The sequence below is a fragment of the Rhodobacter sp. NSM genome, from assembly GCF_052244495.1.
Classification (GTDB): Bacteria; Pseudomonadota; Alphaproteobacteria; order Rhodobacterales; family Rhodobacteraceae; genus Cereibacter_A.
In genome coordinates this window covers 445,060-530,890 of record NZ_JBQPXH010000003.1, presented here as the reverse complement: position 1 = coordinate 530,890, position 85,831 = coordinate 445,060, and the positions used below count along the sequence as shown (strand labels likewise).

Annotated in this window: 84 protein-coding genes and 1 tRNA gene (1 of these 85 cut by a window edge); 45 read left to right on the top strand and 40 right to left on the bottom strand. The window is 67.9% G+C overall.

The window, feature by feature from the left end; all coding sequences use genetic code 11:
• Together ACTVZP_RS09610 and ACTVZP_RS09605 are read right to left on the bottom strand one after the other, a co-directional pair.
• Nucleotides 1-504, bottom strand: a 504-nt coding sequence (locus ACTVZP_RS09610; RefSeq protein ID WP_443211924.1) for an HD domain-containing protein, incomplete at its 3' end; no start/stop codon positions are given.
• Nucleotides 501-1,160 (bottom strand): alpha/beta hydrolase, encoded by a 660-nt coding sequence (locus ACTVZP_RS09605; protein WP_443211923.1) that lies wholly within the window; start codon nt 1,158-1,160, stop codon nt 501-503. The genes ACTVZP_RS09605 and ACTVZP_RS09610, both read right to left, overlap by 4 nt.
• Before the next feature lie 154 nt (nt 1,161-1,314).
• Here ACTVZP_RS09605 and iscR point away from each other — a divergent pair, with 154 nt between their 5' ends.
• From iscR to ACTVZP_RS09555, 10 genes are all read left to right on the top strand, one after another.
• Nucleotides 1,315-1,782, top strand: a complete 468-nt coding sequence (gene iscR, locus ACTVZP_RS09600; RefSeq protein WP_443211922.1) for a Fe-S cluster assembly transcriptional regulator IscR — start codon at nt 1,315-1,317, stop codon at nt 1,780-1,782.
• Between the two features lie 82 nt (nt 1,783-1,864).
• Nucleotides 1,865-2,911 carry a cysteine desulfurase family protein gene (locus ACTVZP_RS09595; RefSeq protein WP_443211921.1) on the top strand — a complete coding sequence of 349 codons (1,047 nt, stop codon included), beginning with the start codon at nt 1,865-1,867 and terminating at the stop codon, nt 2,909-2,911.
• 82 nt (nt 2,912-2,993) lie between these two features.
• Nucleotides 2,994-4,523 carry a Fe-S cluster assembly protein SufB gene (sufB, locus tag ACTVZP_RS09590; RefSeq protein WP_443211920.1) on the top strand — a complete coding sequence of 510 codons (1,530 nt, stop codon included), beginning with the start codon at nt 2,994-2,996 and terminating at the stop codon, nt 4,521-4,523.
• A gap of 34 nt (nt 4,524-4,557) precedes the next feature.
• Nucleotides 4,558-4,869 (top strand): heavy metal-binding domain-containing protein, encoded by a 312-nt coding sequence (locus ACTVZP_RS09585; RefSeq protein ID WP_443211919.1) that lies wholly within the window; start codon nt 4,558-4,560, stop codon nt 4,867-4,869.
• A 9-nt stretch (nt 4,870-4,878) separates the two neighbouring features.
• Nucleotides 4,879-5,637 (top strand): Fe-S cluster assembly ATPase SufC, encoded by a 759-nt coding sequence (gene sufC / locus ACTVZP_RS09580; protein WP_443211918.1) that lies wholly within the window; start codon nt 4,879-4,881, stop codon nt 5,635-5,637.
• Complete coding sequence (locus tag ACTVZP_RS09575) at nt 5,637-6,926, top strand: SufB/SufD family protein (protein WP_443211917.1); 1,290 nt, start codon at nt 5,637-5,639, stop codon at nt 6,924-6,926. The genes sufC and ACTVZP_RS09575 overlap by 1 nt, the downstream gene beginning before the upstream one ends.
• The gene (locus ACTVZP_RS09570; RefSeq protein WP_443211916.1) at nt 6,927-7,406 is read left to right on the top strand and encodes a YIP1 family protein; all 480 of its coding nucleotides are present in this window, start codon (nt 6,927-6,929) and stop codon (nt 7,404-7,406) included. It begins immediately after the preceding gene.
• Nucleotides 7,403-7,981: a Yip1 family protein gene (locus tag ACTVZP_RS09565; protein WP_443211915.1), complete on the top strand. Its 579-nt coding sequence runs from the start codon at nt 7,403-7,405 to the stop codon at nt 7,979-7,981. Before ACTVZP_RS09570 ends, ACTVZP_RS09565 begins: the two co-directional genes overlap by 4 nt.
• A 9-nt stretch (nt 7,982-7,990) precedes the next feature.
• On the top strand, nt 7,991-9,211 hold the full coding sequence (locus ACTVZP_RS09560; protein WP_443211914.1) for a cysteine desulfurase: 1,221 nt from the start codon (nt 7,991-7,993) through the stop codon (nt 9,209-9,211).
• 424 nt (nt 9,212-9,635) lie between these two features.
• Nucleotides 9,636-9,854 (top strand): helix-turn-helix domain-containing protein, encoded by a 219-nt coding sequence (locus tag ACTVZP_RS09555; protein ID WP_443211913.1) that lies wholly within the window; start codon nt 9,636-9,638, stop codon nt 9,852-9,854.
• Nucleotides 9,855-9,923: 69 nt separating this feature from the next.
• Here the strand turns inward: ACTVZP_RS09555 and ACTVZP_RS09550 are convergent, their stop codons facing one another.
• A complete protein-coding gene (locus ACTVZP_RS09550; RefSeq protein ID WP_443211912.1) occupies nt 9,924-11,780 on the bottom strand; it encodes an ABC transporter ATP-binding protein in 1,857 nt (618 codons plus the stop codon).
• A gap of 167 nt (nt 11,781-11,947) precedes the next feature.
• Between ACTVZP_RS09550 and ACTVZP_RS09545 the strand changes: the two genes are divergently transcribed.
• The 3 genes from ACTVZP_RS09545 to ACTVZP_RS09535 all read left to right on the top strand — a co-directional run bounded on the left by ACTVZP_RS09545 (nt 11,948) and on the right by ACTVZP_RS09535 (nt 16,543).
• Complete coding sequence (locus ACTVZP_RS09545) at nt 11,948-13,285, top strand: 4Fe-4S binding protein (protein ID WP_443211911.1); 1,338 nt, start codon at nt 11,948-11,950, stop codon at nt 13,283-13,285.
• A 354-nt stretch (nt 13,286-13,639) separates the two neighbouring features.
• On the top strand, nt 13,640-13,969 hold the full coding sequence (locus tag ACTVZP_RS09540; protein ID WP_443211910.1) for a hypothetical protein: 330 nt from the start codon (nt 13,640-13,642) through the stop codon (nt 13,967-13,969).
• 75 nt (nt 13,970-14,044) lie between these two features.
• Complete coding sequence (locus ACTVZP_RS09535; protein WP_443211909.1) at nt 14,045-16,543, top strand: cation:proton antiporter; 2,499 nt, start codon at nt 14,045-14,047, stop codon at nt 16,541-16,543.
• A gap of 139 nt (nt 16,544-16,682) precedes the next feature.
• Here the strand turns inward: ACTVZP_RS09535 and metG are convergent, their stop codons facing one another.
• The gene (gene metG / locus ACTVZP_RS09530; RefSeq protein WP_443211908.1) at nt 16,683-18,401 is read right to left on the bottom strand and encodes a methionine--tRNA ligase; all 1,719 of its coding nucleotides are present in this window, start codon (nt 18,399-18,401) and stop codon (nt 16,683-16,685) included.
• A 285-nt stretch (nt 18,402-18,686) separates the two neighbouring features.
• Nucleotides 18,687-19,295 carry an ImuA family protein gene (locus tag ACTVZP_RS09525; RefSeq protein ID WP_443211907.1) on the bottom strand — a complete coding sequence of 203 codons (609 nt, stop codon included), beginning with the start codon at nt 19,293-19,295 and terminating at the stop codon, nt 18,687-18,689.
• Nucleotides 19,296-19,457: 162 nt separating this feature from the next.
• Here ACTVZP_RS09525 and ACTVZP_RS09520 point away from each other — a divergent pair, with 162 nt between their 5' ends.
• The 4 genes from ACTVZP_RS09520 (at nt 19,458) to ACTVZP_RS09505 (ending at nt 22,066) form a co-directional block, all read left to right on the top strand.
• Nucleotides 19,458-20,498, top strand: a complete 1,041-nt coding sequence (locus ACTVZP_RS09520; protein WP_443211906.1) for an aldo/keto reductase — start codon at nt 19,458-19,460, stop codon at nt 20,496-20,498.
• A 128-nt stretch (nt 20,499-20,626) separates the two neighbouring features.
• Complete coding sequence (locus ACTVZP_RS09515; protein WP_443211905.1) at nt 20,627-21,142, top strand: hypothetical protein; 516 nt, start codon at nt 20,627-20,629, stop codon at nt 21,140-21,142.
• A complete protein-coding gene (locus ACTVZP_RS09510) occupies nt 21,130-21,630 on the top strand; it encodes a lipocalin family protein (protein ID WP_443211904.1) in 501 nt (166 codons plus the stop codon). The genes ACTVZP_RS09515 and ACTVZP_RS09510 overlap by 13 nt, the downstream gene beginning before the upstream one ends.
• A 28-nt stretch (nt 21,631-21,658) precedes the next feature.
• Complete coding sequence (locus ACTVZP_RS09505) at nt 21,659-22,066, top strand: hypothetical protein (protein WP_443211903.1); 408 nt, start codon at nt 21,659-21,661, stop codon at nt 22,064-22,066.
• A 22-nt stretch (nt 22,067-22,088) separates the two neighbouring features.
• Here ACTVZP_RS09505 and ACTVZP_RS09500 read toward each other — a convergent pair whose 3' ends face one another.
• Nucleotides 22,089-22,772, bottom strand: coding sequence for an NUDIX hydrolase (locus ACTVZP_RS09500; protein WP_443211902.1), 684 nt, complete (start codon nt 22,770-22,772; stop codon nt 22,089-22,091).
• Complete coding sequence (locus ACTVZP_RS09495; protein WP_443211901.1) at nt 22,741-23,151, bottom strand: DUF983 domain-containing protein; 411 nt, start codon at nt 23,149-23,151, stop codon at nt 22,741-22,743. The genes ACTVZP_RS09500 and ACTVZP_RS09495 overlap by 32 nt, the downstream gene beginning before the upstream one ends.
• 199 nt (nt 23,152-23,350) lie before the next feature.
• On the opposite strand from ACTVZP_RS09495, the gene ACTVZP_RS09490 reads away from it, so the two are divergent.
• The 4 genes from ACTVZP_RS09490 (at nt 23,351) to ACTVZP_RS09475 (ending at nt 25,605) form a co-directional block, all read left to right on the top strand.
• Nucleotides 23,351-24,037 carry an EF-hand domain-containing protein gene (locus tag ACTVZP_RS09490; RefSeq protein WP_443211900.1) on the top strand — a complete coding sequence of 229 codons (687 nt, stop codon included), beginning with the start codon at nt 23,351-23,353 and terminating at the stop codon, nt 24,035-24,037.
• An 82-nt stretch (nt 24,038-24,119) separates the two neighbouring features.
• Nucleotides 24,120-24,713: an RNA polymerase sigma factor gene (locus ACTVZP_RS09485; RefSeq protein WP_443211899.1), complete on the top strand. Its 594-nt coding sequence runs from the start codon at nt 24,120-24,122 to the stop codon at nt 24,711-24,713.
• Nucleotide 24,714: 1 nt separating this feature from the next.
• Complete coding sequence (locus ACTVZP_RS09480; RefSeq protein WP_443211898.1) at nt 24,715-25,077, top strand: dihydroorotate dehydrogenase; 363 nt, start codon at nt 24,715-24,717, stop codon at nt 25,075-25,077.
• 3 nt (nt 25,078-25,080) lie between these two features.
• Entirely contained in the window at nt 25,081-25,605 is a 525-nt protein-coding gene (locus ACTVZP_RS09475; RefSeq protein WP_443211897.1) for a periplasmic heavy metal sensor, read from the top strand.
• A gap of 7 nt (nt 25,606-25,612) precedes the next feature.
• On the opposite strand, the gene ACTVZP_RS09470 is transcribed toward ACTVZP_RS09475, so the two are convergent.
• Nucleotides 25,613-26,998 carry a diguanylate cyclase gene (locus tag ACTVZP_RS09470; RefSeq protein ID WP_443211896.1) on the bottom strand — a complete coding sequence of 462 codons (1,386 nt, stop codon included), beginning with the start codon at nt 26,996-26,998 and terminating at the stop codon, nt 25,613-25,615.
• Nucleotides 26,999-27,118: 120 nt separating this feature from the next.
• Here ACTVZP_RS09470 and ACTVZP_RS09465 point away from each other — a divergent pair, with 120 nt between their 5' ends.
• The 5 genes from ACTVZP_RS09465 (at nt 27,119) to ACTVZP_RS09445 (ending at nt 31,886) form a co-directional block, all read left to right on the top strand.
• Nucleotides 27,119-27,397, top strand: coding sequence for a DUF3572 domain-containing protein (locus tag ACTVZP_RS09465; RefSeq protein WP_443211895.1), 279 nt, complete (start codon nt 27,119-27,121; stop codon nt 27,395-27,397).
• Between the two features lie 58 nt (nt 27,398-27,455).
• On the top strand, nt 27,456-28,151 hold the full coding sequence (locus tag ACTVZP_RS09460) for an HAD family hydrolase (RefSeq protein ID WP_443211894.1): 696 nt from the start codon (nt 27,456-27,458) through the stop codon (nt 28,149-28,151).
• A 351-nt stretch (nt 28,152-28,502) separates the two neighbouring features.
• Entirely contained in the window at nt 28,503-30,224 is a 1,722-nt protein-coding gene (locus tag ACTVZP_RS09455; protein ID WP_443211893.1) for a DUF4153 domain-containing protein, read from the top strand.
• Nucleotides 30,225-30,288: 64 nt separating this feature from the next.
• Nucleotides 30,289-30,876: a heme NO-binding domain-containing protein gene (locus ACTVZP_RS09450; RefSeq protein WP_443211892.1), complete on the top strand. Its 588-nt coding sequence runs from the start codon at nt 30,289-30,291 to the stop codon at nt 30,874-30,876.
• Nucleotides 30,876-31,886: a diguanylate cyclase domain-containing protein gene (locus ACTVZP_RS09445; protein WP_443211891.1), complete on the top strand. Its 1,011-nt coding sequence runs from the start codon at nt 30,876-30,878 to the stop codon at nt 31,884-31,886. Before ACTVZP_RS09450 ends, ACTVZP_RS09445 begins: the two co-directional genes overlap by 1 nt.
• A 75-nt stretch (nt 31,887-31,961) precedes the next feature.
• Here ACTVZP_RS09445 and ACTVZP_RS09440 read toward each other — a convergent pair whose 3' ends face one another.
• A complete protein-coding gene (locus ACTVZP_RS09440) occupies nt 31,962-32,819 on the bottom strand; it encodes a CHAD domain-containing protein (protein ID WP_443211890.1) in 858 nt (285 codons plus the stop codon).
• Between the two features lie 33 nt (nt 32,820-32,852).
• The gene (locus ACTVZP_RS09435; RefSeq protein WP_443211889.1) at nt 32,853-33,791 is read right to left on the bottom strand and encodes a DUF6635 family protein; all 939 of its coding nucleotides are present in this window, start codon (nt 33,789-33,791) and stop codon (nt 32,853-32,855) included.
• Nucleotides 33,792-34,002: 211 nt separating this feature from the next.
• Here ACTVZP_RS09435 and ACTVZP_RS09430 point away from each other — a divergent pair, with 211 nt between their 5' ends.
• Entirely contained in the window at nt 34,003-34,995 is a 993-nt protein-coding gene (locus ACTVZP_RS09430; RefSeq protein WP_443211888.1) for a 2-hydroxyacid dehydrogenase, read from the top strand.
• A gap of 7 nt (nt 34,996-35,002) precedes the next feature.
• Here the strand turns inward: ACTVZP_RS09430 and ACTVZP_RS09425 are convergent, their stop codons facing one another.
• The 3 genes from ACTVZP_RS09425 to ACTVZP_RS09415 are packed head-to-tail and all read right to left on the bottom strand — an operon-like array spanning nt 35,003 to nt 37,430.
• Nucleotides 35,003-35,995 (bottom strand): biotin-dependent carboxyltransferase family protein, encoded by a 993-nt coding sequence (locus tag ACTVZP_RS09425; protein WP_443211887.1) that lies wholly within the window; start codon nt 35,993-35,995, stop codon nt 35,003-35,005.
• Entirely contained in the window at nt 35,992-36,663 is a 672-nt protein-coding gene (locus ACTVZP_RS09420) for a 5-oxoprolinase subunit B family protein (protein ID WP_443211886.1), read from the bottom strand. The genes ACTVZP_RS09425 and ACTVZP_RS09420 overlap by 4 nt, the downstream gene beginning before the upstream one ends.
• Complete coding sequence (locus tag ACTVZP_RS09415; protein ID WP_443211885.1) at nt 36,660-37,430, bottom strand: LamB/YcsF family protein; 771 nt, start codon at nt 37,428-37,430, stop codon at nt 36,660-36,662. The genes ACTVZP_RS09420 and ACTVZP_RS09415 overlap by 4 nt, the downstream gene beginning before the upstream one ends.
• Nucleotides 37,431-37,674: 244 nt before the next feature.
• Here ACTVZP_RS09415 and ACTVZP_RS09410 point away from each other — a divergent pair, with 244 nt between their 5' ends.
• Complete coding sequence (locus ACTVZP_RS09410; protein WP_443211884.1) at nt 37,675-38,763, top strand: diguanylate cyclase; 1,089 nt, start codon at nt 37,675-37,677, stop codon at nt 38,761-38,763.
• A 184-nt stretch (nt 38,764-38,947) separates the two neighbouring features.
• Here the strand turns inward: ACTVZP_RS09410 and ACTVZP_RS09405 are convergent.
• From ACTVZP_RS09405 to ACTVZP_RS09385, 5 genes are all read right to left on the bottom strand, one after another.
• Nucleotides 38,948-39,022 (bottom strand) — tRNA-Glu (locus tag ACTVZP_RS09405).
• 70 nt (nt 39,023-39,092) lie between these two features.
• Nucleotides 39,093-40,844, bottom strand: a complete 1,752-nt coding sequence (gene recJ, locus ACTVZP_RS09400; RefSeq protein ID WP_443211883.1) for a single-stranded-DNA-specific exonuclease RecJ — start codon at nt 40,842-40,844, stop codon at nt 39,093-39,095.
• A complete protein-coding gene (gene glpX / locus ACTVZP_RS09395; protein WP_443211882.1) occupies nt 40,841-41,806 on the bottom strand; it encodes a class II fructose-bisphosphatase in 966 nt (321 codons plus the stop codon). Before glpX ends, recJ begins: the two co-directional genes overlap by 4 nt.
• Before the next feature lie 61 nt (nt 41,807-41,867).
• Nucleotides 41,868-43,154, bottom strand: a complete 1,287-nt coding sequence (locus ACTVZP_RS09390) for a homoserine dehydrogenase (protein ID WP_443211881.1) — start codon at nt 43,152-43,154, stop codon at nt 41,868-41,870.
• Nucleotides 43,155-43,242: 88 nt separating this feature from the next.
• The gene (locus tag ACTVZP_RS09385) at nt 43,243-43,488 is read right to left on the bottom strand and encodes a hypothetical protein (RefSeq protein ID WP_443211880.1); all 246 of its coding nucleotides are present in this window, start codon (nt 43,486-43,488) and stop codon (nt 43,243-43,245) included.
• A gap of 334 nt (nt 43,489-43,822) precedes the next feature.
• Between ACTVZP_RS09385 and ACTVZP_RS09380 the strand changes: the two genes are divergently transcribed.
• Entirely contained in the window at nt 43,823-44,416 is a 594-nt protein-coding gene (locus tag ACTVZP_RS09380) for a TetR/AcrR family transcriptional regulator (RefSeq protein ID WP_443211879.1), read from the top strand.
• Between the two features lie 59 nt (nt 44,417-44,475).
• On the opposite strand, the gene ACTVZP_RS09375 is transcribed toward ACTVZP_RS09380, so the two are convergent.
• From ACTVZP_RS09375 to ACTVZP_RS09365, 3 genes are read right to left on the bottom strand one after another with little or no spacing between them, the layout of a single operon-like run.
• A complete protein-coding gene (locus ACTVZP_RS09375) occupies nt 44,476-45,090 on the bottom strand; it encodes a TadE/TadG family type IV pilus assembly protein (protein WP_443211878.1) in 615 nt (204 codons plus the stop codon).
• Nucleotide 45,091: 1 nt separating this feature from the next.
• The gene (locus tag ACTVZP_RS09370; RefSeq protein WP_443211877.1) at nt 45,092-45,622 is read right to left on the bottom strand and encodes a TadE/TadG family type IV pilus assembly protein; all 531 of its coding nucleotides are present in this window, start codon (nt 45,620-45,622) and stop codon (nt 45,092-45,094) included.
• The gene (locus ACTVZP_RS09365; RefSeq protein WP_443211876.1) at nt 45,619-47,091 is read right to left on the bottom strand and encodes a pilus assembly protein TadG-related protein; all 1,473 of its coding nucleotides are present in this window, start codon (nt 47,089-47,091) and stop codon (nt 45,619-45,621) included. Before ACTVZP_RS09365 ends, ACTVZP_RS09370 begins: the two co-directional genes overlap by 4 nt.
• 317 nt (nt 47,092-47,408) lie before the next feature.
• Here ACTVZP_RS09365 and ACTVZP_RS09360 point away from each other — a divergent pair, with 317 nt between their 5' ends.
• The 4 genes from ACTVZP_RS09360 (at nt 47,409) to ACTVZP_RS09345 (ending at nt 53,482) form a co-directional block, all read left to right on the top strand.
• Nucleotides 47,409-48,836: a Glu/Leu/Phe/Val family dehydrogenase gene (locus ACTVZP_RS09360; RefSeq protein ID WP_443211875.1), complete on the top strand. Its 1,428-nt coding sequence runs from the start codon at nt 47,409-47,411 to the stop codon at nt 48,834-48,836.
• Between the two features lie 211 nt (nt 48,837-49,047).
• A complete protein-coding gene (gene dnaG, locus ACTVZP_RS09355; RefSeq protein ID WP_443211874.1) occupies nt 49,048-50,973 on the top strand; it encodes a DNA primase in 1,926 nt (641 codons plus the stop codon).
• A gap of 104 nt (nt 50,974-51,077) precedes the next feature.
• Complete coding sequence (gene rpoD / locus ACTVZP_RS09350) at nt 51,078-53,090, top strand: RNA polymerase sigma factor RpoD (protein WP_443211873.1); 2,013 nt, start codon at nt 51,078-51,080, stop codon at nt 53,088-53,090.
• Nucleotides 53,091-53,101: 11 nt separating this feature from the next.
• Entirely contained in the window at nt 53,102-53,482 is a 381-nt protein-coding gene (locus ACTVZP_RS09345; protein WP_443211872.1) for a hypothetical protein, read from the top strand.
• A gap of 60 nt (nt 53,483-53,542) precedes the next feature.
• On the opposite strand, the gene yghX is transcribed toward ACTVZP_RS09345, so the two are convergent.
• Complete coding sequence (gene yghX, locus ACTVZP_RS09340) at nt 53,543-54,433, bottom strand: YghX family hydrolase (protein ID WP_443211871.1); 891 nt, start codon at nt 54,431-54,433, stop codon at nt 53,543-53,545.
• 298 nt (nt 54,434-54,731) lie between these two features.
• Here yghX and nrdR point away from each other — a divergent pair, with 298 nt between their 5' ends.
• The gene (gene nrdR / locus ACTVZP_RS09335; protein WP_002720557.1) at nt 54,732-55,199 is read left to right on the top strand and encodes a transcriptional regulator NrdR; all 468 of its coding nucleotides are present in this window, start codon (nt 54,732-54,734) and stop codon (nt 55,197-55,199) included.
• 14 nt (nt 55,200-55,213) lie between these two features.
• Entirely contained in the window at nt 55,214-56,284 is a 1,071-nt protein-coding gene (gene ribD, locus ACTVZP_RS09330) for a bifunctional diaminohydroxyphosphoribosylaminopyrimidine deaminase/5-amino-6-(5-phosphoribosylamino)uracil reductase RibD (RefSeq protein ID WP_443211935.1), read from the top strand.
• Nucleotides 56,285-56,461: 177 nt separating this feature from the next.
• Here ribD and ACTVZP_RS09325 read toward each other — a convergent pair whose 3' ends face one another.
• Nucleotides 56,462-56,890 carry a VOC family protein gene (locus tag ACTVZP_RS09325; protein WP_443211870.1) on the bottom strand — a complete coding sequence of 143 codons (429 nt, stop codon included), beginning with the start codon at nt 56,888-56,890 and terminating at the stop codon, nt 56,462-56,464.
• 319 nt (nt 56,891-57,209) lie between these two features.
• Here ACTVZP_RS09325 and ACTVZP_RS09320 point away from each other — a divergent pair, with 319 nt between their 5' ends.
• The 4 genes from ACTVZP_RS09320 to ACTVZP_RS09305 all read left to right on the top strand — a co-directional run bounded on the left by ACTVZP_RS09320 (nt 57,210) and on the right by ACTVZP_RS09305 (nt 59,423).
• The gene (locus ACTVZP_RS09320) at nt 57,210-58,106 is read left to right on the top strand and encodes a thymidylate synthase (RefSeq protein WP_443211869.1); all 897 of its coding nucleotides are present in this window, start codon (nt 57,210-57,212) and stop codon (nt 58,104-58,106) included.
• On the top strand, nt 58,106-58,585 hold the full coding sequence (locus tag ACTVZP_RS09315) for a dihydrofolate reductase (RefSeq protein ID WP_443211868.1): 480 nt from the start codon (nt 58,106-58,108) through the stop codon (nt 58,583-58,585). Before ACTVZP_RS09320 ends, ACTVZP_RS09315 begins: the two co-directional genes overlap by 1 nt.
• A gap of 39 nt (nt 58,586-58,624) precedes the next feature.
• The gene (locus tag ACTVZP_RS09310; RefSeq protein WP_443211867.1) at nt 58,625-59,029 is read left to right on the top strand and encodes a DUF2177 family protein; all 405 of its coding nucleotides are present in this window, start codon (nt 58,625-58,627) and stop codon (nt 59,027-59,029) included.
• A 67-nt stretch (nt 59,030-59,096) separates the two neighbouring features.
• Nucleotides 59,097-59,423, top strand: a complete 327-nt coding sequence (locus ACTVZP_RS09305) for an arsenate reductase family protein (protein WP_443211866.1) — start codon at nt 59,097-59,099, stop codon at nt 59,421-59,423.
• Between the two features lie 53 nt (nt 59,424-59,476).
• Here ACTVZP_RS09305 and ACTVZP_RS09300 read toward each other — a convergent pair whose 3' ends face one another.
• Nucleotides 59,477-59,683 carry a cold-shock protein gene (locus ACTVZP_RS09300; RefSeq protein ID WP_002720550.1) on the bottom strand — a complete coding sequence of 69 codons (207 nt, stop codon included), beginning with the start codon at nt 59,681-59,683 and terminating at the stop codon, nt 59,477-59,479.
• A 498-nt stretch (nt 59,684-60,181) separates the two neighbouring features.
• A complete protein-coding gene (thrS, locus tag ACTVZP_RS09295) occupies nt 60,182-62,122 on the bottom strand; it encodes a threonine--tRNA ligase (RefSeq protein WP_443211865.1) in 1,941 nt (646 codons plus the stop codon).
• Between the two features lie 181 nt (nt 62,123-62,303).
• On the opposite strand from thrS, the gene ACTVZP_RS09290 reads away from it, so the two are divergent.
• Nucleotides 62,304-63,050: an alpha/beta fold hydrolase gene (locus ACTVZP_RS09290; RefSeq protein ID WP_443211864.1), complete on the top strand. Its 747-nt coding sequence runs from the start codon at nt 62,304-62,306 to the stop codon at nt 63,048-63,050.
• 219 nt (nt 63,051-63,269) lie between these two features.
• Here the strand turns inward: ACTVZP_RS09290 and phaZ are convergent, their stop codons facing one another.
• On the bottom strand, nt 63,270-64,541 hold the full coding sequence (gene phaZ, locus ACTVZP_RS09285) for a polyhydroxyalkanoate depolymerase (protein WP_443211863.1): 1,272 nt from the start codon (nt 64,539-64,541) through the stop codon (nt 63,270-63,272).
• A 100-nt stretch (nt 64,542-64,641) separates the two neighbouring features.
• Here phaZ and ACTVZP_RS09280 point away from each other — a divergent pair, with 100 nt between their 5' ends.
• The 3 genes from ACTVZP_RS09280 to phaR all read left to right on the top strand — a co-directional run bounded on the left by ACTVZP_RS09280 (nt 64,642) and on the right by phaR (nt 67,738).
• Nucleotides 64,642-66,447, top strand: a complete 1,806-nt coding sequence (locus ACTVZP_RS09280; RefSeq protein WP_443211862.1) for a PHA/PHB synthase family protein — start codon at nt 64,642-64,644, stop codon at nt 66,445-66,447.
• A gap of 154 nt (nt 66,448-66,601) precedes the next feature.
• Nucleotides 66,602-67,051 (top strand): Phasin, encoded by a 450-nt coding sequence (locus tag ACTVZP_RS09275; RefSeq protein ID WP_443211861.1) that lies wholly within the window; start codon nt 66,602-66,604, stop codon nt 67,049-67,051.
• 129 nt (nt 67,052-67,180) lie between these two features.
• Nucleotides 67,181-67,738 carry a polyhydroxyalkanoate synthesis repressor PhaR gene (phaR, locus tag ACTVZP_RS09270; RefSeq protein WP_443211860.1) on the top strand — a complete coding sequence of 186 codons (558 nt, stop codon included), beginning with the start codon at nt 67,181-67,183 and terminating at the stop codon, nt 67,736-67,738.
• Nucleotides 67,739-67,798: 60 nt separating this feature from the next.
• Here phaR and ACTVZP_RS09265 read toward each other — a convergent pair whose 3' ends face one another.
• The 13 genes from ACTVZP_RS09265 to secG form a co-directional block, all read right to left on the bottom strand.
• Nucleotides 67,799-69,166: an aminotransferase gene (locus tag ACTVZP_RS09265; protein WP_443211859.1), complete on the bottom strand. Its 1,368-nt coding sequence runs from the start codon at nt 69,164-69,166 to the stop codon at nt 67,799-67,801.
• Between the two features lie 343 nt (nt 69,167-69,509).
• Nucleotides 69,510-70,811 carry an NAD(P)/FAD-dependent oxidoreductase gene (locus ACTVZP_RS09260; RefSeq protein ID WP_443211858.1) on the bottom strand — a complete coding sequence of 434 codons (1,302 nt, stop codon included), beginning with the start codon at nt 70,809-70,811 and terminating at the stop codon, nt 69,510-69,512.
• On the bottom strand, nt 70,808-72,163 hold the full coding sequence (locus ACTVZP_RS09255; protein ID WP_443211857.1) for a glutamine synthetase family protein: 1,356 nt from the start codon (nt 72,161-72,163) through the stop codon (nt 70,808-70,810). The genes ACTVZP_RS09260 and ACTVZP_RS09255 overlap by 4 nt, the downstream gene beginning before the upstream one ends.
• 4 nt (nt 72,164-72,167) lie before the next feature.
• A complete protein-coding gene (locus ACTVZP_RS09250; protein ID WP_443211856.1) occupies nt 72,168-72,845 on the bottom strand; it encodes a type 1 glutamine amidotransferase in 678 nt (225 codons plus the stop codon).
• Between the two features lie 60 nt (nt 72,846-72,905).
• Entirely contained in the window at nt 72,906-74,243 is a 1,338-nt protein-coding gene (locus tag ACTVZP_RS09245) for a glutamine synthetase family protein (protein ID WP_443211855.1), read from the bottom strand.
• Between the two features lie 4 nt (nt 74,244-74,247).
• Nucleotides 74,248-75,075 (bottom strand): ABC transporter permease, encoded by an 828-nt coding sequence (locus tag ACTVZP_RS09240; RefSeq protein ID WP_443211854.1) that lies wholly within the window; start codon nt 75,073-75,075, stop codon nt 74,248-74,250.
• Nucleotides 75,072-75,953, bottom strand: a complete 882-nt coding sequence (locus tag ACTVZP_RS09235; protein ID WP_443211853.1) for an ABC transporter permease — start codon at nt 75,951-75,953, stop codon at nt 75,072-75,074. Before ACTVZP_RS09235 ends, ACTVZP_RS09240 begins: the two co-directional genes overlap by 4 nt.
• Before the next feature lie 35 nt (nt 75,954-75,988).
• Complete coding sequence (locus ACTVZP_RS09230; protein ID WP_443211852.1) at nt 75,989-76,714, bottom strand: transporter substrate-binding domain-containing protein; 726 nt, start codon at nt 76,712-76,714, stop codon at nt 75,989-75,991.
• A gap of 38 nt (nt 76,715-76,752) precedes the next feature.
• Nucleotides 76,753-77,550, bottom strand: a complete 798-nt coding sequence (locus ACTVZP_RS09225; RefSeq protein ID WP_443211851.1) for an ABC transporter ATP-binding protein — start codon at nt 77,548-77,550, stop codon at nt 76,753-76,755.
• Nucleotides 77,551-77,875: 325 nt separating this feature from the next.
• Nucleotides 77,876-78,313 (bottom strand): TerB family tellurite resistance protein, encoded by a 438-nt coding sequence (locus ACTVZP_RS09220; protein ID WP_443211934.1) that lies wholly within the window; start codon nt 78,311-78,313, stop codon nt 77,876-77,878.
• A 277-nt stretch (nt 78,314-78,590) separates the two neighbouring features.
• Complete coding sequence (locus ACTVZP_RS09215) at nt 78,591-79,373, bottom strand: 23S rRNA (adenine(2030)-N(6))-methyltransferase RlmJ (RefSeq protein WP_443211850.1); 783 nt, start codon at nt 79,371-79,373, stop codon at nt 78,591-78,593.
• Nucleotides 79,374-79,642: 269 nt separating this feature from the next.
• Nucleotides 79,643-81,286 carry a CTP synthase gene (locus ACTVZP_RS09210; RefSeq protein WP_443211849.1) on the bottom strand — a complete coding sequence of 548 codons (1,644 nt, stop codon included), beginning with the start codon at nt 81,284-81,286 and terminating at the stop codon, nt 79,643-79,645.
• A 162-nt stretch (nt 81,287-81,448) separates the two neighbouring features.
• The gene (gene secG, locus ACTVZP_RS09205) at nt 81,449-82,120 is read right to left on the bottom strand and encodes a preprotein translocase subunit SecG (protein WP_443211848.1); all 672 of its coding nucleotides are present in this window, start codon (nt 82,118-82,120) and stop codon (nt 81,449-81,451) included.
• A 449-nt stretch (nt 82,121-82,569) separates the two neighbouring features.
• Between secG and ACTVZP_RS09200 the strand changes: the two genes are divergently transcribed.
• Nucleotides 82,570-83,862 carry an adenylosuccinate synthase gene (locus ACTVZP_RS09200; RefSeq protein ID WP_443211847.1) on the top strand — a complete coding sequence of 431 codons (1,293 nt, stop codon included), beginning with the start codon at nt 82,570-82,572 and terminating at the stop codon, nt 83,860-83,862.
• Between the two features lie 61 nt (nt 83,863-83,923).
• Nucleotides 83,924-84,190, top strand: a complete 267-nt coding sequence (locus ACTVZP_RS09195) for a DUF2842 domain-containing protein (RefSeq protein ID WP_443211846.1) — start codon at nt 83,924-83,926, stop codon at nt 84,188-84,190.
• A gap of 159 nt (nt 84,191-84,349) precedes the next feature.
• On the opposite strand, the gene ACTVZP_RS09190 is transcribed toward ACTVZP_RS09195, so the two are convergent.
• On the bottom strand, nt 84,350-85,831 hold the 3' portion of the coding sequence (locus ACTVZP_RS09190) for a hypothetical protein (RefSeq protein ID WP_443211845.1). It continues 138 nt past the right edge of the window; only the last 1,482 of its 1,620 coding nucleotides appear in the window; its start codon lies beyond the right edge, outside the window; its stop codon occupies nt 84,350-84,352.

The following is an 85,831-nucleotide window of genomic DNA, read 5'->3' as shown; positions in this document are numbered from 1 at the left end:
TGAACCAACCCGGGCGTCGAGTTGTTCAGAGGTGACCGAGAAGTCCCGCCACGTGCCTCCGCCGGACTGAAGGTTCTGCATGACCGGCTGGACCCGGTCGATCGAGCGGGCGAAGATCGCGTCGGGCGAGGCGCCCGCCTCGAACTCGTCCCAGAGGGCCCGGAGTTCGGCCGCCTGGTCCGGAGGCAGGAGCCCGAAGAGCCGGTCGGCGGCCGCCGCTTCCGCCTGCGCAACAGCGGCGGGGTCGTGGTCGCCATGGATCGGCGTGTCGCCGCAGTCGATCTCGACGACGTCGTGGATCAGGAGCATGCGCAGCACGCGGTCGATCCGCACCTCCGGTCCCGCCTGATCCGCCAGCACGAGCGCATAGAGCGCCACGTGCCAGGAATGCTCGCCCGAGTTCTCGCGCCGCGAACCGTCGCCAAGCGGATTGGCGCGCAGGACGGATTTCAGCCGGTCGGCCTCGGCGAGGAAGGCGAGCTGCCTGCCGAGGCGGTCGCTCATCGCGAGGCCTCGGTCAGGCGGCGCTTCACATAGTCGGAGACGGTGGCGATCATGGGATTCATGTGCTCCTCCTCGTCCTTGAAGAAGTGGTCCGCGCCCTCGATCTGTTCATGCGTGATGGTGATGCCCTTCTGCTCGTGCAGCTTGTTCACCAGCGTGACGGTATCCTTCGGCTGCGCGACGCGGTCGGCGGTGCCGTTGATGATCAGCCCCGAAGAGGGGCAGGGTGCGAGGAACGAGAAGTCATACATGTTGGCCGGCGGGGCCACCGAGACGAAGCCGGTGATCTCGGGCCGGCGCATCAGGAGCTGCATCCCGATCCAGGCACCGAAGGAGAAGCCCGCCACCCAGCAGTGCTTGGCGTTCTGGTTCATCGACTGCAGGTAGTCGAGCGCCGAGGCGGCATCGGACAACTCGCCGATGCCCTGATCATATTCGCCCTGCGACCTGCCGACGCCCCGGAAGTTGAACCTCAGGACTGTGAAACCCAGCCGGTAGAAGGCATAGTGCAGGTTGTAGACGACCTTGTTGTTCATCGAGCCGCCGAACTGCGGATGGGGATGCAGCACGATGGCGATGGGAGCGTCTCGGTCCTTCTGCGGGTGGTAGCGGCCTTCGAGCCGGCCCTCGGGGCCTGCGAAAATCACTTCGGGCATCGCCTCGCCTTGCCTGTTTCTTCCGGGACGTATTCTTGACAAAAACGCTCGGGCAAATTAGAACCATTCCACTTGGGCGGAGCACCCGCCCCGGAACCGTAACGAGTTAAGCGGCCTGCCGCTTGGCGTCAATGGATTTGGCGGGAACCGGAAAATGAAACTGTCGACCAAGGGTCGGTATGCAATGGTGGCGCTGGTGGACCTGGCGCTGGCGCAGAAATCTGGGAACGAGCTCGTTTCCCTCGCCGAGGTTTCGAAGCGGCAGGACATTTCGCTGCCCTATCTGGAACAGCTTTTCGTCAAGCTGCGCCGGGCCGGGCTGGTCGAGGCGGTGCGCGGGCCCGGGGGCGGCTACAAGCTCGCACGCAGCGCGGATTCGGTCCATGTGAGCGAAATCATGGAAGCGGTGGAGGAGACGGTGAACGCGATGCATACCGGCGCCGGTGCAAGCGGAGGCGTTTCCGGCTCGCGTGCACAATCCTTGACCAACCGGCTGTGGGAAGGGCTCTCGGCGCATGTCTATGTCTTCCTGCACCAGACCCGTCTGTCCGACATCATCAAGAACGAGATGCGTCCATGCCCGGCGGTGCCGGCGCTGTTTCGAGTGGTTGACGAGGACTGAGGCGGTAGCTTTCGTGGCGGGCCGCCGGGGGCGGCTGTCCCCGGACCCCCGCGGATATTTCTGCCAGAATGAAGGGTGAAGGGTGGGCTCGCGCGTCTATCTCGACTGGAACGCTACCGCACCGCTGCGCCCCGAGGCGCGGGCGGCCATGACGGCTGCGATGGATCTCGTCGGCAATCCGTCGTCGGTGCATGCCGAAGGACGTGCCGCAAAGGCGCTGCTGGAGCGAGCGCGGGGGCAGGTCGCCGCGGCGCTAGGGGCCGAGGGCGCGGATGTGGTTTTCGTCTCGGGCGCGACCGAGGCCGCGGCGCTCGCCTGCGCAGGGCGCGGTCTCGTTTGTGGCGATGTGGAGCATGAGGCGGTCTCCGCCTGGTGCGCGCCGGACCTCTCCGTCGATGGCGAAGGTTGCGTCGCCGTGGCGGATCCTTCGCGTAGCGCGCTTCAGATGGCCAATTCCGAGACCGGGATCCTTCAGGAACTGCCCGCGGGGCTGGCGGTTTCGGACCTGACGCAGGCCTTCGGCAAGGTTCCCTTCGCCTTCAACTGGCTCGGCTGCGACATCGGATTCGTCTCGGCTCACAAGATCGGTGGTCCGAAAGGCGTGGGTGCTCTCGTGATCCGGCGCGGGCTCGATGTCGAGGCGCGCCTGAGGGGCGGCGGGCAGGAAATGGGACGGCGGGCAGGCACCGAGAACCTGATCGGGATCGCGGGTTTCGGGGCTGCGGCCGAGGCGGCGGCCCGGGATCTTGCCAGTGGGGCATGGGAATCTGTGCTTCAACTTAGAAATATTCTAGAATTGGCGTTGTGCGAGTCCGGAAAAGGGACTATTTCTGTCGGGAAAGGCGGAGCACGTCTTCCGAACACGCTTTGTCTTGTCACCCCGGGCTGGAAGGGCGAGACGCAGGTGATGCAGATGGATCTGGCGGGTTTCGCCGTCTCGGCAGGATCGGCCTGTTCTTCGGGCAAGGTGCGGGCGAGTCGCGTGTTGCGCGCCATAGGCTTCGACGAGATGGACGCGGCCTCTGCGCTGCGGGTCTCGATGGGACCGGGCGTGACAGAAGCCGAGGCGATGCGCTTTGCCGAGGCTTGGCTGCGGGCGCGCGAGCGTCATCGCGCGCGGGCCGCCTGAGGCCTGAAGGATCGGGTCGCCCCAGCCGGGCGGCGCAGGAGGAAAGACGGGGCCCCGCCCCATGGAACGGAGACTGAGACCGATGGCAGCACTTGAAGAGACTGCGGTTCCCGAGGTCCGCGACGGCGTCGATCGCGAGACGATCGAGGCGGTCCAGGCGATGGCCGGCAAGTACAAGTACGGCTGGGAAACCGAGATCGAGATGGACTTCGCGCCCAAGGGGCTGAACGAAGACATCGTGCGGCTGATCTCGAAGAAGAACGACGAGCCGGAGTGGATGACCGAGTGGCGGCTGCAGGCCTACCGCCGCTGGGTCCAGATGGAAGAGCCCCGCTGGGCGATGCTCGACTATCCCAAGATCGACTACCAGGACATCTACTATTACGCCAAGCCCAAGAGCATGGATGTGAAGCCGAAGTCGCTGGACGAGGTGGATCCGAAACTGCTCGAAACCTACAAGAAGCTCGGCATCCCTCTGAAGGAGCAGGCGGTCCTCGCCGGCGTCGAGGGCGCCGAGGTGCCGGATGCTCCGCGGCAGGTGGCGGTGGACGCGGTCTTCGACTCGGTTTCGGTCGGCACGACCTTCCAGAAGGAACTGGCCAAGGCAGGCGTCATCTTCTGCTCGATCTCGGAGGCGGTGCGCGAGCATCCCGAGCTCGTGAAGAAATATCTGGGCTCGGTCGTGCCGCAGTCCGACAACTATTTCGCGACGCTGAACTCGGCCGTCTTCTCGGACGGCTCCTTCGTCTACATCCCGCCGGGCACCCGCTGCCCGATGGAGCTTTCGACCTATTTCCGCATCAATGCCGAGAACACCGGCCAGTTCGAGCGCACGCTGATCATTGCCGACAAGGGCGCCTACGTCAGCTACCTGGAAGGCTGCACGGCGCCGAAGCGCGACACGAACCAGCTCCATGCCGCGGTCGTCGAGATCGTGGTGCTCGAGGATGCCGAGGTGAAATATTCCACGGTGCAGAACTGGTATCCGGGCGACGAGGAAGGCCGGGGCGGCATCTACAACTTCGTGACGAAGCGGGCGGACTGCCGGGGCGCGCGCTCGAAGGTGATGTGGACGCAGGTCGAGACGGGCTCGGCGATCACCTGGAAATATCCCTCCTGCATCCTGCGGGGCGACGACAGCCAGGGCGAGTTCTACTCGATCGCCATCGCCAACAACGCCCAGCAGGCCGATACCGGGACCAAGATGATCCATCTGGGCAAGAACACCCGGTCGCGGATCGTCTCGAAGGGGATCTCGGCCGGAAGGGCGCAGAACACCTACCGCGGCCTCGTCTCGATGCACCCGAAGGCCACCAACAGCCGCAACTACACCCAGTGCGACAGCCTGCTCATCGGCGACAAGTGCGGGGCTCACACGGTCCCCTACATCGAGGTGAAGAACAACTCCTCCCGGGTCGAGCACGAGGCCACCACCTCGAAGGTCGATGACGACCAGCTCTTCTACTGCCGCTCGCGCGGGATGGACGAGGAGGAGGCGGTGGCGCTGGTCGTCAACGGCTTCTGCAAGGAGGTGCTGCAGGCCCTGCCGATGGAATTCGCCATGGAGGCGCAGGCGCTGGTGGCGATCTCGCTGGAAGGGTCGGTCGGGTGAGCTGCGGCTCACCCCTCCGCGGCGAGGTCCGGCCATGATCGTGACCACCACCCCCAATATCGAAGGCTACCAGATCGCCACCTACCACGGCATCGTGACGGGCGAGGCGATCCTGGGCGCCAACGCGATCCGCGACCTCTTCGCCGGGATCACCGATTTCATCGGCGGGCGCTCGGGCGCCTACGAGAAGGAACTGGGCCGCGCCCGCGAGACCGCGCTGTCCGAGATGGAGGAAGCCGCGCGGGCGAAGGGCGCCAATGCCGTCGTCGGTGTCGATCTCGATTACGAGGTCATCAACAACATGCTGATGGTGTCGGCCTCCGGCACCGCCGTCACCATTGCCTGAGGAACAGAGATGCTCGAGATCAAGAACCTGCACGTCAAGCTCGAAGAAGAGGACAAGGTCATCCTCAAGGGTGTGGACCTGACGGTCGAGGCCGGGAAGGTCCATGCCATCATGGGGCCGAACGGCTCCGGCAAGTCGACGCTCTCCTATGTGCTGTCGGGCCGCGGCGGCTATGAGGTGACGGAAGGCTCGGCCACGCTCGACGGCGAGCAGCTTCTGGAGATGGAGCCCGAGGAGCGCGCGGCGGCGGGCCTCTTCCTTGCCTTCCAGTATCCGGTCGAGATCCCCGGCGTGGGCAACATGACCTTCATGCGCACCGCGCTCAACGCGCAGCGCAAGGCCCGCGGCGAAGAGGAGATCAGCGCCGGGGACTTCCTCAAGCTCGTGCGCGAGAAGGCCAAGGCGCTGAAGATCGACGCCGACATGATGAAGCGCCCGGTCAATGTGGGCTTCTCGGGCGGCGAGAAGAAGCGGAACGAGATCCTGCAGATGGCGATCCTCGAGCCGCGCATGTGCATCCTCGACGAGACGGACTCGGGTCTTGATGTGGACGCGCTGAAGCTGGTGTCGGACGGGGTCAACGCGCTGCGCGACGCGGGCCGCGGCTTCCTCGTGATCACGCACTATCAGCGCCTGCTCGACCACATCCACCCCGACGTGGTGCATATCATGGCCAACGGCCGCATCGTGAAGACCGGCGGACCGGAGCTGGCGCTCGAAGTCGAGAAGAACGGATACGCGGACATCCTGGCGGCGGAGGAGGCGTGATGGCCGACGCTCTGCCCAAGGACGACCTGCTGGCAACGCGTATCGCCGGCCTCTCGTTCTCGAACGAGGGCTGGCAGGCACCGGCCCGCTTCGACGCGCTGGCGCGCCTGACCGCGATGGGTCTGCCGGGACGGCGTGACGAATACTGGCGCTACACCGACCCGGCGAGCTTCAACTCGGCCGAACCGATTCCGGCCTCGACCTTCGACGACGACGACGGCGACGAGGGGATGGTCTTCGAGACCGTCGACCGGCTGAAGCTGGTCTTCGTCGATGGCGTCTTCGATGCCGCGGCCTCGGATCCGCTGGCGCTCGAGAATGTGGAGATCGGGCTTCTGTCGGAGTCGCGGTCGGACATCCACTGGGCGCGCGACCTCTATGGCGTGCTCGAGGCGCGCGGGCAGGTGCCGGTGAAGCGCCCCTTCGCGGCGCTGAACACCGCCTTCGCGACAGAGGGCGTGCTGATTCGCGTCACGGGCTATGCCCCACGGCCGATCGCCCTGATCTACATCCACGCTGGCGACACCTCGGACGCGATCCTGCACCACTGCATCCGCGTCGAGAGCGGGGCGGATGTGACGATTCTCGAGAACGGGCCGGCGGCGGCGCGCTTCACGAAGGTCATGGAAGTGGACGTGGCCGAAGGCGGCCGCTTCCACCACATCCGTGCGCAGGGGCGCGATCACGAACGTCGCGCCTCGACCCACATCTTCGGTCGCGTGGCCGGTGGCGGTCTCTTCAAGTCCTTCACGCTGACGGCCAACGGCGTGATGACCCGCAACGAGGCGGTGATCGAGCTTGTGGGCGACGAGGCGGTGGCCCATGTCGCAGGCGCTGCGATGGGGGACGGCAAGTTCCATCACGATGACACCGTCTTCGTGACCCACGAAGGCCAGGCCTGCGAAAGCCGGCAGGTGTTCAAGAAGGTGCTGAAGAACGGCGCGACCGGCGTCTTCCAGGGCAAGATCCTCGTGAAGCCCGGCGCGCAGAAGACCGACGGCTATCAGATCAGCCAGTCGCTGTTGCTGGACGACGATTCGGTGTTCCTCGCCAAGCCCGAACTCGAGATCTACGCCGACGACGTGAAATGCTCGCACGGCTCGACCTCGGGGGCCATCGACGACACGGCGCTCTTCTACCTCCGCTCGCGCGGGGTGCCGCTGAAAGCCGCACAATCGCTTCTGGTCCTTGCCTTCCTCGCCGAAGCCATTCAGGAAATCGAGAACGAGGAAATCGCCGAGGATATCCGGCAGCGGCTGGAGAACTGGCTGGCGCGTCACGAGCATTGAATGGCTGTTACCACCGACATCGTCCAGAGTTATCGCCACCCCCGCACGGTCATCCGGCGGTATCTCGATGCCGGTGAGAACGAGGGCCGGGCGCTCGTCATCCTGATGGGCGCCTGCCTGCTGATCTTCGTGTCGCAGTGGCCGGTCCTCGCACGGCAGGCCTATCTAGACCCGTCGCAGCCGCTCGAGGCGCGGATGAGCGGGGCGCTCATGGGCACGGTCTTCCTGCTGCCGCTGTTTTGCTACGTGCTGGCGGCACTGAGCCATCTGGCCGCGCGCCTCTTCGGCGGAAGGGGCAGCTTCTTCGGGGCGCGCCTCGCGCTCTTCCTCGCGCTGCTCGTGACCTCGCCGCTCATGCTGCTGAACGGTCTGGTCGGCGGGTTCATCGGCGAGGGTCCGGGCGTGCTGATCGTGGGGATCCTCGTGCTGGCGGGTTTTCTCTCCATCTGGCTCCTCATGCTGGTCGAGGCCGAAAGATGAGCCTCTCGCTTGCGGATTTGCTGCGCCTCGCGCGCTTCACTGTGACCAACCCGCGCGATGGCGCACGGGCCATCATGGCGCTGGGTCTTCCGATGGAGGCGCGCTGGATCGCGCTCGTCCTGACGGCGGTCGGTGCGGCGCTCGTGACCTTCCTCGGCCTCACGCTCCTGCCGCAGGACGTGCGGCAGCTCATCGGTGACGACCTGCCGAGCCCGCTCTTCAGCGCCGCCCTGCAGGTGGGGCTTCTCTCGCTCTCGGCCATGCTGATCTACCGGATCGGCGCCTGGCGCGGCGGGCGCGGCAGCTTCGGCGACTCGATCCTGCTGGTGGCCTGGCTGCAGTTCATCCTGCTCTGCCTCGAGGTGATCCAGCTTGTGGCGCAACTCGTCCTGCCGCCCCTTGCCGACCTGCTGGGCGTGGCCGGGATCGTGCTCTTCTTCTGGCTGCTCACTCATTTCGTGGCCGAGTTGCACGGCTTCACATCCACCGTCGCCGTGCTTGGCGGCATCCTTCTGGCGCTCTTCGGCATGGCCTTCGCGCTGGCCGCCATCCTGATGCCCTTCATGGGCGGCTGAGGTTTTCTCATGTTCGACGTCGCGACCATCCGCCAGGACTTCCCGATCCTCTCGCGAGAAGTGAACGGCAAGCCGCTGGTCTATCTCGACAACGGCGCCTCGGCGCAGAAGCCCGCCGTGGTGATCGAGGCGATGAACCTCGCCTACAGTCATGAATATGCCAACGTCCACCGCGGCTTGCACTACCTGTCGAACCTCGCGACCGACAAGTACGAGGCCGTGCGGGCGACCATCGCGACCTTCCTCAACGCGCCTTCGCCCGAAGAGATCGTCTTCACCACCGGCACGACCGAGGGGATCAACCTCGTCTCCTACGGCTGGGCCGCGCCGCGGCTTCAGCCGGGTGACGAGATCGTTCTCTCGATCATGGAGCATCACGCCAACATCGTGCCGTGGCACTTCCTGCGTGAGCGGCAGGGCGTGGTGCTGAAATGGGTCGATGTGGACGAGAACGGCGATCTTGACCCGCAGGCGGTGCTCGACGCCATCGGGCCTCGGACGAAGCTCGTCGCCGTCACCCACATGTCGAACGTGCTGGGCACGGTCGTGGATGTGGCCGCGATCTGCGCCGGCGCCCGGGACAAGGGCGTGCCGGTGCTGGTCGACGGATCGCAGGCGGCCGTGCACATGCCGGTCGACGTGGCCGCCATCGGCTGCGACTTCTACGCCATCACCGGCCACAAGCTTTACGGACCCTCGGGCTCGGGCGCGATCTGGATCCGCTCGGAGCGGATGGAGGAGATGCGCCCCTTCATCGGCGGCGGTGACATGATCCACGAGGTGACGCGGGACATGGTCACCTATGCCAAGCCCCCCATGCGCTTCGAGGCAGGAACGCCCGGCATCGTGCAGCAGATCGGCCTCGGCGTGGCGCTCCACTACATGATGAACGTGGGCATGGCCGAGATCGCCGCGCACGAGCGGACCCTGCGCGACTACGCCCGTGACCGGCTTGCGGGCCTCAACTGGCTCGACGTGCAGGGGAATTCGGCGGGGAAGGGGGCCATCTTCTCCTTCACCATCCGCGGCGGGGCCCATGCCCACGACATCTCCACCGTGCTCGACCGCAAGGGCGTCGCCGTCCGCGCGGGGACCCATTGCGCCATGCCGCTCATGCAGCATTACGGCCTGGGAGCGACCTGCCGGGCCTCTTTCGCGATGTACAACACCACGGATGAGGTCGACCGTCTGGTCGAGGCGCTGGAGCTTTGTCACGAGCTTTTCGGCTGAAGGTGACGCCGCTGATCCATATGGGTCCCGCGATCTGCCAAACTGCGTAGTCCCCGGTGCGGGCGTGCCGAGGCCTGCCGGCGCGTCGCCGTTCAATCGAAGATCCTCCCGACAGCCGAAACCTGAAAGGATGGGGGGCGGGTCTGCGCTCGCGCGGATTGGCAGAAGCCTGTGCGAGCACGCTTTTCCACCAAGAGGCGAGCCGGCTCAACCGATCGGTCGCCGTCCCGACAAAAGAAGCGGGATGTGCCCGTGCCGCCGGGCTTTCGATCAAATTGGAACCTTACTGTTGGCAAGATTCCATACCTAAGGGCAACAGCCTGTCGGTTTGGGCAACTCGCTTTATCGGTGGAAAGAGGTATTCCTTCAGACAGAAAAGAAATCGCTTGCCACGCCGATGTCACGTTGCTTCCGGAGTATTTCGATGCCGCAGTTCCACCACCGCGATACCGCCCGCCTCGTCCGCCACGGCCGTTGGGTGCTCGGTCTTTCGCAGGAGGATTTCGCGGCACGCCTCGGCCTCGATGTGACCGACGTGCGGGCGCTGGAAGCCGGACGAGCCGGGCCGACGACCATCTCGGGCGCATCGCTGGTGACGCTCCTGTCCGGAGGGGCGGTCCCCTCCGCATTCGGTCGCGTGTAAGTCCCTGCCGGAGGGCGTAGCGTCCTCTCGGAACTGCCGACACGACGCCTGGCGGGCCTTCGGGTCCGCCTATCTGTATCCGGCCGCCTGCAACTCGAACAGTTCGGCGTAGCGGCCGGGCCGGGACACCAGGTCCTCATGGGTTCCGCTTGCCTCGACGCGTCCGTTCGCGAGCACGAGGATCCGATCCGCCATCCGCACGGACGAAAACCGGTGCGAGATGAGGACCGCGGTCCGACCCTCCGACAATTCCTTGAACCGCTGAAAGACCTCGTATTCCGACCGTGCGTCCAGCGCCGCGGTCGGTTCGTCGAGGATCAACACCTCGGCATCGCGCATGTAGGCCCGCGCGATCGCGAATTTCTGCCATTCGCCGCCTGACAGATCGATGCCCTCGCGGAAGCGCTTGCCGAGCATCTGGCCGTAGCCTTCCGGCATCCGCGCCACGATCCGGTCGGCGAGGCTGCGGTGGGCCGCCTCCTCGATGCGCTCCCGTTCCCCTCGCGCCTCGATGCGGCCGACGGCGATGTTCTCGCTTGCGCTCATCGAGTAGCGCACGAAATCCTGGAAGATGACGCCCATCGCGCCCCGCAACGCCACGGGATCGAAGCTGCGCAGGTCCTGGCCGTCGAGCAGGATCCGGCCCTCATCCGGGTCGTAGAGCCGGGTGAGCAGCTTGGCGAGCGTCGTCTTTCCCGCGCCGTTCTCCCCCACCAGCGCCAGCGTCTCGCCGGCCCTGAGCGTGAAGGAGAGGTCGCGCACTGCCCAGGTTCCCGCGCCCGGATACCGGAACCCCACGTTTTCGAAGCGGAAGCCCTCACGGATCGGGCGCGGCACGGGCCGCGGCTCTGCCGGAGCGAGGATGGTGGGTTGCTGCCGGAAGAAGCCGAACAGGTCCTCGAGGTAAAGCGCCTGCGAGGCCGTCGTCGAGAAGCCGGTCAGAAGCCCCTCGACCAATCCGCGGAGGCGGAGGAACGAGCCCGCGAGGAAGGTCAGGTCCCCGATGGACAACCGTCCCGAGAGCGTGGCGCCGATCATCCAGACGTAGGCGAGGTAATATCCCGCCGTTCCGAGGGCGCTGAACAGCGTGCCCCAGGCAGCCCGCGCCGTGGCGATGCGTCGTCGCGCGCGGTAGAAGCTCTCGGACAGCGTGCGATAGCGCTCGATCAGGAAGGGCGCGAGGCCGAAGATCTTGATCTCCTTGGCAGTCTCGACCCCTGCCGCGGTGACGCGGATGTAGTCGAGTTCGCGCCGCTCGGCCGTGCGGCGGAAGTCGAGATTGTAGTTCTGCGCATTGAAATGCGCCTCGCCGAGGAAGGCGGGCACAAGCGCCGCGACGAGAAGCAGGATGAGCCAGGGGTTGTAGATCACGAGTCCCCCGGCAAGCGAGGCGACCGTCACGGCGTCCTGCATGAGCGTGAGGATCTGGCCCGTCAGCGTCATGCGCCCGCCCGACTGGCGTCGCGCCCGCTCGAGTCGGTCCTGGAAGCCCGCATCCTCGAAGGCCGCAAGGTCAAGGCTCGCCGCATGTTCCATGAGCCGGACCGAAGAGGACATCGTGAGACGCTCGGTCAGCAGCGTGTCCACCAGCCCGCTGAGGCGCCCGAGCAGGTCCGACAGGATCGCGAGCAGGAACTCGGCCGCGAGCAACAGGGCGAGCGTGCCTGTCCCCTCAACTCCGATCCATCCGAGCGCTCCCGCCTCGGGAACCGGTGCCGCCGCAAGACGGACCACCTCGTCGATGATGAGCTTGCCGAACCAGAGCGCGGTCACCGGGATCAGAGAGCGCACGAGGCGCAGGAGAAGGCTGAGGACGAGGATGCCGGGGCTCGCCTGCCAGACCATCCTGAGGAAGGGCGGGACGTTGCGCAGCGCGGCCCAGCGGGCGCGGAATCCTGGCGGGTCGGAGGCGGCGTCTGGTCTCATCGGCGGACCTTTGGCCGCTTCCGGCGCGAAGTCAAACCCGGCAAGCGCCCGGTTCTTCCGAAGCCCAGACATTTCGACTGCCGCCCGCAAGAGAGAGGCGCGCGACCCTCTGACGCATGTCGACGGGCCGCCTCGTCCAACGCGACCCGAGCCGATTACAAGGCGCCATGCATGAGCCTCGCCATCAGTTCGCCGGCGCGCATCGCGTGTCCGCGGTCCCGGTCCGCCGCCCTCCGGCGATGGAACGCTGCGGCCTCTGGCTCCGCGACCACCAGCGGCTGGTGGCTGGACTGCAATGGACGATGGTGGTGCTCTACCTGCCGCTCATGTTCTTCCCCCCCCTGCTGCCCGCGCCGGGTCGCGAGGACGGGATACTCACCAGCCTGACGCTCTTCGCCCGTTTCCTCTTCTGGGGGCTTTGGCTTCCCGGCGTGATCGTGTCGGTGCTGCTGTTCGGGCGGCTCTGGTGCGGGCTGCTCTGCCCCGAGGGCAAGCTTTCGGCCGCGGCGTCGACCCGGGGCAGGGGGCATGCCATTCCGCGCTGGATCAAGTGGCCGGGATGGCCCTTCGCGCTCTTCGTCCTCGTCACGGTCTACGGCCAGATGATCTCGGTCTATGACGATCCCCGCGCGTCCGCCCTGATCTTCGGAGCTTCCACGGCCGCAGCGGTCCTCGTCGGTTGGCTCTACGGCAAGGAGAAGCGGGTGTGGTGCCGCTTCCTCTGCCCGATCGGGGGTGTTCTGGCGGCGCTCTCGAAGCTCGCGCCGATGCACTACCGGGTCGATGCCCGCGCCTGGGATGCCTGCGATCTCGCCCGGGCCCGCAGCATGCGCTTCAACTGCGAGCCCATGGTGCCTGTCCGCACGATGGAGAGCGCCTCGCCCTGTCACATGTGCGGCCGCTGTGCGGGCTTCAGGAATGCGGTCCGGCTGGAACTGCGCGTGCCGGGCGAGGAGGTTCTCAGGGCCCACGGATCGGGCGCCGAGAGCCTCGTGGTTCTGGCAGGGCTGCTCGGCCTCGGCTCGGCGGTCTTCTGGTGGCCGGTGGCGCCCTGGCTCCCCGCGCTGAGGGGCTTGCTGGCGTGGGAGGAGCGAGCGCCCTGGATGCTCTTCAACACGGCCGAGGGCGCCGCCACCCTGGGAGCGGGCGTCGCGATGCTGCTTACCCTTCTCGCGATCTGGGTGACGGTCATGCTCGCCGTGGCCCTGCCGCTGGTCCTGGCCCGGCGCCTCTCCGGAGGGCGGGTCAGCGTCCACCGGCTTTCTCTCGCACTGCTGCCGCTTGCCGCCTGCGGGCTCGTCACCGGCTTCGCCGAGCGTCTCTCGGCAGCAGGAGCAGGCTCCGCTGTCGATCCCCGCCTCGTCTGGAGCGGCCTGCTTCTGCTGTCCGCGCTGTGGTCCCTGCGGCTCATGTGGCACATGCTCCGCGGGCGCGTATCAACGGGGATTGCCTGTACTGCAATGCTCGTGCCACTGGCCGGATGGGCATATGCACTCTGGTCCTGAGCGTCGCGTCCAGCGTCAACCTGCAGCGCCCCTGCGTCAGTGTGCCCGGGGCAGCATGACCGCCCGGCGCTCTGCTCGATCAGGGCGCGAAAGCACGTCACGGCTGCTCTTCCGACGCGGAAATCGGGGTTTCCGGGCAGGTTTTCAGCTTGACAGATGGCCCTTCGCCCGTGTCTTGCGCAGTGGAAAGAGCATCGGCCGGACGGATGCGCACAAGTTGTATATATGGGCAAATGCATGCGACATTTTGTCGCTTGCAACGCCTGCGCAAACCTCGTCTATGCTGCGCCGACGTAGCGGATTTTGATTTTAATTTGAATGCAGTTAGGGGGAGTAACGGTGGACGGAAGCAAGATGGACGAGCGTATGACCGCTTCCCGGCGGTTTCACAGCGTTGCGCAACTCAGAGAGCTTCTCCTTGGCCTCGAACATGATCTCGGCATCGCCGAACTTTCCCGGAATGAGCTTGACGTGCTGTATGCGGTGAAGCTCCTGGGCGAGACGGAGGACTCGATCGTCAGATCGGATGCGATCCGGCGGCATACGCTGTGCAGCGCGATCGCCACGCCCACCTTTCACCGGGCGCTCCGCGCCTTGGTCGAAAAGGGCTTCGTCGATCATGCTCCCATGACGAAGGCGCGGGCCTACAAGCTCGGGCGCCGCGCCGCGCAGATCGCCCACTAGCGGCAACGTCGCGGTTCAAGCGGAAGTGCGTGGTGCCGGGTTTTCTCGGCATCGCGAACCGCCTATCAGAAGTGCATGACAATAGTCCTGCTCGTCGCCGCTCTGGCGGTCCTCTTCATCGTTATCGCCGCCTGCGAACCCGTCGCGGCGCGGCTTCGGCTGCCCTATTCGGTGGTGCTTGCGGTAGTTGGCGCGGCGCTTGGCACGCTGGCCCTCTGGCTGCAGAGGAGCGGCGTCGCGGCGGGCTTCCGACCCGAGGTGGCCGAGCTTCTCTCGCTGCCGATCCGGTCCAGCGTCTTCCTCTACATGTTCCTGCCGACCCTGCTGTTCCAGGTGTCGCTGAGCCTGAACATCCGGCGGATGATCGACGACTGGGTGCCCATCCTCGTGATGGCGGTCGTGGCGGTGCTGGTCTCGACCCTGGCGATCGGGTTTGCGCTGCAGCCGTTCAGTACCATGTCGCTCGCCGCCTGCCTTCTGCTCGGGTCCATCGTCTCGACCACCGATCCCTCGGCCGTGGTGAGCATCTTCCGCTCGATCGCCGCCCCGCAGAGGCTGAGCCGGATCGTCGAGGGCGAGAGCCTGCTGAACGACGCGGCTGCCATCGCCCTTTTCGGCTTCTTCCTGACCTTCGTCATGGCGGGCGTTCCGGACCCGACCCTGCGCGACGCGCTCGTCCAGTTCCCGCTGCTGATCGTCGGCGGCGTGGCGCTCGGCTATGGCATGGCGCGCCTCGCCCTGTCGCTGATGACGCGGATGGCGACCCATCCGACGGCGCAGCTGTCGCTGAGCCTCGCACTGCCCTATCTCACCTATGTCCTGGCCGAGAGCGGACTCGAGGTCTCGGGCGTGATCGCCGTGGTCACGGCCGGCATCGCGATGAACCTTGCCGGCCCGGGGCGGCTCAGCCCCTCCACCTGGAACCTGCTCGGCGACACCTGGGAGATGCTCTCGCACTGGGCGGGATCGCTGATCTTCATCGTGACGGCGCTGCTGATCCCTCGGCTCATCGGGCGCGCCACGGCATGGGATCTGGTGCTGATCGGCATCGTCGTGCTCGCCGCCGTCGTCGCGCGCGGCGTGATGCTGTCAGGACTGTTGCCGCTGCTCACACGGCTCAACCTCTCTCCGAAGGTCGAGAGACCCTACCGGGTTGCGATCCTCTGGGGTGGCCTGCGCGGCGCCGTCACCCTCGCGCTCGCGCTGGCCGTGACCGAGAATCCCATGGTGCCGCCCCATGTGAAGCGCGAGGTAGGCATTCTCGCAACCGGCTTCGTGCTCTTCACGCTTCTTGTGCAGGGGACCACGCTGCGTCTGGTGATCCGGCGGCTTGGCCTCGCGAGGCTCACGCCGCTCGATCTCGCGCTGTCGAACCAGGTGATCGCCGTGGCGCTGCAGAACGTGCGCGAAGGCGTGGCCGAGAGCGTGCGCGAGCGCGAGCTCGACCCGCAGATCGTCCGGGCGGAAGCCAAGAGCTTCGGACAGAGGCTGGCCCGCGCGGTCGAGATGGCCGACGACAGCGCCGACGACATCCCGGATCGCGACCGGATCACGCTGGGGCTTCTGGCCCTTGCCGGGCGCGAGAGGGATGCCATCCTTGCCGCCTTCCGCCAGCAGATCATTCCGCCGCGTCTCGCCGAGGCGATGCTGGTGGATGCGGACCGGCTGATCGAGCGCACGCGCCTGCAGGGCCGTGACGGCTACCGATCCGCGGGCCGGCTCGCGCTCGGCTACGGGCGGCGTCACCGCCTGGCGGTCTGGGCGCACAACCGGCTCAAGATCTCACGCTGGCTGAGCGAGCTGACGTCGGACAGGTTCGAGATGCTGCTGGCCCAGCGGCTGATCCTCGGCGACCTGCACGGGCTGATCGACGGCAAGATCCGCCGCATCCACGGTCGCCGCGTGGCCGAGATCCTGCACGAGATGCTCAAGCGGCGCGAGGAAGAGACCGCGCAGTCGCTCGAGGCCTTGCGGCTGCAATATCCCGGCTACTCCGAGGAGATGGTGCGCAGCTTCATCCGCCGCACCGCCTTGCAGCTCGAACTGCGGGAATACGAGACGCTGCGCGATGACGGGCTGATCGGGCAGGAGTTGTTCATGACGCTCCGCCAGCGCATCCAGGTCGCGCGCGGGAAGAAGGAGCGCCGCCCGCGGCTCGATTTCGCCTTGCAGAAAACCGAGCTCGTCCGCCAGTTTCCGCTCTTCGCCGAGATGGACGAGACGCAACTCCATGCGCTCGAGCGGCTCTTGAAGACCGTCTACGTGCGGCCGGGGGACGTGTTGCTGCGGCGGGGCGATGTGCCGCGCAAGGTGTTCTTCATCGCCTCCGGTGCGGTCGAGACCGATGTGGCCGGGCAGAAGGTGCGCCTGGGGCGTGGCGACATGTTCGGCCATCTCGCGATCCTGACCCGCAAGCCCCGGCGGGCGCAGGTGACCGCGATCAGCCACGGCACGCTGTTGAGTCTCGACGAGGCGCGCTTTCTCGAACTGCTGCGCCGGAACACCGCCCTGCAGCAGGCCGCGGTCGAAAGCGCCGCGCGCCGCAACGTGACCATCGACCTCGGCGCGATCTGACAGGCAGGGCCAGCTTCTCCGCCCTGCTGCAGGTGCTCCTTCATTCTCGCTGAAATATCCTCGGGGGGAGCCCGGCCGTCAGGCCGGGCCGGGGGGCAGACGGCCCCCCGCTTCCGCAGCATTGCGTCCGGGCGCGCCCTCAGCCCCGCACGCCGGCAAAGCGGGTCTGCCATTCCACCCGCTCCTCGTCGGTGATCTTGCGGAAGAGCACGTCGGGGGTGGTGAAGCCGTGGCCTGCAGGAAGCATCTCCAGCGCCTCGGCCACATCCGCAGGCCAACTCCAGTCCTCGCAGTCGAGCGAGGCCATGGTCGAGGCCGCCGCATCCGGAATGAAAGGCCGCGAGATCACCGAGTAGAGCCGGATCAGGTTCAGCGCGAGGCGGATCATCGCCTGCGCCTGATCGGGATCAGTCTTGACCACGGTCCAGGGCGCGGCAGACTGGAGATATTCGTTCCCCGCCACCCAGAGCGCGCGCAACTCGGCCGCGGCCTTGCGCACCTCCATCGCCTCCATGCAGGCCTCGTAGGCCGCAAGCCGCTGCTGCAACTCGGCAATCAGCTGCTGTTCACGCTCGCCGAAGGTTCCGCCCGCGGGCACCGTCTCGCCGAATTTCGAGCGGCAGAATTTCGTCACCCGGCTCACGAGGTTGCCCAGCACGTCGGCGAGATCCTTGTTCACCGAACTCTGGAAGTTCTCCCATGTGAATTCGCTGTCCGAGTTCTCGGGCGCGTGGCTGAGCAGCCACCAGCGCCAGTAGTCGGCCGGCAGGATCGACAGCGCCTGGTCCATGAACACGCCGCGGCCCTGGCTGGTCGAGAACTGGCCGCCGTCATAGTTCAGGTAGTTGAAGGACTTGATGTAATCGACGAGCTTCCACGGCTCTCGCGAGCCCATGATGGTGGCGGGGAAGCTCAGCGTATGGAAGGGGACGTTGTCCTTGCCCATGAACTGGACGTAGCGCACGTCCTCGGCGCCCTTGTCGGTGCGCCACCAGCGTTCCCAGTCGGCGTCCGTCTTGCCATTCGCGTCGGCCCATTCCGCCGTGCCCGCGATGTATTCGATCGGGGCGTCAAACCAGACGTAGAAGACCTTGCCCTCCATTCCCGGCCAGGGCTGGTCGCCCTTCTTCACCGGCACGCCCCAGTGCAGGTCGCGGGTGATGCCGCGGTCCTGCAACCCGTCGCCGTCGTGCAGCCATTTCTTCGCGATCGAGGTGGTCAGCACCGGCCAGTCGGTCTTGGAGTCGATCCAGGCCTCGATCTCGCCCTTCAGCGCGCGCTGCTTGAGATAGAGGTGCTTGGTCTCGCGCACCTCGAGATCGGTGGAGCCCGAGATCGCCGAGCGCGGGTTGATGAGGTCCGTCGGATCGAGCTGTTTGGTGCAGTTCTCGCACTGGTCGCCGCGGGCCTTGTCATAGCCGCAGTTCGGGCAGGTGCCCTCGATGTAGCGGTCGGGCAGGAAGCGGTTGTCGGCGACCGAGAAGACCTGCTTTTCGCTGACTTCCTCGATGAAGCCGTTGTCGGCGAGCGCGCCCGCGAAATGCTGGGTCAGGCGATGGTTGCGCTGGCTGGAGGAGCGGCCGAAGTGGTCGAACGACAGCCGGAAGCCCGCCGCGATCTCCTTCTGGATCTCGTGCATCTCGGCGCAATAGACTTCGACCGGCTTGCCCGCCTTGGCGGCGGCGAGTTCCGCCGGCGTGCCGTGCTCGTCCGTGGCGCAGATGAACATGACCTCATGGCCGCGGGCGCGGCAGTAGCGGGCGTAGAGATCGGCCGGAAGCTGGCTGCCGACGAGGTTGCCCAGATGCTTGATCCCGTTGATGTAGGGGATCGCCGAAGTGATGAGTATCCGCGCCATGCCCAGAATTCCCTTGTGCCGACCGCGCGCTGTTTAGCGCCGGACCGAGGCAAGGGCCAGAGGATCATTGCGGAAGCGGCTGTCAGTGGCAGGACATGGGAGGGCAGGGGACGGAAGGACGGCGGGCCGGCAGCGGGAGGGAATTGACGGGAATTCGGTCCATGTGTCCCGCATCGTCGCTGTCGCTGTCGCTGTCGCTGTCGCTGTCGCTGTCGCTGTCGCTGTCGCTGTCGCTGTCGCTGTCGCTGTCGCTGCCTGCTGCTGGCATCCGCGGGCGGCGGGCGATCAGGCCGGGGCGCGTCGCTCGATCTCGAGTCCCTTGTCCCCGCGGCGGAGGATCCAGCCGGCGGGCGGTTCCATCCGGGCGCGGAGCCGGTCGAGCCGCCACCGCCCTTCGGGGAAGGGGGCCAGCCGCCAGCGCGTCTCGATGCCTGCCGATCCGCCATCGCCCGGCGTGAGGAGGATCCCGATCGGCTGATCGGCCCCCACGCCCGCGGCGGTTTCGGCACCGGCCTCGGCGGCCAGGTGCAGCCGGCGGACCGGGGTGAGGGGCGGCGGCTCGGGCAGTTCGGCCACCACCAGCGGCACCGCGCCCGAACGCAGCGCCTCCTCCATCGACCAGAGCAGATCCTCGGGCCGCCGGGCGCGGGCAAGGATCAGCCGGCCCGGCTCGGCGAAGTCGCGCATTCCGTCGGGATAGAGCCGCTCGGGCCGCCAGCCGGGATGGATCCAGACCACCGGCCCCCGCCCGCCGGCCATCAGCACGAGCGCGAGCAGCCGCCGCGCAGGGCCGCAGAATTCATGCACCCGCGCCCGCGAGAGCGAGAGATCCCCCACCAGCCGCTGCATCGGCCGGACCCGGGCACCATGGCGGTCGAGAAGCTGAGTCGTCATCGTCCGACTCTGGCATGTTCTTCTTATGTGCTCAAGCTGCGGGCCGGGCGGCATCGGCCGGGCGCACCGTGTCGGCCGCCGCCTTCGGCGGTTCCGCATCCGGCCGCGACTTGCCATCCCGGACATGTGGGCTAGGCTGCATGCGCAGAACAGGAGCCCAAGATGAAGCTGATCCCCCTCGGTCGCACCGATCTGACCGTTTCCGAATTCTGCCTCGGCACGATGACCTGGGGCAGTCAGAACAGCGAAGCCGAGGCCCATGAGCAGATCGATCTGGCGCTCGACCACGGCGTGAACTTCATCGACACGGCCGAGATGTATCCGACGAACCCGGTCACGGCTGCGACCGTGGGCGATACCGAGGCGATCGTCGGCAGCTGGCTGGCTGCGCGTGGCGGGCGCGACCGGATCGTGCTGGCGACCAAGATCACCGGCGAAGGCAACGACTCCGTCCGCAACGGCGAGCCGGTGACGGCGCAGAGCCTCCGCCGCGCGCTCGAGGCCTCCCTCGCCCGGCTGGGCACCGACCACGTCGATCTCTACCAGATCCACTGGCCGAACCGCGGCTCCTACCATTTCCGCAAGATGTGGGGGTATGTGCCGCCGACCGGTGCGGAGGCGGTCCGCGAGAACATGCTCGCCGTCCTCGAGGAGGCGCAGGCGCTGGCCGCCGAGGGCAAGGTGCGCCACTTCGGCCTGTCCAACGAGACGGTCTGGGGTGCGGCGCAGTGGCTCTCGCTGTCCGAGCGGCACGGGCTGCCGAGGATGGCCACGATCCAGAACGAATATTCGCTTCTCTGCCGGCAGTTCGACACCGACTGGGCCGAGCTTTCCGCCATCGAGGACATGCCCCTTCTGGCCTATTCCCCGCTCGCGGCGGGGCTGCTCTCGGGGAAATACGCGGGCGACGTGACACCGGACGGCTCACGGCGCGAGCGAAATGCCACGCTCGGCGGGCGTGTGACGGCCACCGTGTTCGAAGCAGTCGCGGGATATCTCGGCATCGCGGCGAGGCACGGGCTCGATCCCTGCCAGATGGCGCTCGCCTTCTGCCGCACCCGACCTTTCCCGGTGATCCCCATTCTCGGCGCGACTTCGGCCGGACAGCTGCGCACCAATCTCGGCGCGGCGGAGGTGACGCTCGATCCCGAGGTGCTGGCCGAGGTCGCCGCCGCCCACCGCGCCTGGCCCGCTCCGTTCTGATCCCCCTTGCGGAGCGCCCGCGGATCGCGCCATCTGGCTCCTGACCGCGAACGTCGGGCCGCATGCGGGTGAGGTCGCCCGCAGCGGTGGCATGCCGTGCCGCGAACGGGTCGGAAGGAACGAGTGACATGCGAAGGCTTCTCCTTCTTGCCACGCTCGCCCTGGGCGCGTGCAGCCTGATCCCCGGCGGGGAAGACAAGGCGCCTCCGCCGGCCGCCCAGCCGCTCGCCACGTCCGCGATTGAAGTCACGCCGCTGGCGGAGGCCAGCCCGTCGGCAGGCGCCGTGGACGCTGTCCCCGGCGCGGCCATCGCGCCGGATGCGACGGCGGCCGATGGCGGGGAAGCTGCGGCCCTGGCGGCGGAAGATGCCGCGCCGGTTGCGGATGCACTCGCGCCGCCGGCCGTCGTCAAGTCGCCGAGCCAGCTTGCCTGCGAGCGCCGGAAGGGAACCTACGTCAAGGTGAAGGAGCTTTTCACCTGCGTGAGGACCCCGCGGGATGCCGGCAAGCGCTGTACGCGCGAATCCGATTGTTCGAGCCGATGCCTCGCCCGCTCGCAGACCTGTGCGCCCTTCGATCCCCTGCTGGGCTGCAACGACATCCTCGACGATCAGGGGCGAAGGATCACGCTGTGTCTCGACTGATGACCCTGTCCCTGCTGCTCCTCGCAGCCTGTGCACCGAAGACGCCGGAACCCGCGCCGTCCTTTCGCGACACGTCGGCGCCGATCTGGTCGAATGCCGTCTTCGAGCCGGCACGCCTCGCGGGAGAGTGGCAGGAGGTGGCGGCCTTCGCCGCCCCCGGCGCCTGTCGTCCGGGCGGTGCCTCCATCACATCTTCGCCGGGCGGCCTCGGGATCAGCGGCCGCCTCTGCCTCGGCAGCCGCGAAATGGCACTGGCAGGCCCACTTGCAGTGATCGGTCCGGGCCGGTTGCTGCCGGCCGGGGGCACGGAGCCCTGGTGGGTGCTCTGGGTGGACACGGACTACCGCACCCTCGCGATCGGCACGCCATCCGGCGGCTTCGGGTTCCTCCTGAACCGCGGTGGGCCGCTTCCGGCCGACCGGCTGACCGCCGCCCGCGAAATTCTCGAGTGGAACGGCTATGACCTGAAGCGGTTGATCCTGTTCTGACGCCCGGATCCTGATGCCCGGAGGTTTCATGCCGCGACCGACCCTGCTTTCCTGCTGCCTCGTCCTCTGCTGTCTCACGTCACCTGCCCGGGCCGAGGACAGCCCCTGGCTCGGCGACTGGGCGGCCGATCCCGCCTGGTGCGCCGAGGCCGGCCGCACTGGCGAGGTGCCGGAGGCGCCGATCCGGATCACCGCGACAGAATTCGTCGGCTACGAGAACCGCTGCCGCATCACCGAGGCCGATCCGCTTCAGGTGCTGCCGGGGGCCGAGCTGCTGCTGGAATGCGAGGCCGAAGGCGAGACCTTCGCCGACGCGCGTCTCCTCGTGATCGACGCGGCCGAGTCGATGCTGATGCTGGTGCCAGGGGCCGAGCCCCTGCGCCTGAGCCGGTGTCCCGAAGCCCTCGTGCCGGACGAGGCGCCTTCCGGGCAGTGACGGCCGGCTGCGGCCCGCCGGCTCAGGTCAGGCGCCGGAACGTGGGCACTGGCCCCGAATTGTCGAAGAACGGTACGCCGGCCTCGCCGCCGCCGTTCACCAGCGCCGAGACTTCGGCCAGCACCACCTCGGTGATGAAGGGCAGATCGAGCCGCCGCGCCTCGCCCAGCGGCAGCCAGTGGAGGTGCGAAAGCTCGTCGCAGGCGGCCGAAAAATCCTCAGGGTCGCCCGCGAGCCGCGAGGCATCGGCGAGAAAGAAGCGCGCGTCGAACCGACGGGGCCGTCCGGGCGGCGTGATCGCGCGGAAGACAAAGCGGAGACCCGAGGCATCCGGCACCAGACCGCGCGCTGCAAAGCCGCGCCAACCCTGCGGCGCATCCCATGCCCCGGCGATGCCGAGCGGCAGTCCGGTCTCTTCCCACAATTCGCGGATCGCAGCGGCAGCGAGGGCCTGCGCGCCCGGCGCCTCGCGCCCCAGCCGCCGGAGGCACGGCTCTGACGGCAGCGCCGCCAATGGGACCTCCGCGTCGGCCGCATCGACTGCGCCGCCCGGAAAGACGAACTTCGAGGGCATGAAGGCCGCCGCCGCGCCACGCATCCCCATCAGCACCTCGGGGCCCGAGGCCCCGTCTCGAAGAAGGATGACGGTCGCCGCGGGACGGATCCGCGTCTTGTCAGCCTCCGCCGGCTCTGCCGCCAAATCCATGCATCCTCTTCGCCCACTGCAGGCCCACCATGGCCCCTTTGAGGCGGGGCAGCAAGAAGAGCGAGAGCGCAACCGTGCCGATGCCGAAGACTGTCGCAAGGATCGCCGGGTCGGGCCGGAACTTGACGAAGGCCCAGAGGATCACCGGCGCCATCAGGTGCCCGACGATCAGGATGGTGAGATACGCCGGCCCGTCGTCCGCGCGGTGGTGGTGGAGGCTTTCGCCGCAGACCGGGCAGTTGTCGCGCACTGTCAGGTAGCCGCGCAGCATGGGCCCCGAGCCGCACCGCGGACAGACCCGGTTCCAGCCGCGCCAGAGCGCCGGGCCGACCGGGCGTTCCTCGTGATCGATCTCGAAATTCAACGACCCATCCCTCATGACCTGCCTCCGACTCGCAAGCACACTCCGGACGCGCAACGCCTCGGGCGGCGCGCTGTTCCGGAGCCGGGCCGAGTTTAAATAGCTCATGCTGGATTCATCTATTACGATTTTTGTCGGTCCGCGACGGAAGCCGCATTCGGCAGCGTTTCAGAGGCGCAAACAGGCAGAAACGACTGCCGCGACGCAGGAGATTGACATGAAACGCTTCACGACGCTCAGAGCCGTGGCCGTGACGGCTATCGCCCTCACCGCAGGAACGATGGCCCTCGCCCAGCAGACGCCGGGCCAGGGGCCGCGTCCGGGCATGGGACCCGGGCAAGGCCCCTGCATGCAGGGAACCGAATGCCCGGCGCAGGGCGCCGGTCCGGGTATGGGCATGGGCCCTGGAGCCGGCATGGGTCCGGGTATGGGTATGGGCATGGGTCCCGGCGCGGGCATGGGTCCGGGCGCGGGCATGGGGCCAGGCATGGGCATGGGTCCAGGACGTGGCCCGATGTTCGACTTCGAGGCGCTCGACACCGACGGCGACGGCAAGGTGACCAAGAGCGAACTCGATGCCGCGCGCTCGGCTCGGGTCGAGAATGCCGATGCGAACGGAGACGGGATGCTCTCGGCCGAGGAACTGACGGCGCTGCATGTCGCGCGGATGATGCCGCGCATCGAGGCGCATACCAGGACGATGATCGAGCGATTCGACGCGAATGGCGACAAAATGCTGTCGGTTTCCGAACTGGCGGCCGGTCCGGGTCCGCTGATGTTCTTCGACCGGATGGATGCGAACGGCGACGGCACCCTCACGGAGGATGAGGCCGCGCAGGCCGGCACGCAGTGGCGCGGTCGCCACGACCGCGGCCATCACGGCTGGCGCTTCTTCGACCGCTGACGAGTGAAACCCGCCCGGGACGATCCGGCCCCCGGGCGGGGAAATTGCAGGTGGGGCGCGACTGCGCTAGTCCGGGGACAGGATGGAAATGCCGTTCGATGCCCTTTCCGACGTCTCCGACGAGGCGTTGCTCGTGCTCTACGCCAACGGCGATTCCGCCGCTGCACGCTCGTTGTCCCTTCGCATGGCACCCCGGGTGCTGGCGGTCGCCACGCGCATGCTGTCGGACCGGGCCGAGGCCGAGGACGTGACGCAGGAGGCGATGCTCCGGCTCTGGCGCGTCGCGCCGGATTGGCGGCAGGGCGAGGCGCGTGTCTCGACCTGGCTTTACCGGGTCGCCTGCAACCTCTGCACCGACCGGCTCCGCGGCCGGCGGAGGCGGGCGGCGACGGCGCTCGACGATGCGCCCGAGGTGCCCGATGCCTCGCCCGGCGTCGAGACGGCGCTGATCGAGGGCGACCGGATGCGGGCGCTCGATGCGGCGCTTGCCGCCCTGCCCGAGCGGCAGCGGCAGGCGGTGGTGCTCCGCCATCTCGAGGGTCTCTCGAACCCCGAGATCGCCGAGGTGATGCAGGTGGGCGTCGAAGCGGTGGAGAGCCTGACCGCGAGGGGAAAGCGGGCTCTGGCGGCGCTGCTTGCGGGGCAGCGTGCCGAACTGGGGTATGAGGAAGGCTGAGATGCGCGAGAGCGATCTGGAAGATCTGTTTGCCGAGGCGCGGCGCGGCGCTCCCGTGCCCTCCGCCGACCTGATGACGCGGATCCTCGCCGATGCCGCGGCCGAGATGCCTGCGCCGGTGCCCGTGGCGCCCGTGCCTGCGCCGCGCGGCGGACGGCGGTGGCGCGTCGCGCTCTTCGGCGGCGGAGGGCTATTTGCGGGCCTTGCCACCGCGACCCTTGCGGGGATCTGGATCGGCGTGGCCCAGCCCGCGCCGGTGGCCGAGGCGCTCTGGGGCGGATCGGCGGGGGACCAGCTGGAAAGCGTGGATCTCGTGCCCGGCTACGAGCTCTTCGCAAGTCTCGAGACGCCGGTGGAAGGCTGAGACATGACCGAGATGACGTCTGCCCCCCCTCCCGCTCCGCGCTCGCCGCTCTGGATGAGGATCGCGCTCGCCGTGTCGGTTGCGCTGAACCTGGCTGTCGTCGGCATGGCGGGCGGCGCGATGTGGCGCTTCCACTCGGGCGAGATGCGCGGGCCGGTGCGCGATCTGGGGTTCGGTCCCTTCTCCGAGGCGCTCGCGCCCGAGGACCGCAAGGAGATGCGCCGTGCCTTCCTCGACCAGCGGGGCGATTTCCGCATGATCCGCCGCGAGATGCGCGAGGACTTCCAGTCGATGCTGGCCATCCTGCGTGCCGAGCCCTTCGACCCGGCCGCGCTTCAGGCGGTGCTCGATCGCCAGCAGCAGCGCGGGGCGCGGACGGCCGAACTGGGTGCGCGGTTGCTCGGTCAGAGGATCGGGGCCATGACGCCGGACGAGCGGCGTGCCTTCGCCGACAGGCTTGCGGAAAGCTTGACCCGCCGGGGCCATCATGGCGAGCGGCGGGACGGGCGGGATCGGATGCAGGACTGAGCCGCGCTCAGGCGACCGCGCTCCGCTCGATCGTCACCTGATTGCGCCCGCCGGACTTGGCCACGAGGAGCGCGCTGTCGGCACGGTGCACGATCTCGTCCACCGGCTCCGTCCGCAGCGCGTGATCCTCGAGCGAGAAGGCGAGGCCCACCGAGATCGTGACCCTCAGGCTGCCGCCGCAGGACAGGGTGACGGGCAGTTCCTCCACGGCCTCGCGCAACCGCTCCGCCACCGCCCGCGCCTCCTCGGGGCCGCGCACCTCGGGCAGGGCCACGAGGAATTCCTCGCCGCCGATTCGGGCAATGAGATCGCCGGGCCGCAGGTTGGCATGCAGACGCCGCGCAACCTCGACAAGGACCGAATCGCCCGCACCGTGACCCCAGCGGTCGTTCACCGACTTGAACCGGTCGAGATCGAGCACCATCACCGCAAACCGCTCGCCCGTCTGCCGCGCCCGTTCGGCCATGGCGGCGAGATGGGCGCCCGCATAGCGGCGGTTGTAGAGGCCGGTCAGCGGATCGACCACCGCGAGGCGGAGCCCGTTCTGCAGCGTCGCCCGCGTCTCGTCCGCGCGGCGCTTGCGTCGGAGCAGGTTCCGCAGCCGAAGGCGCGCCTCGCGCGCGTCGAAGGCCGCGGGGAGAAGGTCGTTCGCACCCAGATCATAGGCCATGGCCGCGCCTTCGCCGCCCACCTCGCCGCGGACAATGCAGACCGCGGCATGGCGCGAGCCCGCGCGGCTGCGCAGATCCGACATGAGGCGCAGCCCGCCGCCCGCTCCGTCCAGATCGGCATCAATGACGAAGATGTCGGGGATGGTGCCGGTCTCGTCCAGCGCCTCTTCGCGGCTCTGCACGACCAGCCGGTCGGGCATCAGCGCCTGCAGCTCTTTCCGCCAGCGCATCGCGCAGTCCCTGCGGCTGGCCACCAGGGAGATGAGGCCCGGCCCCTCGAAGGCCTCCGGCGGCTCGGCAAGGCCGAGGGCGCGGAGCGCCGCGCCCCGGATCGCCCCCTCGCCGGAGTTCTGCCGGAGCCTCATGAGGCTGCGCAGGCGCGCCATGAGCACCGGATCGTCCACGGGCTTGCCCAGATAGTCGTCCGCGCCCTCGGCCAGCGCCTCGAGCCGCAGGTCGGCATCGCGCGAGGCCGAGATCATGATGACGGGAATGTCGCGCGTGACCGGATCGGCCCGGAGGCGGCGCAGCACCTCGATCCCCGCGAGATCGGGCAGCGAGCTGTCCAGCAGGATGAGGTCCGGGCTTTCGCTTCGCGCGGCGGCGAGGCAGGAGGTCCCGTCGGCCGTGAGGATCGGGCTGTAGCAAGCCGCTCCGAGCTTGACCTTCAGGACGATGCGGTTCGTCGCAACATTGTCCGCAATGAGAACCTTGCCGCCCATGTCGTGTGTCTTCCTGCGTCGCCAGGCCCACAGATTGGGGCAGAATTGGTTAAAAGTTCCTTTCGGATCTACAGCGGATATGCTCTGACGAGCCTGCGCCGAATGACACGGGGGACGGGAATGCGGCAACAATCCGCCGAAGCGCTCGCGCTGCAGGCGCTGGGATGGCTGGCCTCGCAGGAGGGGCTGCTGGATGCGTTCCTTCACATGACCGGCGCCACGGTCGAGGATGTGCGTCGCGATGCGGCAAAGCCCGCGTTCCTGATCGGGGTCCTCGACTTCCTGATGGCCGAGGACGCCCGCGTGATGGGCTTCTGCGACGCGCAGGGGCTCGATTACGAGGCACCCATGCGGGCGCGGGCCGCGATTCCGGGCGGAATGACGCAGCACTGGACATGAGCCCGTTGCAAAGATTTTGCAGGATGCCCACTCTTGCTGCGCGCAGGGAGGACGCGACATGATCCACGGCATCATCTTCGACAAGGACGGCACTCTGTTCGACTTCCGCCGAAGCTGGGGCACGTGGTCGTCGCACCTGCTCCGCGAGATCTCCTCGAGCGAGGCGCAGGCGCGCGAACTGGCGGCGGCGCTCGGCTACGACATGGACACCGGCGCCTTCGCGCCATGGAGCCCGGTGATCGCGTCGACGGCCGACGAGATCGCGGAACTGCTCCTGCCGCTCCTGCCCGGCTGGACCAAGCGCGAGCTGGTGGCGCAGATGAACCGGCTCGCTGCGGGTGCCGAGATGGCCGAAGCGGTGCCGCTTGCGCCGCTTCTGGCGCAGCTGCGCGCGCGCGGTCTGAAGATCGGGCTGGCCACGAACGATTCCGAGGCTCCGGCGCGGGCGCATCTCGGGCGCCACGGGCTGACCGAGCTTTTCGACTTCATCGCGGGCGCGGATTCCGGCCATGGCGGCAAGCCCGAGCCCGGGATGCTCCTGGCCTTCGCGGATCGCACGGGGATCGAGCCCGAGCATGTGGTGATGGTCGGAGATTCCGCCCATGACCTCATCGCGGGACGTGCCGCCGGGATGCAGACGGTGGCGGTCCTGACCGGAATTGCTGTCGCCGAGGAACTCGCGGGTTTCGCCGACGTGATCCTCCCTGACATTGGCGGCCTCGCCGACTGGATCGACGGGCTGGCGGCGGCCTGAACCGGCGCAAGGCCGGAATCGTGCAGCGTAAGCGGCCCCATCCGAAGTCGCGGCCGTTCATGTGACGGAACCGGCAGGGCGTGCAGGCGCTGTGCCCGCTGCGGGCTTCGGATCTCCGGCGTTTGCCCTGTCGGGAAGACTCCTTCGACAGGAGACCAGTCGTCCCTCGATGACGACGCATCCTCAAAAAAAGCCCTGACGCCGGTCGCTTGTCCGCCGATTCCGGCCCTTGACCGCTGCGGCAGGATGGGCTTGGGCAGGGGTCCTGAGCGGTCTCTTGCCGGGTGTCTGGAAGCCCCGGAGCATTCGCGATAGCGTCCCCGCGAAGGACCTCTGACGGCGAGGCGGGCGATGGACGGGAACATGCGGCAGCGGCTGATGATGGCCGCCATGGGCGGCCTCGCGGGATTGTGCCTGCACCTGCTGCTCGAGGTGTCCGAGCAGGATATCCTGCCGGACCGGCTGGCACTGGGCGCGACGGGATATGCCGCGGTCTTCTTCGGCGGCTGGCTCAGCCTCACGGGTCCGCTCGCCGCCGGCCGCGCCGCGGCCGGATCGGCGGCCGTGGCCGCGGTCGTCAGCTTGGCCCTTCTGGTGTCGAGCCTGCGCTTCGACGGCACGGAGGCCATGTTCGACGTGGCGGGCAGCGTCATTCCGCTGCTGATCCTCTCCTTCGTCCCGCTGCCCTTCCTCGTGGCACGGGCGGAGGGAAACTGGCGCGATTATCCGGCGCTCTTCGCGGCATCCTGGACCATTGTGGTCCGCATGGCGGCGGCCGTCCTCTTCACCTTGCTGGTCTGGGGACTGATCCTGCTGTCGGATGCGCTGCTCGAGCTTGTCGGCGTCGGACTGATCGGTCGCATCGTCGAGACGGAAGCCGGCCCCTGGCTGATCACCGGCCTCTCGCTGGGCGTCGCACTGGCCGTGGTGATGGAGTTTTCCGAGCTGATCTCGCCCACGCTCGTGCTGAAGCTGCTGCGGCTCCTGCTGCCGCCGGTGCTGCTGGTCATGGTGCTCTTCATCCTCGGTCTGCCGGTGCAGGGCTTCGGCACGATCTTCGGCAGCGTTCCGGTGGCGCAGACGCTGATCTTCATGGCTGCCATTGCGGCGCTTCTTGTCACGACGGCGATCGACCAGAGCAATGCCGAGGCCGTGCAGGGTCGTCTCATGCGCCGGGCGACGCAGGCGCTGGCGCTGCTCCTGCCGGTGCCCGCGGCGCTTGCGGCCTGGGCGATCTGGCAGCGGGTGGAGCAGTTCGGCTGGACGCCGGACCGGCTCGCCGGGGCCGTTGCCGCGGCCATCGCGCTGGCCTACGGGCTGATCTATGCGGGCTCGGTTCTCTCGGGGCGCAGCTGGATGGAGCGCATCCGCAAGGGCAATGTCGCCATGGCGCTTGCCCTTCTGGGCGTTTCGGTCCTCTGGCAGTCGCCGGTTCTCGACGCCACGCGCATCTCGGCGCGCGACCAGCTCTCGCGGTTCCTCGATGGGCGCACCTCGCTGACCGATCTCGACCCCTATTCGATCGGCCGCTGGGGTATCGAGGGGGCGGAAGCCCTCGAGGCGCTGCAGCGAAAGGCCGCCGAGCCCGGTCAGCAGGCGCTCGCCGATCGGCTCGCCCGGCCCGGCGTGCCGGGCCGCCCGCGCGCCACCGACGATCTGGCGGTCGAACTTGCGGGGCTGATGGCCGTCCGTCCCGAGGGAGAGGCGGAGATGCGCGAAGCCATCGTGGCCCGGCTCGCCCCGGCAGAGCGGCGGGTCTGGCGCGACTCCTGCCGGCTGGAGCTGCCGGACGGACGTCCGGGATGCGTGATGATGGTGGGGGACTTCCTGACCGAGAGGGAAGGGAAGGAGGCGCTCGTCCTGATGATGGGTCCGCGGGGGGAGCTCAACCGGCTGGGCTTCGGCCTCAGCGGCGGGCGCCTCCACGTGCTTGCGGTCCAGGACCTCGGCACAGGCGGTGCGGAGACGCCCGAGGCGCTGCTGACGGGTCTGCTCGACGATCCGCCCCAATTCGCGCCCGCCCCGGCGAACAGCCTCCGGGCGGGTGGCAGCGCGTTCCTGCTGTTGCCCTAGGCTCTTCGGCATTTGTTAAGGGCAGGCCGATAGTGTCTCCCGGGATGCGGAAGGGCCGGGGATCATGCATGGCTTGGTGAACAGGGCGCTTGAGTGCTTTCTTCGCGACACCTACAGCCCCGCCCTGTGGGTCGAGGTGGCACGCGATGCGCGGCTCGGCTTCGACAGCTTCGAGCCGATGCTGATCTACGACCCGTCGGAGACCGAGGCGGTGATCGCCGCAGCCGGTGCCCGGCTGGCCCGCCCGCGCGAGGCGCTGCTGGAGGATGTGGGCACCTATCTCGTCTCGCATCCCACGACCGAGCCGCTGCGCCGGCTGCTGCGGTTCGGGGGGGTCACCTTTACCGATTTCCTGCATTCCCTGGATGACCTTCCCGACCGTGCCCGGCTGGCGCTGCCCGAGCTCGACCTGCCCGACCTGCGGCTGACCGGGCAGGGGCAGCAGCGTTTCCGGCTGATCTGCGCCTCGCCCATCGCCGGGATGGGCTACGTGATGATGGGGCTGCTGCGCGCCATGGCCGACGACTACGGGGTGCTCGTGATGCTCGACCATCGCGGCCTGACCGCCGAGGGCGAGGTGGTGTCGATCGTGCTGCTCGATGCAGCTTTTTCGGCGGGACGGCCCTTCGACCTGGCAGAGCGTCTCGGCTGATGGGAAGCATGGCCAAGCCGGTCAATCTCTCGGCGGGGGGGCTAGACCTGCTGATGCCGATGCACATCCGGCTCGACGCGCAAGGAGGCATTGCGGGCTGCGGCCCCACGCTGAGAAAGCTCTTCCACCGGTCGCCAGTCAGGCGATCCTTCTTCGACCTCTTCGAAGTGCGCCGGCCTGCCGGCATCGAGACCCTGGCCGCGCTGGCGGCACGCACCGGCATGCGGCTTCATCTTGCCACCCGCGATGGCGGCGGGGTCAGCCTCCGCGGCGTCGCGACGCCGCTGCACGAGGGCGGCGGGATCCTGCTGAACCTTTCCTTCGGCATCACCGTGCTCGACGCGGTCCGTCGCCACGGCCTCACCGACGGCGACTTTGCCGCCACGGATCTCACGGTGGAACTGCTCTATCTGGTCGAGGCGAAGACCGCCGTCACCGAGGAGCTTCATCGCCTCAATCGCCGGCTCGAACTTGCACGACGCGCCGCCGAGGAAGAGGCGCTGACCGACGAACTGACGGGCCTGCGCAATCGCCGGGCGCTCGATCAGGCGCTCGAGGCTGCGATTGCGGCGCGCCGGCCCTTCGGCCTGATGCACCTTGATCTCGACTTCTTCAAGCAGGTGAACGACGGATATGGCCATGCCGCGGGCGACCAGGTGCTGCGCAGCGTGGCCGAGGTGCTGACGCGCGAAACCCGCACCGGCGACACCGTGGCGCGCATTGGCGGTGACGAGTTCATGATGATCTTTCCCGGCGTCGCGGATGGAGAGCAGTTGCGGAAGATCGGAATGCGCATGATCGCGGAAGTGGACAAGCCCATCCCCTACGGCGAGGGGCTCTGCCGCGTATCCGCCAGCATCGGCATGACGCTCTCGGTGCTCTACGACCGGCCGCAGCCTGCGGACATGCTCGGCGATGCCGATGCGGCGCTCTATGCGGCGAAGCGCGCGGGACGAGGACTGGCCGTCATGCGGCAGACGGGTGGCTCGGACCGCGCACGAGGCGCTTGAGATTTCCGTGACCTGGATCGGCAGGGTTTGTCAGTCCGGGCATCTTGCCTGCCGCCGGCAGGGACGCGCCCGTCGCTAGGCGCCATCGCCCGACGGCCGTCCGGCACCTTCCTGCCACCAGACGGGGGACGAGCCCAGGTCGGACCAGATCGCCGCCGCCTTCCGCATCGCCTCTGCCTCCTCGCCGTCCCGCTCATCGTCGGCGACGCCCTCCCGGCGGAGCATCGCGAGATCGTTCAGGTGGCCAAGTTCATCCTGCAGGTCCTTCATGCGTGCGAGGAAGCGTTCCTGAGCCTCGCCTGACCAGATCTCTCCGAAGAACTCGACGGTGTAACGCATCGTCTTCAGGTCCTTGCGCAACTCGTGCCGATCCTCGTCCGGCATCGCCGACAGATCGTCGCCATGCGAGAGGCAGGTCGCCCAGGCGTCGCCCAGAGCACGGCCGCCCACGAGCGCGGCCGACCCCTCCGCCAGCACGCGTGTGCGCCGACCGCTGCGTCGCCAGGCTGTCTTGGCGAGCGTCTTGCCGATCTTCGGAGCGAAGCGCACCGCCTTCTCGCGGCGGAGGCGCTTGCGGACCTTCTGGCGGATCCGGTCGGCGTCGCGTGCCGCCGCGGCGCCTTCGGGCTCGTCCTCCTGATGCTCCGCCAGCACGTCGGCGTCGCGAAGGTCGCCCACGATGCGAAAGAGCGTCCGGGCCCGGCGCCCGGCCTTCCGCGCGAACCCGGGATCGAGGATCGGGTCGAAGGCCGTCAGCGCCGTGCGCAGACGGCGCAGCGCCACGCGGGCCTTGTGCGGACCCTCGGGATCGGTCTCCTCCATCAGCCGGGCGAGGTTGGCATCGAAGGCCGCACAGCATTCCCCGGCAATGCGCCGCAACGCGGCCTCCGCGCTCTCGCCGGCGCTTTCCGCGTCTTCCGCCCTGCCTGCCATCCGTCTCTCCCGTCTCGTCCCGGCCCCGGACCGTCAGCCCCGGAACATCCGCAGTGTCGCAACGCCCGCGTCGGCCAGATCCATCAGCCGGGCAAGATAATGCTCGCGTGCGACAAATCCTTGACGGCCCGAGCCTGTGAATTCGTCCTCGAGCGCATCGATCAGCCGGTGGAGCCGCCGCTGGTGGATGCCGAGCCGGGTCTGGATCGGGTCGGCGATCACGCCCGCGAAGGCGGCGAACGTCGAACCCGCCAGCATGAGCGCCGCAACCACCACCGCGGTCTGAATCGGCGAGGCGGCCGCCGGAAAGAGGCCGAGCCAGACCGAGCCGAGCGCACCTCCGAGTGGGAAGGCCGCCAGCGCCGCCTGATGGGCGAGGATCGCCGAGAGCGTCGGCGCGAGGGACAGCACCCCCGGCGTCAGGGCGTTGAACGCCAGCGCACCCGCGCCAAGGGTGCCGAGAGCGGTGGTCATTTCGGCCACCGCGGACCGCGTGCCGGTATAGTCGCCCAGCCGTGCCGCCACCCGCGCCTCGACCCCCGCCTCGAGCCGCCTGCGGATCAGATCGCGAAGCGCTGGCTCGGCGAGCATGGCCTCGGCCAGCGCATCATGGGACGACGCGCGCCCGTCCGCACGCCACGGAAGTTCCAGAAGGTCGGCCACGATGCGCCGCTCCGCCTCGCGCGCGACGGCGGTGGGCAGCAGGATGCGTCGCGACCGCAGCCAGCGGGCGGCGCCCCGCGCGCGGGCTGCATCGGCGAGCAGGGCCCCGAGCCGGGTCGCCACGAAGACCGGAGAGAGGGCGACGTTCAGCGGCGCCTTCAGGATGTCCCAGCCGAGCGCGCGCCGATGCAGCCCCAGCGTTCCTCGCACGCCGAAATTTCGGTGAGCGAACCCCGCCACCTTCTCGCGGCGGCGCGCGAAGTAGCTGCGACCCGCGGCGATGAGGGCGGCTTCTGTCTCGGCATCCAATGCGACCCCTCCGTCTGAGGGCCAGAGATGGGAAGCGGCTGCCGGTCCCGCAAGCGCCGTGCAGCCGCCGACCGCCGCCACCGCACCTTGGCCCAAGCTGCCGTTCTGCTGAGCAGGTTGTGTGCCAATCCCCGTGCACTGGCCCCCGGGCCTTGACGGACCCCTGCGTCAAGGCTTTAGCCTCCGCGGGTTGAACCGGAAGGAGCCTGCCTTGGACGTTGCCATCTTCAGTGCCAAGCCCTACGACCGCCATTTCCTCGCTGCCGCCAATGAGGGCAGGCATCGGCTGGCTTTCATCGAGGCGCGCCTGTCCGAAGAATCGGTGCGGTTCGCCGGCGGCGCGGAATGCATCTGTGCCTTCGTCAACGATCAGGTGACGGCCCCGGTCATCGCCGAGCTCGCCGCCGCAGGCACACGGCTTGTGGCGCTTCGCTCGGCCGGCTTCAACCACGTGGATCTCGCCGCGGCCGAAGCGGCCGGGCTGACCGTGGGGCGGGTGCCCGCCTATTCGCCACATGCCGTCGCCGAACATGCCGTCGCGCTGATCCTGACGCTCAACCGCAACACCCACCGCGCCTTCAACCGGGTGCGCGAGGGCAACTTCGCGCTGGAGGGGCTGCTCGGCTTCGATCTCTGCGGCAAGACGGTCGGTGTCGTGGGAACCGGGCTCATCGGTCGGACCTTCGCCGGGATCATGCAGGGCTTCGGCTGCAAGGTGATCGCCTCGGATCCGTATCCCTCCGACGACTGCGCGGCGAGCGGCGTGACCTATGTCCCGCTGGACCGGCTCTTCTCCGAATCCGACATCATCAGCCTGCAGTGCCCGCTGACGCCCGACACGCACCACCTGATCGACGACAAGGCGATCGGTCTCATGAAGCGCGGCGTGATGATCGTGAACACGAGCCGCGGTGCGGTGGTGGATGCGAGCGCGGTGATCCGTGGGTTGAAGAGCGGGGTGATCGGCGGACTGGCGCTCGATGTCTACGAGGAGGAGGCCGATCTCTTCTTCGAGGATCTGTCGCAGAAGGCGATCCAGGACGACGTCTTCGCGCGGCTGCTGACCTTCCCGAACGTGCTCATCACCGGGCACCAGGCCTTCTTCACCCGCGAGGCGCTGACCGGAATCGCCCGGACGACGATCGACAACATCACGGCCTTCGAGGATACGGGACGCGTGCTGCATCCGGTGCTGGCTCGCTGAGCCCGCCTCAGTCGCGGGCATCCACCACGCCGCCTATCAGGTTGGCCCCCGCGAGCCGCGCCGACAGATCCCGTGGCGCGGCGCTGCGGGCGAGCCTTTCCATTCGCGCTTCGTGAACGGCGCGCGTGATCCCGGTCGCTTCGGCGGGGCTGACCGCGGCGAAGCGCACCGCATCGCCCGGCCTCATCCGGGCGAGGGTGTCGAGGTCGGGGCCGATCACAGTCGCGATCCTGGGATAGCCGCCCGTCGTCTGGTGGTCGGCCATCAGCACGGTGGCCACGCCGTCCCCCGAGACCTGCACTGACCCGCGCAGCACGGCCTCGGAGGGCATGTCCAGCGCCCGGACCGGAAGCGGAGGTCCGTCGAGCCGCTGTCCCATCCGGTCTCGCGCCGACGAGATCCGGAAGGGCTCGTCGAGGAAGCGGGACAGCGTCTCGGCGGAAAAGAACCGCTCCTGCGGTCCGAGGGTGACGCGCAGCAGCCCGGTGGGACGGGGCAGGGGGTCGAGCACGCCGTGCCGCTCCGGGCGGAGCGTGGCCTCCGACAGGCGGATCTCCTGCCCGGCCCGCAGGAGGCCGCCGCCCAGACCCGAGAGGGCATGGGTGGACCGGCTGCCGAGCCATTCGGCGACCTCGATCCGGCCGGCGAGAGCCAGCACGGCCCAGCTTCCCCCGCTCGAGCGAATGGCCAGCCGCTCGCCGGGCAGGAGGGACAGGACGACGTTCGCCTCGTGCCGGATCCCGCCGCAGGCGGCGTGGAACCCTTCGCCCACGAGCGCCACGGAGAGCGCCCCTTCGACGCAGTCGAGCACCAGACCGCCGGACGACACCTCCAGCGCCGTCGCATCCGGCGGATTTCCCAGCGCCGCATTGGCGAGGGAGAGCGCCTCGCCGTCCATTGGTCCCGACCTCGGCACGCCGTAGCGCATCAGTCCGGGTCGCCCGGCATCCTGCAGGGAAGAGAGAGGCCCCGCCTCGACCACCCGCAGCAGCGCCGTCATTCGGGCATGTCCCCGGCAGGAATGCGTCGGAAGCGGACCCTGTCGCCCGGATCGAAGAGGAAGGGTCGGCCCGCCTCGCCGGTCAGGATGCGCGCCGGCGACCGGCCGAGGATCCACCAGCCCGTCGGCATGGTGAGCGTCGAGACGAGGCACTGCGGGCCTGCGATCAGCAGGCTTCCCGATGGAATGTCCCGAAGTGCCGCAGGCTTGCGCGGCAGATGCAGCGTCCCGGGAACGCCGGTGAGATAGGCGTAGCCCGGGGCGAACCCGTACATCACCACGCGATAGTCCGCGCCCGAATGCGCGGCGATCACGGCCTCGGGCGCCAGACCGGTCCGGTCGGCGACCTCGGCCAGATCGCGTGCGAAGGGTTCATCGTAGCAGACGGGCAGTTCGTGGAGCCGTCCCTCGCGTCGATCCTGCGGCGTCCCGGCGATCAGCGACCGCAGGGCTGCCGCGACGGCCTCATGGTCGGTGCAGAGCGGGTCGAAGGTGACGAGGAGACTCACATAGGCGGGCACGGCCTCGTCGAAGCCGGCAAACGGAGAAGCCGCGACTGCCGCGTCGAGGGCGGCCACACCTGCCTCGGCCTCGGGCGACGGTTCTTCGGCGAATTCCACCAGCACCGCGCGCTCGGCCACCGGACGCAGCCGGGGAAAGGCGCTCATGGAAGGAAGGGCGCCAGCGTCATGCCGGCACCGGTCAGGGCCTGTCGGATGCCGCGTGCCATCGCCACTGCGCCGGGGCTGTCGCCATGGACACAGATCGACTGCGCGGCAAGGGCGATCGCGCCTCCGCCGAGCGCCGGCATGCGACCGGTCTCGAGAAAGTCCAGCAGGCGCGCGACGGCCTCTTCCACAGTCTCGATCATGGCGTTCGACTGCCTGCGGGGCACCAGCCGTCCTGTCGGCAGATAGGCACGGTCCGCGAAGACTTCGGAATAGACGGCCAGTCCCGCTTCACGCCCGGCGGGCTCGAGCTCGGTCCCCGAGATGGCGAGCAGCGCGAGCCTCGGCGAGACTGCGTGGACCGCCCGTGCGACCGCCCGTGCGACCTCGGGCTCGTCCGCGGCGAGGTTTCCGAGCGCGCCGTGCGGCTTCACATAGGCCACCTGAACGCCGGCGAGGGCGGCCGCGCCCATCAATGCGCCGATCTGGCAGGCAACCATGCGCGAGATCTCGTCCGGTGTCATCGGGATTACACGCCGCCCGAAGCCCTCGCGGTCGATGTAGGATGGATGGGCCCCCACGCGCACCCCGCGCGCCTTCGCTTCGGCGAGGGTCGCGGCCATGGTCTCGGGATCGCCCGCATGGCCGCCGCAGGCGATATTGGCCGAAGTGACAATGGCGAGCATCGCCCGATCATCGCCCATGCGCCAAGGGCCGAAGCTCTCGCCGAGATCGGCGTTCAGGTCGATGGAACGGGTCGCAATCATGACGCCATCATGCCCCAGCGCGCTTTCCTCCGGAAGGCCGTGTTTGCTTGATCCCGGGCAGCCCCGATGAGCGGCAAGCCCGCCGGAGGCGCGCGTCGCGCGCCCTCGTGCACAATTCTCGCAATGAGCGTCGCTTTGCGGACGGCCGGAAGATAATTCCACGCTCTCAGGTTGCAGAGAGGCTTTCTGTCAGGCAAGTTCCGCCCGCGTCGTCCGAGGCGCCCATAGTCATGGAATGCATCTGGTGGCGCTCATTCTCCATCTGATCAACAGCTTTGCGATGATGGGCGCGATCGCGCTCGTCTATGGCAGCGTCCAGCGCCTGAACTGGTCGAGACCCCTGCGGCATCTGCTTCTGGGGCTGGCCTTCGGCTTCGGCGCCAGCGTCTCGATCATGCAGTCGCTGACCATTGCACCGGGCATCGTCATCGACAGCCGCGCTCTCTTCATCGGATTCGCGGGCGCATTTCTCGGACCGCTGGGGGCCTCGGTCGCCCTCGTCGTGGGCATCGTGGCGCGAGTGGCCATGGACCCGGCCACCGTGAGCGCCCTCGCCGTGACCGGCATGATCTGTGCAGCCGTCATGGGGTCTCTCTGGCCGATGCTGCGCACGCGTCTCCGGACCGGGCACTTCGCCGGCCTCATTCTGCTTGCGGCCATGATCTCGTTGCCGCTTGTCGTGCTGGCCTGGTTTCCGGTCGGACAACAGCATACGCGCACGATGATCGGCCTGACGCTCGTCCTGCTGAACCTGCTCGGCGCGCTGGTCTTCGGAACCTTCCTGCAGCGAGAGCGTGCGGCAGCCGCGCGCGAGCGTGCGCTGGTTGCCGAGTCGCAGACCGATCCCTTGACCGGCGTGCTGAACCGTCGAAGCTTCGAGCGGCGCTTCGCCGATGCGGACGCGCTGGCGCGGTCGCGGGGCACCGGGCTGATGATCGTGGACATCGATCACTTCAAGCGGGTGAACGACGTCTATGGTCACGAGGCCGGGGACGAGGTGCTGCGTGCGGCGGCCGATCGGCTGCGGCATGCGGTGCGGCCGGGAGACAGCGTGATCCGTCTCGGCGGCGAGGAATTCGCGGTGCTGCTTCCGGACGTCGATGCGCCGGAGGCCGAACGCGCTGCAGAACGACTGCAGCGGATGCTGATGATGAGCTGCCGGGTTGACGAAAGCAGGCGTGTGGACATCACCGTGAGCATCGGCGTGACGCACCTGCCTGCGGGCAGCGGCGCCTTGCCGGAGGCGAGCCGCACCGCCGACACGGCCCTCTACCACGCCAAGCGCGAGGGCCGCGCCCGGACGGTCTTCCGCCCCTGTGCCTCGGGATTGTGATCAAGGTTCGGCCTGACCTCGGAGCGCCTGCCGCCCGGAAGAGATGCCGCAGGTCCCGCCCATGCAGGCGCGGACGCGCGCAGGTCCTGACCTGATCGCTTCAGGAAGGATGCGTTGCGGGAGGTTCTGCCGATCCGGCGCACAGGTCGCGGCCGCTCCGGCCGGTCTGTCTCACGGGAAGAAGTGGCAGCCCGTAGGGGAGTCGAACCCCTCTTCCCAGGTTGAAAACCTGGTGTCCTAACCGATAGACGAACGGGCCAGTCGGAACAGGCGCGGTCATATTTCGCCGCGGCGGACAGCGCAAGAGGAATTCTGATCCTGCCGGAAGATCATGCCCGCGCGGCGTCCTCGAGCCGCATCTGGACGCGCGCGCTGCCGCCCCAGGTGTCGATCTCGAGCCGGCCTGCGAGGTGGAATCGCGCGGCCCCTCCGCTTTCGAGCAGCGGCCCCAGCGGGCCGTCGAAGCAGCCGAAGGCCACCGCTTCGAGCCTGCCCTCGGCGCCGCCGACGGTCAGCCGCAGGTGCTTGTCGCCCATGCGCCGGCACACCACGCGCTGGTCGGCCAGCGCAAAGCGCGGAGCGGCGGCCCCCGCGCCGTAGGGGCCGGCCGATTCGATCTGTTCCACGAAAGCCGATGTTGCGGCCGAGGGCATCAGAAGCCCGTCGAGGCGCAGGTCGGCGGGCCCGGCCGAGGCAGCACCCTGCCGGGCCAGAAGCTCGGCCAGCCGCTCCATCGCAGCTTCCATGCGGCCCTCCTCGACCGTCAGGCCCGCGGCCATCCTGTGGCCGCCGCCCTTCAGCAGGAGCCCCTCCTGCGCCACGCGATGCACGGATGCTCCGAGGTCCACGCCCGAGATCGACCGGCCCGAGCCCTTGCCGATCCCGTTCTCGAGCCCGATCACGACGGCGGGTCGGTTCGTGGCCTCCTTCAGGCGGGCGGCGACGATGCCCACGACGCCCGGGTGCCAACCCTCGCCCGCGGCCCAGACGAGGGGGCCGGAGAGGCCGCGCGCCTCGGCCTGGGCCAGCGCTTCCTCGCGGACGCGGGCCTCGATCTCGCGCCGCTCGGTGTTGAGCTGGTCGAGCCGCACCGCCAGCGCCTGCGCCTCGCGCGGGTCGTCCGTTGCCAGAAGTCGCGCACCGAGATCGGCCTGCCCGATCCGCCCCCCCGCATTGACTCGCGGACCGAGCAGGAAGCCCAGCGCGTAGCCGGTCGGTGCCGCGTTCATCCGCGCCACGTCGGCCAGCGCCACGAGACCCGGCCGTTCGCGACGCGCCATGACCTTCAGCCCCTGCCGCACCAGCGCCCGGTTGACGCCTGTCAGCGGCGCCACATCGGCCACCGTGGCCAGCGCCACGAGGTCGAGCATCGCCATCAGGTCCGGCCCCTGCACGCCCTCGGCCCGCAGGCGGCGGTTCGCCTCGACAAGGAGCAGGAAGACGACCGAGGCCGCGCAGAGATGGCCGAGCGCGCCATCCTCGTCCTGACGGTTGGGATTCACGACCGCGAGCGCCGGCGGAAGGGTTTCGGCGCCGAGGTGGTGATCGAGCACCACCACATCCGCCCCTTTCGCCGCCGCGATGGGCTCGTGCGAGAGCGTGCCGCAATCGACGCAGAGGATCAGGTCATGCGCTTCGGCCAGCGCCTGCATGGCGGGCACGTTCGGGCCATAGCCCTCGTCGATCCGGTCGGGAATGTAGAGCGTGGCCGTCCGCCCCAGCGCCCGGAGCCAGACGATCAGCAGAGCAGCCGACGAGCCGCCGTCCACGTCATAGTCGGCGAAGATCGCGATCCGCTCGCGCCGCGCCACCGCCTGCAGGAGCCGTGCGGCGGCAGGCGCCATGTCCTTCAGCGTCAGCGGATCGGGCAGCAGGTCGCGCAGCGCGGGTGCGAGGAAGGTCTCGGCATCCGCGGCCGCGACGCCCCGCCGCACCAGCGTGCGGCAGAGCGCGAGGGGCAGGCGCGTGGTCTGCGCCATCGCCTCGGCCAGCCGGTCCTCCTCGGGGGAAGGGCCGACCCAGCGGCGCCCGGTCGCGGAGGCCTCGACCCCCAGGAAGGCGCGCGCCGCCGGGCCTGTCATTTCACCGGGTTGCGGTAGCTCATCCGGCGGACCGAGCCTGTCTTGGACCGCATCAGGATCGTTTCGGTCGTCACCCAGCCCGGCTCGCGCTTGATGCCCGAAAGGATCGAGCCGTTGGTCACGCCGGTCGCGGCGAAGATCACGTCGGCCGTCACCAGTTCGTCCCGGGTGTAGATCCGGTCAAGATCCTGGATGCCGGCGCGGCGGGCGCGCGAACGCTCGTCGTCGTTGCGGAACAGGAGCTGGCCATACATCTGCCCGCCCATGCACTTGAGCGCGGCGGCGGCGAGCACGCCCTCGGGCGCGCCACCCGAGCCCATGTACATGTCGATGCCCGTGAGATGCGCCTCGGCGCAGTGGATGACGCCGGCCACGTCGCCGTCGGTGATGAGACGGATCGCGGCGCCGGTCGAGCGGACTTCGGCGATCAGATCCTCGTGGCGCGGGCGCTCGAGAATGCAGACGGTCACGTCCTCGGCGGTGCCGTTCTTCGCCTTGGCCAGCGCCTGGACGCGCTCTGCCGGGCTCATCTTCAGCGTCACGGTGTCGGGCGCATAACCCGGGCCGATGGCAAGCTTCTCCATGTAGACGTCGGGCGCGTGAAGCAGCGTGCCTCGCGGGGCCATCGCGATCACGGTCAGCGCGTTCGGCATGTCCTTGGCGGTGAGCGTCGTGCCTTCCAGCGGGTCGAGGGCGATATCGACGGCCGGGCCATGGCCGGTGCCCACTTCCTCGCCGATGAAGAGCATCGGCGCCTCGTCGCGCTCGCCCTCGCCGATGACGACGACGCCGGCGATGTCGAGCAGGTTGAGCTGGTCGCGCATGGCGTTGACCGCGGCCTGGTCGGCTGCCTTCTCGTCGCCGCGCCCGATCAGGCGGGCCGAGGCGAGGGCAGCGGCCTCGGACACACGGGCCAGGCCCAGCGAAAGCATTCGGTCATGAAATTGTGCGGCGTCTGCCATGGTCACTTTCCTCGAGGGTGCAAGATCTCCGACCCCTCCCTATCGGAACGGGAGGGGGGGATCAAACTTCTTCGATGCGGATCGCCACAGGCTCGCCGACGAGGACGCCGGTCCCGCCAAACCGGCTCATCGCATGGGAAATGTCGTCTCGCGTGGCCTTGTGGGTGACGATCAGGACGGGGGCGTGCCCGCCCTCGTGCCCGTACTGGCGCATGCGGTCGATCGAGATGCCGGCCTCGCCGAGCGCGGTCGCGATCTTGGCGAGCGCGCCCGGCTTGTCGAGGAGCGTCATGCGCAGATACCAGGGTGCGGGCGCCGCGACCTTGGCGGGCACCGCCTCGACGAGGCTTGTTGCCGGGCGGCCGAAGCTGGGGATGCGCAGCCCGCGCGCGAGGTCAATCACGTCTCCCATCACGGCGCTCGCCGTCGGGCCTTCGCCCGCGCCGGGGCCGCGCAGCACGATCTGGCCGACCGAGTCCCCCTCGAGAACCACCATGTTGGTCCCGCCCTGAAGCTGGCCGAGCGGACTGTCGGCGGGCACGAGGCAGGGCGTCATGCGCTGCTCGAGCCCGCGGCCCGAGACCTGGGCCACGCCCAGAAGCTTGATGCGGAAGCCGAGGTCGCCCGCATGGCGGATGTCGTCGATCGAGATCTGGCCGATCCCCTCGAGCTGCACGTCGTCGAAGCTGACGCGGGTGCCGAAGGCGATCGCGGCCAGGAGCGAGAGCTTGTGGCCCGCGTCGATCCCGCCCACGTCGAGGTTCGGATCGGCCTCGAGATAGCCGAGCTGGCGGGCCTCCTCGAAGACATGCTCGTAGGGCAGGCCCGCGGTCTCCATCCGGGTCAGGATGTAGTTGCAGGTGCCGTTCATCACGCCCATCACCCGGCGCATCTGGTTGCCGGCGAGCCCCTCGGTCAACGCCTTGATGACCGGAATGCCGCCCGCGACGGCGGCCTCGAAGCGGATGGCGAGGCCCGCGGCCTCGGCCATCTCGGCCAGCGCCTGCCCGTGATGGGCAAGGAGGGCCTTGTTCGCGGTCACCACGTCCTTGCCCGCGGCCAGCGCGGCCTCGGTCGAGGCCCGCGCCGCCCCTTCGGCCCCGCCCATCACCTCGACGAAGATGTCCACGTCCTCGCGCCGGGCGAGAGAAACGGCGTCGGTCTCCCAGGCATAGCCTGACAGGTCCGCGTCACGGTTCTTCGAACGGTCGCGGGCGCAGACCGCGGTGACGACGACGGGTCGGCCCGCGCGTGCCGAGATCAGGTCGGCGTGCCGCTGGATGATCTTGACCACCCCGATGCCGACGGTGCCAAGACCGGCAATACCAAGACGCAGGGGGGCAGCCATGAAACCTCCGAAAACCGTGAACCGGCAGCGTGCGCCGGGCTGTCATGGCAGGTCTGTTAGCCCGTCGCGACGGGAAGAGCAACGCGCCTCAAGGCTGCGCCGGGGGAGCCTGCAGCGCGGCCGCGCGCGCACGGAGGGCGGCTGCGCGCGCCTCGAGCGAGGCCTCCGTGTCGCTCGTGACCGTGGCAGTGCCTGCGCGCGCCAGAAGCTCGTCGAGCGGCAGCAGCGGCGGGGCGGGGGCGTCGGCGCGGGCGGACTGCGCCTCGATGACCTCGGGATAATCCGCGCAGGCCCCCAGGAGGAGCATCGCGGCGAGGGTGAGGGCAGGGCGCATCGGTCGCTCCGTTCAAGCGGTCGGACATTAGCCCCCGGGACCCCGCGGCGGCAAGGGCCGACGGATCGCCTGCGGCGTCGCGCATTCGGGGATGGCCCGGCACGGAGCGTCGAGCGGCCCGTCACGGCGACGGGTCCGCCGAATGATCCTGGGCTCGCACGACAGGGAGCCGCCGTCGCTCGCCCCCTTCGCGGCTGGCGGTGCCACGCGCCGGATCCTCGCCGCCCGGTTACGCGTCCGGCTGCTTGCGGTGCCGCGAACATGGCCAGGGAGAACGGGCGGCCTAGGCCAGTGGGCGCTTGAACTGAACCAGCGTTCAGATAATCCTGCCGTCATGGCACGCAAGGCAGGATCCCACGCCGAGACGACCGGCCCGCGCGTGCGCGCGGCGGCGCAGCGGCTGATTGCCCGCCACGGCTATGCCGCGGTCTCGATGCGCCAGATCGCGGCCGAGGTGGGAGTGCAGGCCGGCGCCCTCTATCTCTACACGCCGGACAAGCAGACGCTGCTGTTCGACCTGATGCGGATTCACATGGAGGAGTTGCTCGCCGCCTGCGCAGCTCTTCCTGCGCCTGCCGATCCCTGCGCGGCGCTCGAGCAGTTCGCGCGGTTCCACATCGGCTATCACATCGACCGTCCCGAAGCGGTCTTCATCGCCTACATGGAGCTGCGGAACCTGAGCCCAGAGAACTTCGCTGCCATCGAGGACCTGCGCCGGCGCTACGAGCAGCGTCTCGCGACCATCCTGGCCGAAGGCGTGGCGCAGGGCAGCTTTGCGCTGCCGGATGTGCGTCTGGCGACGCGCGCCGTCATCGCAATGCTCACCGGCGTCACGAACTGGTTTCGCGACATGGGGCCGTTGACGCGGGACGAGGTGGCGGCATGTTACGCCGACATGGCCCTGAGGGCGGTCGGCGCGGCGCGGTGAGGGATCTGCACCCTCGTCTTCCGGTCTCGGAGCAGCGGCCCGGCGTCAGCGCGCAGCCGTCACGAGACCGCGCCGCAATCCACGTATTCCTTGCAGACCTTGATGACGAAGCGGGGTCGTGTAACCACTGTCTCGTCGAACGTGATCTCGTCGAGGCCGATCGTGACGCCACTGAGCGTGAAGGGGCTGAAGACCGGCTGGTAATCGTAACTGGCTTCCACCACGATGACCGTCTCGAGATTCACGAGTGTCGGAAGGTGTGACTCGATCTTGCTGATCGTGCCCGTGTTCAGTGGCGGCAGGGCCACGTTATCCGACGAGTAGGACCACATCACGTAGTAGGCGCTCGTGGTCGGGTTCCAGCCGACGCTGGTGTAGCGGGCCACCGGATCGCCGCGGCCGCCGATCAGGTAGTCCATGAGGTCGAACATGCCGTCCAGCTCATCTTCGTTCACTTCGCCGGTGGAGCGGGAGAGGGCGTCGGAGACCACGAAGGCCGCCTTCTGCACCCGGTTCATCGTCGCGTAGGTCTGCCAGAAGGTATACATTCCCAGCCAGGCCCAAAGCAGGATGGGAAGAACGATCACGAACTCGGACAGCATCGTGCCGCTCTCGTTCGAGGCGAAGTGCCGGATGGCCGAGGCGCGCTTTGCAATCAGTGTCGGGCGGAACATGTCAGGGCTCGTTCACGAACGCGGAATACGCGACGACGTAGTATCCGCCTTTTCCATCCTTTGGCAGCCCGGCGGCAATTCCTGTCGAAGGGAACATCGCGTCGGCGGGCACGCAGGCGCGCACGACCATGATGTCGTTGGCTACGCCGTAGTCCGGCTCGAGGACCGGGGCGATCGGCTTGCTGCGGTCGACGCAGGTAATGGCATCCGTGGGAAAGTCCCAGATCGCGGTATCGACAAGCGTCAGTTCGATGCGGATCGCCGTCGCACAGTCCTGCATCATGGTCATCTGATCGCAGACGGCTGACTTGAGCTTGTCCAATGTGGGATCCTCGATGAGGCCCACGCGCAGGTCCCGTACCGCCATGTCCAGCGCGCGGTCAAAAAGGACCGAACGGGTCATGTACAGGCCGGATTCCATGGCCGCGAAGAAGATCGACATGATGATCGGGAACACCAGCACGAACTCGACCGAGGCGGTTCCGCCCTCGTCGAGCGCGTGGCGGCGCAACCATCTTGGCCATGCGGTCATTGCGTCAGCCGCAGTTGCTGGATGTTCCGCGCGATAACCGCGAAGGCGTCACTGATTTCCTTGTCCTTGACCTCGAAGAAGTTCGACGGCTTGGTCGCGCAGTATTTCATCGGCGCTGCCGCCGAAGAGTCGGTGTTGAAGGCGATGGTGTAAATGATCACGCCATTCGCCTTGGCGAGGTCGCACTGAGCCTTGAACCGCGCGATGTTGGTGGATGCGGATGTGGGCGTCGTACGATAGGAGGATTTCTGGTTCTGAAGCTCCACCTGCGAATTCAGAAGGACATGGTTGGTGCCGTCGACCGTGTCCGGATCGGATTTGCTGTTGCTTCCGTCGTAATACTCGTTGTCCTTCCTGTCGGAGTCGAAATCCCGCAGGGTGTCCGTATAGGTCGGGCGGACCTGCTCGGTAATCACACCGTCAGTCATGACGATCAGGTATTTCTGGACGTTGGCATCCGGCGTGTTCGGCCAGGCCATGGGGCGTCCGGCGAAGTCCGAGGGAATGGTGGGCAACGTGTCGAAGATGCTCTTCATGTCGGGGTTCAGCAGCAGAAGCCCGTACTTGATGCCCGACTGCGTGCCGGTGCCGTCGTGCAGCCGGATCGATTCAATGTAGGTGCTGAGAGCCGCCTCGTCGTTCTGAGCCACCTGGATCTCTGCTTTCGCGCCGGGGCACCAGCCCCAGTCCATCGTCGGCCAGTCGATCGTCCAGTTCATGAAGTGGGGAACTTGTGGCAGGTTCTTCGAGGGCAGCCCCGCCGAGGCATAGTCGGAAGAGTTGAGGTCGAGGCAGTAGGAGTTGGTGTGCGTGGTCGCGGCACCTCCGAAAGCCTCGTAGAGCTTCCTGCCCACGTTTACATGGCCGGCATACGGGACGACGTTGATCGAGGTGAATTTCTTCGCGTCTCCGGCCAGCACCGTGGCGAAGAACTCCTTGGCGGCGGTGCGCAGCTTGGTGATCTGCATGCCGTTGTTCCGCATCGAACCCGATATGTCGAGCACCAGCGAAATCTCGATGTTGCTGACCGCTTCCTCGGCCGTTGCTCCGGCCGGCGACGAGAGGGTGTCGACGTTCAGCATGTGCATGAAGTAGGTGTCCACGCCGGCCCGCGCATCGGCCCACACACGCTTCGAGTTCAGCGTCGGAGAGTCCGAGTAGGTCTCGCCCAGTCGCTCAGACATCCCGGCCTTGTCGAAGTAATCCTCGACGACCACCTTCGGTTCGCGCACCTGCTTGAGGCTCGCGGCCGCCAGCACCGCACGGTCAAGCGTCTGCTGGGTGCCGGAGCGCGTGTACTCGAAGCGCATCACGTCGATCGCGATGCCGCCGATCATGAGCATCAGGACGAACAGGAAGAGGCCGAACACGAGCATCGAGCCATCTTCGGCGCGCAGGAACCGCAAGCGCGTCTCCCGCCAGCCGACGAAGGGCAGTTTCGAGGAAGGGGAAGAGTGAAAATCGTCCATCAATGGCGTTCCTTGAAACGAGCCCCTTGCCTGCGGCGCGACAACATCCGAAAGCAGGGGACTGGCTCATCTAACGGATTGGTTGGGGCAGAATTGTGGCGTTTCGCAAGGGGCTTGCGGGAAATGCCCCGTGCCAGGAAACGATCGGCGGAAGCGGCTGCGGATTGTCGAGCCGGCGGCGCGATTCGGATCTGGCCGGAGGGGGTTGTCGGCAGTCCGCGAATCGACTCTCGCGGCGCGGAGGTGACGAGACCGCCCTTCCGGACTAGCTAAGGGCCGGGGGCGCAGTCCGCGCCCGTTGCCAGGAGGAGGCACCCATGCATCTCGCAGAGCCCAGTTTCCGCGAATCCGTCGATCTGATGTTCAACCGCGCCGTGGCGCTGATGGATCTCTCGCCGGGTCTCGAGGAGAAGATCCGGGTCTGCAACTCCACCTATACGGTGCGCTTCGGGGTCCGGCTGCGCGGCAAGATCTTCACCTTCACCGGATACCGCTCGGTTCATTCCGAGCATATGGAGCCGGTCAAGGGCGGGATCCGCTTCGCCCTGTCGGTGAGCCAGGACGAGGTCGAGGCGCTGGCGGCGCTGATGACCTACAAATGTGCGCTGGTCGAGACGCCCTTCGGCGGCTCGAAGGGCGGGCTCTGCCTGGACCCGCGGGAGTGGGACGAGCACGAGCTCGAGCAGATCACCCGGCGCTTCGCCTACGAGCTTGCAAAGCGCGACCTGATCCATCCGGCCCAGAACGTGCCGGCACCCGACATGGGCACCGGCGAGCGCGAGATGGCCTGGATCGCCGACCAGTATGCCCGGATGAACACGACCGACATCAACGCCCGTGCCTGCGTGACCGGCAAGCCGATCAACGCGGGCGGCATCCACGGACGTGTCGAGGCCACGGGCCGGGGCGTGCAATACGCGCTTCGCGAGTTCTTCCGTCACGGCGAGGACAAGGCGCGCGCGGAGCTGTCGGGCGATCTCGACGGAAAGCGCGTGATCGTGCAGGGCCTCGGCAACGTCGGCTATCACGCGGCGAAGTTCATCTCGGAGGAGGATGGCGCCAAGATCATCGGCGTGATCGAGCGCGACGGTGCACTGGTCAATCCCGACGGCATTCCGATCGAGGACCTTCACCACTGGATGTCCAAGACGGGCTCGATCCGGGGCTTCGCCCATGCCGACTACACCGAAGAGGGCGCGGCGCTGCTCGAAGAGGAATGCGACATCCTCATCCCCGCCGCGATGGAGGGCGTGATCACGCGCGAGAACGCCGCGCGGATCAAGGCGCCGCTGATCATCGAGGCCGCGAACGGGCCGATCACCTTCGGAGCCGACGAGATCCTGCGCCAGAAAGGAACGATCATCATCCCCGATCTCTATGCCAATGCGGGCGGGGTGACGGTCTCCTATTTCGAGTGGGTGAAGAACCTCAGCCATATCCGCTTCGGCCGGATGCAGCGCCGCGCCGAGGAGGCGCGGAGCCGTGCGCTGGTGGAGGAACTCGAGCGGCTCTCGGCCGACCAGGGGCTTGGATGGGAGCTGAAACCGGACTTCAAGCAGAAGTTCATGCAGGGCTCGGACGAGCTTGCCCTGGTGCGCTCGGGGCTCGATGACGCGATGCGCACCGCCTACCAGTCGATGCGCGAGGTGTGGCACGGCGGGGAGGGCGTCGAGGACCTGCGTGTCGCGGCCTATATCGTGGCGATCCGGAGGGTGGCGGCGACCTATCGGTCGAAGGGGCTCTAGGCGGCGGGCAGGCGGGGGCGCTGCCCCCGCACCCCCGGGATATTTCTGCGAGAATGAAGGGACGGGGCAGGGCAGGCAACCGTTCCGCCGATGCGCAAAGGGTGCCGGACGGCTGAGGCGACGCGCCCGGCGGATTCGCCGGTTCGGGGACGTGGCGCGCCGCTGCCATGGCCGCTGGACTCGGAGCCGGGCCGGCACGATAACCGGAAGCATGAGCCTGCCACCCGGATTCCTCGACGAGTTGCGCAACCGCGTCCCGCTCTCTCAGGTGGTCGGGCGGAAGGTGACGTGGGATCTGCGCAAGTCGAACCAGGGCAAGGGCGACTTCTGGGCGCCGTGCCCGTTCCACCAGGAGAAGTCGGCGAGCTTCCACGTCGACGATCGCAAGGGTTTCTACTACTGCTTCGGCTGCCATGCGAAGGGCGACGCGATCGCCTTCGTGAAGGACACCGAGAACGTGGGATTCATGGAGGCGGTCGAGATCCTCGCGCGCGAGGCCGGCATGCCGATGCCCGCACGCGATCCGAGGGCCGCCGAGAAGGCCGACCGGCGGAGCCAGCTTTCCGAAGTCATGGAAGAGGCGGTGAAGTTCTACCGCCTGCAGCTGCGCACTACAGCCGCCGCGGCGGCGCGCGACTATCTCGCCCGTCGCCGGCTCTCTCCCGAGGGGCAGGAGCGGTTCGGCGTGGGATTTGCCCCGGACGGGCGGCAGGCGCTGTATCAGGCGCTGACCGGGAAGGGTATTGCCGCCGATCTGCTTGTCGAGGCGGGGCTCTGCGCCCGACCCGAGGATGGCGGCGCACCCTACGACCGGTTTCGCGACCGCATCATCTTCCCGATCCGGGATGCGCGGGGCAGGGCGATCAGCCTCGGCGGGCGTGCGATGGATCCGGCGGCGCGGGCGAAATACCTCAACGGGCCGGAGACGCCGCTCTTCGACAAGGGGCGCAACCTCTACAACGTCGGGCCGGCCCGCGACGCCGCGGGCAAGGGCCAGCCGCTCGTGGTGGCCGAGGGCTACATGGACGTGATTGCCCTGTCCGAGGCGGGCTTCAAGGCGACGGTCGCGCCACTCGGCACGGCAATCACCGAGGACCAGCTCCGCCTCATGTGGCGCATTCATCCCGAGCCGGTGATCGCGCTCGATGGCGATGCGGCCGGGATACGGGCGGCGCTGCGGGTGGTGGACCTGGCCCTGCCGCTGCTCGAAGCCGGGCAGGGGCTGCGCTTCGCGGTCCTGCCGCCGGGGCTCGATCCAGACGACCTGATCCGGACCGAGGGCGCGGCGGCGATGCAGCGCGTGCTCGACGCGGCGCAGCCGATGGTGGGCCTTCTCTGGCGCCGCGAAACGGACGGGCATGTCTTTGACAGCCCCGAGCGGCGGGCGGCGCTCGACAAGAGGCTGCGCGCGGCCGTGCTGCGGATCGCGGATCCGATGATCCGCCGGCACTATGGCGACGAGCTGAACCGCCTGCGCATGGACCTGTTCGGGTCCGCCACGCCACGCCGCGCCTTCCATCGCGGCGGCAGGCGCGAACCGGCATCCGTCGCGCCGCATGCCTCGACCCGCGCCTCGCTTCTGGCGACCGCGGCGGGCGAGCGGATCGAGGAGGAGATGCGGCTGGCCGTAATCCTTGCCACCTGTGCGCTCCATCCTGCGCTGGTGCACGATTTCGAGACCGCGCTGGAGTCACTGGATCTCGTCGACCCGGATCACCAGATCCTTCGGCGGGCGCTGCTATCGACATCCGGAGAGCCCGAGGCGGTGCGGGCGGAGGTGCGAACGCTGGCGGGCGAGCCCCTTGAAAGGCTGCTCTCGCTGACCCATGTCCGGATCTGTCCGTCCGTGCGACACCCCGGCGATGTCGAGACGGCGCGCATGTGCCTGGCCGAGGAACTGGCCAAGCTCGAGGCGCGCCGGGGCGCACGACAGGAAATCGAGGACGCGGTCGAGGATCTGGCGGGGCTCGTGGACGAGGGCCTCACCTGGCGGCTGTCGCAGGCGGCCGAGGCGCGTCATCGTGCCGAGCGCGCCCGTCTTGACGACTCATCCGACCTTGGCGAAGACCGGGCGGCCCTTTCAAGGTCGTTGCAGGAAATGATCGACCGCCAGATCTGGGTAAAGAAAAGGGGCTGATGCGCTTCCCCCACCTGTGATTCGAGCTATTGATTCGCTATATCGTCCCGACGATTCGACTTTCGCTTCGGCAAGACCACCCTCCGCGCTTCTGAGGAGCATCCATGGCAGTCAAAGACACCGACGACGGCAAACCCGAGGATCAGGACGCCGAAACCTCGCTGGACATGAGCCAGGCCGCCGTCAAGAGGATGATCGCGGAGGCGCGCGAGCGGGGCTACATCACCTACGACCAGCTCAACGCCGTCCTGCCGCAGGATCAGGTCTCGTCTGAGCAGATCGAGGACGTGATGGCCATGCTCTCCGAGATGGGCATCAACGTCATCGAGAACGAGGAAGCCGAAGAGGGCGAGCCGGCCGGCGAACTGGTGGAGCAGGGCACCGGCTCGCGCGAGATCGCCATTGCCGGAACGCAGGGCGAGACGCTCGACCGCACCGACGACCCGGTGCGCATGTATCTGCGCGAGATGGGCTCGGTCGAGCTTCTCAGCCGCGAGGGCGAGATCGCCATCGCGAAGCGGATCGAGGCTGGCCGGAACACGATGATCGCGGGCCTGTGCGAGAGCCCGCTGACCTTTCAGGCCATCACGATCTGGCGCGACGAACTTCTGTCCGAAGACATCCTGCTGCGCGACGTGATCGACCTCGAGGCGACCTTCGGTCGCTCGCTTGACGGCGACGACGACCTGGATGGTCCCGAGATCGACGAGGTGGAAGTCGCTTCTGCCTCCGCCTCTGCCACCCAGCAGGCGCCGCGCCGCACCGCCTCTTCCGAGCCGGAGCTCGACGCTGACGGCAACCCGATCAGCCGGGTCGAGGAGGAGGACGAGGACGACGAGGCCTCGGCCATGTCGCTCGCCGCCATGGAGGCGGCGCTGAAGCCGCGCGTGCTCGAGACGCTCGAGCTGATCGCCCGCGACTACGGCAAGCTTGCCGAGATGCAGACGAAGCGCATGGCGGCCACGCTGAACGACAAGATCCGCTTCACGACCGAGGACGAGGCCGCCTATCAGAAGCTGCGCTCCGAGATCGTGCTGCTGGTGAACGAACTGCACCTGCACAACAACCGGATCGAGGCACTGATCGACCAGCTCTACGGGATCAACCGCAAGATCATGTCGATCAACTCGGCCATGGTGAAGCTGGCCGATGCGGCGCGGATCAACCGTCGCGAGTTCATCGAGGAATATCAGGGCTACGAGCTTGATCCGACCTGGGCCGAGCGGATGGCCGCCAAGTCGGGCCGCGGCTGGCAGACCCTGATGGAAAAGAGCCGCGACAAGGTCGAGGACCTGCGTGGCGACATGGCCCAGGTCGGCCAGTATGTCGGCGTGGACATCTCGGAGTTCCGCCGCATCGTGAACCAGGTCCAGAAGGGCGAGAAGGAAGCCCGGCAGGCCAAGAAGGAGATGGTCGAGGCCAACCTCCGCCTCGTGATCTCGATCGCCAAGAAATACACCAACCGCGGACTGCAGTTCCTTGACCTCATCCAGGAAGGCAACATCGGCCTGATGAAGGCGGTGGACAAGTTCGAATACCGCCGCGGCTACAAGTTCTCGACCTATGCGACGTGGTGGATCCGGCAGGCGATCACCCGCTCGATCGCCGACCAGGCGCGGACCATCCGCATCCCGGTCCACATGATCGAGACCATCAACAAGCTGGTCCGCACCGGCCGCCAGATGCTGCACGAGATCGGCCGCGAGCCGACCCCGGAGGAGCTGGCCGAAAAGCTGCAGATGCCGCTCGAGAAGGTCCGCAAGGTGATGAAGATCGCCAAGGAGCCGATCAGCCTCGAGACGCCGATCGGCGACGAGGAGGACAGCCAGCTCGGCGATTTCATCGAGGACAAGAACGCGATCCTGCCGCTCGACAGCGCCATTCAGGAGAACCTGAAGGAGACGACGACGCGGGTCCTCGCCAGCCTCACCCCGCGCGAGGAGCGGGTGCTGCGCATGCGCTTCGGCATCGGCATGAACACCGACCATACCCTCGAGGAAGTCGGCCAGCAGTTCAGCGTCACGCGCGAGCGCATCCGCCAGATCGAGGCCAAGGCGCTGCGCAAACTCAAGCATCCCAGCCGCAGCCGCAAGCTGCGGAGCTTCCTCGACCAGTAAGGAGCGGTCTCATGATCCGCCGTCTCGCCTTCGCAGCCCTTGCCGCAACGGCCCTCGCCGGACCGGCGTCCGCCTTCATTGCAAAGAACGGGGAGGTCGTGCAGCCCGCGGGCGACGGCACCTTCGTCGTGATGGGCAGCCCGGGGCAGGGACCCGGCGAAAGCTGGTGCGCCGCAGGCGACTACGTGATGTCGCAGGGCCTGCTGCCCACGACGCGGATCTGGCGCCTGAGCGAGCCGCCGCGGCGGCAGGCCGAGGGCGTGCGCTTCGGCCTCTCTTCGCAGGGTGCCGCGAGCAAGACCGGCCTCTTCATCATCGGCGCCAAGGACGCGTCGGTGAGTGCCATCCATGCCCGCGCACTCTGCCGGCAGGATCCGCCTCTCTTCGACTGACGCGCGAGACCTTTTGCGCGCAGGGCCGGCGGATCCGCCGGCCCTTTCGCGTTAGGGACCTCAGACGAGGTTTGTTCTGAAGAAGTCCACGGTTCGCTTCCACGCCAGCTCTGCCGCCTCCTGGTCATATCGGGGCGTGGTGTCGTTGTGGAAGCCATGGTTGACGCCGGGATAGATGTAGGCCTCGTAGCGGACGTTCGCCTCGTCGAGCGCGGCCCTGTAGGCTGGCCAGCCTGCATTGATGCGTTCATCAAGACCGGCGTAGTGGATGAGCAGGGGGCAGCGGATCCGGACCACGTCTCCGGCCTCGGGCTGTCGGCCGTAGAACGGCACCGCGCCGCCCAGGCCCGCAAAGGCCACCGCTGCCGCATTGGCCACGCCGCCGCCGTAACAGAAGCCGGTGATCCCGACGCGCCCGGTCGATCCCTCGTCGCCGGACATGAGATGATCCACGGCCGCGAAGAAGTCGTTCATCAGCTTCTCCGGATCCACTTGCCGCTGAAGTTCGCGACCCCGGTCGTCGTTGCCGGGGTAGCCGCCGACCGAGGTGAGGCCGTCGGGTGCGAAGGCGAGAAATCCCTCCTTGGCAAGCCTCCGTGCCACGTCCTCGATGTAGGGATTGAGGCCACGGTTCTCGTGGACGACCACCACGCCGGGCCATGGCCCGCTGCCCTCGGCCGGTTGCACTCGATAGGCGCGCACCTCGCCATGCCCCTCGGGCGAGGGATAGGTGACATAGGCGGCGGCGATCGCGGGATCGCCCTCCGGGACCTGCTGGGCCAGGGCGTAGTTCGGGCTCATCAGATCCAGCATGGCAGCGGCCGTCAGACCGCCGACCGTGTAGCTCGCCGCCCGGTCGAGGAACTCGCGCTTGGTGATCCGCCCGTGCGCGTAGTAGTCATAGAGCTCCAGCAGCCTGGGGTGGAAGTCCCTTGCCGTCATGCGGGTCATTGCTGTCTCTCCTCCCTCGGCTTCGGTGGCTCCGGCAGACGCACGGATCGCCCGCTCTCCAGAAGCGCCGACTGCCCTTTTCTGCCGACAGCCTAAGCGCGGATGCGGGATCGTCGGCTTCACGGATGCGTCATGAGTCCTCGCGGCCACAGCGGAAGCCCCTTATCTGGGGGGCGATGAATTCCGCTGTGCAACCCATCGGCCTCTGGCTATGGTCTTGTGGATTGCGAGAGGGGCACCCCCGGATCTGACGATCGTGGTGTCCCGCGTCGCGAAGCTGAGGCATGAGGGAGAGGCGATGCGCTGCCCGTTCTGCGGAAACATCGATACGCAAGTGAAAGACAGCCGCCCGGCCGAGGATCATGTCTCGATCCGCCGCCGCCGTTTCTGCCCGGCCTGCGGCGGCCGGTTCACCACCTACGAGCGGGTGCAGCTGCGCGACCTCGTCGTGATCAAGTCTTCGGGCAAGCGCGAGGATTTCGACCGGACGAAGCTGGAACGCTCGATCCGCATCGCCATGCAGAAGCGCCCCATCGAGCCCGAGCGGATCGACCAGATGATCTCGGGCATCGTGCGGCGGCTGGAAAGCCTCGGCGATACCGACATCCCCTCGAAGGTCATCGGCGAAATCGTGATGGAAAGCCTCGCAAGGATCGACACCGTGGCCTACGTCCGGTTCGCGAGCGTCTACAAGAACTTCCAGGCGGCGGACGATTTCGACAAGTTCGTGTCCGAACTGCGTCCCTCGGCACCCGCGGAAGAGTGACCGACGCCGACCATATGGCCCATGCGCTGCGCCTCGGCGCACGGGGCCTGGGGAGGACCTGGCCCAATCCCGCAGTTGGCTGCGTGGTCGTGAAGGCGGGCCGCGTCGTCGGCCGCGGCTGGACACGCCCCGGCGGCCGGCCCCATGCCGAACCGGTGGCCCTGGCCGCGGCCGGCACGGCGGCGCTTGGCGCTACGGCCTATGTCACGCTCGAGCCCTGCGCCCATCATGGCCGGACGCCGCCCTGTGCCGAGGCGCTGGTTGCGGCCGGCATCGCGCGGGTGGTGACCGCGACCGGCGACCCGGATCCGCGCGTCTCCGGCCGCGGCCATGCGCTGCTCCGGGCAGCTGGGATCCTCGTGACCGAGGGGGTGCTGGAGGCCGAGGCGCGTTCCGCCAACGCGGGCTTCCTCAAGCGCGTGACGCAGGGCCTGCCCTTCGTTACGCTGAAGCTCGCCTCGACCGTGGACGGCAGCATCGCCACGGCCTCGGGCGAGAGCCGATGGATCACCGGAACGCTCGCCCGGCGCGCCGCCCATGCGATGCGGATGCGGCACGATGCGGTGATGGTCGGCGTGGGAACCGCGCTGGCCGACGACCCGGACCTTTCGGTGCGCGACCTCGGGGCCCGGCACCAGCCGGTGCGGATCGTGGTGGACCGCCTCCTGCGTCATGCCCCCGACAGCCGCCTCGGTCGCACGGCGCGGCAGGTGCCCGTCTGGCTCTGCCATGGTGCGGATGCCCCCGAGCAGGCTCGCGAGGGCTGGCGGGCGGCAGGCGCCATCCTGCTCGAATGTGCAGCCGGGCCGGACGGCCTCGACGTGCGCTCGGTGATGCAGCGACTCGCCGCGGAAGGGCTGACGCGGATCTTCTGCGAAGGAGGGGCGCGGCTCGGTGCGGCGCTGGTGCGGGCCGGGCTCTGCGATGAACTGATCTCGTTCACCGCAGGCAAGCTGATTGGCGAGGAGGGGCGCGGCGCGATGGGGCCTCTGCGCCTGCTCCATCTGGCGGATGCCCCGGCTTTCGGGCTTGTTTCGGTCGAGACGGTCGGAGTGGACCTGCTCGCGCGTTGGCGACCGCTCTGACGCCGGTCGTCCGGCGAAAGCCGGAGGACGCGTTCCGCCCTTCATTCTCGCTCAAATATCCTCGGGGGGTGCGGGGGGCAGACGGCCCCCCGCGTCTTCCGCAGCGCCGCCGGTTGCCCGTGCCGGGAGCCCGCTACACCTTCGGCCCGCTACGGCCCCACCCTCCGGGACGATGCTTCACCAGTGGCCGGCGCTCTCCATCGAGGCCCAGGGCTCTGCCGGAGGCAGCGCTTCGCCCATCTGCAGAAGTTCGACCGACACATTGTCGGGGCTGCGGACGAAGGCCATGTGCCCGTCGCGCGGCGGGCGGTTGATCGTGACCCCTGCCACCTGCAGCTTCGCGCACATGTCGTAGATGTCCTCGACGGCATAGGCGAGATGGCCGAAGTGGCGGCTGTCCGAGGGCAGCCCCTCGTCGCCGTCCCAGTTGAAGGTGAGCTCGACCGGGCAGTCCGGCTGACCGGGCGGTGCCATGAAGACGAGCGTGAAGCGGGCCTTCTCGTTCTCGATCCGGCGTGTCTCCTCGAGGCCGAGCAGGCGGAAGAACTCCATGCTCTTCTCGAGGTCGAGCACCCGGACCATGGTGTGAAGATATCTGACCTGCATGGGGGCTCCCTTCTGGCTGTGTCGGCGGGCAAGCTAGCACGAGCCGGCAGAAAGGAAATGATCCCGTCCGTCGGGCGAAGGATCGGCTGGACGCAATCACGTCCACCGCGGGTCGGGAAGGGCAGGCATGTGGCCATTGCCTGCCTGTTGCATTGCCCCTGTTCTGCGGAGGCGGGGCGCGCGGCTTGTCTTCCGAACGCGGTTGTCGCCCCGGCCTTGCATCTGATAGCAAGCCACCGGGGGCTCTGCCCCCGGACCCCCGGGATATTTTGGCGAGAATGAAGACCAGGCCGGGGGCGGCAGCGGCAGGAGGGGCGGCGTGGGGCATCCGGAGCAGCAATATCTCGACCTTCTGGCGCAGGTGCTGGCTCTGGGCGACCGGCGCGTTGACCGGACCGGCGTGGGTACGCTCTCGCTTTTCGGCGCGATGCTGCGCTTCGACCTGTCGGACGGTTCGGCGCCGATCCTGACCACGAAGAAGGTGTTCTGGAAGACCGCGGTGAAGGAGATGCTCTGGTTCCTGACCGGGGGCACCAACATCCGGCCGCTCCTGCAGGAGAACGTGCGGATCTGGAGCGACTGGCCGCTGGCCGCCTACCGGCGTGCCACGGGCGAGCAGATCGGGCAGGCCGAGTTCGAGGCGCGGGTGTTGGCGGACGAGGACTTCGCGGCCCGCTGGGGAGAGCTCGGCCCGGTCTACGGCAAGCAGTGGCGGCGCTGGCTCGGGCCCGACGGGCGCGAGCACGACCAGATCGCGGGACTGATCGAGACGCTGCGCAGCAACCCCTCCAGCCGCCGAATGCTGTTCCACGCCTGGAACGTGGCCGAGGTGGGGCAGATGGCGCTTCCGCCCTGCCACATGGTCTATCAGTATCACGTGACGTCCGACGGGCGGCTGAACGCGCTGCTCTACCAGCGTTCGGTGGATCTGCTGCTCGGTGCGCCGTTCAACTTCGTGGGTGCCGCCGCCTTGCAGCTGATGATCGCGCAGCAGGCGGATCTTCGGCCCGGCGAACTGGTCTGGGTGGGCGGAGACACGCATCTCTACCTCAACCATCTCGAGCAGGCGCGCGAGCAGGTTTCGCGCAGCCCGCGGGACTGGCCGCGGATGCGGCTGCTGCGGCGGGCCGAGAGCATCGACGACTACCGGATCGGCGATTTCGCGGTGGAGGGCTACGACCCGCATCCGGCGATCCTGGCGGAGGTGGCGGTCTGATGTTGTCCCTTGTGGTGGCGCGGGCGAAGGGCGGGGCGATCGGGAAGGACGGCACGATTCCCTGGGCAGCGCCCGAGGATCTGGCCTTCTTCCAGCGCGAGACGGTCGGCGGTGCGGTGATCATGGGGCGGCGCACCTGGGAGAGTCTTCCGAAGAAGCCCCTGCCGCGACGGATGAACATCGTGGTCACGTCGCGGGTGCTGGAGGGGGAGGCGCTGTTCACGACCCTCGATGGCGCGATCCCCGCCGCGCAGGCGGCGGGACACGCGCGGATCTACTCGATCGGCGGCGCGGGGATCTTCGCGGCGCATCTGCCCGTCGCGGACCGGTTGCTCGTCACCGAGGTCGATCTGGAAGTCGCCGGTGCCGATACCTTCTTTCCGGACTTCGATCCGGCCGAATGGGCACTCGCCTCGCAGATCGAGCTTCGCGCAGCGTCACCTGCCTGCGTCCTTTACGAATACCTGCGCCGGCGCTGATACTGGGGCGGTCTGCCGCTTCCAGAGGAGAACCGCCGCATGAGTCTCGCCGTCCTCGTCCTCGTCACCGGCCTCGTCTTCGCGGGGCTCGATGCCGTGATGCTGTCGCGCTTCATGAAGCCCCTGTTCGAGGCCCACATCGGGCCGCTGATGCTCGACAGCCCGCGGATGGTGCCGGCCGTGATCTTCTACGTCGGGTATATTGCCGGGCTGATCTGGCTCGTCTCCTGGCCCGCGCTTCGCGAGGGGGCGCCGATGCAGGCGCTGGTCGCAGGCGCGGTGCTCGGGGCGGTTGCCTATGGCACCTACGAGCTCACCAGCTACACGATCCTGCGCGACTGGCACCCGACGATGGTGGTGGTGGACCTTCTCTGGGGCACCGTCCTGACAGGCGTTTCCGCAGGGGTGGGCGTCGCGGTCACACGTTGGATCGCGCCCGTCTGAGGGTTCTTGCGCAGCCGCGCGTTTCTGGCATCACTGATGCCGAAATTCGCGATGACAGGCGTTCTCCATGATCCTCTACGGCATTTCCACCTGCGACACCTGCAAGAAGGCGCTCAAGGCGCTGGAGGGCGCGGGCCACAACGTCGAGTTCCGCGACGTGCGCGCGGCACCCCTCAGCGAGGGCGAGATCTCGGAGCTTGTGACGGAATTCGGTGATGCGCTGGTCAACAGGCAGTCGACGACCTGGCGGGGGCTCTCGGACTGGCTCAAGGCCTCCGAGCCCGAGGCGCAGATCGCGGCGCAGCCGACGCTCATGAAAAGGCCGGTCATCCGCACGGAGGAAGGGCTGTTCCTGGGATGGGATACGGGTGTCCAGCGTCGGCTTCTGGGGTGAAACAGCCCACGGGGCGGCAGGCTGTCTCGTAATCACGCGCGCGCGTCGTGGCGTTACAGCAGCCGCAGGTCGCCCGCCGAGGAGCGGCCGTCGCGGCCGGACTGCAGCTCGTAGCCGATCTTCTGGTTGTCGCTGAGCCCCTTGAGGCCGGCACGTTCCACCGCCGAGATGTGGACGAACACGTCCTTGCCACCATCATCGGGGGCGATGAAGCCAAAGCCCTTCGTACTGTTGAACCATTTCACGGTGCCGGTCGGCATTCCGTCTCTCCCTTCGTCAGCCTTCACCCGGGCGACATTGCCACGGGCCGTGCATCCAGGTTCTCCGCATTAGCCCTGGAAACAGGAAAGCGTCAGAACGTCTGTTGTCACGTCGAAAGGATGCCAAAGACCTGCCGAAAATCAAGCGGCAATGGAAAAGTCGTGCAGAACAAGCATTTGTTCTGCACGCGGGCAAAAGCATCACGGCGGCGTTTCGAAGTGGTCTTGTGGCGATCAATACCTGCATTAGAGCGCAGATTTGAAACGCACGCACGAGGCCAATTGCCGCGCGACAGGCGAGGGAACAATGCCCCAAGAGGTTGATAAACTTCTGTATTGCGGGAATCCGCAGCGGGCTTCCTCGAAGCTCGCCGAGGGGGGCTCGCGGGACGGCAGACGGCCGTGGACCGGTGGCCGGCGGACGGGCCGCCGGCGCCCTCATGCCAAAGTCTGATGAAGCTGTCGGCGGATGAGCGACATCCCGCCGACAGCAGAGAATCACCCGGGGATGCGGGCATCCCCGGCTAGGGTCTCGACGGCCTGATCGAGAGACAGCGACTCCGTCCGGGTCTCCCCGAGGCGACGGACGGACACCGTGCGACCCTCGACCTCCTGCATGCCGATGGCAAGGATGACCGGCACCTTGCCCACGGAATGCTCGCGAACCTTGTAATTGATCTTCTCGTTCCGCGTGTCGGCCTCGGCGCGCACGCCACGGGCGCGCAGGGCCGCGACCACTTCGGCCACGTAAGCGTCGGCGTCCGAGACGATCGAGGCCACCACCACCTGCCGCGGCGCGAGCCAGAACGGCAGCTTGCCGGCATAGTTCTCGATCAGGATGCCGATGAAGCGCTCGAAGCTGCCCAGGATCGCCCGGTGCAGCATGTAGGGCCGGTGCTTGCCGCCGTCCTCGCCGATATATTCCGCGCCGAGGCGCGTGGGCAGGTTGGGGTCAACCTGGAAGGTGCCGCACTGCCACTTGCGCCCGATGGCGTCGGTCAGCTTGAAATCGAGCTTCGGCCCGTAGAAGGCGCCTTCGCCCGGATCGATCTCGTAGGGGACGCCGACCTTGCGGATCGCGTTCTCGAGCGCCGTCTCCACCGTATCCCAAGCCTCGTCCGAGCCGATGCGCACCTCGGGGCGGGTGGAGAGCTTGATCTCGAAGCTGTCGAAGCCGAGGTCCTTGTAGACGCTGGAGAGCAGCTCGATGAACGAGGCGCATTCGCCCTCGATCTGGTCCTCGGTGCAGAAGATGTGGGCGTCGTCCTGCGTGAAGCCGCGCACCCGCATCAGCCCGTGCATCGAGCCCGACGACTCGTAGCGGTGGCACGAGCCGAATTCGGCCAGGCGCAGCGGCAGGTCGCGGTAGGACTTCAGGCCCTGGTTGTAGACCTGCACGTGGCAGGGGCAGTTCATCGGCTTCAGCGCGTTGATGCGCTTTTCCTTGGCATGTTCCTCCTCGACCTCGACGATGAACATGTTCTCCTTGTAGGCCTCCCAGTGGCCTGAGGCCTCCCACAGCTTGCGGTCCACCACCTGCGGGGTGCGGATCTCCTTGTAGCCGGCCTGACGCAGCCGGCCGCGCATGTAATCTTCCAGCGTGCGGTAGATCTGCCAGCCGTTCGGGTGCCAGAACACCATGCCCGGCGCCTCTTCCTGAAGATGGAACAGCTCCATCTCCTTCCCGAGCTTGCGGTGGTCGCGCTTCGCGGCCTCTTCCAGCATGTGGAGATAGGCCTTCAGCTCGTCGCGGGTCTTGAAGGCCACGCCATAGATGCGCTGGAGCTGCTTGTTGTTGCTGTCGCCGCGCCAGTAGGCGCCGGCCACCGACATCAGCTTGAACGCATCCGCCGGAACCTGCCCTGTGTGCTGGAGGTGCGGCCCGCGGCAGAGGTCCTGCCAGTTCCCGTGCCAGTACATGCGGATCTGCTGGTCGGCGGGGATCGCCTGCACCAGCTCGACCTTGAAGTTCTCGCCGCGGCCTTCGTAGTAGGCGATGGCGCGGTCGCGGTCCCACGTCTCGGTCTTCACCGCGTCGCGGGCGTTGATGATCTCCTTCATCCGCTTCTCGATCGCGCCGAGGTCGTCGGGCGTGAAATGCTCTTCGCGGTCGAAGTCGTAATACCATCCGTTCGCCACGACCGGGCCGATGGTGACCTTGACGTCCGGCCAGAGCTCCTGCACCGCGCGGGCCATGATGTGGGCGAGGTCGTGCCGGATCAGCTCCAGCGCCTGCGCCTCGTCGGCCATGGTGTGGATCGCGATCTTCGCGTCGGCGGTCAGCGGCCATTGCAGGTCGGTGTGCCGGCCGTCCACGCTGGCCGAGATCGCCTTCTTCCCGAGGCTGGTCGAGATCGAGGCCGCCACTTCGGCAGGGGTGATGCCGGCGGGAAACTCGCGTGCGTTGCCGTCGGGAAATGTGAGGGAAATCTGGGCCATTGCGGCTCTCCTCGTCGGTTCGGCGCCTACGATTGCGCCCGGTTGCGGGTCATGTGCGGACCGCTTCTGCGCCGCGCATCGGGGAAAGTCAACGCGACACGGCCCTTTCCGGCGCGGGATTGGCCGCAGAGGTGGTCTGCGGACCCGTGCTTTGATAAGGCTCGAAGAAAAGGAGGTGCCCATGTCAGATCCCGATTTCCTCGTGACGCCAGAAGGCCGCCGCATCGCCTACCGTCTGACCGACGGGCAGGGGCCCGCCGTCGTCTTCTGCGGTGGCTTCAAGTCGGACATGGAGGGGACGAAGGCGCTCCACCTGCAGGCATGGGCGGAGCGGTCAGGCCGCGCCTTCCTGCGCTTCGACTACTCGGGCCACGGGCAATCCGAAGGCGCCTTCCTCGAGGGCGCGATCGGAGACTGGTTCGAGGATGCCCGCGCTGCCTGCGGGCTGCTTGCCGGGCCTCTCGTGCTGGTCGGATCGTCCATGGGGGGCTGGATCTCGCTTCTTCTCGCCCGCGCGATGCCCGAGCGGATCGCGGGATTCGTCGGGATCGCCGCCGCGCCGGACTTCACCGAGGACAGCATGTGGACGGGCTTCAACGCGGCGCAGCGCGAGGCGCTGCAGCGGGTCGGGCAGGTGGTCATGCCGTCAGACTATTCCGAAGAACCCTACATCATCACGCGCCGGCTGATCGAGGAGGGACGCGACCGACTCGTCCTGCGGGAGCCTCTGGACCTGCCGTTTCCGGTCCGGCTGCTGCAGGGAACGGCGGACGAGGACGTGCCGCCATCGGTGGCCCTGCGGCTTCTGGACCATGCCGTTTCGCCCGACATGCGGCTCACGCTCGTGAAGGGGGCCGATCATCGCTTCTCGACGCCCGCCTGCCTGTCCCTGATGGAGGCAACGCTCGAGGAGGTTCTCGCGGCTTGAGCCGCAAGGCCTGGCCGGGCGTCTTGCCTCGCGGCAAGGCGCGAGGCTGCTTGCAGGACGCAACTGCCGGCGAGCCCCCTCGTGGCCGCGCACAGGTCGGGGAGTCGCGGCCGCACGGGCCCGGGGAAGGCCCGCCCTTGACGACGCAAGGCCGCCCTGTCTTGCCCGCACCGGACCGGCACGGCATCCGACGTTCGGCACCGGATGCCGTCGGAATGCTCAGCCGTTGGCCGCGGCCGGCACGATCTTGGGCTTCGGCCTCGGCGCGTTGGCGTCTATGAAGCTCAGGACCAGCGGACGGATGTTCAGGCGCCAGCTCTTGCCCGCGAAGATGCCGTAGTGCCCCGCCTCGGGCTCGAGGTGGCTGGCCTTCTTCGAATCGGGCAGCCCGGTCAGCAGCTTCAGCGCGGCAACACACTGGCCGGGCGCCGAGATGTCGTCTTTCTCGCCCTCGACGGTCTTGACCGCAACATCGGTGATTGCGCCGATGTCCACCCGCTTGCCGGCGACCGTGAACTCGTTCTTCGCGATCTCGCGGTTCTTGAAGACGCGCTCCACCGTCGAGAGGTAGAACTCGGCCGTCATGTCCATCACGGCGAGGTATTCGTCGTAGAAGCGGTTGTGCGCATCGTGGTCCGAGGCCTGACCGCGCGCCACGCGCACGATCTGCTCCTGAAAGGCCTTGGAATGGCGCTCCATGTTCATCGAGATGAAGCTCTGGAGTTGCAGGAGGCCGGGATAGACCATCCGGCCAGCACCCATGTACTTGAAGCCCACGCGCTGGATCGCGAGCTGTTCGAGTTGCCCCATCGTGATGCGCCGCCCGAAATCCGTGACTTCGGTCGCGGCGGCATCCGGGTCGATCGGGCCGCCGATCAGCGTCAGGGTGCGCGGCTGCTCTTCGGGGTGCTCTCCGGCGAGATAGGCGGTCGCCGCCAGAACCAGCGGTGCGGGCTGGCAGACTGCGATCACGTTGGTGTCCGGCCCGAGGGCACGCATGAACTCGACGATGTAGAGCGTGTAGTCCTCGACGTCGAACTTGCCGCAGGACACCGGAATGTCACGGGCATTGTGCCAGTCCGTCACATAGACGTCGCAGTCCGGCAGCAGACTGAGAACCGTCGAGCGCAGGAGCGTCGCGTAGTGGCCCGACATGGGCGCCACCAGCAGCACCTTCCGCGCCATCGGCGCACGACGGCGGACGAAGAACTGGATCAGATTGCCGAAAGGCTTTTCCACGACAGTGCGGATATCGACCAGATGGTCCTGCCCGTCGTCGCCGACGATCGAGCGGATGCCCCAGTCAGGCTTGGCCACCATGCGGGCGAAGCTGCGCTCCGTCACCTCACCCCAGGCGGCGGTGAGTGCCAGCATCGGATTCATGGAGAGGGCGAAGACGGGATAGGAGGCCATCGCCCGTGCAGTCGCGCCCAACCACTCGTTGGTGTTGCGCGCACTCTCCATGACGTCATAGGTTGTCATATATTTCATTCGGTATCCCTGCCCGGTGGAGGCGCTGTGTTCCTGCAGTTCTCCGCCAAGGGCGGGCACACGATGCTGCATGGCAGCAAAAGAGGGGGGAAAAGTCAATATGGCAACCGAAGAGCAGTCCCCGGGTGCGGCCCGCGACGCGCAGTTCGAGCGTCTGAACGCCAACCTGGCGCGCATCGACGAGTTGTCGAAGCGGCTGACCGCCGCGCTCACGAAGCGCAAGTTGTCCGACCCCGCGCTCCACGGACCCTCGGGCGACGTCTTCCTGAAGGCGATGACGGCCTACATGGCCGAAATGATGCAGAACCCCGCCAAGATCCTCGAGCATCAGATCAGCTTCTGGGGCAAGAGCCTGAAGCACTACGTCGAGGCGCAGCAGCAGCTCGTGAAGGGTGAGCTGAAGCCGCCGCCGGACCAGACCCCGAAGGACCGGCGCTTCTCGAACCCGCTCTGGCAGACGCATCCGTTCTTCAACTATCTCAAGCAGCAGTACCTGATGAACGCCGAGGCCGTGCATCAGGCCGTCGACGCGCTGGAGCAGATCGAGCCCTCGGACAAGAAGCGGGTCGAGTATTTCTCGCGCCAGATCGTGGACCTGTTCTCGCCCACCAACTTCTTCGGCACCAACCCCGATGCTCTCGAGCGCGCGATCGCGACCGATGGCGAGAGCCTCGTGCAGGGGCTCGAGAACCTCGTGCGGGACATCGAGGCGAACAACGGTGACCTGCTGGTGACGCTTGCGGACCGCGAGGCCTTCCAGGTGGGCCAGAACATCGCCACCACCGAAGGGTCGGTCGTCTACCGCAACCGCATGTTCGAGCTCATCCAGTACAAGCCCACGACCGAGACGGTCTACGAGACGCCGCTGCTGATCTTTCCGCCCTGGATCAACAAGTTCTACATCCTCGACCTCAAGCCGCAGAACTCGCTGCTGAAATGGCTCGTGGACGAGGGCTTCACCGTCTTCGTCGTCTCCTGGGTCAACCCCGATGCGGCCTATGCGGGCATCGGCATGGACGACTACATCCGCGAAGGCTACATGCGCGCCATGGCCGAGGTGCGCTCGATCACCAAACAGAAGCAGATCAACGCCGTCGGATACTGTATCGCGGGAACGACCCTCAGCCTGACGCTCGCTCACCTGCAGAAGGCGGGCGATCCCTCGGTGCGGTCCGCCACCTTCTTCACCACGCTCACCGACTTCTCGGATCCGGGCGAGGTGGGCGTGTTCCTGAACGACGATTTCGTCGACGGAATCGAGCGTCAGGTGGCCGTGGACGGGATCCTCGACAAGACCTTCATGTCGCGGACCTTCAGCTACCTGCGGTCGAACGACCTGATCTATCAGCCCGCGATCAAGAGCTACATGATGGGCGAGGCCCCGCCCGCCTTCGACCTGCTTTACTGGAACGGCGACGGGACCAACCTGCCCGCGCAGATGGCCGTGGAGTACCTGCGCGGCCTCTGCCAGCAGAACCGGCTGGCCGGCGGGACCTTCCCGGTGCTGGGCGGGCCGGTCGGCCTCAAGGACATCACGCTGCCTGTCTGCGGAGTGGCCTGCGAGACCGACCACATCGCCCCCTGGAAGAGCAGCTTCAACGGGCTCCGCCAGTTCGGCTCCGAGGACAAGACCTTCATCCTGTCTGAATCCGGTCACGTCGCCGGCATCGTGAACCCGCCGAGCCGGAAGAAGTACGGGCATTATGTGAACTCGGGTCCGATGACGACTCCCGAGGCCTTCCGCGAGGGGGCGGAGTTCCATGAAGGCTCCTGGTGGCCCCGGTGGGGGGGCTGGCTCGCCGAGCGTTCGGGGAAACGGATCGCCGCTCGTCAGCCGGGCGATTCGAAGCATCCGGCCCTCGCACCCGCGCCCGGAAGCTACGTGGTGGCCCAGCCCGCGGGCTGAGGCCACCGCCATTCGGCCGTCCTGCCGCGTCTTTCCCCTCCATGCGGCGAAAAAATGCTGCGTCGCAGAATTAGTGGTTGATTTGCTGCAGCGCAGCATTTATATCCAGTGCACAGGATAACCGGGCATGAGCCCGCTCGCAGGAGACAAGGCAATGACCAAGACCCCCGACTTCACCAAAGTGATGCAAGACATGATGGCCGCTTTCCCGGTCGACTCGTCGGCGATGCAGAATGCGTTCAAGACCCAGGCCGCGATGGCCGAGAAGATGTCGAAGGTGACCCTCGAGGCCGCCGAGAAATCGACCGAGATCACCGCCAAGTGGGCCAAGGACACGATCGCGAAGTTCGGCGACCTGGCGAAAGCCAAGTCGGAACCGACCGAATATACCAAGGCTGCCACGGACTTCGCCTCGGCCGCGGCTGAAATGGCTGCCGAGAACCTCGCCGCCTTCGCCGAGGTGGCCAAGAAGGTCCAGATGGAAACCGTCGAGCTGATGCTGGCCGCCGGCAAGGACATGCAGGACGACGCCACCGCCGCCGTAAAAAAGGCGACGTCGGACGTGTCCACCGCCGCGAAGAAGGCCACGGCTCCGGCGAAGTGAGCCGGAAGAGCGCATCCAACTACTCCTCCCAGGGCGGATGCGCGGGGGCGGGCTTTCAGCCCGCCCTTTCTTTTTGTCCGGGCGTGCCATAGTCTTCCCTGCAGCCGCAGAAAAACAGACGGGGTAGGTATGGCCGAGACTGACAAGCCGTTGCTGATCAAGCGCTATGCCAGCCGGCGGCTCTACAATACCGAGACCAGCGACTACGTGACACTCGAGGACATCGCCGGCTTCATCCGGTCAGGGCGCGAGGTCCAGATCATCGACCTGAAGTCCGGCGATGACCTCACGCGGCAGTATCTCCTCCAGATCATCGCCGAGCACGAGTCGAAGGGCGACAACGTCCTGCCGCTCGCCGTGCTGACCGACCTCGTCCGCAGCTACACGACCGAGGTCCAGTCGGTGGTGCCGCAGTTCCTGGCCGCTTCCTTCGAGATGCTGCGCACGGGCCAGACGAAAATGATCGAGAACTTCAGCCAGATGTCCGGCCCGATGGCGGGGATGCCGGGCTTTGACGCCATGCGCAAGCAGCAGGAAGCCTTCATCAAGGCCATGATGGCCCTTCCGGGCTGGAACGCGGCCACGGCTTCCAAGGAGGAACCCGCGCCCGAGGCAGGCAGCGCAGAGGAACTGGCGCAGATCCGCAAGCAATTGGCCGACCTGCAGAAGAAGCTCTCGAAGCTCTGAGCGCGTCCTGATCGCGAGGGGCCCCGCAGCCGCCTGCGGGGCACCTTTGCCATTCCGGCCTCAGGCCACTTCGGCGAAGACCTTCTTCAGCGCCGCGCCGAGTTTCTCGAACATCTCGTCCATCTGGCTCTCCGTCATGATGAAGGGCGGGCAGAGCACGATCGACTGTCCCAGCGGGCGGCAGATCAGCCCGTGGTCGGTGCAGGTATTTGCGATCCGCTCCGAGACCGAAAGATCGCCGGGGAAGGGCGTCTTCGTGGCCTTGTCCCTGACCGCCTCGAGCGCCCCCATCAGCCCCTTGCCGCGCCATTCGCCGATGTTGGGGTTTTCGGCCAGATGAGCGAGCCCCGCCTCGAACTTCGGTGTCAGCGCCCGCACGTTCTCGGCCAGCCCCTCGTTCATCACCACGTCAATGGCCTTCAGCGCGATGGCGCAGCCCACAGGGTGGCCGCTCGCGGTGAAGCCGTGGGGGAATTCCTCGACCGCCTCGGCAGCGGCCTGAACCCTGTCCGACAGCTCCGGCCCGAGGATGATCGCGCCCATCGGGAAGAAGCCTGCGGTGATGTTCTTCGAGCTGATGATCGCGTCAGGCATGAAATCGTAGGTCTCGCATCCCCAGGTGCTGCCGGTGCGTCCGAAGCCGCAGATCACCTCGTCCGAGATGAGCGGGATGCCGTAGCGCTTCAGGACCGGCTGGATGGCCTGGAAATACCCCTTCGACGGCGGGATCACGCCGCCCGCGCCCATCACCGGCTCGGCGAAGAAGCCCGCGATCGTGTCGGGACCTTCCTTGATGATCGTGGCCTCAAGCTCGCGGGCGAGACGGGCGGTGAATTCCTCCTCGGTCTCGCCGGCCTGGCCGAAGCGCCAGTAATGCGGGCAGCCGACATGGATGAAGCCGGGCAGGGGCAGGCCGAAGAGGCTGTTGTAGGGTTTGCCCGTCATCGAGGCCGAGACCGCCGTCACCCCATGATAGCTGTTCACGCGGGTGATGATCTTGCGCCGCTCCGGATGGCCCTCGGCCGCGCCGAGGAACCACAGGATCTTGACCATCGTGTCGTTCGCCTCGGACCCCGAGTTGGTGTAGAACACCCGGCCGCGCTCGAAGGGCGAGACCTCCACCAGCTTTTCGGACAGCATCACCGTTTGGTCCGACATGCGGCCGAAGAAGGCGTGATAGCCGGGGAAGCGGTCGTACTGGGCCTTAGCGGCCTCAGTCAGTCCCGGGTGGTCGAATCCCGCGACCATGTTCCAGAGGCCCGAGTTGGCATCGAGATAGGCGCGCCCGTGCACGTCGTAGACATAGGGGCCCTTGCCATGGGTCAGCACCACCGCGCCGCGCTTGTGCACCGAAGGAAGGTCGGTGAAGCCATAGAGGGAGAAGGCGTCGGCCCGCGACTCCCACGAATTCGGCGCATCGTCACGCATGGTCCAGCACTCCAGAAGGGAAGGTTGTCGCAAGGCTAGCGGCGCCGTCCGGGCTGTTCAACACCCGGGGCCGATCCTTCGAAAGAGAGGCAACCGTTTCGAAGATCCTTGCGGCCCGGACCACACGCACGGGATCTTCTCCCGCTCCCGCTCCCGCTCCCGCTCCCGCTCCCGCTCCCGCTCCCGCTCCCGCTCCCGCTCCCGCTCCCGCTCCCGCTCCCGCTCCCGCTCCCGCTCCCGCTCCCGCTCCCGCTCCCGCTCCCGCTCGCTTCATTCTCGCCCAAATATCCTCGGGGGGTCCGGGGGGCAGACGGCCCCCCGGCCTCTCCGCTGGCGCGGCCGATCAGATTCCCAGCCGGTCGCGCATGGAATACCACGTCATCGCCAGCACCAGCATCGGCCAGCGCAGGGCGGCCCCGCCCGGAAAGCTCGGCTGCGGCAGCGAGGCCATCAGGTCGAAGCGCTCCGCCTGACCCGCGACGGCTTCGGCCATCAGCCGGCCCGCCAGCGTGGCCAGCGCCACCCCATGCCCCGAGTAGCCCGAGGCGGAGAGGATGTTCGGCGCCACGCGGGTGAAGCAGGGCAGGCGGTTCATCGTGATCGCCAGCGTGCCGCCCCAGGCATGGGTGATCCGCACGTCACGCAGCTGCGGATAGACCTGCAGCATGGGCTTCAGGACGGTGCGCTCGATATCGGGGAAGCGGTATCCGTAGCTCTCGCCGCCGCCGAAGAGAAGCCGCCCGTCCTCGGACAGCCGCCAGTAGTTCACGACGAAGCGGGTGTCGGCGACGGCGACCGGCTCCGTCAGCACGTCGGCCGCACGGGTGCCAAGCGGTTCGGTCGCCACGATGAAGTTGTTGATCGGCATGACCCGCGCCGCGACCGAGGACTCGAGCCCGCCGAGATAGCCGTTGCCGGCAAGCACGACATGGGCCGCGCGCACCCGCCCCTCCGCGGTTTCGATCTGGGCCTCCGGTCCATGGATGATCCGGCCGACGAGGCTCCGCTCGTGGATGCGAACACCCGCCGCCGCGCAGGCTCGGGCAAGGCCAAGGGCAAAGTTCAGCGGGTGGAGATGGCCCGCCCCGCGGTCGATGTCGCCGCCCACATAGGCCTGCGAACCGACGAGCCGGCGGATGCCGTCGCGGTCGAGCGGCTCGATCCGGTGGTAGCCGTAGTCGCGCGCGAGCTTTTCGGCATAGGCGTGGGAATGGGCCACTTCCGAAGCCTTGCGGCAGGCGTGCGCGATCCCCGGACGGAAGGTCACCGGCATGTCGTGGCGCGCGATCAACTCGTGCACCAGCGCCTTCGCCTCCTCGCCTAGCTCCCAGAGCTTGCGCGCATCCTCAAGGCCGACCATCGCCTCGAGCTCGTCCTGCTCGAGCCGCTGGCCCGAGCCGACCTGTCCGCCGTTGCGCCCCGAGGCGCCGAAGCCCACCCGGTGCGCCTCGAGCACGATGACCGAATAGCCGCGCTCTGCCAGGTGGAGTGCAGTCGAAAGGCCGGTGTAGCCCCCGCCCACGACGCAGACATCCGCGCGCGTCTCGCCTTCGAGGGCTGGAAAGGGCGAGAGTGCCGTCGCCGTTTCGGCATACCAGGATCGGGGATACTCGCCCGGCCGGTCGTTGGCGTGAAGCAGATTCATACGTTCAGCAGCAGATGCTCACGCTCCCACGGGCTGATGACCTGCAGGAACTCCTTGTATTCGTTCCGCTTGACCGAGTCGTAGACGCCACAGAACTCGGGCCCCAGCACGTCTCGGAGGGCCGCGTTCTCCTCGAGCAGGTCGAGCGCGTCGCCGAGGTTGTAGGGCAGGTCCGTCTCGGACATGTAGGCGTCGCCCGTGCATTCGGGCTGCGGCATCTTCCGCTCCTTCAACCCCAGATAGCCGCAGGCGAGCGAGGCGGCGAGCCCGAGGTAGGGGTTGCAGTCCATCCCTGCCAGCCGGTTCTCGAGCCGCCGCGCCTCCGGCCCCGAGATGGGCACGCGCAGGCCGGTCGTCCGGTTGTCGCGGCCCCATTCGAGGTTGATCGGCGCCGCGAAGTCCGGGACGTAGCGGCGGTAGCTGTTGACGTAGGGCGCGAGCAGCGCCACGGCCGCGGGCAGGTGAGTCTGCATCCCCGCGATGAAATGCAGGAAGGCCTCGGTCTCGCCGCCCTTCGCATCCGAGAAGATGTTGAGGTCGGTGGCGGTCTCGACCACCGAGTGGTGGATATGCATGGCCGAGCCCGGCTCGCCCTCGATGGGCTTGGCCATGAAGGTGGCGAAACAGTCGTGGCGCAGCGCGGCCTCGCGGATCAGCCGCTTGAAGAAGAAGATCTGGTCGGCCAGCGCCACCGGATCGCCATGCGCAAGGTTGATCTCGACCTGGCCCGCGCCGCCTTCCTGAAGGATCCCGTCGATCTCGAAGCCCTGCGCCTCGGCGAAGTCGTAGATGTCGTCGATGACCTTGCCGTATTCGTCCACGGCGGACATGGAATAGGCCTGCTTGGCCGCCGCGCGCCGCCCGGTCCGCCCCATCGGCGGCATCACGGGCATGTTCGGGTCGATGTTGCGCGCGACGAGGAAGAATTCCATTTCCGGCGCCACGATCGGCGTCCAGCCTTCCGCATTGTAAAGCTCGACCACCCGCCGCAGCACGTTGCGCGGCGAGACAGGCACCGGGCGGCCCTGCTGGTCCACCGCATCGTGGATCACCTGCAGCGTGACATCCGCCGTCCAGGGCGCGGCGGTGGCGGTCGCGTAGTCGGGGATCAGGATCATGTCCGGCTCGGTGAAGGCGCCCGAGGGGTTGTCGGCCCATTCGCCGGTGATCGTCTGCAGGAAGATCGAGTTCGGCAGGAAGAAGCTGGTCTGCTTGCCGAACTTGAAGGCGGGCATGGCCTTGCCGCGCGCCACTCCGGCGATGTCGGAGACGATGCACTCCACCTCGTCGACGCGGCGGTCGCCGATGTAGGAGCGGGCGGCCTCGGGAAGTCTGTCGGTCCAGTCGGACATGGGGCTATCTTGCCTGGTTGAAGAACTGTGCGATGCGGTCCGCGAGGCGGTCCGCATCGTTGGGATGGCCGAGCAGCCGTTGCGCAGCCTCGAGCCTGTCGTCCGGCACCACGCCCTTGCCGCGGGTGCGTATCAGCCCGTCCATGAAGTCGTCGCGGAATTCGGGATGAGCCTGCACGGTGAAGGCGAAGTCGCCATAGAGCAGCGCCGCGTTCTCGCAGAAGTGGTTGGCGGCGACGACTTCGGCGCCGTCGGGCGGCTCGATCACCTGATCGCGGTGCCAGGCGTTGAGTACGATCGGATCGCCGGCGAAGTCGTAGGTGGTCGGGCCCACGGCCCAGCCCTTCTCCGACCGCTCTACCCGACCGCCAAGCGCCTGCGCGATGATCTGGTGCCCGAAGCAGATGCCCACCATCGGCACGCGGGCGTCGCGCGCCTCGCGGATGAAGGCCTCGAGCGGCGGGATGAAGGCGTGGTCCTCGTAGACGCCGTGACGCGAGCCGGTGACGAGCCAGCCGTCGCAGTCATGCACGCTCGCGGGGAAGTCCATGTCCAGCACCCGGTAGGTGCGGAACTCGAACCCCTTTCCGCCGAGCAGGCGCCGGAACATGTCGGGATAGTCCCCCATTTTGTCGGAGAGGACGTCGGGCGCTTCGCCCGTCTGCAGGATGCCGATCAGCATGGATTGTCCGAAATTGAATGGGCCGGAGAGTAACCCCGGCCCGGGGCAGGCGGCAAGGGCTCACACTGTGTCGAGGTAGAGCTCGACCTGTTCCTCGGGCGAAAGCTCGGCCAAGTAATGCAATTCCTGCCGCTTCGTCAGCACATAGTTCCGGATCAGCTCGCGCGGAAGGATCCTCGGCATGATCGCGGAATTCTCGAAGGCCTGGATCGCGGCCTCCCATGTCGCGGGGATCTGGGGCAGATCCTCCAGCGCATAGGCATTGCCCATGATGGCCTGCGGAGGCTCCTCCTGATCCTCGATGCCGGTGAGGGCCGCCCCGAGGATGGTGGCCACCAGCAGATAGGGGTTCACGTCGCCGCCCGCAACGCGGTGCTCGATGCGCCGCCCGGCCGGGTTGCCCGCAGGGATCCGGATAGCCGTGGTCCGGTTCTCGTAGCCCCAGGAGATCGCGGTCGGGGCATGCATCTCCGGCACGAGTCGCTCGAAACTGTTGGCATGCGGCGCGAAGACGAGGGTCGAGTCGTGCATGGCGCCGAGGCATCCCGCCACCGCATGCCGCATCATCGCGGTGCCCGTCGGGCCCCCGTTGTCGAAGACGTTGCGACCCTGCGCGTCGAGCACCGAGAAGTGCATGTGCAGACCCGAGCCCGAATATTCCGGATAGGGCTTCGCCATGAAGCTTGCGGCGAAGCCGTGGCGGCGGGCGAGGCCCTTGACCAGCAGCTTGAAGAACCACGCGTCGTCGGCGGCGCGCAGCGCATCGTCGCAATGCATCAGGTTCACCTCGAACTGGCCGAGGCCGGTCTCGGAGGTGGCGGTGTCGGCGGGGATGTCCATCTCCTCGCAGGCGTCGTAGAGGTCCGTGAAGAAGGTGTCGAAGGCATCGAGCGCCCGGATGGACAGCGCCTCGGCGGCCTTGCGGCGCTTGCCCGAGCGCGGAGACGGGGGCACCTGCAGCGTCTTGCCGCTGTCGTCGATCAGGAAGAATTCAAGCTCCACCGCCACGACCGGCGTCAGGCCCCGCGCCTTGTAGCGGTCGAGCACCGCACGCAGGGCGTGGCGCGGGTCGCCCTCGTAGGGGCGGCCATCCTCGCGGAACATCCAGATCGGCAGCAGCGCCGTCGGCGCCTCGAGCCAGGGCATCGGCATGAAGCCGCGCTCGGTCGGGCGCAGGATGCCGTCGGCGTCGCCCTGCTCGAAGACGAGCGGGCTGTCGTCGATGTCCTCGCCCCAGATGTCGAGATTCAGCACCGAGAAGGGAAAGCGCGTCCCGTCCTTGACCACCTTGTCGGCGAAGCGGGCGGGGATGCGCTTGCCGCGCGCCTGCCCGTTGAGGTCCGCGGCCGCGACGCGGATCGTGCGGACCTGGGGGTGCTTTCTCAGCCAGTCTTTCATCAAGTCACCTGACGATCTGCGGCCTGACCCTGAGACGCGGCCGGCGGGCCTGCGGAACGTGGCGGTTCAGCCTCTGGTTCATCAGTCCGAAGAGCCAGATCACGAGGAGAGTGAGGCAGATGAAATAGAAGGCCACGATAGGGTAAGGCACGAAGGGGTTGAAGGTCTTGTCGGCAAAATAGTTCGCATAGTAGAGCGCGTCGCCGCGCTGCTGGAAGGCAGGAAAACCCGAGAAGAAGACGAGCGTCGTCGCGTGGAAGAGGAAGATCGCCTCGTTGGTATAGGCAGGCCAGGCGAGGCGCAGCATCGTCGGCCACTGGATGCGGCGGAACTTCTTCCACCCCGAGAGGCCGTAGGCGTCGGCGGCCTCGAGGTCACCCTTCGGGATCGCCATCAGCGCGCCGTAGAAGATCTCGGCCGAATAGGCGGCGGTGTTGAGGAACAGCACGATCAGCGCGCCCGCCCAGGCCCGCGTCAGCCACGAGGTCTCGACCGTCAGTCCGAGCACGTCGATCCCGGCGCGCGGCAGCATCACCAGCGCCTCGTAGGCGAGGAAGAACTGGATGAAGAGGGGCGAGCCCCGGAAGACGAAGATGAACCATTCCGCGGGCTTGCGCAGCCAGGGCGAGGGGGCGGCCTTGGCCACGGCGAGGGCGTTGGCAAGGAAGAAGCCCGCCGCCAGCGCCAGCACGCCGAAGTAGATGTTCCAGATCATGCCCGAGCCGATCAGCGTGAACTGCTGGCAGAGCGTGAAGTCCGAGCGCGGCAGGAGCCGCTCGCCGAAGCCCAGCGAGCGCAGTCCATAGCCGGCAATCGTGTCCATGCAGCTCATGCCGCGGCCTTTCGCTGTGCCTCGCCCGCGGCGGTTGCCTGGCCGAAGGTGAGCCTGCGGGTGAGCCGGCCGAGGACGATCTCGGAGAGCCGGGTCATGCCGAGGTAGAAGACGAGCAGTCCCAGGAAATACCACAGCCGCCAGTCGGGGTGCGGATAGGAGAAGAGCGAGGTCTTCGTGCCGCCAAGCTCGCGTGCCCAGTAGACGATGTCCTGCACGCCCAGCAGGAACAGGAGCGGCGTGGCCTTGATGAGGATCATCCAGAGATTCGAGAGGCCGGGCAGGGCAAAGACCCACATCTGCGGCACGAGGATGCGGCGGAAGACCTGGCCCTGGCTCATGCCGTAGCTCTCGGCCGTCTCGAGTTGCGCGCGGGGCACCGCGTTCATCGCGCCCGTCAGGACGTTGGACACGAAGGCTCCGAAGACGATGGCGAAGGTCACGACAGCGAGGCAGAAGCCGTAGACCTGGTGCCAGATCTGCGGCGCGTTGCCGGGCGGCACCTTTGCGGCGGGGCAGACCCGGAATTCGAGCCCGTTGCGGATCGGCTCGGTCCACTCGGGACAGCGAAGCTGGTGTGTGACCCATTCGATGCCCTGATCGAGCGCGATCACGAAGAAGAGGAAGAAGACGATGTCCGGGACGCCGCGCACCATCGCGGTATAGGTGCGGCCGAGGAGCGAGAGCGGCCAGACATGCGACCGGGCCGCGACCGCCCCCGCGAAGCCGAACGCGAGCGCCGTCGGCGCCGTGACGGCCAGCAGGACGAGCACGGTGACGAAGGACCAGTAGAAGGAGATATGCGACCCCGACGTGAGGTAGCACATGAGCCAGTTCAGGCCCTCGAGGCTCTTCGGATCGGCGCAGCTTGCGAACATGGGGGCTGGGGCCCCGCAGGGCCCCCTCCTTTCGATCAGAAGGTCGCGGCTTCGTCGCCGAACCACTTCTTGATCATGGCGTTGATCGTGCCGTCGTCCTTCATGGACTGGATCGCCGCGTTGAATTTTTCCTTCATCTCGGTGTCGGACTTGCGCAGGCCCATGCCCACGCCGCCGCCGAGCGGCACGTCCTCGCCTACGAAGGTGAACTCGCCGTTCGATTCCGTCACGAAGGGCACGAGGAAATCCTTGTCGGCGAAGACCGCATCGGCCTCGCCGTTGCGCACCGCGGCGACGGTCTCTTCGCCGGTGGCGAATTCGAGCAGCGTCGCGCCGCTTTCGGCCACATGGCCTGCCTGGATCGTGCCGGTCTGCGCCGCCACCACGCCGCCCTCGATGTCGGCATCGGGCGACATCGCGGCATAGGCCGAGGCTGCCGGCGGGATGTAGTTCTGCGTGAAGTCGATCACCTGCTCGCGCTCTTCGGTGATGCTCATGCCGGCCATGATCGTGTCATAGTTGCCCGACTGCAGGTTCGGAATAATGCTGTCCCAGTCGTTCTTCACCCAGGTGCAGGTGAGCTCGGCGCGCTTGCAGAGCTCGTCGCCCAGTTCCCGCTCGTAGCCGTCGACCTCGCCCTTGTCGTTGATGAAGTTGTAGGGAGGGTAGGCGCCCTCGGTGCCCATGCGGACGGTGTCCTGCGCGGCGGCCGCACCCGCGGCAAGCGCCACGAGCGCGGTGGTCAGGATCAGCTTCTTCATCGGTATCTCCCGGTCAGTTTGTTGCTTGTTGTGGATCGTCAGGCGGTCGCGGACAGGAACTGGCGCAACCGCTCGGTCTGCGGCGCGCCGAAGAGCCGGTCGGGCGGCCCCTCCTCCTCGATCCTGCCCTGATGGAGGAAGATCACATGGTCCGACACGTCGGCGGCCATCCGCATGTCGTGGGTCACGAGGAGCATGGTGCGCCCCTCTTCGGCGAGCGCCTTGATGACGCGCACCACCTCCTGCTCGAGCTCGGGGTCCAGCGCCGAGGTGGGTTCGTCGAACAGAAGCGCGCGCGGCTCCATGCAGAGCGCCCGTGCGATGGCCGCACGCTGCTGCTGGCCGCCCGAGAGTTGGGCGGGGTAGGCGTCGCACTTGTCCCCGATGCCGACCTTGGCGAGATAGCCTCGCGCGGCCACCTCGACCTCGGCGCGCGGGCGGCCCAGCACCGTGACCGGCGCCTCCATGACGTTCTGCAGGATCGTCATGTGGGACCACAGGTTGAACTGCTGGAACACCATCGAGAGATTGGTGCGGATGCGGATGACCTGCGCCTTGTCGGAGGGATGCCGGGCCAGGCCCGTGCCGCGCCAGCGCACCGTTTCGCCCTCGAAGAGGATCTCGCCCTCCTGGCTGTCCTCGAGCAGGTTCGCGCAGCGCAGCAGCGTGGACTTGCCCGAGCCGGACGACCCGATCAGCGAGACCACGTGGCCCCGGGGGGCCAGCATGTCCACGCCCTTGAGAACTTCGAGACTGCCGTAGCTCTTGTGCAGGTTGCGGATCTCGATGACCGGAACGGGGCGCGAGGGGTCTGGATCTCGGGTCTGGGCGGTCACGTCAGCTCGCGGATTGTCACTTTGACGGCGAGTAGGACGCAAATCCCGCAGCAAGGCAAGGCGCATTCGCTGCGACGTCACGGCCACGAGCCCAAAGGAAAGGCATCTCGCGCCGGTTCGCCTGCAGATGCGGCAATGCGACCGTTTACGGGACGGGCGCGAAGATGCCGCCTGCAACCCCCGGCAGACAAGCGACGCGCGCAAGATGCTCGAACCGTTTGCAATCGGTGCCGCCGGGGAGCAGGGCGGCGGGTTCACGGGAACGACCGGAGTCCGTCAGGCCCGCGACGCAGGCAGATGTGCGCGTCGCGCTCGGCTGCGGCCGTCAGCCACGTTCCGCGTGCTGCCGGGCGATGGCGCTTTCCTGGTCCGTGAGGCCGAGGAGGTTCGCCACGAGCCGAAGCACCTGGTCCTCGCCGTCGTCACGCTCGCCATCGGCCAGCGCCACCGCCCAGAGCGCCTGCATCAGGGCGAAGCGGTCCTCTACCGGCACCGCATCCTTCAGTGCCCGGGTGAAGCGGACGGTATCGGGCGCTTCCGCCTCGAAGGCTTCGGCCTCGCGGCGCAGGCGCAGCGCGTCCTCGGCGGTGAGGCCGCGCCGGTTGGCGAGCACCCGGTCGATGCGGGCAATCTCCGTCTCGTCGTAAGTGCCGTCGGCGCGTGCGACGCGGACGAGAAGCGCCGCCAGCGCCAGATCGGCATCGGGCTCGGGCAGACGGTCGGGGGCGGGCGCCGTCAGGCGGCGGAGGAGGCTTTCGAACATGGGCAGGATATAGAGCGGCCTCGGCTGGCTGCCAAGCGCCCGGCGGCAAGGCCGCGGCTTCACGTTCCCTCGCGGGCATTCGCCGCGGTCATCCGCGGCCAGAGGATCGCCCCGTTCCGCGCCAATCGGCAATCCCCGCGACCGCCCCCCCAAAAGGTCCGTCATCGGTCTGGCAGACGCGATCTCGGGCCGCGCCCCGCTCGATCTCCCTGGGGAGGCCCCCGACGGATCCGGGGTCACGCCCGTCTGGGCGAAGCGGACCATTCGCCGCCACCGCTCATCCGGTCAGACCGGCAAAGAGAGAGGTGAGGCGGGCGGCCTCCTCCTCCGTCCCCCAGGGCGGGTTCACGACGAACATGCCCGAGCCCACGAGACCGTGCCCCTCTCGGGCAGGGGGAAAGCGGACCTCGTGCGCCAGTGCTTCGGGGAAGCGCGTCCGCAGGGATGTCACCATCTGCCGGTGCAGTCCCGCCGGCAGGATCGGATACCAGAGCGCGATCGTCCCAACGTTCCACTTCCGCGCCAGCGCGGCCATGTGCTTCGGGATCGCCTCGTAATCGGCCTTCACCTCGAAGCTCGGGTCGATCAGCATGAAGCCGCGCCGTGGGACGGGCGGCGTCAGCGCGAGCGCCGCGCGAAAGCCGTCGTCCTGCCGCACATGGGCACCCCAGGGCTCCATGACCTTCGCGAGGGCGCGGTGCTCCTGCGGATGCAGCTCGGCCAGGTGCATCACGTCGCCGTCGCGCAGGAAGCCCGCGGCAAGCAGAGGCGAGCCCGGATAGGCGTCCGGCCCGAAGAGGGCACGTTCCTCGCGCAGGCGCCGCCGGTAGGGATGATCCGCGGGCAGGCGCTCCTCGAGGAGCGCGATCCCCTGCGCGGCCTCGCCGGTCTTGACCGCCTCGGCGGAGGCGAGATCGTAGAGACCCCGGCCGGCATGGGTCTCGATATAGGTGAGCGGCTTGTCCTTCCTCACCATGTAGTCGAGCATCGCACAGAGGAGCGCGTGCTTGTGCACGTCGGCGAGGTTTCCCGCGTGAAAGATGTGCTGGTAGGAGAGCATCAGGGCCTCCTTCGGCCGGCGGCGCGCCTCGGGCCGACCGCGCTGCCGCCCAGTGGGTGCCGGTCGTCCCGGCCTGCCGGTTGTCGGCCCTGCGCCCGGACAAGGCGGGACGGCGGCGGGACGAGCCGCGCTCCCGGCCCGGGATGCCGGTCGATCGTCGGCTTGCAGATCGGCGGCTCGGTCATGTGATGGTCCTCGCACGAGGCGGGCGGTCGTGGTCGCAGACCGCCCGGCCGATAAGTGATCCGTCTGATCGGCAGCCGCCGCCCTCAGACCAGCCGCGACACCTCGACCGCCGCGCGCACGAAATCGGCGAAGAGCGGGTGGGGCGCGAAGGGCTTCGACTTGAGTTCCGGGTGAAACTGGACGCCGATGAACCACGGATGGTCCTTGATCTCGACGATCTCGGGCAGGCGCCCATCCGGGCTCATGCCCGAGAAGCAGAGGCCGCAGCCCTCCAGCGCCTCGCGGTAGCGCACGTCCACCTCGTAGCGGTGGCGGTGGCGTTCCTCGATCTCGGTCGCGTGGTAGATCTCGGACACGCGCGAGCCCGCCGCCAGCGCCGCGGTATAGGCGCCGAGCCGCATGGTGCCGCCCTTGTCGTCGTCGTGCTTGCGCTCGACGATGTGGTTGCCCTGGATCCACTCCTTGAGGTGATAGACGACCGGCGTGAAGCGTTTCCTGCCGACCTCGTGGTCGAATTCCTCGCTGCCCGCGTCCTTCACATGCGCAAGGTTGCGTGCCGCCTCGATCACCGCCATCTGCATGCCGAGGCAGATGCCGAGATAGGGAATGCCCTTCTCGCGCGCGTATTGCGCCGCGCGGATCTTGCCTTCCGTGCCGCGTTCGCCGAAGCCGCCGGGCACGAGGATGGCGTGGAAGCCCTCAAGGAAGGGGCCCGGATCCTCGCGCTCGAACAGCTCGGCGTTGATCCATTCCGCCCGCACCCGCGTCCGGTTCGCCATCCCGCCGTGGGTCAGCGCTTCGGCAATGGATTTGTAGGCGTCCTCGAGCTGGGTGTATTTCCCGACGATGGCCACGCGGACCTCGCCCTCGGCATTCTCGAGCCGGTCCATCACATCGACCCAGCGGTCGAGGTTCGGCTTCGGCGCCGGCGAGATCCCGAAGGCGTCGAGCACCGCCTGATCGAAGCCTTCGCGGTGATAGGCGAGCGGCGCCTCGTAGATGGTCTTGAGGTCGTAGGCCGCAATCACGGCCTCCTTCCGCACGTTGCAGAAGAGCGCGATCTTCTCGCGCTCCTTCTCGGGGATCGGATGTTCCGAGCGCAGCAGCAGCACGTCCGGCGCGATACCGATCGAGCGGAGCTCCTTGACCGAATGCTGCGTGGGCTTGGTCTTCAACTCGCCCGAGGCGGCAATCCAGGGCAGCAGCGTCAGGTGGACGAAGATGCACTGGCCGCGCGGCTTTTCCTGCGCGAACTGGCGGATCGCCTCGAAGAAGGGCAGGCCCTCGATGTCGCCGACCGTGCCGCCGATCTCGCAGAGCATGAAATCGACCTCATCCTCGCCGACGCGGAGGAAGTCCTTGATCTCGTTGGTGACGTGCGGAATCACCTGGATCGTCTTGCCGAGGTAGTCTCCGCGACGCTCCTTCTCGAGCACGTTGGAATAGATCCGCCCGGACGAGACCGAGTCCGTCTTGCGGGCCGAGACGCCGGTGAAGCGCTCGTAATGGCCGAGGTCGAGGTCGGTCTCGGCGCCGTCGTCGGTCACGAAGACCTCGCCGTGCTCGAAAGGCGACATCGTGCCGGGATCGACGTTGAGATAGGGGTCGAGCTTTCTCAGCCTGACCGAAAAGCCCCGCGCCTGAAGCAGCGCGCCGAGCGCGGCCGAGGCGAGGCCCTTGCCGAGGGAAGACACCACCCCGCCGGTGATGAAGACGTAGCGTGCCATGCGGTGGGATCTCCCGTGACTGTCGGTTCAAGGTGGCGTGATCCGCTTGTCCGAATCCCACCATCACGGGAGTCGTGATATAGCGTATCGGCAAAGAGTTCGCAACTGCCGACAGCTAGATGCTGTCGTCAGATTGTCATGCGCCTCAAAGGGTTGTGGATATCAGTTCGCCGGAGCGGGCGCAGGAGCAGCTGGCGCCTCATCGGTCGCCGGAGGTTCCGCAGCGGCGGGCGCATCGGCAGCGTCCTCTGCCGCCGCCTCCGGAGCGGGCGCCACGTTGGTGTCAGCCTCCGGTGCGGCCGGGCTTGCGGCTTCCGGTGCCGGCGTCGCCGGGTCTTCCGCTTCCGTCGCCTCGGGGAGAGCCGCATCCTCGGCTTCCGGCGCCGTCTGCTCCGCAGGCGCGTTCTCCTCGACGGCGGGCGCGGGTGCCGCCGGAGCCGCTTCCGGCGCAGGCGCTTCGGCCGCAGGCGCCGGAGGCTCGTCCGACCGCGGCGGCGTCAGCGGCGCGTTGGCCGGTGCCGGGGGCAGCAGATCGTTGCCCAGCGGAGCCTCGGGCGTGGCCGGAGCCTCCTGCCGCTGCGTGCCGCCGAACTGGTCGATCACTGAAGAACTGTGAGAGTTCTGTGCGGCGAAGATGGTCAGCGCGATCGAGGTGCCGATGAAGGCGATCGCGAAGATCCAGGTCAGCCGCGTCATGGCATTCGCGGCCTGGCGGCCGGTCATTGCGCCGCCGCCGCCCATTCCCAGCCCGCCACCCTCGGACCGCTGCAACAGCACGACGCCGATGAGCAGAAGCGCGAGAATGAGATGGACGATCAGAACGACATTTTGCATGCGGACGGGGCCTTCAGAAGCTGACGCGCCTATCTAGGCCCATGCGCCCGTCGCCGCAAGCCCCGTGAGGCCGCAGCTCCGGAGCCCGCCCCGGCGGGCCTTCCACTGCCGTCCGCGTCCGGGGGCCGATCAGCCGGCGGATCCTCGGCGCACACGTAAGGCTGCAGCCAGAACATGCCCCGAGGCGGCCGATGCGCATCTCCACCGGATCGTCCGCGGACCGCTCCGCCCGGGGCGTTCGCGTGCCGCAACCGGAAGCCTGGACCTGCGGCGGGACGGACCTCTCGTCGCATGCTTCGGCGATCGACAGGACGGAGTGCACTTCCTCCTATGGAGCGTCGCAGGAACGCCCGCTCGCGGCGGAGTGGCCCGAGAGGCAATTTGCGGTTCCGTCCCGCCCGGTGGAGGGATATAGAGCGCGGGTCTTTTTTCATCAGCAAGGAACGGACATGGCCAACGTCGTCGTCGTGGGCGCCCAGTGGGGCGACGAAGGGAAGGGCAAGATCGTCGACTGGCTCTCTGAGCGGGCCGACGTGATCGCGCGCTTCCAGGGCGGGCACAACGCGGGTCATACGCTGGTGATCGACGGCAAGGTCTACAAGCTGTCGCTGCTGCCCTCCGGGATCGTCCGCCCCGGCAAGCTGTCCGTGATCGGCAACGGTGTCGTTCTCGATCCGTGGCATCTGGTCGAGGAGATCGCCAAGCTGCGCGCGGAAGGTGTCGAGATCACGACCGAGAACCTCATGATCGCCGAAAACGCGGTCCTGATCCTGCCGCTTCACGGCGAACTCGACCGGGCGCGCGAGTCGCAGAATTCTGTGGCGAAGATCGGCACCACCGGCCGCGGGATCGGTCCGGCCTACGAGGACAAGGTGGGCCGGCGCGCGATCCGCGTGGCCGACCTCGGGGACGAGGCCACGCTCTGGCTGCGGGTCGACCGGCTGATGGTGCACCACGACGCGCTGCGTCGCGGCCTCGGCATCGAGCCTGTCGACCGCGAGGCACTGCTGGCCCAACTGCGCGAGATCGCCCCCCAGGTGCTGCCCTTTGCCCGGCCGGTCTGGAAGGTCATGAACGAGATGCGCAAGGCCGGCAAGCGCATCCTCTTCGAAGGCGCGCAGGGTGCGCTGCTCGACATCGACTTCGGCACCTACCCCTTCGTGACCTCGTCCAACGTGATCGCGGGGCAGGCGGCCACTGGCACCGGCATCGGGCCGGGCGCCATCGGCTTCGTCCTCGGCATCGTCAAGGCCTACACGACGCGTGTGGGCGAGGGACCGTTCCCGGCGGAACTGAAGGATGCCGACGGCGAGCGGCTGGGCGAGCGGGGCCGCGAGTTCGGCACCGTGACCGGGCGCAAGCGCCGCTGCGGCTGGTTCGACGCCGTCCTCGTTCGGCAGACCTGCGCGACCTCGGGCGTCTCGGGGATCGCGCTGACCAAGCTCGACGTGCTCGACGGATTCGAGACGCTGAAGATCTGCGTGGGCTACGAACTCGACGGCCAACGGCTCGACCACCTGCCGATCGCGGCCGACCAGCAGACCCGCTGCACGCCGATCTACGAGGAACTCGAAGGCTGGTCCGAGAGCACGGCAGGCGCCCGCAGCTGGGCCGATCTGCCCGGCGCCGCGGTGAAATACGTCCGCCGCATCGAAGAGCTGATCCAGTGCCCGGTGGCGCTGCTCTCCACCTCGCCCGAGCGCGACGACACGATCCTCGTCACCGACCCGTTCGAGGACTGATCCACGCGGGCTGTCCCGGTGCCGGGACAGCCCTGTTCATCCCCGCGTCGCAGGAGGTTCCATGGCCCTGAGCTACAAGACACGCCGTCGCCTGTCGCTTCTGGTCCTCGTGGTGGGCATGCCGCTCTATATCGTGGCGGCGGTGACGCTGGTCGGCCTCTTCGACCGGCCGCCCTTCTGGCTGGAGCTGCTGATCTACGTGGCGCTTGGACTCGTCTGGATCCTGCCGCTGAAGCCGATCTTCATTGGCGTTGGCCAGGCGGATCCCGATGCGGGACCACGTCCGAAAGCCGGGCCCGAGGACCGGCCTCCCTCCGATCGCCCCTGACCGTTCGGACCCTTGCCGGGATGTCGCGGCCGGGCCTGCTCCTTCGCTCTGGCTCAAGTATCCCGGGGGTCCGGGGGCAGCGCCCCCCGGCCTTCCTGCCCATCCCGGCAGCCGGCGCGCCGCTGCCGGCCGGCCTCGTCTGGTCGGCCCGAGGGCGTATCAGCGGCCAAGACGCCGGGCCGCGCCGCGATAGGGCGACCGGTCGGTGAGAGCGAACTGACCGCGCCGCACCTTCTCGATCAGGCCCTCGCGCAGGAGGGCGCCAAAGCTGCGCAGCGTCGCCTCGCGCCCGGCATCGCCCTCGAACTCGACGCTCGCGACCGAGCGCATGAGATGTGGTCGGCTCACATGCGGCCGTTTCTCGACGACCTCTGCATAGGCGGCCGCGGCCTGGATCAGGCCCGGCAAGTCCCTCACCCCGATCCGGCGGGCGAAATCGGCGAAATCGGCCGTGTCGAGCGGCGAGAGATCCTCATCCTCGTCCTCCTCGACCAGCAGATCCTCCCATGCCGCCCGGGGCGATCGGCCGTCCGGCTCGGGGCCATCCGCGGTCCGGCTTGCAGGCGAGGAGATATCGAAATCCGGATCGTCTTCCCCGGCCAGCGGATCCTGCCCCGCATCGACCCGCTGATCGCTTGCGAGCACCAGAGGTTCGGCCTGACGATCCTCGACCTCGGCGCCCGAAGAGGGGTGCACGACGCGGGCGAGGTCGTCGCGATAGGCGTCGAGACGGCTTCCCTCGCCCTCGGAGGGCAATCCGCCCGACATGCGCTCGGCCACGGTGGCGGCAACGGCCGCCTTCAGATGCGACAGCGCGGAGATGCGCCGCCGGCTTTCGGGCGCGCGCATCTCGTTCCTCGTCTTGTCGAGGATCCTTTCGACCGCATCCTCTCCCGTCGCCTCGGCCAGCTGCCGGCCCGCCGCATGGCGGTGGCCCTCGGGGGCGAGGTCGCGCTCGATCCGGGCGAGTTCCTTCAGAAGGCGCGGATCGGGTTCCGTCCGGATCCGGACGACCCGGGCACGGGCGCGTTCGAGCGTCCGGGCGCGCTCCTCGGCGTCCTCCTGTTCCTGCTGAGCCTTTGCGGCGGCGATGAACGCGCGCAGGGCGGCGTCCCCTTCTCCGGCCTGCGGAGGTGCAGGGTCGCCCGGTGTTCCGGCAGGCAGAAGATCAGGCGCCTCGAGCCGCAGCGGCAGGCCGGGCTGCCCGGCAGAAGCATCGACTGCGACCTGCGGATGCCTCCCGGAGGTATCCCTTGCGGAACCTTCGGGGACGGTCGGGTGCAGCGCGAGGGGGGCTTCCGCATCGCCACGCCTTTCCACCGGAGCGGCCGTATTGCCCTCGACCGCGTGCGGTTCCCCGGGCGTGGCGGCGGCTGCCTGCGGACCGGGCGAGGGACGATCCTCCCCAACGTCGCGCGGCCGGGCGGAGGAGGCTGGCCCTGACATGGCATGAGGTGTCGGTGAAGGCGGTTGCGGTCTCGGATGACGCGCCTCGTCCATCGCCGACCGGAGCCGGAGGAGCCGTGCCGAGAGGCTGTCGGGTTCCGCCGCGGCGGCCTTCTCGACACGCAGCACGACTCCGGCGGGCGTCGCCTCCGCCTCGACCTTGCCCTCGCTGTCCCGCGCCGCAAGCTCTTGAAG

Bases quoted from the DNA above. Each gene is read 5' to 3' on its own strand.
- ACTVZP_RS09605 (WP_443211923.1), bottom strand. From the start codon at position 1,160: ATGCCCGAAGTGATTTTCGCAGGCCCCGAGGGCCGGCTCGAAGGCCGC.
- iscR (WP_443211922.1), top strand. From the start codon at position 1,315: ATGAAACTGTCGACCAAGGGTCGGTATGCAATGGTGGCGCTGGTGGAC.
- sufB (WP_443211920.1), top strand. From the start codon at position 2,994: ATGGCAGCACTTGAAGAGACTGCGGTTCCCGAGGTCCGCGACGGCGTC.
- ACTVZP_RS09585 (WP_443211919.1), top strand. From the start codon at position 4,558: ATGATCGTGACCACCACCCCCAATATCGAAGGCTACCAGATCGCCACC.
- sufC (WP_443211918.1), top strand. From the start codon at position 4,879: ATGCTCGAGATCAAGAACCTGCACGTCAAGCTCGAAGAAGAGGACAAG.
- ACTVZP_RS09575 (WP_443211917.1), top strand. From the start codon at position 5,637: ATGGCCGACGCTCTGCCCAAGGACGACCTGCTGGCAACGCGTATCGCC.
- ACTVZP_RS09570 (WP_443211916.1), top strand. From the start codon at position 6,927: ATGGCTGTTACCACCGACATCGTCCAGAGTTATCGCCACCCCCGCACG.
- ACTVZP_RS09565 (WP_443211915.1), top strand. From the start codon at position 7,403: ATGAGCCTCTCGCTTGCGGATTTGCTGCGCCTCGCGCGCTTCACTGTG.
- ACTVZP_RS09560 (WP_443211914.1), top strand. From the start codon at position 7,991: ATGTTCGACGTCGCGACCATCCGCCAGGACTTCCCGATCCTCTCGCGA.
- ACTVZP_RS09555 (WP_443211913.1), top strand. From the start codon at position 9,636: ATGCCGCAGTTCCACCACCGCGATACCGCCCGCCTCGTCCGCCACGGC.
- ACTVZP_RS09550 (WP_443211912.1), bottom strand. From the start codon at position 11,780: ATGAGACCAGACGCCGCCTCCGACCCGCCAGGATTCCGCGCCCGCTGG.
- ACTVZP_RS09545 (WP_443211911.1), top strand. From the start codon at position 11,948: ATGCATGAGCCTCGCCATCAGTTCGCCGGCGCGCATCGCGTGTCCGCG.
- ACTVZP_RS09540 (WP_443211910.1), top strand. From the start codon at position 13,640: ATGGACGAGCGTATGACCGCTTCCCGGCGGTTTCACAGCGTTGCGCAA.
- ACTVZP_RS09535 (WP_443211909.1), top strand. From the start codon at position 14,045: ATGACAATAGTCCTGCTCGTCGCCGCTCTGGCGGTCCTCTTCATCGTT.
- metG (WP_443211908.1), bottom strand. From the start codon at position 18,401: ATGGCGCGGATACTCATCACTTCGGCGATCCCCTACATCAACGGGATC.
- ACTVZP_RS09525 (WP_443211907.1), bottom strand. From the start codon at position 19,295: ATGACGACTCAGCTTCTCGACCGCCATGGTGCCCGGGTCCGGCCGATG.
- ACTVZP_RS09520 (WP_443211906.1), top strand. From the start codon at position 19,458: ATGAAGCTGATCCCCCTCGGTCGCACCGATCTGACCGTTTCCGAATTC.
- ACTVZP_RS09515 (WP_443211905.1), top strand. From the start codon at position 20,627: ATGCGAAGGCTTCTCCTTCTTGCCACGCTCGCCCTGGGCGCGTGCAGC.
- ACTVZP_RS09505 (WP_443211903.1), top strand. From the start codon at position 21,659: ATGCCGCGACCGACCCTGCTTTCCTGCTGCCTCGTCCTCTGCTGTCTC.
- ACTVZP_RS09500 (WP_443211902.1), bottom strand. From the start codon at position 22,772: ATGGATTTGGCGGCAGAGCCGGCGGAGGCTGACAAGACGCGGATCCGT.
- ACTVZP_RS09495 (WP_443211901.1), bottom strand. From the start codon at position 23,151: ATGAGGGATGGGTCGTTGAATTTCGAGATCGATCACGAGGAACGCCCG.
- ACTVZP_RS09490 (WP_443211900.1), top strand. From the start codon at position 23,351: ATGAAACGCTTCACGACGCTCAGAGCCGTGGCCGTGACGGCTATCGCC.
- ACTVZP_RS09485 (WP_443211899.1), top strand. From the start codon at position 24,120: ATGGAAATGCCGTTCGATGCCCTTTCCGACGTCTCCGACGAGGCGTTG.
- ACTVZP_RS09480 (WP_443211898.1), top strand. From the start codon at position 24,715: ATGCGCGAGAGCGATCTGGAAGATCTGTTTGCCGAGGCGCGGCGCGGC.
- ACTVZP_RS09475 (WP_443211897.1), top strand. From the start codon at position 25,081: ATGACCGAGATGACGTCTGCCCCCCCTCCCGCTCCGCGCTCGCCGCTC.
- ACTVZP_RS09470 (WP_443211896.1), bottom strand. From the start codon at position 26,998: ATGGGCGGCAAGGTTCTCATTGCGGACAATGTTGCGACGAACCGCATC.
- ACTVZP_RS09465 (WP_443211895.1), top strand. From the start codon at position 27,119: ATGCGGCAACAATCCGCCGAAGCGCTCGCGCTGCAGGCGCTGGGATGG.
- ACTVZP_RS09460 (WP_443211894.1), top strand. From the start codon at position 27,456: ATGATCCACGGCATCATCTTCGACAAGGACGGCACTCTGTTCGACTTC.
- ACTVZP_RS09455 (WP_443211893.1), top strand. From the start codon at position 28,503: ATGGACGGGAACATGCGGCAGCGGCTGATGATGGCCGCCATGGGCGGC.
- ACTVZP_RS09450 (WP_443211892.1), top strand. From the start codon at position 30,289: ATGCATGGCTTGGTGAACAGGGCGCTTGAGTGCTTTCTTCGCGACACC.
- ACTVZP_RS09445 (WP_443211891.1), top strand. From the start codon at position 30,876: ATGGGAAGCATGGCCAAGCCGGTCAATCTCTCGGCGGGGGGGCTAGAC.
- ACTVZP_RS09440 (WP_443211890.1), bottom strand. From the start codon at position 32,819: ATGGCAGGCAGGGCGGAAGACGCGGAAAGCGCCGGCGAGAGCGCGGAG.
- ACTVZP_RS09425 (WP_443211887.1), bottom strand. From the start codon at position 35,995: ATGACGGCGCTGCTGCGGGTGGTCGAGGCGGGGCCTCTCTCTTCCCTG.
- ACTVZP_RS09420 (WP_443211886.1), bottom strand. From the start codon at position 36,663: ATGAGCGCCTTTCCCCGGCTGCGTCCGGTGGCCGAGCGCGCGGTGCTG.
- ACTVZP_RS09415 (WP_443211885.1), bottom strand. From the start codon at position 37,430: ATGATTGCGACCCGTTCCATCGACCTGAACGCCGATCTCGGCGAGAGC.
- recJ (WP_443211883.1), bottom strand. From the start codon at position 40,844: ATGACAGGCCCGGCGGCGCGCGCCTTCCTGGGGGTCGAGGCCTCCGCG.
- glpX (WP_443211882.1), bottom strand. From the start codon at position 41,806: ATGGCAGACGCCGCACAATTTCATGACCGAATGCTTTCGCTGGGCCTG.
- ACTVZP_RS09390 (WP_443211881.1), bottom strand. From the start codon at position 43,154: ATGGCTGCCCCCCTGCGTCTTGGTATTGCCGGTCTTGGCACCGTCGGC.
- ACTVZP_RS09385 (WP_443211880.1), bottom strand. From the start codon at position 43,488: ATGCGCCCTGCCCTCACCCTCGCCGCGATGCTCCTCCTGGGGGCCTGC.
- ACTVZP_RS09380 (WP_443211879.1), top strand. From the start codon at position 43,823: ATGGCACGCAAGGCAGGATCCCACGCCGAGACGACCGGCCCGCGCGTG.
- ACTVZP_RS09375 (WP_443211878.1), bottom strand. From the start codon at position 45,090: ATGTTCCGCCCGACACTGATTGCAAAGCGCGCCTCGGCCATCCGGCAC.
- ACTVZP_RS09370 (WP_443211877.1), bottom strand. From the start codon at position 45,622: ATGACCGCATGGCCAAGATGGTTGCGCCGCCACGCGCTCGACGAGGGC.
- ACTVZP_RS09365 (WP_443211876.1), bottom strand. From the start codon at position 47,091: ATGGACGATTTTCACTCTTCCCCTTCCTCGAAACTGCCCTTCGTCGGC.
- ACTVZP_RS09360 (WP_443211875.1), top strand. From the start codon at position 47,409: ATGCATCTCGCAGAGCCCAGTTTCCGCGAATCCGTCGATCTGATGTTC.
- dnaG (WP_443211874.1), top strand. From the start codon at position 49,048: ATGAGCCTGCCACCCGGATTCCTCGACGAGTTGCGCAACCGCGTCCCG.
- rpoD (WP_443211873.1), top strand. From the start codon at position 51,078: ATGGCAGTCAAAGACACCGACGACGGCAAACCCGAGGATCAGGACGCC.
- ACTVZP_RS09345 (WP_443211872.1), top strand. From the start codon at position 53,102: ATGATCCGCCGTCTCGCCTTCGCAGCCCTTGCCGCAACGGCCCTCGCC.
- yghX (WP_443211871.1), bottom strand. From the start codon at position 54,433: ATGACCCGCATGACGGCAAGGGACTTCCACCCCAGGCTGCTGGAGCTC.
- nrdR (WP_002720557.1), top strand. From the start codon at position 54,732: ATGCGCTGCCCGTTCTGCGGAAACATCGATACGCAAGTGAAAGACAGC.
- ribD (WP_443211935.1), top strand. From the start codon at position 55,214: ATGGCCCATGCGCTGCGCCTCGGCGCACGGGGCCTGGGGAGGACCTGG.
- ACTVZP_RS09325 (WP_443211870.1), bottom strand. From the start codon at position 56,890: ATGCAGGTCAGATATCTTCACACCATGGTCCGGGTGCTCGACCTCGAG.
- ACTVZP_RS09315 (WP_443211868.1), top strand. From the start codon at position 58,106: ATGTTGTCCCTTGTGGTGGCGCGGGCGAAGGGCGGGGCGATCGGGAAG.
- ACTVZP_RS09310 (WP_443211867.1), top strand. From the start codon at position 58,625: ATGAGTCTCGCCGTCCTCGTCCTCGTCACCGGCCTCGTCTTCGCGGGG.
- ACTVZP_RS09305 (WP_443211866.1), top strand. From the start codon at position 59,097: ATGATCCTCTACGGCATTTCCACCTGCGACACCTGCAAGAAGGCGCTC.
- ACTVZP_RS09300 (WP_002720550.1), bottom strand. From the start codon at position 59,683: ATGCCGACCGGCACCGTGAAATGGTTCAACAGTACGAAGGGCTTTGGC.
- thrS (WP_443211865.1), bottom strand. From the start codon at position 62,122: ATGGCCCAGATTTCCCTCACATTTCCCGACGGCAACGCACGCGAGTTT.
- ACTVZP_RS09290 (WP_443211864.1), top strand. From the start codon at position 62,304: ATGTCAGATCCCGATTTCCTCGTGACGCCAGAAGGCCGCCGCATCGCC.
- phaZ (WP_443211863.1), bottom strand. From the start codon at position 64,541: ATGAAATATATGACAACCTATGACGTCATGGAGAGTGCGCGCAACACC.
- ACTVZP_RS09280 (WP_443211862.1), top strand. From the start codon at position 64,642: ATGGCAACCGAAGAGCAGTCCCCGGGTGCGGCCCGCGACGCGCAGTTC.
- ACTVZP_RS09275 (WP_443211861.1), top strand. From the start codon at position 66,602: ATGACCAAGACCCCCGACTTCACCAAAGTGATGCAAGACATGATGGCC.
- phaR (WP_443211860.1), top strand. From the start codon at position 67,181: ATGGCCGAGACTGACAAGCCGTTGCTGATCAAGCGCTATGCCAGCCGG.
- ACTVZP_RS09265 (WP_443211859.1), bottom strand. From the start codon at position 69,166: ATGCGTGACGATGCGCCGAATTCGTGGGAGTCGCGGGCCGACGCCTTC.
- ACTVZP_RS09260 (WP_443211858.1), bottom strand. From the start codon at position 70,811: ATGAATCTGCTTCACGCCAACGACCGGCCGGGCGAGTATCCCCGATCC.
- ACTVZP_RS09255 (WP_443211857.1), bottom strand. From the start codon at position 72,163: ATGTCCGACTGGACCGACAGACTTCCCGAGGCCGCCCGCTCCTACATC.
- ACTVZP_RS09250 (WP_443211856.1), bottom strand. From the start codon at position 72,845: ATGCTGATCGGCATCCTGCAGACGGGCGAAGCGCCCGACGTCCTCTCC.
- ACTVZP_RS09245 (WP_443211855.1), bottom strand. From the start codon at position 74,243: ATGAAAGACTGGCTGAGAAAGCACCCCCAGGTCCGCACGATCCGCGTC.
- ACTVZP_RS09240 (WP_443211854.1), bottom strand. From the start codon at position 75,075: ATGAGCTGCATGGACACGATTGCCGGCTATGGACTGCGCTCGCTGGGC.
- ACTVZP_RS09235 (WP_443211853.1), bottom strand. From the start codon at position 75,953: ATGTTCGCAAGCTGCGCCGATCCGAAGAGCCTCGAGGGCCTGAACTGG.
- ACTVZP_RS09230 (WP_443211852.1), bottom strand. From the start codon at position 76,714: ATGAAGAAGCTGATCCTGACCACCGCGCTCGTGGCGCTTGCCGCGGGT.
- ACTVZP_RS09220 (WP_443211934.1), bottom strand. From the start codon at position 78,313: ATGTTCGAAAGCCTCCTCCGCCGCCTGACGGCGCCCGCCCCCGACCGT.
- ACTVZP_RS09215 (WP_443211850.1), bottom strand. From the start codon at position 79,373: ATGCTCTCCTACCAGCACATCTTTCACGCGGGAAACCTCGCCGACGTG.
- ACTVZP_RS09210 (WP_443211849.1), bottom strand. From the start codon at position 81,286: ATGGCACGCTACGTCTTCATCACCGGCGGGGTGGTGTCTTCCCTCGGC.
- secG (WP_443211848.1), bottom strand. From the start codon at position 82,120: ATGCAAAATGTCGTTCTGATCGTCCATCTCATTCTCGCGCTTCTGCTC.
- ACTVZP_RS09200 (WP_443211847.1), top strand. From the start codon at position 82,570: ATGGCCAACGTCGTCGTCGTGGGCGCCCAGTGGGGCGACGAAGGGAAG.
- ACTVZP_RS09195 (WP_443211846.1), top strand. From the start codon at position 83,924: ATGGCCCTGAGCTACAAGACACGCCGTCGCCTGTCGCTTCTGGTCCTC.